At 52.6% G+C, this 115,343-nt stretch carries 102 protein-coding genes and 1 pseudogene (2 of these 103 cut by a window edge); 44 read left to right on the forward strand and 59 right to left on the reverse strand.

Annotation, left to right across the window (positions count from 1 at the left end; translation table 11 throughout):
• Nucleotides 1-917, forward strand: the 3' portion of a protein-coding gene (locus ACJHYR_RS07610; RefSeq protein WP_000765603.1) for a bile acid:sodium symporter family protein. 82 nt of this gene lie to the left of the window's left edge; the window shows 917 of its 999 coding nt (coding positions 83-999); its start codon lies beyond the left edge, outside the window; it ends in the stop codon at nucleotides 915-917.
• On the opposite strand, the gene ACJHYR_RS07615 is transcribed toward ACJHYR_RS07610, so the two are convergent.
• The 3 genes from ACJHYR_RS07615 to zipA all read right to left on the reverse strand — a co-directional run bounded on the left by ACJHYR_RS07615 (nucleotide 914) and on the right by zipA (nucleotide 4,218).
• On the reverse strand, nucleotides 914-1,132 hold the full coding sequence (locus ACJHYR_RS07615) for a DUF3820 family protein (RefSeq protein ID WP_000410201.1): 219 nt from the start codon (nucleotides 1,130-1,132) through the stop codon (nucleotides 914-916). The genes ACJHYR_RS07610 and ACJHYR_RS07615 overlap by 4 nt on opposite strands.
• Before the next feature lies 1 nt (nucleotide 1,133).
• Nucleotides 1,134-3,149 (reverse strand): NAD-dependent DNA ligase LigA, encoded by a 2,016-nt coding sequence (ligA, locus tag ACJHYR_RS07620; RefSeq protein WP_000443716.1) that lies wholly within the window; start codon nucleotides 3,147-3,149, stop codon nucleotides 1,134-1,136.
• A 70-nt stretch (nucleotides 3,150-3,219) separates the two neighbouring features.
• Nucleotides 3,220-4,218 carry a cell division protein ZipA gene (gene zipA, locus ACJHYR_RS07625; RefSeq protein WP_001306251.1) on the reverse strand — a complete coding sequence of 333 codons (999 nt, stop codon included), beginning with the start codon at nucleotides 4,216-4,218 and terminating at the stop codon, nucleotides 3,220-3,222.
• 229 nt (nucleotides 4,219-4,447) lie between these two features.
• Here zipA and cysZ point away from each other — a divergent pair, with 229 nt between their 5' ends.
• The 5 genes from cysZ to crr all read left to right on the forward strand — a co-directional run bounded on the left by cysZ (nucleotide 4,448) and on the right by crr (nucleotide 9,328).
• Complete coding sequence (gene cysZ / locus ACJHYR_RS07630) at nucleotides 4,448-5,209, forward strand: sulfate transporter CysZ (RefSeq protein WP_000254839.1); 762 nt, start codon at nucleotides 4,448-4,450, stop codon at nucleotides 5,207-5,209.
• Nucleotides 5,210-5,393: 184 nt separating this feature from the next.
• A complete protein-coding gene (cysK, locus tag ACJHYR_RS07635) occupies nucleotides 5,394-6,365 on the forward strand; it encodes a cysteine synthase A (protein WP_000034402.1) in 972 nt (323 codons plus the stop codon).
• Nucleotides 6,366-6,748: 383 nt separating this feature from the next.
• Nucleotides 6,749-7,006, forward strand: a complete 258-nt coding sequence (gene ptsH / locus ACJHYR_RS07640; RefSeq protein WP_000487600.1) for a phosphocarrier protein Hpr — start codon at nucleotides 6,749-6,751, stop codon at nucleotides 7,004-7,006.
• A 44-nt stretch (nucleotides 7,007-7,050) separates the two neighbouring features.
• Complete coding sequence (ptsI, locus tag ACJHYR_RS07645; RefSeq protein ID WP_000623136.1) at nucleotides 7,051-8,778, forward strand: phosphoenolpyruvate-protein phosphotransferase PtsI; 1,728 nt, start codon at nucleotides 7,051-7,053, stop codon at nucleotides 8,776-8,778.
• 40 nt (nucleotides 8,779-8,818) lie between these two features.
• Nucleotides 8,819-9,328: a PTS glucose transporter subunit IIA gene (crr, locus tag ACJHYR_RS07650; protein WP_000522247.1), complete on the forward strand. Its 510-nt coding sequence runs from the start codon at nucleotides 8,819-8,821 to the stop codon at nucleotides 9,326-9,328.
• Between the two features lie 41 nt (nucleotides 9,329-9,369).
• Here crr and pdxK read toward each other — a convergent pair whose 3' ends face one another.
• Nucleotides 9,370-10,221: a pyridoxine/pyridoxal/pyridoxamine kinase gene (gene pdxK / locus ACJHYR_RS07655; protein WP_000096669.1), complete on the reverse strand. Its 852-nt coding sequence runs from the start codon at nucleotides 10,219-10,221 to the stop codon at nucleotides 9,370-9,372.
• Nucleotides 10,222-10,325: 104 nt separating this feature from the next.
• Here pdxK and ACJHYR_RS07660 point away from each other — a divergent pair, with 104 nt between their 5' ends.
• Nucleotides 10,326-10,700, forward strand: coding sequence for a YfeK family protein (locus ACJHYR_RS07660; RefSeq protein WP_000719958.1), 375 nt, complete (start codon nucleotides 10,326-10,328; stop codon nucleotides 10,698-10,700).
• 32 nt (nucleotides 10,701-10,732) lie between these two features.
• On the forward strand, nucleotides 10,733-11,467 hold the full coding sequence (locus tag ACJHYR_RS07665) for a WGR domain-containing protein (RefSeq protein WP_000710498.1): 735 nt from the start codon (nucleotides 10,733-10,735) through the stop codon (nucleotides 11,465-11,467).
• A gap of 188 nt (nucleotides 11,468-11,655) precedes the next feature.
• Here ACJHYR_RS07665 and cysM read toward each other — a convergent pair whose 3' ends face one another.
• The 7 genes from cysM to murR all read right to left on the reverse strand — a co-directional run bounded on the left by cysM (nucleotide 11,656) and on the right by murR (nucleotide 18,460).
• Nucleotides 11,656-12,567, reverse strand: a complete 912-nt coding sequence (gene cysM, locus ACJHYR_RS07670; RefSeq protein WP_001306253.1) for a cysteine synthase B — start codon at nucleotides 12,565-12,567, stop codon at nucleotides 11,656-11,658.
• A gap of 133 nt (nucleotides 12,568-12,700) precedes the next feature.
• The gene (gene cysA / locus ACJHYR_RS07675; RefSeq protein ID WP_000021031.1) at nucleotides 12,701-13,798 is read right to left on the reverse strand and encodes a sulfate/thiosulfate ABC transporter ATP-binding protein CysA; all 1,098 of its coding nucleotides are present in this window, start codon (nucleotides 13,796-13,798) and stop codon (nucleotides 12,701-12,703) included.
• Nucleotides 13,788-14,663 carry a sulfate/thiosulfate ABC transporter permease CysW gene (gene cysW / locus ACJHYR_RS07680; protein ID WP_000852714.1) on the reverse strand — a complete coding sequence of 292 codons (876 nt, stop codon included), beginning with the start codon at nucleotides 14,661-14,663 and terminating at the stop codon, nucleotides 13,788-13,790. Before cysW ends, cysA begins: the two co-directional genes overlap by 11 nt.
• Nucleotides 14,663-15,496, reverse strand: a complete 834-nt coding sequence (gene cysT, locus ACJHYR_RS07685; RefSeq protein ID WP_000458420.1) for a sulfate/thiosulfate ABC transporter permease CysT — start codon at nucleotides 15,494-15,496, stop codon at nucleotides 14,663-14,665. The genes cysW and cysT overlap by 1 nt, the downstream gene beginning before the upstream one ends.
• Entirely contained in the window at nucleotides 15,496-16,512 is a 1,017-nt protein-coding gene (gene cysP / locus ACJHYR_RS07690) for a thiosulfate/sulfate ABC transporter substrate-binding protein CysP (protein ID WP_000290240.1), read from the reverse strand. The genes cysT and cysP overlap by 1 nt, the downstream gene beginning before the upstream one ends.
• Nucleotides 16,513-16,682: 170 nt before the next feature.
• Nucleotides 16,683-17,474, reverse strand: coding sequence for an SDR family oxidoreductase UcpA (gene ucpA / locus ACJHYR_RS07695; protein ID WP_000517442.1), 792 nt, complete (start codon nucleotides 17,472-17,474; stop codon nucleotides 16,683-16,685).
• 128 nt (nucleotides 17,475-17,602) lie between these two features.
• Nucleotides 17,603-18,460 (reverse strand): HTH-type transcriptional regulator MurR, encoded by an 858-nt coding sequence (murR, locus tag ACJHYR_RS07700; protein WP_000966440.1) that lies wholly within the window; start codon nucleotides 18,458-18,460, stop codon nucleotides 17,603-17,605.
• 163 nt (nucleotides 18,461-18,623) lie between these two features.
• Here murR and murQ point away from each other — a divergent pair, with 163 nt between their 5' ends.
• The 3 genes and pseudogenes from murQ to ACJHYR_RS07715 all read left to right on the forward strand — a co-directional run.
• The gene (murQ, locus tag ACJHYR_RS07705) at nucleotides 18,624-19,520 is read left to right on the forward strand and encodes an N-acetylmuramic acid 6-phosphate etherase (RefSeq protein ID WP_001175617.1); all 897 of its coding nucleotides are present in this window, start codon (nucleotides 18,624-18,626) and stop codon (nucleotides 19,518-19,520) included.
• A 3-nt stretch (nucleotides 19,521-19,523) separates the two neighbouring features.
• Nucleotides 19,524-20,948: a PTS N-acetylmuramic acid transporter subunit IIBC gene (murP, locus tag ACJHYR_RS07710; RefSeq protein WP_001040486.1), complete on the forward strand. Its 1,425-nt coding sequence runs from the start codon at nucleotides 19,524-19,526 to the stop codon at nucleotides 20,946-20,948.
• Between the two features lie 4 nt (nucleotides 20,949-20,952).
• Nucleotides 20,953-21,039: pseudogene (locus tag ACJHYR_RS07715) on the forward strand (hypothetical protein); the annotation flags it as partial.
• 88 nt (nucleotides 21,040-21,127) lie between these two features.
• On the opposite strand, the gene yfeX reads toward ACJHYR_RS07715, so the two are convergent.
• The 4 genes from yfeX to ACJHYR_RS07735 form a co-directional block, all read right to left on the reverse strand.
• On the reverse strand, nucleotides 21,128-22,027 hold the full coding sequence (gene yfeX, locus ACJHYR_RS07720) for a porphyrinogen peroxidase (protein WP_000084590.1): 900 nt from the start codon (nucleotides 22,025-22,027) through the stop codon (nucleotides 21,128-21,130).
• A gap of 95 nt (nucleotides 22,028-22,122) precedes the next feature.
• Entirely contained in the window at nucleotides 22,123-22,698 is a 576-nt protein-coding gene (locus ACJHYR_RS07725; RefSeq protein WP_000838945.1) for an RpoE-regulated lipoprotein, read from the reverse strand.
• A gap of 60 nt (nucleotides 22,699-22,758) precedes the next feature.
• Nucleotides 22,759-23,208 carry a DUF2919 domain-containing protein gene (locus ACJHYR_RS07730; protein WP_001296281.1) on the reverse strand — a complete coding sequence of 150 codons (450 nt, stop codon included), beginning with the start codon at nucleotides 23,206-23,208 and terminating at the stop codon, nucleotides 22,759-22,761.
• Nucleotides 23,195-23,620 carry a GNAT family acetyltransferase gene (locus tag ACJHYR_RS07735; protein WP_000406000.1) on the reverse strand — a complete coding sequence of 142 codons (426 nt, stop codon included), beginning with the start codon at nucleotides 23,618-23,620 and terminating at the stop codon, nucleotides 23,195-23,197. The genes ACJHYR_RS07730 and ACJHYR_RS07735 overlap by 14 nt, the downstream gene beginning before the upstream one ends.
• Nucleotides 23,621-23,833: 213 nt before the next feature.
• Between ACJHYR_RS07735 and amiA the strand changes: the two genes are divergently transcribed.
• Nucleotides 23,834-24,703 carry an N-acetylmuramoyl-L-alanine amidase AmiA gene (amiA, locus tag ACJHYR_RS07740; RefSeq protein WP_072837402.1) on the forward strand — a complete coding sequence of 290 codons (870 nt, stop codon included), beginning with the start codon at nucleotides 23,834-23,836 and terminating at the stop codon, nucleotides 24,701-24,703.
• 3 nt (nucleotides 24,704-24,706) lie between these two features.
• A complete protein-coding gene (gene hemF, locus ACJHYR_RS07745; RefSeq protein WP_059327774.1) occupies nucleotides 24,707-25,606 on the forward strand; it encodes an oxygen-dependent coproporphyrinogen oxidase in 900 nt (299 codons plus the stop codon).
• A gap of 5 nt (nucleotides 25,607-25,611) precedes the next feature.
• On the opposite strand, the gene eutR is transcribed toward hemF, so the two are convergent.
• The 18 genes from eutR to maeB form a co-directional block, all read right to left on the reverse strand.
• Nucleotides 25,612-26,664, reverse strand: a complete 1,053-nt coding sequence (eutR, locus tag ACJHYR_RS07750; protein WP_072837401.1) for an HTH-type transcriptional regulator EutR — start codon at nucleotides 26,662-26,664, stop codon at nucleotides 25,612-25,614.
• A gap of 45 nt (nucleotides 26,665-26,709) precedes the next feature.
• Nucleotides 26,710-27,210 carry an ethanolamine utilization microcompartment protein EutK gene (gene eutK, locus ACJHYR_RS07755; protein WP_001370491.1) on the reverse strand — a complete coding sequence of 167 codons (501 nt, stop codon included), beginning with the start codon at nucleotides 27,208-27,210 and terminating at the stop codon, nucleotides 26,710-26,712.
• A 12-nt stretch (nucleotides 27,211-27,222) separates the two neighbouring features.
• A complete protein-coding gene (gene eutL / locus ACJHYR_RS07760) occupies nucleotides 27,223-27,882 on the reverse strand; it encodes an ethanolamine utilization microcompartment protein EutL (RefSeq protein ID WP_001111038.1) in 660 nt (219 codons plus the stop codon).
• A gap of 9 nt (nucleotides 27,883-27,891) precedes the next feature.
• The gene (gene eutC / locus ACJHYR_RS07765) at nucleotides 27,892-28,779 is read right to left on the reverse strand and encodes an ethanolamine ammonia-lyase subunit beta (RefSeq protein WP_000372321.1); all 888 of its coding nucleotides are present in this window, start codon (nucleotides 28,777-28,779) and stop codon (nucleotides 27,892-27,894) included.
• 20 nt (nucleotides 28,780-28,799) lie between these two features.
• The gene (gene eutB, locus ACJHYR_RS07770) at nucleotides 28,800-30,161 is read right to left on the reverse strand and encodes an ethanolamine ammonia-lyase subunit alpha (RefSeq protein ID WP_000769961.1); all 1,362 of its coding nucleotides are present in this window, start codon (nucleotides 30,159-30,161) and stop codon (nucleotides 28,800-28,802) included.
• An 11-nt stretch (nucleotides 30,162-30,172) separates the two neighbouring features.
• Nucleotides 30,173-31,576, reverse strand: a complete 1,404-nt coding sequence (gene eutA / locus ACJHYR_RS07775; protein ID WP_059327762.1) for an ethanolamine ammonia-lyase reactivating factor EutA — start codon at nucleotides 31,574-31,576, stop codon at nucleotides 30,173-30,175.
• The gene (eutH, locus tag ACJHYR_RS07780) at nucleotides 31,573-32,799 is read right to left on the reverse strand and encodes an ethanolamine utilization protein EutH (protein ID WP_000512386.1); all 1,227 of its coding nucleotides are present in this window, start codon (nucleotides 32,797-32,799) and stop codon (nucleotides 31,573-31,575) included. Before eutH ends, eutA begins: the two co-directional genes overlap by 4 nt.
• A gap of 515 nt (nucleotides 32,800-33,314) precedes the next feature.
• Nucleotides 33,315-34,502, reverse strand: a complete 1,188-nt coding sequence (eutG, locus tag ACJHYR_RS07785; RefSeq protein ID WP_001178777.1) for an ethanolamine utilization ethanol dehydrogenase EutG — start codon at nucleotides 34,500-34,502, stop codon at nucleotides 33,315-33,317.
• Nucleotides 34,492-35,328 (reverse strand): ethanolamine utilization protein EutJ, encoded by an 837-nt coding sequence (eutJ, locus tag ACJHYR_RS07790; RefSeq protein ID WP_000929696.1) that lies wholly within the window; start codon nucleotides 35,326-35,328, stop codon nucleotides 34,492-34,494. The genes eutG and eutJ overlap by 11 nt, the downstream gene beginning before the upstream one ends.
• Nucleotides 35,329-35,338: 10 nt before the next feature.
• Entirely contained in the window at nucleotides 35,339-36,742 is a 1,404-nt protein-coding gene (locus ACJHYR_RS07795; RefSeq protein WP_001075657.1) for an aldehyde dehydrogenase family protein, read from the reverse strand.
• An 11-nt stretch (nucleotides 36,743-36,753) separates the two neighbouring features.
• Complete coding sequence (gene eutN, locus ACJHYR_RS07800; protein ID WP_000762196.1) at nucleotides 36,754-37,041, reverse strand: ethanolamine utilization microcompartment protein EutN; 288 nt, start codon at nucleotides 37,039-37,041, stop codon at nucleotides 36,754-36,756.
• Between the two features lie 106 nt (nucleotides 37,042-37,147).
• On the reverse strand, nucleotides 37,148-37,441 hold the full coding sequence (gene eutM, locus ACJHYR_RS07805; RefSeq protein ID WP_000387713.1) for an ethanolamine utilization microcompartment protein EutM: 294 nt from the start codon (nucleotides 37,439-37,441) through the stop codon (nucleotides 37,148-37,150).
• 38 nt (nucleotides 37,442-37,479) lie between these two features.
• A complete protein-coding gene (gene pta / locus ACJHYR_RS07810) occupies nucleotides 37,480-38,496 on the reverse strand; it encodes a phosphate acetyltransferase (RefSeq protein WP_000582992.1) in 1,017 nt (338 codons plus the stop codon).
• Nucleotides 38,493-39,296 carry an ethanolamine utilization cob(I)yrinic acid a,c-diamide adenosyltransferase EutT gene (eutT, locus tag ACJHYR_RS07815; protein WP_000651288.1) on the reverse strand — a complete coding sequence of 268 codons (804 nt, stop codon included), beginning with the start codon at nucleotides 39,294-39,296 and terminating at the stop codon, nucleotides 38,493-38,495. The genes pta and eutT overlap by 4 nt, the downstream gene beginning before the upstream one ends.
• Nucleotides 39,293-39,994 carry an ethanolamine utilization acetate kinase EutQ gene (gene eutQ, locus ACJHYR_RS07820; protein ID WP_000733919.1) on the reverse strand — a complete coding sequence of 234 codons (702 nt, stop codon included), beginning with the start codon at nucleotides 39,992-39,994 and terminating at the stop codon, nucleotides 39,293-39,295. The genes eutT and eutQ overlap by 4 nt, the downstream gene beginning before the upstream one ends.
• A complete protein-coding gene (gene eutP / locus ACJHYR_RS07825) occupies nucleotides 39,969-40,448 on the reverse strand; it encodes an ethanolamine utilization acetate kinase EutP (RefSeq protein WP_000820771.1) in 480 nt (159 codons plus the stop codon). The genes eutQ and eutP overlap by 26 nt, the downstream gene beginning before the upstream one ends.
• Nucleotides 40,449-40,460: 12 nt before the next feature.
• Nucleotides 40,461-40,796 (reverse strand): ethanolamine utilization microcompartment protein EutS, encoded by a 336-nt coding sequence (gene eutS, locus ACJHYR_RS07830; protein ID WP_000356956.1) that lies wholly within the window; start codon nucleotides 40,794-40,796, stop codon nucleotides 40,461-40,463.
• Between the two features lie 292 nt (nucleotides 40,797-41,088).
• Nucleotides 41,089-43,368 (reverse strand): NADP-dependent oxaloacetate-decarboxylating malate dehydrogenase, encoded by a 2,280-nt coding sequence (gene maeB, locus ACJHYR_RS07835; protein WP_000342645.1) that lies wholly within the window; start codon nucleotides 43,366-43,368, stop codon nucleotides 41,089-41,091.
• 288 nt (nucleotides 43,369-43,656) lie between these two features.
• Here maeB and tal point away from each other — a divergent pair, with 288 nt between their 5' ends.
• Both tal and tkt read left to right on the forward strand, forming a co-directional pair.
• The gene (tal, locus tag ACJHYR_RS07840; RefSeq protein ID WP_001003737.1) at nucleotides 43,657-44,607 is read left to right on the forward strand and encodes a transaldolase; all 951 of its coding nucleotides are present in this window, start codon (nucleotides 43,657-43,659) and stop codon (nucleotides 44,605-44,607) included.
• Between the two features lie 19 nt (nucleotides 44,608-44,626).
• On the forward strand, nucleotides 44,627-46,630 hold the full coding sequence (gene tkt / locus ACJHYR_RS07845; protein WP_072837400.1) for a transketolase: 2,004 nt from the start codon (nucleotides 44,627-44,629) through the stop codon (nucleotides 46,628-46,630).
• 102 nt (nucleotides 46,631-46,732) lie between these two features.
• Here tkt and ACJHYR_RS07850 read toward each other — a convergent pair whose 3' ends face one another.
• The 3 genes from ACJHYR_RS07850 to aegA form a co-directional block, all read right to left on the reverse strand.
• Complete coding sequence (locus ACJHYR_RS07850; protein WP_001270515.1) at nucleotides 46,733-47,776, reverse strand: DUF1176 domain-containing protein; 1,044 nt, start codon at nucleotides 47,774-47,776, stop codon at nucleotides 46,733-46,735.
• Nucleotides 47,777-47,901: 125 nt separating this feature from the next.
• The gene (gene nudK, locus ACJHYR_RS07855) at nucleotides 47,902-48,477 is read right to left on the reverse strand and encodes a GDP-mannose pyrophosphatase NudK (RefSeq protein ID WP_001314925.1); all 576 of its coding nucleotides are present in this window, start codon (nucleotides 48,475-48,477) and stop codon (nucleotides 47,902-47,904) included.
• A 67-nt stretch (nucleotides 48,478-48,544) separates the two neighbouring features.
• Nucleotides 48,545-50,524, reverse strand: a complete 1,980-nt coding sequence (gene aegA, locus ACJHYR_RS07860; RefSeq protein ID WP_001078839.1) for a formate-dependent uric acid utilization protein AegA — start codon at nucleotides 50,522-50,524, stop codon at nucleotides 48,545-48,547.
• 205 nt (nucleotides 50,525-50,729) lie between these two features.
• Between aegA and narQ the strand changes: the two genes are divergently transcribed.
• Nucleotides 50,730-52,430, forward strand: coding sequence for a nitrate/nitrite two-component system sensor histidine kinase NarQ (gene narQ / locus ACJHYR_RS07865; RefSeq protein WP_001296285.1), 1,701 nt, complete (start codon nucleotides 50,730-50,732; stop codon nucleotides 52,428-52,430).
• Nucleotides 52,431-52,593: 163 nt separating this feature from the next.
• Entirely contained in the window at nucleotides 52,594-55,707 is a 3,114-nt protein-coding gene (gene acrD / locus ACJHYR_RS07870) for a multidrug efflux RND transporter permease AcrD (RefSeq protein WP_054623671.1), read from the forward strand.
• A gap of 98 nt (nucleotides 55,708-55,805) precedes the next feature.
• Here the strand turns inward: acrD and ypfM are convergent, their stop codons facing one another.
• Nucleotides 55,806-55,865, reverse strand: a complete 60-nt coding sequence (gene ypfM / locus ACJHYR_RS07875) for a protein YpfM (RefSeq protein WP_001386977.1) — start codon at nucleotides 55,863-55,865, stop codon at nucleotides 55,806-55,808.
• A 380-nt stretch (nucleotides 55,866-56,245) separates the two neighbouring features.
• On the opposite strand from ypfM, the gene ACJHYR_RS07880 reads away from it, so the two are divergent.
• The 3 genes from ACJHYR_RS07880 to ACJHYR_RS07890 are packed head-to-tail and all read left to right on the forward strand — an operon-like array spanning nucleotide 56,246 to nucleotide 57,961.
• A complete protein-coding gene (locus ACJHYR_RS07880) occupies nucleotides 56,246-56,602 on the forward strand; it encodes an ArsC family reductase (RefSeq protein ID WP_000258242.1) in 357 nt (118 codons plus the stop codon).
• A 3-nt stretch (nucleotides 56,603-56,605) separates the two neighbouring features.
• Nucleotides 56,606-57,733: a succinyl-diaminopimelate desuccinylase gene (dapE, locus tag ACJHYR_RS07885; protein ID WP_001277801.1), complete on the forward strand. Its 1,128-nt coding sequence runs from the start codon at nucleotides 56,606-56,608 to the stop codon at nucleotides 57,731-57,733.
• A 27-nt stretch (nucleotides 57,734-57,760) separates the two neighbouring features.
• A complete protein-coding gene (locus ACJHYR_RS07890) occupies nucleotides 57,761-57,961 on the forward strand; it encodes a YpfN family protein (RefSeq protein ID WP_000383836.1) in 201 nt (66 codons plus the stop codon).
• An 80-nt stretch (nucleotides 57,962-58,041) separates the two neighbouring features.
• On the opposite strand, the gene ypfH is transcribed toward ACJHYR_RS07890, so the two are convergent.
• The 6 genes from ypfH to dapA all read right to left on the reverse strand — a co-directional run bounded on the left by ypfH (nucleotide 58,042) and on the right by dapA (nucleotide 64,730).
• Nucleotides 58,042-58,740 carry an esterase gene (gene ypfH / locus ACJHYR_RS07895; RefSeq protein ID WP_000679834.1) on the reverse strand — a complete coding sequence of 233 codons (699 nt, stop codon included), beginning with the start codon at nucleotides 58,738-58,740 and terminating at the stop codon, nucleotides 58,042-58,044.
• A gap of 73 nt (nucleotides 58,741-58,813) precedes the next feature.
• Nucleotides 58,814-60,829: a tRNA cytosine(34) acetyltransferase TmcA gene (tmcA, locus tag ACJHYR_RS07900; RefSeq protein ID WP_000829349.1), complete on the reverse strand. Its 2,016-nt coding sequence runs from the start codon at nucleotides 60,827-60,829 to the stop codon at nucleotides 58,814-58,816.
• 14 nt (nucleotides 60,830-60,843) lie between these two features.
• Nucleotides 60,844-61,707 carry a neutral zinc metallopeptidase gene (locus tag ACJHYR_RS07905; RefSeq protein ID WP_001267498.1) on the reverse strand — a complete coding sequence of 288 codons (864 nt, stop codon included), beginning with the start codon at nucleotides 61,705-61,707 and terminating at the stop codon, nucleotides 60,844-60,846.
• 167 nt (nucleotides 61,708-61,874) lie between these two features.
• Nucleotides 61,875-62,588: a phosphoribosylaminoimidazolesuccinocarboxamide synthase gene (gene purC, locus ACJHYR_RS07910; protein WP_001295467.1), complete on the reverse strand. Its 714-nt coding sequence runs from the start codon at nucleotides 62,586-62,588 to the stop codon at nucleotides 61,875-61,877.
• Nucleotides 62,589-62,800: 212 nt separating this feature from the next.
• Nucleotides 62,801-63,835 (reverse strand): outer membrane protein assembly factor BamC, encoded by a 1,035-nt coding sequence (bamC, locus tag ACJHYR_RS07915; protein WP_001297320.1) that lies wholly within the window; start codon nucleotides 63,833-63,835, stop codon nucleotides 62,801-62,803.
• Nucleotides 63,836-63,851: 16 nt separating this feature from the next.
• Nucleotides 63,852-64,730 (reverse strand): 4-hydroxy-tetrahydrodipicolinate synthase, encoded by an 879-nt coding sequence (gene dapA / locus ACJHYR_RS07920; RefSeq protein ID WP_001295469.1) that lies wholly within the window; start codon nucleotides 64,728-64,730, stop codon nucleotides 63,852-63,854.
• A gap of 145 nt (nucleotides 64,731-64,875) precedes the next feature.
• Between dapA and ACJHYR_RS07925 the strand changes: the two genes are divergently transcribed.
• From ACJHYR_RS07925 to focB, 14 genes are all read left to right on the forward strand, one after another.
• On the forward strand, nucleotides 64,876-65,448 hold the full coding sequence (locus ACJHYR_RS07925) for a glycine cleavage system transcriptional repressor (RefSeq protein WP_000176187.1): 573 nt from the start codon (nucleotides 64,876-64,878) through the stop codon (nucleotides 65,446-65,448).
• Nucleotides 65,448-65,918: a thioredoxin-dependent thiol peroxidase gene (gene bcp, locus ACJHYR_RS07930; RefSeq protein WP_001068682.1), complete on the forward strand. Its 471-nt coding sequence runs from the start codon at nucleotides 65,448-65,450 to the stop codon at nucleotides 65,916-65,918. Before ACJHYR_RS07925 ends, bcp begins: the two co-directional genes overlap by 1 nt.
• 252 nt (nucleotides 65,919-66,170) lie before the next feature.
• Nucleotides 66,171-66,788 (forward strand): hydrogenase 4 subunit HyfA, encoded by a 618-nt coding sequence (gene hyfA, locus ACJHYR_RS07935; RefSeq protein ID WP_001079237.1) that lies wholly within the window; start codon nucleotides 66,171-66,173, stop codon nucleotides 66,786-66,788.
• Complete coding sequence (gene hyfB, locus ACJHYR_RS07940; protein ID WP_000339472.1) at nucleotides 66,788-68,806, forward strand: hydrogenase 4 subunit B; 2,019 nt, start codon at nucleotides 66,788-66,790, stop codon at nucleotides 68,804-68,806. The genes hyfA and hyfB overlap by 1 nt, the downstream gene beginning before the upstream one ends.
• 10 nt (nucleotides 68,807-68,816) lie before the next feature.
• A complete protein-coding gene (hyfC, locus tag ACJHYR_RS07945) occupies nucleotides 68,817-69,764 on the forward strand; it encodes a hydrogenase 4 subunit HyfC (RefSeq protein ID WP_014639258.1) in 948 nt (315 codons plus the stop codon).
• Nucleotides 69,765-69,780: 16 nt separating this feature from the next.
• Complete coding sequence (gene hyfD, locus ACJHYR_RS07950; protein ID WP_001587301.1) at nucleotides 69,781-71,220, forward strand: hydrogenase 4 subunit HyfD; 1,440 nt, start codon at nucleotides 69,781-69,783, stop codon at nucleotides 71,218-71,220.
• Nucleotides 71,221-71,231: 11 nt separating this feature from the next.
• Complete coding sequence (gene hyfE / locus ACJHYR_RS07955) at nucleotides 71,232-71,882, forward strand: hydrogenase 4 membrane subunit (RefSeq protein ID WP_001587302.1); 651 nt, start codon at nucleotides 71,232-71,234, stop codon at nucleotides 71,880-71,882.
• 4 nt (nucleotides 71,883-71,886) lie between these two features.
• Nucleotides 71,887-73,467 carry a hydrogenase 4 subunit F gene (gene hyfF, locus ACJHYR_RS07960; RefSeq protein WP_000122535.1) on the forward strand — a complete coding sequence of 527 codons (1,581 nt, stop codon included), beginning with the start codon at nucleotides 71,887-71,889 and terminating at the stop codon, nucleotides 73,465-73,467.
• A complete protein-coding gene (gene hyfG / locus ACJHYR_RS07965) occupies nucleotides 73,457-75,172 on the forward strand; it encodes a hydrogenase 4 catalytic subunit HyfG (protein WP_001102312.1) in 1,716 nt (571 codons plus the stop codon). Before hyfF ends, hyfG begins: the two co-directional genes overlap by 11 nt.
• Nucleotides 75,173-75,181: 9 nt before the next feature.
• The gene (hyfH, locus tag ACJHYR_RS07970; protein ID WP_000916072.1) at nucleotides 75,182-75,727 is read left to right on the forward strand and encodes a hydrogenase 4 subunit H; all 546 of its coding nucleotides are present in this window, start codon (nucleotides 75,182-75,184) and stop codon (nucleotides 75,725-75,727) included.
• Nucleotides 75,724-76,482 (forward strand): hydrogenase 4 catalytic subunit HyfI, encoded by a 759-nt coding sequence (hyfI, locus tag ACJHYR_RS07975; RefSeq protein ID WP_000075547.1) that lies wholly within the window; start codon nucleotides 75,724-75,726, stop codon nucleotides 76,480-76,482. Before hyfH ends, hyfI begins: the two co-directional genes overlap by 4 nt.
• The gene (locus ACJHYR_RS07980) at nucleotides 76,475-76,888 is read left to right on the forward strand and encodes a formate hydrogenlyase maturation HycH family protein (RefSeq protein ID WP_042028720.1); all 414 of its coding nucleotides are present in this window, start codon (nucleotides 76,475-76,477) and stop codon (nucleotides 76,886-76,888) included. The genes hyfI and ACJHYR_RS07980 overlap by 8 nt, the downstream gene beginning before the upstream one ends.
• Nucleotides 76,889-76,917: 29 nt before the next feature.
• On the forward strand, nucleotides 76,918-78,930 hold the full coding sequence (gene hyfR / locus ACJHYR_RS07985) for a DNA-binding transcriptional regulator HyfR (RefSeq protein WP_042028722.1): 2,013 nt from the start codon (nucleotides 76,918-76,920) through the stop codon (nucleotides 78,928-78,930).
• A 21-nt stretch (nucleotides 78,931-78,951) separates the two neighbouring features.
• Nucleotides 78,952-79,800 (forward strand): formate transporter FocB, encoded by an 849-nt coding sequence (gene focB, locus ACJHYR_RS07990; RefSeq protein WP_059328290.1) that lies wholly within the window; start codon nucleotides 78,952-78,954, stop codon nucleotides 79,798-79,800.
• A 36-nt stretch (nucleotides 79,801-79,836) separates the two neighbouring features.
• Here the strand turns inward: focB and ACJHYR_RS07995 are convergent, their stop codons facing one another.
• A complete protein-coding gene (locus ACJHYR_RS07995) occupies nucleotides 79,837-80,898 on the reverse strand; it encodes an AI-2E family transporter (RefSeq protein ID WP_000892044.1) in 1,062 nt (353 codons plus the stop codon).
• A gap of 212 nt (nucleotides 80,899-81,110) precedes the next feature.
• Between ACJHYR_RS07995 and bepA the strand changes: the two genes are divergently transcribed.
• Both bepA and arsC read left to right on the forward strand, forming a co-directional pair.
• Nucleotides 81,111-82,574 carry a beta-barrel assembly-enhancing protease gene (gene bepA, locus ACJHYR_RS08000; RefSeq protein ID WP_000489667.1) on the forward strand — a complete coding sequence of 488 codons (1,464 nt, stop codon included), beginning with the start codon at nucleotides 81,111-81,113 and terminating at the stop codon, nucleotides 82,572-82,574.
• A gap of 20 nt (nucleotides 82,575-82,594) precedes the next feature.
• Entirely contained in the window at nucleotides 82,595-82,954 is a 360-nt protein-coding gene (arsC, locus tag ACJHYR_RS08005; protein WP_000166458.1) for an arsenate reductase (glutaredoxin), read from the forward strand.
• 105 nt (nucleotides 82,955-83,059) lie between these two features.
• Here the strand turns inward: arsC and ACJHYR_RS08010 are convergent, their stop codons facing one another.
• The 3 genes from ACJHYR_RS08010 to upp form a co-directional block, all read right to left on the reverse strand.
• Nucleotides 83,060-83,761, reverse strand: coding sequence for a DnaA inactivator Hda (locus tag ACJHYR_RS08010; RefSeq protein WP_001307333.1), 702 nt, complete (start codon nucleotides 83,759-83,761; stop codon nucleotides 83,060-83,062).
• Nucleotides 83,762-83,855: 94 nt separating this feature from the next.
• Nucleotides 83,856-85,145 carry a uracil permease gene (gene uraA / locus ACJHYR_RS08015; protein WP_059328289.1) on the reverse strand — a complete coding sequence of 430 codons (1,290 nt, stop codon included), beginning with the start codon at nucleotides 85,143-85,145 and terminating at the stop codon, nucleotides 83,856-83,858.
• Between the two features lie 85 nt (nucleotides 85,146-85,230).
• Nucleotides 85,231-85,857 carry a uracil phosphoribosyltransferase gene (gene upp / locus ACJHYR_RS08020; RefSeq protein WP_001295473.1) on the reverse strand — a complete coding sequence of 209 codons (627 nt, stop codon included), beginning with the start codon at nucleotides 85,855-85,857 and terminating at the stop codon, nucleotides 85,231-85,233.
• Between the two features lie 324 nt (nucleotides 85,858-86,181).
• Between upp and purM the strand changes: the two genes are divergently transcribed.
• The 4 genes from purM to ppx all read left to right on the forward strand — a co-directional run bounded on the left by purM (nucleotide 86,182) and on the right by ppx (nucleotide 91,640).
• Nucleotides 86,182-87,219 (forward strand): phosphoribosylformylglycinamidine cyclo-ligase, encoded by a 1,038-nt coding sequence (gene purM, locus ACJHYR_RS08025; RefSeq protein ID WP_001295474.1) that lies wholly within the window; start codon nucleotides 86,182-86,184, stop codon nucleotides 87,217-87,219.
• The gene (gene purN / locus ACJHYR_RS08030) at nucleotides 87,219-87,857 is read left to right on the forward strand and encodes a phosphoribosylglycinamide formyltransferase (RefSeq protein ID WP_001028614.1); all 639 of its coding nucleotides are present in this window, start codon (nucleotides 87,219-87,221) and stop codon (nucleotides 87,855-87,857) included. The genes purM and purN overlap by 1 nt, the downstream gene beginning before the upstream one ends.
• A gap of 170 nt (nucleotides 87,858-88,027) precedes the next feature.
• Nucleotides 88,028-90,094 (forward strand): polyphosphate kinase 1, encoded by a 2,067-nt coding sequence (ppk1, locus tag ACJHYR_RS08035; RefSeq protein WP_000529576.1) that lies wholly within the window; start codon nucleotides 88,028-88,030, stop codon nucleotides 90,092-90,094.
• A 4-nt stretch (nucleotides 90,095-90,098) separates the two neighbouring features.
• A complete protein-coding gene (gene ppx, locus ACJHYR_RS08040; RefSeq protein ID WP_001121363.1) occupies nucleotides 90,099-91,640 on the forward strand; it encodes an exopolyphosphatase in 1,542 nt (513 codons plus the stop codon).
• Nucleotides 91,641-91,678: 38 nt separating this feature from the next.
• Here ppx and pdeF read toward each other — a convergent pair whose 3' ends face one another.
• Both pdeF and ACJHYR_RS08050 read right to left on the reverse strand, forming a co-directional pair.
• Nucleotides 91,679-93,922, reverse strand: a complete 2,244-nt coding sequence (gene pdeF / locus ACJHYR_RS08045; RefSeq protein WP_000772741.1) for a cyclic-guanylate-specific phosphodiesterase PdeF — start codon at nucleotides 93,920-93,922, stop codon at nucleotides 91,679-91,681.
• A gap of 181 nt (nucleotides 93,923-94,103) precedes the next feature.
• Nucleotides 94,104-94,256 (reverse strand): hypothetical protein, encoded by a 153-nt coding sequence (locus ACJHYR_RS08050; protein ID WP_000017552.1) that lies wholly within the window; start codon nucleotides 94,254-94,256, stop codon nucleotides 94,104-94,106.
• A 17-nt stretch (nucleotides 94,257-94,273) separates the two neighbouring features.
• Between ACJHYR_RS08050 and ACJHYR_RS08055 the strand changes: the two genes are divergently transcribed.
• The 3 genes from ACJHYR_RS08055 to ACJHYR_RS08065 all read left to right on the forward strand — a co-directional run bounded on the left by ACJHYR_RS08055 (nucleotide 94,274) and on the right by ACJHYR_RS08065 (nucleotide 95,849).
• A complete protein-coding gene (locus tag ACJHYR_RS08055) occupies nucleotides 94,274-94,465 on the forward strand; it encodes a YfgG family protein (RefSeq protein ID WP_000076001.1) in 192 nt (63 codons plus the stop codon).
• A 310-nt stretch (nucleotides 94,466-94,775) separates the two neighbouring features.
• On the forward strand, nucleotides 94,776-95,294 hold the full coding sequence (locus ACJHYR_RS08060; RefSeq protein WP_014639259.1) for a glycine zipper 2TM domain-containing protein: 519 nt from the start codon (nucleotides 94,776-94,778) through the stop codon (nucleotides 95,292-95,294).
• Nucleotides 95,295-95,309: 15 nt separating this feature from the next.
• Entirely contained in the window at nucleotides 95,310-95,849 is a 540-nt protein-coding gene (locus tag ACJHYR_RS08065) for a DUF5384 family protein (RefSeq protein WP_000755176.1), read from the forward strand.
• A 94-nt stretch (nucleotides 95,850-95,943) separates the two neighbouring features.
• Here the strand turns inward: ACJHYR_RS08065 and guaA are convergent, their stop codons facing one another.
• A complete protein-coding gene (gene guaA / locus ACJHYR_RS08070) occupies nucleotides 95,944-97,521 on the reverse strand; it encodes a glutamine-hydrolyzing GMP synthase (protein ID WP_000138282.1) in 1,578 nt (525 codons plus the stop codon).
• A 68-nt stretch (nucleotides 97,522-97,589) separates the two neighbouring features.
• Entirely contained in the window at nucleotides 97,590-99,056 is a 1,467-nt protein-coding gene (gene guaB, locus ACJHYR_RS08075; RefSeq protein ID WP_001296289.1) for an IMP dehydrogenase, read from the reverse strand.
• Between the two features lie 161 nt (nucleotides 99,057-99,217).
• Here guaB and xseA point away from each other — a divergent pair, with 161 nt between their 5' ends.
• Nucleotides 99,218-100,594 (forward strand): exodeoxyribonuclease VII large subunit, encoded by a 1,377-nt coding sequence (xseA, locus tag ACJHYR_RS08080; RefSeq protein ID WP_059328287.1) that lies wholly within the window; start codon nucleotides 99,218-99,220, stop codon nucleotides 100,592-100,594.
• A gap of 67 nt (nucleotides 100,595-100,661) precedes the next feature.
• Here the strand turns inward: xseA and ACJHYR_RS08085 are convergent, their stop codons facing one another.
• The 8 genes from ACJHYR_RS08085 to hisS all read right to left on the reverse strand — a co-directional run.
• Nucleotides 100,662-107,852: an adhesion domain-containing protein gene (locus tag ACJHYR_RS08085; protein ID WP_072837399.1), complete on the reverse strand. Its 7,191-nt coding sequence runs from the start codon at nucleotides 107,850-107,852 to the stop codon at nucleotides 100,662-100,664.
• A gap of 120 nt (nucleotides 107,853-107,972) precedes the next feature.
• Entirely contained in the window at nucleotides 107,973-108,950 is a 978-nt protein-coding gene (locus tag ACJHYR_RS08090; RefSeq protein ID WP_000806623.1) for a SinI family autotransporter-associated protein, read from the reverse strand.
• 62 nt (nucleotides 108,951-109,012) lie between these two features.
• The gene (gene sinH, locus ACJHYR_RS08095; RefSeq protein ID WP_021564498.1) at nucleotides 109,013-111,190 is read right to left on the reverse strand and encodes an intimin-like inverse autotransporter SinH; all 2,178 of its coding nucleotides are present in this window, start codon (nucleotides 111,188-111,190) and stop codon (nucleotides 109,013-109,015) included.
• A gap of 209 nt (nucleotides 111,191-111,399) precedes the next feature.
• Complete coding sequence (locus ACJHYR_RS08100; RefSeq protein ID WP_059328285.1) at nucleotides 111,400-111,615, reverse strand: zinc ribbon domain-containing protein; 216 nt, start codon at nucleotides 111,613-111,615, stop codon at nucleotides 111,400-111,402.
• A gap of 62 nt (nucleotides 111,616-111,677) precedes the next feature.
• Entirely contained in the window at nucleotides 111,678-113,150 is a 1,473-nt protein-coding gene (der, locus tag ACJHYR_RS08105) for a ribosome biogenesis GTPase Der (RefSeq protein ID WP_001309661.1), read from the reverse strand.
• Between the two features lie 117 nt (nucleotides 113,151-113,267).
• Nucleotides 113,268-114,446, reverse strand: a complete 1,179-nt coding sequence (gene bamB / locus ACJHYR_RS08110; RefSeq protein ID WP_001177048.1) for an outer membrane protein assembly factor BamB — start codon at nucleotides 114,444-114,446, stop codon at nucleotides 113,268-113,270.
• A gap of 10 nt (nucleotides 114,447-114,456) precedes the next feature.
• Entirely contained in the window at nucleotides 114,457-115,077 is a 621-nt protein-coding gene (gene yfgM, locus ACJHYR_RS08115; RefSeq protein ID WP_000409205.1) for an ancillary SecYEG translocon subunit YfgM, read from the reverse strand.
• A 17-nt stretch (nucleotides 115,078-115,094) separates the two neighbouring features.
• Nucleotides 115,095-115,343: the 3' portion of a histidine--tRNA ligase gene (gene hisS / locus ACJHYR_RS08120; RefSeq protein ID WP_001107167.1), read on the reverse strand. The gene runs 1,026 nt beyond the window's last position; only the last 249 of its 1,275 coding nucleotides appear in the window; its start codon lies off the right edge, out of view — the gene reads right to left on this strand; it ends in the stop codon at nucleotides 115,095-115,097.

The raw sequence follows: 115,343 nt of genomic DNA on the forward strand, positions 1-115,343 counted from the left end.
GCGATTTCGTCCCCTTCTTTGAAAATCTGACCACTGCAGCTATTGCCCTGCTGTTCTTTATGCACGGCGCGAAGTTGTCGCGTGAGGCGATTATTGCTGGCGGTGGGCACTGGCGACTGCATTTGTGGGTAATGTGCAGCACCTTCGTATTGTTTCCGATTCTGGGCGTGCTGTTTGCCTGGTGGAAACCGGTAAATGTCGACCCGATGCTCTACTCCGGTTTTCTCTACTTGTGCATTCTCCCCGCTACCGTGCAGTCTGCAATCGCCTTTACTTCAATGGCGGGCGGTAACGTCGCGGCAGCGGTTTGTTCTGCGTCAGCATCCAGCCTGTTGGGGATTTTCCTTTCACCATTGCTGGTTGGTCTGGTGATGAATGTTCACGGTGCAGGGGGCAGCCTTGAGCAGGTCGGTAAAATTATGCTGCAACTGCTGCTGCCGTTTGTGTTGGGGCATCTTTCCCGGCCGTGGATTGGTGACTGGGTGTCGCGCAATAAAAAATGGATTGCGAAAACTGACCAGACGTCCATTCTGTTGGTGGTTTATACAGCGTTCAGCGAAGCCGTCGTTAATGGTATCTGGCATAAAGTTGGCTGGGGATCATTGCTGTTTATCGTGGTGGTCAGCTGCGTTCTTCTGGCTATCGTGATCGTAGTTAACGTCTTTATGGCACGCCGACTGGGCTTCAATAAGGCAGATGAAATTACTATCGTCTTTTGTGGTTCGAAAAAGAGTCTGGCAAATGGCATCCCGATGGCAAACATTCTTTTCCCCACATCGGTGATCGGTATGATGGTGCTGCCTCTGATGATTTTCCATCAGATCCAATTGATGGTCTGTGCGGTGCTGGCGCGTCGATACAAACACCAGACCGAACAGTTACAGGCGCAGCAGGAAAGCCGCGCCAATAAAGCTTAAAGAGGACGCTTCAGGGGCTGGACCAGTTGCGTCAGCCCCTCAGTTTTAATCAGCAGCGTGATTTGCATTAGCTCACCGAGCTTCCCTGCCGGGAACTCATCTTTGCGGGCAAACCACAGAAGATACTCCTCCGGCAGGTCGATTAAGCGACGCCCTTTGTATTTGCCAAACGGCATTATCGTATTGGCTATTTCAATCAGCTGCTCTTTTTCCATCTCAGCTACCCAGCAAACGCAGCATTTCCGCTTCGTCGATGACTTCAATGCCCAGTTCCTGCGCCTTCGCCAGTTTAGATCCTGCAGCTTCACCCGCTATCACCAGATCGGTTTTCTTCGACACGCTGCCCGCGACTTTCGCGCCCAGTTCGACCAGTCGAGCTTTAGCGTCATCACGCGACATCTGGCTTAAGCTGCCCGTAAGCACCACGGTTTTACCAGCAAACGGGCTGTCAATCTCTTCCGCGTTGATAACGATCGGCGCAGGCCAGTGAACACCTTCCGCCAACAGCTCGCTGATGACATTGCGGTTGCTTTCTTCGGCAAAGAAGTTGTGAACGTGGGATGCAACGACAATGCCAACATCAGGCACCTTTTGCAGCTCTTCAATCGAAGCGGCTTCCAGCGCTTCCAGCGTGCCGAAATATGCCGCCAGACCTGCTGCGGTGGCCTCGCCGACTTCACGGATGCCAAGTGCATAGAGGAAGCGGGCAAAGGTGGTTTCTTTCGCTTTTTCCAGCGCGTTAACCACGTTTTGTGCCGATTTCGGCCCCATGCGCTCCAGTCCGGTCAGTTTGCCTGCGGTGAGTTTGAACAGATCCGCCGGAGTATGGACATATTCTTTTTCAACCAGCTGATCGATGATTTTGTCGCCCATACCGTCAACGTCCATCGCACGGCGGGAAACAAAGTGTTTCAGCGACTCTTTACGCTGCGCACCGCAAATCAGGCCACCGGTACAGCGGGCAACCGCTTCACCTTCCACACGCTCAACGTCAGAACCACATACCGGACAATGCGTCGGGAATACAACCTCACGGGTATCTTCCGGGCGTTCAGAAAGCACGACGTTAACCACCTGCGGGATCACGTCGCCAGCGCGGCGAATCACCACTTTATCGCCAATGCGTAAACCAAGACGTTCGATTTCATCCGCATTGTGTAAGGTTGCGTTACTCACCAGCACGCCAGCAACATGGACAGGTTCCAGACGCGCAACAGGCGTAATCGCGCCAGTACGCCCAACCTGAAACTCGACGTCACGCACAAAGGTCATCTGTTCCTGCGCCGGGAATTTAAACGCTACCGCCCAGCGCGGGGCACGCGCGACAAAGCCAAGCCGCTCCTGCTGTGCCAGTGAGTTGACCTTAATCACCACGCCGTCGATATCAAAACCCAGCGTCGGGCGGTCTTCTTCTACTTTGTGGTAGAACGCCAGCACTTCTTCCGCCGATTCACAAAGCGTTACCCGGTCGCTGACCGGCAAACCCCACTGTTTAAATTGCAGTAAACGGCCAAGATGAGTATCCGGCAGCTCGCCACCTTCCAGAACACCGACGCCATAGCAGAAAAAAGTGAGCGGTCGCTTCGCTGTAATACGCGGATCAAGCTGACGCAGTGAACCAGCTGCCGCATTACGTGGGTTAGCAAACACTTTCCCGCCCGTACGTCGCGCATCTTCGTTAATCTTTTCGAACCCCGCCTGTGGCAGGAACACTTCACCACGTACTTCCAGACGCGCCGGGATATTCTCTCCGTGTAGCTTCAGCGGAATGGCGCGAATAGTACGCACATTAGACGTGATATCTTCCCCGGTGGTGCCATCGCCACGAGTCGCGGCACTGACTAAAACGCCATTTTCATACAGAATACTGACGGCAAGGCCATCCAGCTTCAGCTCACAGCACCAGGTGACTTTCTCGTTGCTTTTCAGACGGTCCTGCACACGTTTGTTGAAAGCAAGAAAGCTTTCTTCATCAAAAACGTTATCCAGCGACAGCATTGGCACTTCATGGCGGATCTGGCTGAAAGCCGCCAGCGGCGCAGCACCTACACGTTGGGTAGGCGAATCAGGCGTAATCAGTTCTGGATGTTTGGTTTCCAGCTCACGCAGTTCGCGCATCAGCCTGTCGTATTCAACGTCGGGAATTTCCGGCGCATCCATCACATGATAAAGATATTCATGATGGCGAAGCGTCGTTCGCAGTTCTGTCAGTTGTTGTTCGATTGATTCCATATCGCACCATCAATGCTAAAAACCCCCGACAAGCGGGGGTTCGAAGAGGAGTTAATTTGCCTTAAGTGTATCAGGCGTTGGCGTCTTTGACTTCGCGGATGATGTCCTGGTACTCGCGCAATTTCTGCGGAGTCATCATACGGCGCTGATCGTCAAGCACTACACCGCCCACTTCATCGGCAATATGCTGCGCAGATTGCAGCATCAGCTTGAAGTTCTGCAGCTCGTCACCGTAAGACGGTACCTGCATAAAGATAGTGACACCCGGAGTAGTGAAATCCTTCATTTCAGGATCAAAGGTTCCCGGTTTCACCATATTCGCCAGGCTGAATAACGCCGGGCCGCTGCCATCCGGGCTAAGATGACGATGGTAAATATTCATATCGCCAAAAATGAAGCCCGCTTGTTGAATGCTGTTAAGAAGCAGTTCACCGTTTAGCTCGCTACCGTGATGCGCCGCGACGTTCATGATAATCACCGCTTCTTTGCGCTTCGGTTTATCCATAACTGGAGCCGGTTCCGCTACAGGCTCAGGCTGTGGTGCCGCTACAGGCTCTGCAGGCTGGAAAGCCTGTTGTGCCGGTTGCGGTGCTGAATGCACTGGCTGCGGCGCTGATGCGACCTTTGGCGAAACTGGCTGCTGCAACGGCTGTTCAGGCTGCGGCTGATAGGCAGGCTGCTGCACGGGTTGCTGCACCGGCTGCGCTGGACGCGGAGCATGTTGCGGCGGTACCTGCGCTTCAGGCGGCGGCTGGACCGGTTGACGCGGCTGCGCAGACGCATAAGGCGGTTGGTACTGGTGTTGCGGCGACGGACGAGCAGCCTCATGCTCCTGGGCGTTAGCCGGGGCATGATTCACGCGGTGAACACGAACCTCACCAACGCCCTCATCATCTTCGACATCCTCGTCATAAGAATCGTCGTCACGTTTTGACTTCATTCGTTTTAGTGGCCGATCGCGGAACATAGAAGATCGTTCTTTACGGCTGGTCCAGAAACCATGTACCAGTAAAGCGATTATGGCGATCGCGCCAACAATGATTAATATCAGACGCAAATCCTGCATCATTATATTCTCTGTTGTTCTAACACCTTGCCACCACGGCAAACATTTACTCACTAAGAGTATTTGCCGATTACCTCAAGTGCAAGTGCACTATTAACTTTCACAGCACAAAGATAGATGAAATCGTGCTTTTTGCTGTTTTTTCGAACATATCCTAACTGTCCATTGCGCAATTACCCGGTAAAATACGCAGAATTTTCCTGGGATTGGTCAAAAGGAGCTCATCCTGATTATGGTTTCATCATTCACATCTGCCCCACGCAGCGGTTTTTACTATTTTGCGCAAGGCTGGAAGCTCGTCTCGCAACCTGGGATTCGGCGTTTCGTTATTTTACCGCTGCTGGTCAATATTTTGTTGATGGGGGGCGCATTCTGGTGGCTCTTTACGCAACTCGATGTCTGGATCCCGACTCTCATGAGTTATGTTCCGGACTGGTTACAATGGCTGAGCTATCTGTTGTGGCCTCTGGCAGTCATCTCCGTGCTGTTAGTGTTTGGCTATTTCTTCTCAACGATTGCTAACTGGATTGCCGCTCCGTTTAACGGTTTATTGGCTGAACAACTGGAAGCACGATTGACTGGCGCTACACCGCCAGATACCGGGATTTTCGGTATCATGAAAGATGTGCCGCGAATCATGAAACGCGAATGGCAAAAATTTGCCTGGTATCTGCCGCGCGCAATTGTATTACTAATTCTTTACTTCATCCCTGGTATTGGGCAAACCGTCGCGCCGGTACTGTGGTTCCTGTTTAGCGCCTGGATGTTAGCCATCCAGTATTGCGATTACCCCTTCGATAACCACAAAGTGCCGTTTAAAGAGATGCGCACCGCCCTGCGCACACGCAAAATCACCAATATGCAGTTTGGTGCTTTAACCAGCCTGTTTACGATGATCCCGCTGCTTAATCTGTTCATCATGCCCGTTGCCGTTTGTGGTGCGACGGCGATGTGGGTCGATTGCTATCGCGATAAACACGCGATGTGGCGGTAACAATCTACCGGTTATTTTGTAAACCGCTTGTGTGAAACAGGGGTGGCTTATGCCGCCCCTTATTCCATCTTGCATGTCATTATTTCCCTTCTGCATATAGATATGCTAAATCCTTACTTCCGCATATTCTCTGAGCGGGTATGCTAGCTGTTGTATCCCAATTTCATACAGTTAAGGACAGGCCATGAGTAAGATTTTTGAAGATAACTCGCTGACTATCGGTCACACGCCGCTGGTTCGCCTGAATCGCATCGGTAACGGACGCATTCTGGCGAAGGTGGAATCTCGTAACCCCAGCTTCAGCGTTAAGTGCCGTATCGGTGCCAACATGATTTGGGATGCCGAAAAGCGCGGCGTGCTGAAACCAGGCGTTGAACTGGTTGAACCAACCAGCGGTAATACCGGGATTGCACTGGCCTATGTCGCTGCCGCTCGCGGTTACAAACTCACCCTGACCATGCCAGAAACCATGAGTATTGAACGCCGCAAGCTGCTGAAAGCGTTAGGTGCAAACCTGGTGCTGACCGAAGGTGCTAAAGGCATGAAAGGCGCAATCCAAAAAGCAGAAGAAATTGTCGCCAGCAATCCAGAGAAATACCTGCTGCTGCAACAATTCAGCAATCCGGCAAACCCTGAAATTCACGAAAAAACCACCGGTCCGGAGATCTGGGAAGATACCGACGGTCAGGTTGATGTATTTATTGCTGGCGTTGGGACTGGCGGTACGCTGACCGGCGTCAGCCGCTACATTAAAGGCACCAAAGGCAAGACCGATCTTATCTCTGTCGCCGTTGAGCCAACCGATTCTCCAGTTATCGCCCAGGCGCTGGCAGGTGAAGAGATTAAACCTGGCCCGCATAAAATTCAGGGTATTGGCGCTGGTTTTATCCCGGCGAACCTCGATCTCAAGCTGGTCGATAAAGTCATTGGCATCACCAATGAAGAAGCCATTTCTACCGCGCGTCGTCTGATGGAAGAAGAAGGTATTCTTGCAGGTATCTCTTCTGGAGCAGCTGTTGCTGCGGCGTTGAAACTACAAGAAGATGAAAGCTTTACCAACAAGAATATTGTGGTTATTCTACCGTCATCGGGTGAGCGTTATTTAAGCACCGCATTGTTTGCCGATCTCTTCACTGAGAAAGAATTGCAACAGTAATGCCAGCTTGTTAAAAATGCGTAAAAAAGCACCTTTTCAGGTGCTTTTTTGTGGCCTGCTTCAAACTTTCGCCCCTCCTGGCATTGATTCAGCCTGTCGGAACTGGTATTTAACCAGACTAATTATTTTGATGCGCGAAATTAATCGTTACAGGAAAAGCCAAAGCTGAATCGATTTTATGATTTGGTTCAATTCTTCCTTTAGCGGCATAATGTTTAATGACGTACGAAACGTCAGCGGTCAACACCCGCCAGCAATGGACTGTATTGCGCTCTTCGTGCGTCGCGTCTGTTAAAAACTGGCGCTAACAATACAGGCTAAAGTCGAACCGCCAGGCTAGACTTTAGTTCCACAACACTAAACCTATAAGTTGGGGAAATACAATGTTCCAGCAAGAAGTTACCATTACCGCTCCGAACGGTCTGCACACCCGCCCTGCTGCCCAGTTTGTAAAAGAAGCTAAGGGCTTCACTTCTGAAATTACTGTGACTTCCAACGGCAAAAGCGCCAGCGCGAAAAGCCTGTTTAAACTGCAGACTCTGGGCCTGACTCAAGGTACCGTTGTGACTATCTCCGCAGAAGGCGAAGACGAGCAGAAAGCGGTTGAACATCTGGTTAAACTGATGGCGGAACTCGAGTAATTTCCCGGGTTCTTTTAAAAATCAGTCACAAGTAAGGTAGGGTTATGATTTCAGGCATTTTAGCATCCCCGGGTATCGCTTTCGGTAAAGCTCTGCTTCTGAAAGAAGACGAAATTGTCATTGACCGGAAAAAAATTTCTGCCGACCAGGTTGATCAGGAAGTTGAACGTTTTCTGAGCGGTCGTGCCAAGGCATCAGCCCAGCTGGAAACGATCAAAACGAAAGCTGGTGAAACGTTCGGTGAAGAAAAAGAAGCCATCTTTGAAGGGCATATTATGCTGCTCGAAGATGAGGAGCTGGAGCAGGAAATCATAGCCCTGATTAAAGATAAGCACATGACAGCTGACGCAGCTGCTCATGAAGTTATCGAAGGTCAGGCTTCTGCCCTGGAAGAGCTGGATGATGAATACCTGAAAGAACGTGCGGCTGACGTACGTGATATCGGTAAGCGCCTGCTGCGCAACATCCTGGGCCTGAAGATTATCGACCTGAGCGCCATTCAGGATGAAGTCATTCTGGTTGCCGCTGACCTGACGCCGTCCGAAACCGCACAGCTGAACCTGAAGAAGGTGCTGGGTTTCATCACCGACGCGGGTGGCCGTACTTCCCACACCTCTATCATGGCGCGTTCTCTGGAACTGCCTGCTATCGTGGGTACCGGTAGCGTCACCTCTCAGGTGAAAAATGACGACTATCTGATTCTGGATGCCGTAAATAATCAGGTTTACGTCAATCCAACCAACGAAGTTATTGATAAAATGCGCGCTGTTCAGGAGCAAGTGGCTTCTGAAAAAGCAGAGCTTGCTAAACTGAAAGATCTGCCAGCTATTACGCTGGACGGTCACCAGGTAGAAGTGTGCGCTAACATTGGTACGGTTCGTGACGTTGAAGGTGCAGAGCGTAACGGCGCTGAAGGCGTTGGTCTGTATCGTACTGAGTTCCTGTTCATGGACCGCGACGCGCTGCCCACTGAAGAAGAACAGTTTGCTGCTTACAAAGCAGTGGCTGAAGCGTGTGGCTCGCAGGCGGTTATCGTTCGTACCATGGACATCGGCGGCGACAAAGAGCTGCCATACATGAACTTCCCGAAAGAAGAAAACCCGTTCCTCGGCTGGCGCGCTATCCGTATCGCGATGGATCGTAAAGAGATCCTGCGCGATCAGCTCCGCGCTATCCTGCGTGCCTCGGCTTTCGGTAAATTGCGCATTATGTTCCCGATGATCATCTCTGTTGAAGAAGTGCGTGCACTGCGCAAAGAGATCGAAATCTACAAACAGGAACTGCGCGACGAAGGTAAAGCGTTTGACGAGTCAATTGAAATCGGCGTAATGGTGGAAACACCGGCTGCCGCAACAATTGCACGTCATTTAGCCAAAGAAGTTGATTTCTTTAGTATCGGCACCAATGATTTAACGCAGTACACTCTGGCAGTTGACCGTGGTAATGATATGATTTCACACCTTTACCAGCCAATGTCACCGTCCGTGCTGAACTTGATCAAGCAAGTTATTGATGCTTCTCATGCTGAAGGCAAATGGACTGGCATGTGTGGTGAGCTTGCTGGCGATGAACGTGCTACACTTCTGTTGCTGGGGATGGGTCTGGACGAATTCTCTATGAGCGCCATTTCTATCCCGCGCATTAAGAAGATTATCCGTAACACGAACTTCGAAGATGCGAAGGTGTTAGCAGAGCAGGCTCTTGCTCAACCGACAACGGACGAGTTAATGACGCTGGTTAACAAGTTCATTGAAGAAAAAACAATCTGCTAATCCACGAGATGCGGCCCAATTTACTGCTTAGGAGAAGATCATGGGTTTGTTCGATAAACTGAAATCTCTGGTTTCCGACGACAAGAAGGATACCGGAACTATTGAGATCATTGCTCCGCTCTCTGGCGAGATCGTCAATATCGAAGACGTGCCGGATGTCGTTTTTGCGGAAAAAATCGTTGGTGATGGCATTGCTATCAAACCAACTGGAAACAAAATGGTCGCGCCTGTAGACGGCACCATTGGTAAAATCTTTGAAACCAACCACGCGTTCTCTATCGAATCTGATAGCGGCGTTGAACTGTTCGTCCACTTCGGTATCGACACCGTTGAACTGAAAGGCGAAGGCTTCAAGCGTATTGCTGAAGAAGGTCAGCGCGTGAAAGTTGGCGATACTGTCATTGAATTCGATCTGCCGCTGCTGGAAGAGAAAGCCAAGTCTACCCTGACTCCGGTTGTTATCTCCAACATGGACGAAATCAAAGAACTGATCAAACTGTCCGGTAGCGTAACCGTGGGTGAAACCCCGGTTATCCGCATCAAGAAGTAATTCTTGCCGCAGTGAAAAATGGCGCCCATCGGCGCCATTTTTTATGCTTCCGCCAGCGGCGGCAAAATCAATTCATCGCTCTCATGCTGCTGGGTGTAGCGCATCACTTCCAGTACGCGCAACCCCGCACGGTGCACCGCATCGTTTAACGCCTTCCCTTTCAGCAAACCACTGATAAGCTGAGCACAAAACAGGTCGCCAGTCCCTTTCAGGTCGGTTTTTACCCGTGAATGGGAAATGACATTCACGCTGTCGGCAGTGACCACCACCACCTGCATCTCCTGATTTTCTTCATTACCGGAGGCGCTGGTAATCACCACCCATTTTAATGTGTCTGAAAGCAGACTTTTTGCGGCAGCAATGGCACTGTCGAGATCGCGGCAATTTTTACCGGTCAGGATTTCCAGCTCAAAAATATTGGGGGTAATTCCCTGCGCCAGCGGCAGTAAATATTGTCGATACGCCTCGGGAAGGTCAGGTTTGACATAAATTCCGCTATCAATATCGCCAATCACTGGATCGACCATGATCAATAGGTCAGGATGATCTTTGCGTAGCGCAGTCAGCCACTCGGCAAGGATTTTGATTTGCGATGCCGTTCCCATATAGCCCGTGGTTACAGCACGAAGTTGGCGCAACGCATCACGCTCCTGAAGCGCACGCAAATAGCCGCTAAACCATTCGTCCGGAATCGCACCACCGTAGAAAGTGTCATAATGCGGTGTATTGCTCAGCAATACAGTCGGCACGGCAAAGACATTCAAGCCGTTCTGTTTGATAGCAGGCACGGCAATGCTGTTGCCTACGCTGCCGTACACTACCTGCGACTGCACGGCGACGATATCCGCCTGCAATGCCCTGCTCTTATCGTTAAACAACAACAAACTACTCATTTAATTTTTTCTCCTTGCCGATGATCCTCATCGTATTCCAACCGAAACTTTACCTGATTCTGGCAGTCAAATCGGCTATCACAAAACAAGGATAAGGTAATTCAATGAAGAAAATCATTTGTCTGGTCATTACGCTGCTAATGACACTCCCCGTTTACGCGAAGTTAACTGCCCATGAAGAAGCCCGTATCAACGCCATGCTGGAGGGATTAGCACAGAAAAAGGATTTGATATTTGTGCGTAACGGCGATGAACACACCTGTGATGAAGCGGTTTCCCACCTGCGTCTGAAGCTCGGCAACACGCGCAACCGCATTGACACCGCCGAGCAGTTTATTGATAAGGTGGCCTCGTCGTCATCGATTACCGGGAAGCCGTATATCGTGAAGATGCCCGGTAAAAGCGATGAGAACGCACAACCTTTTTTACATGCGCTAATTGCGCAGACGGATAAAACGGTGCCTGCGGAAGGGAATTAATCCGCTCTGGCAAGGTAGTTACAGGAGGTAACATGAAAAAATGCTTTATTTATAACGATGAAAAATCGAATAAATTTTGGTGGATAGATTACAAAGAGGATAGTTTAGCGGTCAACTATGGCAAGGTAGGTAGTATTGGTAAATTCCAGACAAAAGAGTTCGATAATGAAGAACAGTGTCTGAAAGCAGCCAGTAAATTGATTGCCGCAAAAATGAAGAAAGGCTATCAAGAAGATCCAAACGTTAACTTCATGGATCGCTACTATTTTGATGATGAAGAAATTGGGTTACATGTTAAAACGTCACACCCAAACTTCCAGTGCCATTTTACTGATCCACTTTATATGTGTTGCTGGGATGAAGAATCTCCTTTTGGCAGCGATGAAGGTGCTGATGCTCTAAACGTTCTTGAAAATAGCCTCCGTAAAGAGCCGGATCTGGACTGTGCTGATTTCCCTCAAATGTTAATTGAAACTGTGTGGGGTATGAAATACATCGCTATGGACAGTATTCTTGAAGAGGATGTTCGTGCGCAATTACTAGTCGATGAAATGAGCACTATCCAGAGCAATATGATTACCTACGCGACTGCATTCGGTCAGATTAAAGTCATGGGTAAAATCTCCCATAAACTTAAAAAGATGGGACTCAATGCACTAGCGCGTCATCAGCTTACCGCAAAAATTCTTCAATGGGGTGACGGTCAGGACTCACCAATACTTCAAAAAATGATTGACGATCTAACCGCTTTTCCACACGAAAATTAAATACTGTATTTGCCGGCAGCAACAACTGTTGACAAAGTGCGCTCTGTTTATGCCGGATGCGGCGCAAACGCCTTATCCGGCCTACAAAATCATGCTAATTCAATATATTGCAGAAATATCGTAGGCCTGATAAGCGTAGCGCATCAGGCAGTTTTGCATTTGTCATCAATCTCAAGTGCTATTAATCCTTAAATCCCCGCCCCCTGGCTAAAATGCTCTTCCCCAAACACCCCGGTAGAAAGGTAGCGATCGCCGCGATCGCAGATGATCGCGACCACCACCGCGCCGGGGTTAGCTTTTGCCACGCGCAGTGCTCCGGCAACCGCGCCGCCGGAGCTGACGCCACAGAATATTCCTTCCCGCACTGCCAGTTCGCGCATGGTGTTTTCCGCTTCTCGCTGATGAATATCCAGCACCTCATCCACCAGAGAAGCGTTGAAAATCCCCGGCAGATATTCCGCAGGCCAGCGGCGAATGCCGGGAATGCTACTGCCCTCTTCCGGCTGCAGGCCAACAATGGTCACCGGTTTGGATTGTTCGCGCATAAAGCGTGAAACGCCGGTGATAGTGCCGGTTGTTCCCATGCTGGAGACAAAATGGGTAATGCGCCCGCCAGTTTGCTGCCAGATTTCCGGCCCGGTGGTGGTGTAATGGGCGTAGGGATTATCAGGATTATTGAACTGATCGAGCAGCTTTCCTTCACCACGATTCGCCATCTCCAGCGCCAGATCGCGCGCACCTTCCATGCCCTGCTCTTTGGTGACAAGAATCAGTTCCGCACCATAAGCACGCATCGCCGCACGGCGTTCCTGGCTCATGTTGTCGGGCATCAGCAATTTCATGCGATAGCCTTTAAGCGCGGCAATCATTGCCAGCGCAATGCCGGTGTTACCACTGGTGGCTTCGATCAGCACGTCCCCCGGTTTAATTTCCCCGCGCTTTTCCGCCTCGACGATCATCGAAAGTGCCGCACGATCTTTTACCGAACCTGCCGGGTTATTGCCTTCCAGTTTCAACCAGATTTCACTGCCGTTATTCGGCCCCATTCGCTGCAACTTCACCAGAGGCGTATTGCCAATTGTTTGTTCTAATGTACTCACGATCTCTATCCATACGTGGTGTTGCCTGATGCGACGCTTACGCGTCTTATCAGGCTTACAGGTTACAAACCTTGCCATTAAAAAGCCCGGATCGCGGGAAGCGCCTCCGGGCGTTTAACATTCACTCAACCTATCAGGCGCTTTGTGCGAGAGCAAGTTCCTCATCGCGGGTTTCAATACGCTCGTCGCCGTTATACAGCCGCGCATGTTGCAGACCAACGAATAAACGCTCGCCACGTTGCGGGGCGTCGTCGCCGTGCATCACGACCGTCAGCGCTTCGTTGTACCACCCCAGCGGCTGCACGACTAATTGGGTGTAGTGGCCTTTCGGGCTGGCTTCCAGTACCTGTACCGGCAGCGGCGAATCGAGGCTGGTACGGCGGCTGATATCCACTTCCCAAGGGCGCAGGAAGAGATCCACCGGCCCCTGATACGCAGGTGTGTAGCCCAGCGGCCAGCGATGCGCGCCAACATGGAACTGCCCGCCGCGAATGGTTCCCTGCAGGCGGTTCACTTCGCCCATAAATTCGAGCACAAAGCGGGTCGCTGGTTCGCGCCATACCTGATCCGGCGCATCAGCCTGCTCGATATTGCCCTGGCTCATCACCACTACACGATCGGCTACTTCGGTCGCTTCTTCCTGGTCATGGGTAACGAATACGCTGGTAAATTTCAGTTCTTCATGCAGTTGACGCAACCAGCGACGCAGCTCTTTACGCACCTGCGCATCCAGCGCGCCAAACGGTTCATCAAGCAGCAGAATTTGCGGTTCCACAGCCAGCGCACGCGCCAGCGCCACGCGCTGTTTCTGCCCGCCGGAAAGCTGTGCCGGATAACGATCCGCCAGATGCGCAAGCTGCACCATCTCCAGCAATTTTGTCACTTTCGCTTTGATGGCTGCGGCATTCGGGCGCTCGCGACGCGGCAGCACCGTCAGGCCAAAAGCGATATTGTCGAATACCGTCATATGACGGAACAGCGCGTAATGCTGGAACACGAAACCGACTTTGCGATCGCGCGCGTGCAGACGGCTGACGTCGGTGCCGTGGAAGCGAATATGCCCGCTGGTTTGATGCTCCAGCCCAGCAATAATGCGCAGCAGCGTGGTTTTCCCGGAACCAGACGGCCCCAGCAATGCGACCATCTGACCAGAAGGAATATCCAGTGAGATATCGTTCAGCACCTGGGTGCGACCAAAAGACTTCTTAATATTGGCAATCTCAATGCTCATGATGCTCCTCCTGCTGCGCGCGTTTTTCCTGATTCTCCAGACGCCACTGCAACATACTCTTTAAAAACAGGGTGATAATCGCCATCAGCGTCAACAACGCGGCAGCGGTAAAGGAGCCGACGGTGTTGTAGTCTTGCTCCAGCAATTCAATCTGTAACGGCAGCGAAAGTGTTTCGCCGCGAATCGAGCCGGAAACCACCGACACCGCACCAAACTCGCCAATCGCGCGGGCGTTGGTCAGCACCACGCCATAAAGCAGCGCCCAGCGAATGTTCGGCAATGTGACGCGGCGAAACATCTGCCAGCCAGACGCGCCAAGCAAAATCGCCGCTTCGTCTTCCTGGCTGCCCTGGCTTAACATCACCGGCACCAGCTCGCGCACCACAAACGGACACGTCACAAAGATGGTGACCAGCACCATTCCCGGCCAGGAGAACATAATTTGCAGATTATGTTCATCCAGCCAGCCACCGAGCGGGCCGTTAGAGCCGTAAAACAGCAGATACACCAGACCGGCTACCACAGGCGACACGGCAAACGGAATGTCCAGCAGCGTCAGCAGTAACTGGCGTCCAGGGAAGTTAAAGCGCGTCACCAGCCAGGCCAGCAGAATGCCGAACACCAGGTTTACCGGTACGGCAATCAGCGCGATCATCACCGTCAGCCAGATGGCGTGCAGCATGTCCGGATCGGCCAGATTCTGTAAAACCGGCATCAGCCCTTTGCTGAACGCCTGTACGAAGATATAAATCATCGGCACCAGCAGGATGAACGCCGAAACCAGCATCCCGATACCAATCAGAAACCACTTGCCCCAGTTAATCGGGCGCGCGCCATAACGCTTCAATTGGGTAACTTCCGCCATTAATGACCTACCACACGCCGACCAAAGCGACTTTGCAGAGTGTTAATTGAGAACAACAGCAGCAGGGATGCCGCGAGGATCACCGAAGCAATCGCGCTCGCCGCCGGGTAATCAAACTCCTGCAAGCGCACAAAAATCATCAGCGACGTCACTTCCGTCTTCCAGGCGATGTTCCCGGCGATAAAAATCACCGCGCCAAACTCACCAAGACTACGAGTAAACGACAGCGCCACGCCCGCCACCAGCGCCGGAGAAAGTTCCGGCAGCACCACTTTGCAGAAACTCTGCCAGCGCGTTGCACCAAGCGTTTCTGCAGCTTCTTCATATTCCGGGCCTAACTCTTCCAGCACCGGCTGCACGGTACGCACCACAAACGGAATACTGGTAAAAGCCATCGCCACCGCAATCCCCAGCCAGGTATAGGTAACTTTGATATCAAACTTCGCCAGCCATTCACCGTAAAAACCGTTCACGGAAAAGAGCGAGGCCAGCGTTAAACCGGCGACTGCCGTTGGCAGCGCAAAGGGTAAATCCATCAGCGCATCAAGCAGCGTGCGGCCCGGAAAGCGATAACGGGTTAAGATCCACGCCATCAGCAGGCCGAAAACGCCGTTAAAAATTGATGCCACAAACGCCGACAGCAGCGTCACTTTGTAGGCCGCGACCACCTGCGGGTTGGTGATCACCTCCCAGTACTGCGCCCAGCTCATCTCAGAGAGCTGCATCACCAGCGCGGAGAGCGGCAGCAGCAAAATCAGGCACACAAACAGCAGACTGGTGCCGAGGCTTAAGGTAAAGCCCGGCAGCACGCGTCTTGATGAAACTGCAAACATTAATTACGCCCCGCCGCTAACAGCTTGTCTAACTCGCCGCCGCTGGTGAAGTGGGTTTTCATCACTTCCGGCCAGGAGCCAAATTTGTCTTCCACGCGGAACAGTTCGGTCTGCGGGAATTTGTCTTTCAGTTTGTCCATGACTTCCGGGTTATTTACGCGGTAGTAATAGTCGGTGATGATGGTTTGCGCCTGCGGGCTGTAGAGCCAGTTCAGGTAAGCTTTTGCTGCTTTTTCCGTACCGTTGGCCTGCACATTTTTATCGACCCACGCCACCGGGAATTCCGCAAGAATGTTAGTTTTCGGAATAACTACTTCGAAGCCCTGCGCTTCATACTGTTTACGAATGTTGTTCACTTCCGATTCGAAGCTAATCAGCACATCGCCCAGCCCGCGCTCGGCAAAGGTGGTGGTCGCGCCACGGCCACCGGTATCGAACACTTCAACGTTTTTCAGGAACTGGGTCATAAACTGTTCGGTTTTGGCTTTGTCGCCACCGTCAGCTTTATCCGCTGCGCCCCATGCCGCCAGATAGGTGTAACGTGCGTTACCCGACGTTTTCGGGTTCGGGAAAATCAGCTTCACGTCGGAGCGCACCAGATCGTTCCAGTCGTGGATATTTTTCGGGTTGCCCTTACGCACCAGGAAACCCATGGTGGAGTAGAACGGCGAGCTGTTATTCGGCAGGCGCGTTTGCCAGTCGGCCGGGATCAGCTTGCCTTTGTCGTGCAGGATTTGTACGTCAGTCACCTGGTTATAAGTGACAACGTCGGCTTTTAAGCCCTGCAAAATCGCCAACGCCTGTTTTGATGACCCGGCATGAGATTGTTTTATCGTCAGTTTGTCGCCGCCGTTATCTTTGGCCCATTGTTGCTCAAACGGCGGGTTCAGGGCGGCAAACAGCTCGCGGGAGACGTCATAAGAACTGTTCAGCAGTTCCGTTGCCTGTACATGGCCCGCCAGCAGCAGAGAAGCGACCAGCGCGAGTGAGTTCTTTTTCAGTAAGTTAACGGCCATTGCGCACCCTTATAAATTTAATGACTTTCTAATAGCCATCATATTTATAACGGACGTGAAAGGAGTAACGGTTTTATATACCGTTTGGTGATTTGGAAGTTGAAAAGGGAATAAGAACCGGGTTCAAGACGAAATCCTCCCCACAAATGCAGGGAGGAAACAGAGGTGAATCAGATGCCGACGCTAACCGTCTCCGGCAGTGTGCTGCCGCCATCAATCACATTCTGTGTACCGGTTAAATAACTTGATTCATCCGATGCGAGGAAGGCCGCCAGTTCGCCAACTTCCAGCGGATCGGCGAGGCGACGCAGCGGGATTGCTTTCGCCATTTCAGTCAGCACCGATTCTGGATCTTCCGGGTTCGACTGGCGGGCAATGCTTTCCGCCATTGGCGTGCGGACGTATCCCGGGCAGATGGCGTTAACGCGAATCCCCGACTGCGCGTACTCCACCGCTAGCGATTTAGTCAGGCCAACAATCGCCGCTTTCGTTAAAGCGTACGCCGTTTCACCCGGATCGGCCACCATATCGCCAGTGACTGAAGACATCATCACAATGCGACCATCTTTGCGGGCAATCATCTCCGGCAGCACCGCCTTCGTGACGTTCCATACACCTTTAATATTGATATCAATATGGAAATCGCGATCTTCATCGCTCATATCGAGGAAACTGCCCAGACGACAAACGCCTGCGTTATTCACCAGGATATCAATGCGCCCTTCTTTTTCCTTCGCGCGCTTGATAGCTGCGGCGACCGACGCCGGGTCACGCACATCGGCGACAACCGCCGTACAGCGATGACCACGACCACACAGTTCGTCCGCCAGCTTTTCGATCTCAGGGGAGATATCCAGCAAGATTAGGTTTGCGCCATGACGCGCAAAAGTTCTGGCAATTCCTTCGCCAATTCCCTGCAATGCGCCCGTAATCAGTGCTGTCTTGCCCGTGAGTTTACCCATTTTAATGCTCTCCTTGTTAATACAGAGCGTTACACTCCATTCCCTCTGAAAATACAGGATAAACAAAATATTGCTGCGGATCAGCTCACTAATTCAGGAAAATCTCAATCCAGTCGCTGCTTTATGCATCATTTCAGGCGTTGCGTTAGCTCACTGCTGCGCTCAATCATTTTCAATGACTCCACATCATTGAGTTGCACAAGGCCAACAAACAGTAAATCGGTAACAGAATTTTGCGCCGTGCGGGTGGACATCGACGAGCTGCGCCATTCGGTTTCGCCAGAAACGGTATCGAGGGTGTAATGCGCCAGCCGCCGCAGCGGGGAATCGGTTAACGAGGTAATGGCAATCACCGTTGCCCCCTGCTTTCGTGCTGCCTCGGCGCACAAGACAATCTCTTTTTTACTGCCGCTGTAAGAGATAGCGATTTGTACATCGCCTTTTTTCAGCGCCTGGGAAACGGTGGCTTGTACATGCGTGTCAGCTTCACAGGCCACACGATAACCAATTTTCATCAGTTTGAATGAAAGATCGCGCCCCACCAGCGCCGACCCACCCAGGCCCGTTATCTGGATAAACGGTGCTTTACTGATGACCTCAATGATTTTTTGCAACCGCGCGTAGTCGAACAACGCACAGGTTTGCTCCAGCGCCAGCTCTTTTTCGCGATTCAATTTGCGGGCAATCACTTCCAGCGAATCATCACTGGTAATCGAACTGTGCAGGTGCAGCGCCGTGGCATTCGTTTTCTCCCGGCTAGCACTGTATTCGCCAATTAACGCCATACGCAATTCAGTAAATCCTTGCGCACCGAGCTTCTGGGCAAACTTCACAATACTCGACTGGCTGATGCCGAGCTGTTTCGCCATCTTGCGCGAAGAGACGGATTTCAGCTCACTCACGTTGGCCCGCAGAAAGTCAGCAATTTTTTGCTCGTTCTCGGTAAATTCACTTTCCGCATTGCGTATTTTCGTCAGGTACAACATCTTCCACTCTCCTGGGCTGGCAGCAAAAATTCCGCTTAAGTTCTTATGACGCTCTTCACACTCTGCGAGTGTAGACTCAATGATTCCTTTAAGTCTGTCAATTCGGGATATATGATTCCATACATCTGCAATTATTTGATCGTAAATAGTAAGGTCACCACCGATGCAACTTGAAAAGATGATTACCGAAGGCTCGAACGCCGCCTCGGCTGAAATTGACCGCGTATCAACGCTGGAAATGTGCCGGATTATCAACGATGAAGATAAAACCGTACCACTCGCCGTTGAGCGCGTACTGCCGGATATCGCCGCGGCGATCGATGTTATCCACGCCCAGGTCAGCGGCGGCGGTCGTCTGATTTATCTCGGTGCGGGAACATCCGGTCGTCTGGGGATTCTGGATGCCAGCGAATGTCCGCCCACCTACGGCGTTAAACCGGGCCTGGTAGTTGGTTTGATTGCTGGCGGCGAATATGCCATTCAGCACGCGGTGGAAGGCGCGGAAGATAGCCGGGAAGGCGGTGTTAATGATCTGAAAAATATCGGCTTAACCGCGCAGGATGTGGTGGTTGGTATTGCGGCCAGCGGACGCACGCCGTATGTGATTGCCGGACTGGAATACGCACGCCAGCTCGGCTGCCGCACAGTGGGAATTTCCTGTAATCCGGGGAGCGCCGTTTCAACCACCGCAGAGTTTGCCATTACGCCAGTTGTTGGGGCCGAAGTGGTCACTGGTTCTTCGCGAATGAAAGCAGGCACGGCGCAGAAACTGGTGCTCAATATGCTTTCCACCGGGCTGATGATTAAATCCGGCAAAGTGTTCGGCAACCTGATGGTCGATGTGGTCGCCACCAATGAAAAACTGCATGTACGCCAGGTCAATATCGTCAAAAACGCTACCGGATGTAGCGCAGAGCAAGCGGAAGCGGCATTGGTTGCCTGCGAGCGCAACTGTAAAACGGCCATTGTGATGGTGCTGAAAAATCTCGATGCCGCAGAAGCTAAAAAACGCCTTGATCAACACGGCGGCTTTATTCGTCAGGTTTTAGACAAGGAATAACCCATGGCCAAAGAGATCAGCAGTGAACTTCTGAACACCATTCTTACCCGTGTCGGTGGACCGGGAAATATCGCCAGTTGTGGTAACTGTATGACGCGCCTGCGTCTGGGTGTACATGACAGTTCACTGGTTGATCCCAATATCAAAACGCTGGAAGGCGTGAAGGGCGTCATTTTGACCAGCGACCAGGTGCAGGTCGTTTTTGGGCCAGGTAAAGCGCATCGCGCCGCAAAAGCGATGAGCGAGCTGCTGGGAGAAGCACCGGTACAGGATGCCGCAGAAATCGCCGCCCAGAACAAACGTCAGTTAAAAGCCAAACAAACCTCCGGCGTGCAACAATTTCTCGCCAAATTCGCCACCATCTTCACGCCGCTGATCCCCGGTTTTATTGCTGCGGGTCTGTTGCTGGGGATAGCGACGTTAATCGCCACGGTGATGCACGTTCCGGCAGATGCTCAGGGAACGCTGCCCGACGCGCTGAATTTTATGAAGGTGTTCAGCAAAGGCTTGTTCACCTTCCTGGTAATTCTGGTGGGCTATAACGCGGCCCAGGCGTTCGGCGGCACGGGCGTCAATGGCGCAATTATCGCCGCGCTCTTTTTGCTCGGTTATAACCCTGCTGCCACCACTGGTTACTACGCCGGATTTCACGATTTCTTTGGTCTGCCCATCGATCCGCGCGGCAATATTATCGGCGTGTTGATTGCCGCGTGGGCCTGCGCCCGCATCGAAGGCATGGTGCGCCGCTTTATGCCGGACGATCTCGACATGCTGTTGACCTCGTTAATCACCCTGCTGATCACCGCTACGCTGGCTTACCTGATCATTATGCCGCTGGGCGGCTGGCTGTTTGAAGGCATGTCGTGGCTGTTTATGCACCTGAACAGTAATCCGCTCGGTTGTGCGGTTTTAGCCGGGCTGTTCCTGATCGCCGTGGTGTTTGGCGTGCATCAGGGCTTTATTCCTGTTTACCTCGCGTTAATGGACAGTCAGGGATTCAACAGCTTATTTCCCATCCTTTCGATGGCAGGCGCGGGCCAGGTGGGCGCGGCGCTGGCACTCTACTGGCGGGCGCAACCGCACAGTGCATTACGCAGTCAGGTACGCGGGGCGATTATTCCCGGCCTGCTGGGCGTTGGCGAACCGTTGATTTATGGCGTCACCCTGCCCCGCATGAAACCGTTTATTACCGCCTGTTTAGGCGGCGCGGCGGGCGGTTTGTTTATCGGATTGATAGCCTGGTGGGGTCTGCCGATGGGCTTAAACAGCGCCTTTGGGCCGTCTGGTCTGGTGGCGCTGCCGCTGATGACTTCCGCACAAGGCATCCTTCCGGCAATGGCGGTTTATGCTGGCGGGATTCTGGTGGCATGGGTTTGCGGGTTTATTTTCACCACGCTCTTTGGCTGCCGTAACGTCAATCTGGACTGATATCATGAAACGGACAATGCTCTATCTTTCTCTGCTGGCTGTTAGTTGTAGCGTCAGCGCCGCAAAATTCCCTGTTCTGACAGAAAGTAGTTGATCAAGTGTATGCGGCGTTAAAGCAGTAATAAAAAGGCCAGTCAGTTGTGATACTGGCTGGCCTTTAATCATCGAATCAGAAACGCTTACAACGCCATCAACTTGTCCAGCGACGGCGCGAAGTAATAGCCGCCAGTGACCGGTTTGGTAAAACGCAACATCGCATCACGTTTGCCATCGGTATCGCCAAACATGCTCAGCAGTTGCTGCTCAATGTTATGCAGACGCGCGCAGTAGGCACAGAAGTACAGACCGTGCGTACCGCTGGCGGTGCCGTACGGAAGGCTCTGTCGAACAATCTTCAGCCCTTTGCCATCTTCTTTCAGATCAACGCGGGTCAGGTGAGAGGTTTCCGGACGTTCGTCGCCGTCAATCTCTTCGTTGGCCTCTTTGGTGCGCCCGATCATCATCTCCTGATCGTGAACGCTCATCCGGTTGAGCTGCTTGAGGTTGTGCTCCCAACGCTGCACAAACACATAGCTGCCGCCTGCATCCACGCCGTCTTTGATAACCGCCACTTCGCGGCGCGTCTCTTCACCCGCCGGGTTTTCAGTACCGTCAACGAAGCCGCTCAGGTCACGCTCTTCAACCCAACGGAAGCCGTGGATCTCTTCTTTCACTTCAATGCAATCACCAAACGCTTCCATCGCCGCCTGGGCGACAGAGAAGTTTACGTCGTGACGCAGAGAAAGAATGTGGATCAACACATCGAACTGGGTCGTCGGCGCAAGGCCTTTACCATAGCCCGGAAAATCTTTCAGCTCTTCGGCCCCAACGCCGCCGCTCAGAGCGCGCCAGGTGTTGTTACCAAAGGCAACCACCGCACCAAGATGCGCGTCCGGGAATTTCGCTTCAAAAGTTGCCAGTTTGTCGGCAAATGTTTTACTGGCCGCACGCAGGGCGTCAACTTCCCCTTTCACGTTGGCTTCGATCCAAATCGCCGCGCGGCAATGTTCTGGCAAAATGCCACTCTGAACCTGAGACATTGTTCCTCCTGAAAATAAGAATGCCACGCAATCCGTGGCATTGTTGGGCGCTATTTTACGTGTTTTTTCGCGGCGGCGGTTTGTTCAGACGCAAATTAACGCCGCCAGATAATTTTACTGACTTTCCAGTTTTTCAGGGTATCGTCCGAAGGCATTAACCCTTCAGGACCACTCCATTCCCCGCTGAACTGGTAGCTAATATGTTGACTGCCTTCGGCTTTACATTCGACGGCACGATTATCATCACCATCAGCTTTTTGGCAATTGCCAAATGCTTTGCTGTAAAGGTCGCTAAACGGTGTACCGATTTTAACACCGGTGTCAGCAGGAATATCGCTATCCAGCACATCAATGCGGCTGATCGTACCCTGATCGCCGTTAATCACCATCGCCACGTTGTCGCCTTTCATCACTTCAAAAAAGCGCACCACGTTGCCGTTCGCGGTTTTCATTCCGCTGCGCAGGCGATAATCGCCATCAAGCGCATCGGCAATGGCTTGTTCTTGCAGTGGTGTGGACGCCGTTAATTCACCAACGCCCTGCTCGCTCACTTTGGTGGACGACCCAAACCAGTTCCACGGGTTAGCGGCAGACCAGTTAACTGACGACATCGTGGAACAGCCGGTCAGCATCAACGGCATAGCGCATAACATTAAACGCAGCGATTTCATGTCACTTCCTTTGGTTATTCAATAACGTTGCTTGGAGTGCAAATTCACCAAAAAGTGCCGTTATTCTTTTTCTTCATTAAAACAAGCGCGTAAACGTCGATTGGTCAGCAGCCAGATTAACGCCACAATATCCGCCACTACCAGCGCCAGCCCGATACCGCTAACGGATTCACCGTTCAGCCACAGCCACGGTTGCCAGCAAAGTAAAACCACCTGCGCCAACAGCAACAGAAAATAGAGCACATGCCAGATACGGGGAAATGAAGCCCGCCGACCACTCAGCAAAAACGCCAGCACCGCCGGAATGCCGGGAATCAACCCCAGCCAGAAATTATCGTGATCGGGATAAAACAGATTTAGCAGCGCAGTACCCTGCTCGCGCGACGCACCAGCAATGACAAACAGCACCCAGGTTCGCGCCTGAAGCAATAGCACAAGCCAGAAGAGCAAGGGTAAACGCAGGCGACCGTGCGCATCATAATGGACAGGATGAAACTCAGTACTCTTCATCTTCAATCAAACGCTTACCCAGACTCAGCACGTCGGCGTGTTCATATCCCAGGCGTTCATACATTCCGAGCACCATGTCGTTATCTTCCGGCACGTTGATCTGAATTTTCGGACAGCCGCGAGCAATCAGCTTTTTCTCCAGCCGATTAAGCAACGCATTAGCAATCCCACGCCCACGAAACTCTGGATGCACGCCAAGATAATAAGCAGACCCGCGATGCCCGTCATAACCGCCCATCACCGTTCCGACCACTTCACCGTTCACCTCAGCGACCAGAAACAAACTGACGTCATGGTTCATCTTACGCTCGATGTCCATTTCCGGATCGTTCCACGGACGCAGCAAGTCGCAACGCTCCCAAAGGGTGATGACCTCTTCGAAATCTTCCTGGCGAAATACGCGTATCTCCATGGTATTCGTTACCTTTTTGCGGGTTAAAAGGCTGATTATGGCGTGAACGGTCGAATTAGCCAATATCTGACGAAAATCGGTTGAAAAAGTGGCATAATGGGGAGTTGTCAACTATTGAAATGAAAAGTAAAACAATTCTCATCAGCAAACGGTCGTAACGGATTACGCGATACGATATAACATCTGGAACTTTATTATTACAACTCAGGCCGTATGAGCACTTTTAAACCACTAAAAACACTCACTTCGCGCCGCCAGGTGCTGAAAGCCGGTTTGGCTGCCCTGACGTTGTCAGGAATGTCGCAAGCCATCGCCAAAGACGAACCTTTAAAAACCAGCAACGGACACAGCAAGCCGAAAGCCAAAAAATCTGGCGGCAAACGTGTCGTTGTTCTCGATCCAGGCCACGGTGGGATCGATACCGGAGCGATCGGACGCAACGGTTCGAAAGAAAAACATGTGGTGCTGGCGATTGCTAAAAACATCCGTTCCATTTTGCGTAATCATGGGATTGATGCGCGTTTAACGCGTTCTGGCGATACGTTTATCCCACTTTACGATCGCGTTGAAATCGCCCATAAACATGGCGCAGATCTGTTTATGTCAATTCATGCCGATGGCTTTACCAACCCGAAAGCTGCCGGTGCTTCGGTATTTGCCCTCTCTAACCGTGGGGCAAGTAGCGCAATGGCGAAATACCTGTCTGAACGCGAAAACCGCGCCGATGAAGTTGCCGGTAAAAAGGCGACTGACAAGGATCACCTATTGCAGCAAGTGCTGTTTGATCTGGTGCAAACCGATACTATTAAAAACAGCCTGACGCTCGGCTCGCATATTCTGAAAAAGATTAAGCCGGTGCATAAACTGCACAGCCGCAACACCGAACAAGCCGCGTTTGTGGTGTTGAAATCGCCGTCGGTTCCTTCGGTGCTGGTGGAAACCTCGTTTATCACCAACCCGGAAGAAGAGCGGCTGTTAGGCACGGCAGCATTTCGCCAGAAAATCGCCACAGCGATTGCCGAAGGCGTGATCAGTTATTTTCACTGGTTTGACAACCAGAAAGCACACTCGAGAAAGCGGTAAGTGATGAAACCCGACGCACACCAGGTTAAACAGTTCCTGCTCAACCTTCAGGATACAATTTGTCAGCAGCTGAGCGCCGTCGATGGCGCAGAGTTTGTCGAAGATAGCTGGCAGCGCGAAGCTGGCGGCGGCGGACGTAGCCGGGTGTTGCGTAATGGTGGTGTTTTCGAACAGGCGGGTGTCAACTTTTCACATGTCCACGGTGAGGCGATGCCTGCTTCCGCCACCGCTCATCGCCCGGAACTTGCCGGGCGCAGTTTCGAGGCGATGGGCGTTTCACTGGTAGTGCATCCGCATAATCCGTACGTTCCCACCAGCCACGCGAATGTGCGGTTTTTTATTGCCGAAAAACCGGGTGCCGAACCCGTCTGGTGGTTTGGCGGCGGCTTCGACTTAACCCCTTTCTATGGTTTTGAAGAAGACGCCATTCACTGGCACCGCACCGCCCGTGACCTGTGCCTGCCATTTGGCGAAGACGTTTATCCGCGTTACAAAAAGTGGTGCGACGACTACTTCTACCTCAAACATCGTAACGAACAACGCGGCATTGGCGGCCTGTTCTTTGATGACCTGAACACGCCAGACTTTGACCACTGTTTTGCCTTTATGCAGGCGGTAGGCAAAGGCTACACCGACGCTTATTTACCAATTGTAGAGCGACGTAAAACGATGGCCTACGGCGAGCGCGAGCGCAATTTCCAGTTATATCGTCGCGGTCGTTATGTCGAGTTCAATCTGGTCTGGGATCGCGGCACGCTGTTTGGCCTGCAAACCGGCGGGCGCACCGAGTCTATCCTGATGTCAATGCCGCCGCTGGTACGCTGGGAGTACGATTATCATCCAGAAGATGGCAGTCCGGAAGCGGCGTTAAGTGAGTTTATTAAGGTCAGGGATTGGGTGTAACTCCCTCACCCCCATTCCCGCATCCGCTGATGCAGCGTCAGTGACGGCTTCTCGGCAAACAGTTGCTGATAATCCGTGGCGAATTGCCCCAGATGCCAGAATCCCCACTGCATGGCGGCGTCTTTTACCGTTGTGCTTTGCGACCAAGGGCTTATCAGTTCGCGGCGTACGGCGTTCAGGCGAATGCGTTTCAGCCACGCATTTGGGCCAATGCCTAAAATAGCGTGAAACGCGTTTTGTAGCGTGCGGCGGCTGACATGCAGTTGATTACACAAGTCCAGCACCGTCACCGGCTCAGACATATTTTCCAGCACATATTCACGGGCGCGGGAAAGTAATCTACGGTAACTCTGATGACTGATGCTTTCCGTCGTCACCATTGGTTGCGCTTCTTCCAGCATCGCCCCCATCGCCATGAGCAAATTATCCCCCAGCACTTTTCGCACTGCAGGCTGATGAAGATTTTCCGGGTTCTCGCAAAATGTCGCCAGCGCCTGTTGGACAAAGCCCCACAGCGCGGCTTTATGCTGCTCTTTCACTTCCAACGCCGACTGGCTACGCAGCATATGTAATACCCGATCCGGATTATGCAAAAAGTTAGCCTGACGGGTGATGACATCTTCAGAAAGCACTACGCCCAGGATCGTGTAATCGTCCGGCGTACTTAATTCAAACTCGGTTCCACCAGGGCGCGTCGCTATTTCTGCGCTTCCCAGACATTGCGAACCGATAAATCCCTGCTCACCGCGCGTCGCCGGAATGCCAAACCAGAACGAATTCGGCCAGACCAGGCACGACTGACGCAGCGCCAGACCAGTGTATTCACGAAAAACCTGAATATCATCGAGTAGAATTTCCGTAAATTCACCATGAAACTTGCCCGGATGCAGCTGATCGTAAATCTGCTGCCAGGCGGTAATCGTCAAAGCATGTTCATAGACATCCGTTGTCTGTCGTTGATGAACATTATCCACTTCGACCTTCGGCGTGAGCTTCAGGTTTTCGGGTAAGGGTTCATGATAAAGATGGTGCAAATTGGCTGTACGGGTCTTTTTCATGATGTTAATGCCGGGTGTTGTAGGACACCCGGCACCTCCGACAGGTTAATGGGGCTTGAGACGATAACGACTACTGCGTTTACGTAACGTCCCGGCAGAAAAGAGCTGTTCGAGCGCATTTCTGGCTTTTTCCAGCGGCCAGCCAAAGTGGGCAGCCACTTCTCCTGCCGTCATTCCCTGACGTACTGATGTTAACAGCGCCAACAACTCGTCAGCAGATTCCGCGACGATAACTGGCGCGTCGGGTTCCTTTACGGGTTGCTTCGGCTGGCGGTTAAAGCCAGTAACCAGCCACTGGGTGTCATCGTCTGGCCGACCGATCTCCTTGCGGCTGATGACACGCCCGGTACGCATCGCGGCAGCACAACCTGCGTCCAGCGCCGCACGACACGCCGCCAGATCGCCTTCCACCACCAGCGTTAGGCGACCAGGGTCAAGCACTTCGTGACTGAGCAGACGAACGTTAGCTGCTTTGAGCATGGCATCCACAGCATCTATCGCGGCGACCATGCCATCCACTTCCAGCAATCCCAGTGCATTGATCATCGGCAACCTCCGTTACGCACGCTGGATTGGATTACGCGCGATTTCCAGCACTGCATCGGTAAAGGCGTTACAGGCTGCTTTACACGCGGCCTGGCTACCGGTTAAAAATGCTGCCGAGTAGTTGGTTTCAGACGGCGGCGGGACATAGGTCACCAGCTGTACGTCGGCAGATTTCAGGGCTGCATCAATGCCATAGGTCGCTTCCAGCGGCGGTGCCACCAGATACGCCATCGGATCGCCAAGCGTGATCCCGGCGGTTGATGAGAGATAAGAACCGGTACGCGAAACTACATGTGCCAGGAAGGCTGTATTTTCTGCGTCATTAGCCCACTGGAAAGCAGCGCCATTTTCAATATGCGCAACCATCGCATCCAGACCTGCACGCACTTCCGCCGGGTTTGGCCCACCAAGCATAATCAGCACTTCACCGGCAGTCGGTGACGGTCCGTGTGCAGCGCCCGCATACAGCGAGCGACCATACACCACTTCGACCATCGCCTGTTTGGTCGCTTCGTCAGCCGCAATGTAGGTGACGTCATCGGAATCAGCAGAAATCAGCCCGAGGCTACGAATATGCGGCGGCAATTTCAGTTCACGCGCAAATTCGGCGTTAACAGAGGCAATCACCCGCATGGCGGTGACCGACGGTCGAATCAAATCTAAAGCTGGCATGATGCCTCCTTATCGGGTCATGTTGATGCCGGATGCTTTCTGCTCCAGCATACGTTTCGCCAAATCCACAATGACGGCTGCGGCTTCAACCGGCGGCGTGCCGCCCTGGTGAATGTTAGAGATGCAGGTGCGATCGGCCTCAACGGTGGTCGCCATACGCGGCGAGTAAACGGCGTAGCAGGAGAGACTTTCTGACTGCCCTAATCCCGGGCGTTCCCCCACCAGCAGGATCACCACTTTCGCGCCGAGGATCTCACCGATCTGATCTTCAATCTTCACGCGACCATAACGAACAAAGAATGGCGTACCGACTTTCAGCCCGGCCTGTTTCAGGCCCGCCATCAGCGGTGGCAGGATCTCTTCGTAGTTCACGGTGATCGCATCAGTTGACAGGCCATCAGAAATAACGACCTGCACGTCCGGATTAGCAACACACTGTGCTTTCAGGGCTTCAACAGCTTCTGCACACAGGCGGCGGCCCATATCCGGACGAGTCAGGTAGAGATTTTTGTCGCTAATTTCAGAGCGGACTTCCAGCAAGCCCTGCGCTTTCACCCACTCTTCCGGCACTTCTTTCAGTACGGTATCTTTCGAACGAGAGTGATCGGCCAGGAAACGCAGCAACGCCTGGGTACGCGGACGCGGACCGGCACGACCGGTACAAACGCGGGCCACGGTGCTGCGACGCAGTTCTGTTAATACGTCTGCGCGATGCGGGTTTTCAACACCAATCCACGCTTTTGCTTCCGCAGAGCCTAAGTCCAGCGCGCAGCTTTCCGAGGTCACCGGTGCCGCACAGGTGGTGGTGGCGCACTTTGCTTCTGACGGCGCGGGGGCCGCTTGTCCCATTGACGCCATCACGCTGCGTACAATTTCTTCAATCTGTTTTTGATCCATGATGTGTTATCTCCGCGTCATCAGAAGAACAGTGACGGATCGCCCGCCCGTTTGGTCAGGCGACCGTTTGCCATAATGCCCATGCTTTCCAGCCAGCGTTCAAACTCCGGTGACGGGCGCAGGTTGAGTAACTGACGCACAGTGGCAGTGTCGTGGAATGCGGTGGTCTGATAGTTGAGCATGATGTCATCGCCCAGCGGCATCCCCATGATGTAGTTGCAGCCTGCGGTGGCGAGCAGGATCATCAGGTTTTCGTTGAGGTTCTGGTCAGCGTCAGCGTGGTTGGTGTAGCAGCAGTCACAGCCCATAGAGATGCCGCTCAGCTTACCCATAAAGTGATCTTCTAAGCCCGCACGGATAATCTGGCGGTCGTTGTAGAGATACTCCGGCCCAATAAAGCCGACCACGGTGTTGACGATAAACGGATCGTAATGACGCGCCAGCCCATAGTTACGTGCTTCCATCGTCACCTGGTCTGCGCCGAAGTTAGCGCCAGCGGACAGCGCAGAGCCTTGTCCGGTTTCGAAGTAGAGGCAGTTTTCCCCGGCGATACGGTTGAACTCCGCGCCCACTGCGCGTGCTTCATCGAGCATCGCCAGCTCCACGCCAAACTCTTTCAGCCCTTTTTCGCTGCCGCAGATACTCTGGAAAATCAGCCCGCCTGGTGCGCCACGACGGATCGCTTCAATCTGGGTGGTGACGTGCGCCAGCACGCAGCCCTGGGTCGGAATGTTGAATTTGTCGATCACGCCATAGATGGTGTCCAACACGCGGCTTAAGTTTTCCACGTCGTCCGTCACCGGGTTAACGCCGATCACCGCATCGCCCACCCCGAAAGAAAGCCCTTCGTAGATTTGCGCGGCGATACTTTGCACGTCGTCGCGGGTATCGTTTGGCTGCAAACGGGCGCTGAAGGTGCCCGGAATACCAATAGTTGTATTGGCCTTTTTGATTACCGGCATTTTCTTCGCGCCGTAGATCAGGTCCGCGTTGGAGCAAATCTTCGCTACCGCCGCGACCACTTCCGAGGTCAGCCCTTTGCGGGTAAAGGCAATGTCGTCCACGCTGGTTTCATCGCTCAGCACATACTCACGCAGTTCGCTGATGCTCCAGTTTTTAATCTGGTTGTAGGCCGTTTCGTTAACGTCGTCCTGAATCAGCCGCGTCACGCAGTCATCTTCATAGGCAATCACCGGATTATTACGGATGTCCGCTACCGTCATTTCCGACAACACCTGCTTTGCCGCCACGCGCTCCTGTGAGCTTGCCGCTGCAACGCCCGCCAGCACATCCCCCGAACGCAGTTCGTTGGCTTTAGCCAGCACCTCTTTTACATCCTTAAACTGATATACATTGCCGAACAATGTGGTCTTTAGTTTCATAAGTCGTTCCCTCAGGAAGGAAATGCGAGTGATTTCACCGTCACCGGCACAACCGATCCGCCAAAAAGAGGCGTACCAATGTCGATATAGTCCCCCGCGCGGACAATCACTTCGTCAATGACTGCCAACGGGAGTTGTTGTAGCTGTGGGCGCAACAACATGCCCAGAGCTTTACCAAAGTCCTGCCCGGCCACCACCAGCAGGGGATGCGGATTCGGAAAACGCGCGACGAAATCGACCAGCGCGTTGATGACCGTCAGTACCACGGCGTAACGCACAGGCAGCGAGGCGGGAAGCGCCAGCACGTACGCGTCAGAATTGGGATCAAGATCCAGCTGAATCAGCGCCTGTTGCCAGGCACTCACCAGATCCGTTTCATCAATTGGGATCGCCACCGGCAAATTGCGCAGCGGCAGTTGTACGCCCTCCAGCCAGATTGTGCTGCCAGAGAGCGAAAGGGTATGTGCACCCGCGCCAATCACCGTGGCGCGTACGGTTTGCGCCGGAAACTGCACGTTCATCTCACGCAGGCGCGGATGGTCATGCAGCGCCGTTGCCAGAAGCGGGCCAATATCGGCAAAACAGAACGGGTCAGCGGGCTGGTGGCGATAACATTCGCCCACGCCGCCAGAAAGCGTAATGATTTCGGGCGTAACACCTGCGGGCAGCAAACCGGTTTGCATCAATGCCTGCGCGAGCGGCGAGAGCGTTCCGTCAATCACTTCGACAATCAGCTCTGCCATCCGGCGGGTAACCTGCACCAGCTGCGCGCCGGTCAGCGAACGGGCGTCAGTGCCTGCACCGAAGCACTCATCCACAATCATCTGCCCCGGTTTATGAGCGTAAACCACGCGCCCCTGGCTGTCAGTTTCCAGCAGGCGACCACCGACGTTGAGGCAGGCAGTGCCGCTGATTTTTCCGGCATCGAACAGGGCGTAGTTCGCGGTGCCACCGCCGATGTCGATATTCAGTACCCGACACAGCCGTTGTTCAGAAAGGGTTTGCGCCCCGGCACCGTGACCGGCGATCACGGATTCGAGATGCGGCCCGGCGCTGGCGACGACAAAATCGCCCAGCGACTGGGAGAGCGTCATCACCGCCGGGCGAGCGTTGCGGGTTTTCGCGCTTTCACCGGTGATGATGATGGCACCAGAATCAACGCTTTCCGGCGCAATGCCCGCAGCCTGATATTGCTCTAAAATCAGCGATTTCAGTTCCGCTTCTTTTAAACCACCCTGTTTATCGACAGGGGTAAAGAACACCGGGCTTTGCCAGCTAATTTCGCGTTTGATGAATTCGTAGCGCGGCACCTGCGACACCGCCGCACGGTTAACCAGCTCCAGGTGGGAGAAGATCACCTGGGTGGTGGTGGTGCCGATATCGATACCGACGCTCAGTAGCTGGCGAGTGTTCACGATTGTGCCTCCGCTTCGGTTTTGGCCGCGGTCGCGTCTTCTTTTGGCACCAGCATCATCGCCACGCCAATCGCCGTTACGCCGCCGATCAACTTGCCGACAATCATCGGGAAAATCATGGCGTTCATGTTGGCAGCGGCGAAGCCTAAGTGGTCACCCAGGGCGAAAGCAGCGGAAACGGCGAAGGCGCAGTTGATGACTTTGCCGCGGGTATCCATCTGCTTCATCATGCCAAACATTGGGATGTTGTTGGCAAGCGTTGCCACCATGCCAGCTGCCGCGATATTGTTCATATTCAGCACTTTACCGACGCTCATCAGCGGTTTTTCAAACCAGCGGGTCAGCAGCAATACCATCGGGTACGCCCCTAACAGAACACAGGAGATAGAACCGATAACTTCAATGGCGCGCATCACTTCACCGGGTTTGTCGCCTGGAGCCATGAAGATCGGATCCAGACCGGGGATCAGTTCCCAACCGAGCAGGAATTTCACTACCGCAGCGGCAAGACCGAGGGTGATCAATGCAACGAGGAATTTGGCGAAGATCTGGAAGCCGTTGATCATTTTTTCCGGGATGAATTTCAGCCCCAGCGCCACCAGTACCGCGACGATAAGTACCGGGATCATGTTCATCAGGATCAGGGCAAAGGTGAATTCCACTGGCTGACCGTTGATCTGCACACCGGAATACATAGCCACCAGACCACCGGCAATACAGCCAATCGGAATGGTCACAATGCCCGCCAGCACGCCGAGCGCCAGATAACGACGGTCAGAAGGTTCGATAATGCCGAGCGCCACCGGAATGGAAAACACAATCGTTGGCCCCATCATCGACCCGAGAATTAACCCAGAGTATAGCCACGCTGCTACGTCGCCGCCCGCCAGCTCTTTGGCGAGGAAGAAGCCGCCCATATCGCACGCCAGCAGTGTTCCGGCGAACATTGACGGGTTTGCGCCGAGCATTTCGTAAACCGGGATAATCACCGGTCCGAGTACGTGGGCCAGTACCGGTGCCAGCGCGGTCATACCAACCATCGCCAGGCCCAGTGCGCCCATCGCCATAAAGCCTTCTTCAAACTGCCCGCCGGATCCTTCGATACTTTTACCGAACTTACCGAGGAAACGAGCAGAACCGCCGAACTGCGACAGGATCCTGTCTACGGCAGCTATCAGCATAAAGAACATCATGATGTACATGATGATTTCGTTAATTCCCATCGCCTTTACTCCCTGTTAGTTGTTATTTATTGGCGGATGCGGCGTAAACGCCTTATCCGCCCTACATGTGCAATCCTGTAGGCCGGATAAGACGCAGCAAGCGTCGCATCCAGCAATTGCACCGCGCCACTGGCGGATGCGGCGTAAACGCCTTATCCGCCCTACATGTGCAATCCTGTAGGCCGGATAAGAGCAGCAAGCGTTGCATCCGGCAATTGCACCGCGCCACTGGCGGATGCGGCGTGAACGCCTTATCCGCCCTACATGTGCAATCCTGTAGGCCGGATCAGACGCGGCAAGCGTCGCATCCGGCAATTGCACCGCGCCACTGGCGGATGCGGCGTGAACGCCTTATCCGCCCTACATGTGCAATCCTGTAGGCCGGATAAGACGCGGCAAGCGTCGCATCCGGCAATTGCACCGCGCCACTGGCGGATGCGGCGTGAACGCCTTATCCGCCCTACATGTGCAATCCTGTAGGCCGGATAAGACGCAGCAAGCGTCGCATCCGGCATTTATTGTGCCGCTGCGTACAGGCCGACAATCTGCTCCAGGCTGGCGGTACGCGGGTTGCTGCGCAGACAAATATCTTCCAGCGCGGCCTGCGCCCATGCGCCGTAATGTCCGGTGGTTGCGCCCACGTCTGCCAGCCGCTTGTTGATCCCGACTTCCGCAATCAGCTCACTTACCGCGTTAATAGCGTCACGATCGTCGGATTTTTTAGTTCGCAGCGCCCGACCAATCTGACTAAAGCGTTCACGACAAACCATCCGGTTAAATTCCATCACCGTTGGCAGCAACATGGCGTTCGCCAGACCGTGCGGAATATGCAGCGCCGCCCCCGTTTGATGCGCCATCGCGTGGCATATCCCAAGCCCCGCACTGGAAAACGCCATTCCCGCCATGCATGAAGCCAGCAACATACTCTCGCGCGCGGCAAGGTCGTGACCGTAGCCCACCGCTTTCGGCAGTGATTTACCAATCATCGCGATTGCGCCAATCGCCAGGCTGTCGGTAAACGGTGTAGCGTTCAGCGCGCTGTACGCTTCAATGGCATGGGTTAACGCATCAATGCCAGTCATCGCCGTGACATGCGACGGCACGCCTTCGGTCAGCGCGGCGTCGAGGATCGCCACATCCGGCATCAACGAGGCATGTGCTAACACCTGCTTGCGCCCGCTCACCGCGTCGATAATCACCGTTACGTTGGTGGTTTCAGAACCGGTTCCGGCAGTAGTTGGAATGGCAATCAGCGGCAGGCGCGGTTGCAGAACGCTGGTTTCTGACATTTCTGCCAGCGTGCTATCCGGGTTCGTCACCAGTAGTGCCACCGCTTTCGCCGCATCCAGCACCGAGCCGCCGCCAAACGCAATCACCCCATCGCACCCCGATTCACGCAACTGCGCCACGGCTGCACACACGTCGGTGATGCACGGTTCGCCCACCGGACATGACCAGAGCGTCATGGCGATACCTTTAACGGCCAGGCTACGCGTCAGCCCGGCGGTCATCCCTGCCTGATGCAAAAAGCTGTCTGCCATCACGAACAGATGTTTCAGCCCACGCGTTTGCGCTTGCTGTCCGCAACTGCTCACCGCGCCTGGACCGCAAAGCGTCACCGGTGGAACGCTAAATGTTTTTACCCGTTGCAGATTCAGGGTATCGAACGCCTGAAAGAGCGCGGTCTGCAATTCATTTTGCATAGATCCCCTCCGCTTTCTCTCGCCCGCTACTGGCGATCGCCAGCGGGGTCATAAACAAACTGTGCTGCGGTAGATGCACCTGTAACGCCGGGAATTGTTTGCAAAACAGTTCCGCTACGCCCGGTTGCATACAGGAGCCGCCCGCCAGCCATAAATCAGTAATGCCCTGCCCTTCAATATGCCGGGCGACAATGTCCGCCATTTTTTCGTACACCGGTTTCACCGCAGGCCAAATCTCTTCACCGTGACCGCGCTTGTACTGCTCCGCCTCTTCCAGCGAAATACGGCGATTTCCGGCGAGAGTCAGAGAGATGTGATGTCCGCCAGTGGCTTCATCCGCCGAGTACGTCACCTTGCCCTTTTTCACGATGGCAATGCCGGTGGTGCCGCCGCCGATATCCACTACGCCTGCGTTGTCCAGTTGCAGCAGATCCGCGACTGCGGTTGGCTCATCCAGCACATGGCTCACTTCCAGTCCAGCAGACTCCAGCACGTTGATGGAAATACGCGGGTCCGTACCTGGAGGAAATGAGGTCGCCGCATGGCTAAAACGGCGACCGAATTGCTGCTCAAGAGTGTCGAGATGGCGACGAACAATGGTGACCGCACCGAAGAAATCCCAGACGATGCCGTCGCGGACCACATCGGCCCAGTCGAGACATACCGCCACCGGCTGACCGTCGCAGTCGACAACCATCGACACCACATCGCAGGTGCCCAGATCCACCCCCAGCCACAGCGGAGATTCCGTTGCGGCAGGTGTCTGGTTACACAGCGTTGCCGCCGTTTGCAGACGCGGGGTGAGCCATTGTTCGTCGTGCGCCATCGGTTACTCCTTAAACAATGCGAAACGCATCAACTAATACACAGCGACGCAGACGGACAAACGTACGCGCGCTGGTTACCCCTTCACCGGTTGGCGTGGTGATGGTCATGGTGGTCCAGCCTTCCCCGCCCAGCCCCAGCCCGGCAATGCACGGTCCGTTCTTAACGAAAATGCTGGTATCAATGGCGTTCGCCATCTGGTTCATGTTCTCGATGTTGCGCGAGTGCATTGCCGCCGTGTGATGGCAACCGCCTTCCAGTTTCACCGCCAGCGCAATGGCATCCGCCACGTTGGCGACGCGCACGACGGGCAGCACCGGCATCATCAGTTCGGTCACGGCAAACGGATGTTCTGCAGTGGTTTCCACAAACAGCAAACGCGTTTCTTGCGGCACGTTCAGGCCGATTGCCGCCGCGATTTTCGCCGCATCGCGACCTACCCAGTCACGGCTGACGGTGCCTTTTCCGCGCTCGTCGATATTTTTCAGCAACACCGGTTGCAGCTGCTGCGCCTGTTCTGCGGTCAGTTTCACCGCGTGCTGGCCTTCCATCAGACGCATCAGTTCATCGGCTACGCTATCAACAACAATCAGTACCTTTTCGTCGGCACAAATGATGTTGTTATCGAAAGAAGCGCCTTTGACGATGGACTGAGCGGCACGGGCGAGGTCGGCGGTTTCATCCACCACTACCGGCGGGTTGCCAGCGCCTGCGGCAATCAGACGTTTATTGGTGTGTTTACGCGCCGCTTCTACTACCGCTTCGCCGCCCGTCACCACCAAAAGGCCGATGCCCGGAAACTTGAATAAGCGTTGCGCGGTTTCGATATCCGGATTTGCCACAGTAACCAGTAAGTTTTCCGGCCCGCCTGCGGCAACAATCGCCTGGTTGAGCAGCGTGATCGCCCGCTGGGAGACTTTTTTCGCCGCCGGATGCGGGGCAAAAATGACGCTGTTGCCCGCGGCAATCAGGCTGATGGCGTTGTTAATTACGGTTGCCGCCGGGTTAGTGGAAGGCGTCACCGAAGCCACCACGCCCCAGGGCGCGTTTTCAATTAAAGTCAGGCCGTTGTCGCCGGTCAGCACCTGTGGTGAGAGGCACTCAACGCCTGGTGTGCCGCACGCCTGAGCGACGTTTTTGGCAAATTTATCTTCGACGCGGCCCATGCCGGTTTCACTGACGGCAAGTTCCGCTAAATCTCTGGCGTGTTTTTCGCCTGCCTCACGAATGGCAGCAATGGCTAACTGGCGCATTGCCACGCTTTTTAACCCTTGCTGGGCAATTTTGGCTGCCGCAACGGCGTCATCCAGGGACGCGAAAACGCCCATCTCATGAACGGCGGCGGGCGGCGTATCACTGCTTTGCATTTTCAGCAGTACCGCTTTCACCACCTGTTCAATATCCTGTTGATTCATGATGTTCTGCCTTATTTGTGGAAAATTACCTGACCGCCAGACACCACCTCATCGACGATGCCAATCACGCACAGATCGACCGGTGACGTTTCGCTTTTATGCGCCTGGCGGGCGGAACTGCCACTCACCAGCAACACCCACTCCCCGGTTCCCGCGCCAATATTGTCGATTGCGACGGCGCATTGCCCGTCAGGATTACCTTGTGGATCAATCATTTCCACCATCAGCAATTTGTCATGCGCCAGTCCGTGATGGCGTACGGTACAAACAATTTGTCCAGTGACGACTGCCAGTTTCATACCCGCCTCCGTGGCGTATTTCAGGTAAAAGCTCCCCCTACCCTCCGCGGAAGGTAAACTGAAAAATGAGAGAGCGTGACGCCCGAATCGACGTCACACAGGGTGATTACAGGTTGCTGCTATCGCCTTTCAGGCCGATCGGGAAGACTTCTTCCAGGTCGCCGTGCGGACGCGGGATAACGTGTACAGATACCAGCTCGCCGATACGCTGTGCCGCTGCAGCACCTGCGTCGGTCGCGGCTTTACAGGCTGCAACATCACCACGAACCATGGCAGTACACAGGCCGCCGCCAATCTGCTTAACACCAACCAGCTTGACGCGCGCAGCTTTCACCATCGCGTCAGAAGCCTCAATCAGTGCAACCAGGCCCCGGGTTTCGATCATTCCTAATGCTTCCATTGTGCTTTCCTCTTTATCAGGGTCCAGAACGGGACCGTTCATTCAACCAGTGTTTGTAAACTACTTTCGCGGTTCACTTCTGTCTGACGCGGCACAGCTGCCACCAGCGCCAGTTCGATAATTTCCTGCACGCTACAACCACGAGAGAGATCGTGCATCGGCGCGGCAAGTCCTTGTATCAATGGCCCGACGGCACGATATCCGCCGAGTCGTTGTGCGATTTTGTAGCCAATATTTCCGGCTTCCAGCGACGGAAAAACCATCACATTGGCCTTGCCTTGTAGCGGGCTGGCAGGCGCTTTTTGCGCCGCCACTTCCGGCACGAAGGCGGCGTCAAACTGCAACTCGCCATCGACTACCAACTGCGGCGCGCGCTCACGGACGATTTCTGTCGCCTGCTGGACATTGGCAACGCAGGGGTGACGGGCGCTGCCGTTACTGGAAAACGACAACATCGCCACGCGCGGCTCTTCTCCGGTGATGGCGCGCCAGGTTTCGGCGCTGGCAAGCGCGATATCCGCCAACTGCGCCGCCGTCGGCTGTGGCACTACGCTGCAATCGGCAAAGCCCAATGCGGGGCCACTGTACTGTGGCAGCATCAGGAAAATGGAGGAGAGCGTTTTACAGCCTGGCTGTAAGCCAATAATGCGTAATCCGGCACGCAGCACATTCGCCGTGGAAGAGAGATTGCCCGCGATACAGACATCCGCTGTCCCGGCGCTGACCATTGCGGCAGCGAACATCAGCGGATCGGTGAGTTTTTCCAGCGCATCCGGCGGCGTTTTTTCGCCCGCACGGGCCAGCCAGCGATGAGCAAATTCTTCCCGCATTGCGAGGTTGCCATGCGGATCTATCACCTGTAGCCCGTCCATCGCTACGCCATGACTGAGCGCAAACTGACGAAGTTCAAACGGATTGGCGACCAGAATGGGCGTTGCCAGACCTTGTTGATGTAAATATTGCGCAGCTTTCAGCACACGTTGGTCTAACGCATCCGGAAATACCACTCTGGCGGGCGCTCGCAACGCCAGTTCACGACAACGTTCAATAATCATTGCGTTTCTCCCAGTCGTTGTTGGATCTGCTTCACCGTTAGCGGTTGTTTCGCTACGCTCAGGATCATCATCACGTAAACCGTGCTGGAAAGGCGATTTAGCGCCTGCAAGATGTCCGGGCGTAATACTTCAAAACTGCGGGTGATAAAGACCTGCGCCGCTACGGTTTCGGTTTCACGCACTTTGGTGCGTAGCAGATTGAGCAACGCCGCATCGCGTCCGTGGCTGGCTTCCGGCACCAGATGATCGTGACCAAGATAGCGCAGCGGCTGGTGAGAAAGCCGATGCAGATCTTCGTCAGAAAGCCCGACAATCGCCTGGCAGGCCAGCGGTTCCCCCAGCGCATCAGCGCGCATAATGTTGCCAAGACGCGAGCGGATGTCCGCAAGCCATGGCTGCCACGGTTCTGCCAGTTCAATTTGCAGCCACACTGCCAGCGCAATGGTGCTGTCGAGAACAGCGCGAAAACCCAGGCGCGGATCGCTTTTGGCGACCATTTTTTCCGCCGACAGGTGAGTCAGCGTATCCGGCTTTTTTGCTACCGGCTGGCGGCACAGTTCGCAGCACGCCTGCGGATGTTCATCGCTACTGGTCAGCCCATGAACGGGCTGCGGCTGCTGCTGTTCATCGTCAACAAACAGGCGGCCCTGCTCGTCAATAAACTTGATGCGCAGATGGCGGCTTTCCAGCAACTCCCGGGCAGAGGGCGTCAGGCGACTGTCCGCAGGGAGATGGATCTCTGCGCCTTCGCTGAGCGTATGGTTCGCTCTTAGCCATGCTTCGGTGATGAAATCTTTCATAGGGATTGCCAGTTAGCCGGCCAGGCGACATACAGGAATTTCACGCTGGATGTCGTACCAAATTCGATGCTGGAGCCTTTCGGGATAAACATCACGTCGCCTGCTTTGGCGATCATGGTTTCGCCTTCGTGGCGAACATGCAGCTCCCCTTCCAGCACCATGTCGATTTCGTCGTAGTTCAGGGTCCACGGGAAGAATGCGTTCTCCCACTGCATAAAACCGGCGGCCATGCTGCTGCCGTCGTCTCCGGTCACAAGATCAGTCAAGCCCACGCAATGCGGCTCTGCGCCGTCGAAACGACCAAACTTGACGCTGCTGCCATCAATAACTTTGATGCCGCCTTTGCCGGTCACCGATTTGAAACTCGGCTGCATTGCACCCTGCTCCAGCGACAGTTTTTCCTTCATCACTTTTTCCATCAGCTGCGCGACCAGGCTTTCGGTAAACTGGCCTTCCGGTAGCTGGGCGATGATGGTTTCGCGGATGCGCTGACTTTCGGTTTTATCGGCTGGCACGCTGGCGGGAACGGACGTCGTTACCGCAGTCGATTCATCACATTCGGTGATGGTAAAACCCAGTAGATCTGCCACTTCACGGGCTTCCGGGGTAATAATGCTGGCGCGCAGAACCACGGACATTGCCTGTTCGCCGCGCGCGTGTGCTTCACGAATATCATTCGCTGTGATGAGTTTTTTCACCTGCTTCCTCCTGTTTGGTGAGAGATGCCAGATAATCCACCAGTTGCTGCACGCTTTGCGGGTCGTGGCTGTTTAGCTCGAAAATCGGCTCTTCGAAGCCCGTCTCAAGCAATAACTTTCGCGTTGCGGCGACGTCAGCATCTGGCATGTCCGTTTTACTGATGACGGCGATTTGCCGTTTGCTGACGCCAATATCCAGCAACCCGGCAGGCAATCGGCTTTCCGGGTCATTCGCGCCGTGGACATAGATCAGCATGTCCACATCCTGTAGCGTGGTAATTAAGGCGTGATACCAGCGGGGGTGGCTAAAATATTCACCCGGCGTATCAATATCACCCTTATCATTAAATTCTACGGCCTGCGTTTTTCTGGCGAGGGTATAATCTCCCTGCAACGCATTAAATAACGTTGTTTTTCCTGCCCCGACGGTACCCACAAACGCAATTCGTTTCATGAATGCCTCGTATTAACTTTTGGTCATTTCACAAAGCGTATAATTTAATAAACGCCCTAAACCGCTGACGGTTTGTGATAACGCTTCTTCTACTGCGCCCACCGAGCCATAAATCACCAGCGCGCCGCTAAAACGGTCGAGAAAACCGATATGCACATCGGCGGCTTTTAGTGCTAAATCACCGGCGATCATCGCCGTTTCGCCGGGAGTTAGCGTCATAATGCCGATTGCGCCCGCATCAGGAACGCCGATTTTCTTCGCCAGTTCCTCGCCGGGATGCGCGATGAGATGCGCCAGTGTGACCTGTTTACCGGGCACAAATTCCTGAATGATGCGTTCTTTATCCATGAGTCGCCGCCTGTGAAAAACTTTCGTGTATCGTGACAATTTTTCGTCAGAGTAAATAACAAAATTCGGCAAGCGCGTTTAAAAGGTGAGGTAGATCACTAAGAATGGAGAGATATTTACTGTTATGAATAAACTTTCATATGCGAGGCATGAATATAAATAAAATAATATCGAGATATTTTATATACTGCTTTTTTTATTATTCGCAAACTCAGTAATAAGCTTTGCTAATATATTTCAGGAAAACCGCTTACCCTGAATATTCAGGGTAAGCGTGAGAGTTAAGAATGAATTACAGCGGTTGGGTTTGTGCTTCAACCACAGCCAGCGCCACCATGTTGACGATACGACGTACCGATGCGATCGGCGTTAACACGTGAACCGGTTTCGCCACGCCCATCAGCACCGGACCGACAGTCACACCTTCCGAGCTGGAAACGCGCAGTAAGTTGTAACTAATGCGGGCAGCTTCCATGTTCGGCATCACCAGAATATTAGCGGAACCTTTCAAAGGGCTGTCCGGCATACGGTCGCTGCGAATCGCTTCCACCAGCGCTGCATCGCCGTGCATTTCACCATCAATCATCAGTTCTGGTGCACGTTCCCTGACCAGTTCCAGCGCCTGACGCATTTTGCTCGACGACGGGCAGTCAGAAGAACCAAAGTTGGAGTGCGACAACAGAGCCACGCGCGGTTCAATACCGAAACGACGAACAGTTTCTGCCGCCATCAAGGTGATCTCCGCCAGCTCTTCTGCGTCTGGTTCGTCATTGACGTAGGTATCGGCAATAAAGGTGTTACCACTCGGCAGCAGCAGCGCGTTCATGGCACCTGCGGTGTGAACGCCATCGCGATAACCAAAGACATTTTTCACCACGCTAAAATGTTCATGATAATCGCCCACCGTACCGCAGATCATTGCATCGGCTTCGCCACGCTGAACCATGATCGCGCCAATCACTGTCGGGTTACTGATCAATGCACGCTGCGCCTGTTCCTGAGTGACACCACGACGCTTCATGATCTGGAAGTATTCGGTCCAGTACTCTTTAAAGCGCGGATCGGATTCGTTATTGACGATCTCAAAATCAACACCCGCTTTGATCTGCAAGCCCAGTTTCTGAATGCGCATTTCGATCACATTCGGACGACCGATAAGGATCGGTTTCGCCAGCCCTAGTGTTACCAGTTCCTGAGTGGCATGCAGAACGCGCGCCTCTTCCCCTTCCGGCAGAACGACGCGCTTCGGCGCTTTGCGAGCCTGGGAGAAAATCGGCTTCATAAACAGGTTGGTTTTGTAAACGAACTCCGTCAGCTTGTCGATGTAGACGTCGAAATCAGCAATCGGACGCGTCGCCACGCCCGACTCCATCGCGGCTTTAGCGACCGCAGGAGCGATCTTAACGATCAAGCGCGGATCAAACGGTTTTGGAATGATGTATTCCGGACCAAAGCTCAGATCCTGATCGCCATAAGCTGAAGCCACCACTTCACTCTGTTCCGCATGGGCCAATTCTGCAATCGCGCGTACCGCCGCCAGTTTCATCTCTTCGTTGATAGCGGTTGCGCCAACGTCCAGCGCGCCACGGAAGATGAACGGGAAGCAAAGGACGTTGTTCACCTGGTTCGGGTAGTCGGAACGGCCGGTACAGATGATGGCATCCGGACGCACTTCTTTCGCCAGCGGCGGCAGAATTTCCGGTTCCGGGTTCGCCAGCGCCAGGATCATTGGCGCTCGAGCCATTTTCTTCACCATTTCCTGGGTCAGCACTTTCGGGCCGGAACATCCCAGGAAAATATCCGCGCCTTCAATCACATCATCGAGGGTACGTTTGCCGTCATCCACCACCGCATATGCGGCTTTGGTTTCCGCCATGTTTGGTTCACGGCCCTGATAGATAACGCCTTTTGAATCGCAAACCACGATGTTATGTTTTTGCAGACCCAGCGCTACCAGCAGGTTCATACAGGCGATTGCTGCGGCACCCGCGCCGGAAACCACCATCCGCACGTCAGAGATGTTTTTCTCCACCACGCGCAAACCGTTGAGGATGGCGGCAGTGCTGATGATTGCCGTGCCGTGCTGATCGTCGTGGAATACCGGAATATTCATCCGCTCGCGCAGTTTCTGTTCAATATAGAAACATTCTGGCGCTTTAATGTCTTCGAGGTTGATGCCGCCGAAGGTCGGTTCAAGCGCAGCGACGACTTCAATAAATTTGTCCGGGTCGAGTTCATCAACTTCAATGTCAAATACATCAATCCCGGCGAATTTCTTAAACAGAACGCCCTTGCCTTCCATCACCGGTTTGCCCGCCAGCGCGCCAATGTTGCCTAACCCCAGCACCGCCGTACCGTTAGAGATCACCGCCACCAGGTTACCGCGCGCGGTATATTTGTAGGCTTTTAACGGGTCTTTTTCGATTTCAAGACAAGGTGCGGCAACGCCTGGTGAGTAGGCCAGCGCCAGATCGCGCTGCGTTGCCAGAGGCTTGGTTGGAGAAACCTGGATTTTCCCTGGAACTGGAAATTCATGGAAATCAAGTGCACTTTGTTTTAACTGGTCATCCATTTGGTTGTTCCTTTCACGTAACGTTCACAAATAAAGTGTGTGGGCAACAGCCCCTGCCCACAACGTGGCGCACATTATTACCTTGCCGGAGTCTACAGACTTTGAGCAAGTCCAAACTCTCACCATTAATATAATGTTTTGGTAATAATCCTATAACACTGATGTTACCTGCTTAATCCAGCAATACCATGCCTGTCTGCTATGCTTTTTTGATGCGTTTAGCGAAATTTCTCAGAAGTGTGAATTAACGCACTCATCTAACACTTTACTTTTCAAGGAGTATTTCCTATGAACGAGTTAGACGGCATCAAACAGTTCACCACTGTCGTGGCAGACAGCGGCGATATTGAGTCCATTCGCCATTATCATCCCCGGGATGCCACCACCAATCCTTCGCTGTTACTCAAGGCTGCCGGATTATCACAATATGAGCATTTAATAGACGATGCTATCGCCTGGGGTAGAAAAAATGGCAAAACCCAGGAACAACAGGTGGTCGCAGCGTGTGACAAACTGGCGGTCAATTTCGGTGCTGAAATTCTCAAAATCGTACCCGGTCGCGTGTCAACAGAAGTTGATGCACGCCTCTCTTTTGATAAAGAAAAGAGTATTGAGAAAGCGCGCCATCTGGTGGACTTGTATCAGCAACAAGGCGTTGAGAAATCACGCATTCTGATCAAGCTGGCTTCAACCTGGGAAGGAATTCGCGCGGCAGAAGAGCTGGAAAAAGAAGGTATTAACTGCAACCTGACGCTGCTGTTTTCTTTTGCACAGGCGCGGGCCTGTGCAGAAGCAGGCGTTTTTCTGATTTCGCCGTTTGTCGGGCGTATTTATGACTGGTATCAGGCACGCAAGCCGATGGACCCGTATGTGGTGGAAGAAGATCCGGGCGTTAAATCGGTGCGCAATATCTACGACTACTATAAGCAACACCACTATGAAACCATTGTGATGGGCGCGAGCTTCCGTCGCACCGAACAAATCCTCGCCTTAACCGGCTGCGATCGACTGACTATCGCACCGAATTTGCTGAAGGAGCTGCAGGAAAAAGTTTCGCCAGTGGTACGTAAATTAATCCCACCTTCTCAGACGTTCCCACGCCCAGCTCCCATGAGCGAAGCGGAGTTCCGTTGGGAGCACAATCAGGATGCGATGGCGGTAGAAAAACTGTCTGAAGGCATTCGTCTGTTCGCCGTTGATCAACGCAAACTGGAAGATCTTCTTGCCGCCAAACTTTAAACCAGCCACGGAGTGTTATATGTCCCGAAAAGACCTTGCCAATGCGATTCGCGCACTCAGTATGGATGCGGTACAAAAAGCCAATTCTGGTCATCCCGGCGCGCCGATGGGCATGGCTGATATTGCCGAAGTGCTGTGGAACGATTTTCTTAAACATAACCCTACCGACCCAACCTGGTATGATCGCGACCGCTTTATTCTTTCCAACGGTCACGCGTCGATGCTGCTCTACAGTTTGCTGCATCTGACCGGTTACGACCTGCCGCTGGAAGAGCTGAAGAACTTCCGTCAGTTGCATTCAAAAACCCCAGGTCACCCGGAGATTGGCTATACGCCAGGTGTTGAAACCACCACCGGTCCACTTGGACAAGGTTTGGCGAACGCCGTCGGGCTGGCGATAGCAGAGCGTACACTGGCGGCGCAGTTTAACCAGCCGGATCATGAAATTGTCGATCACTTCACCTATGTGTTTATGGGCGACGGCTGCCTGATGGAAGGTATTTCCCACGAAGTCTGTTCGCTGGCGGGCACGCTGGGACTGGGCAAGCTGATTGGTTTTTACGATCACAACGGTATTTCCATCGACGGTGAAACCGAAGGCTGGTTTACCGACGATACGGCAAAACGTTTTGAAGCCTATCACTGGCATGTGATCCACGAGATCGACGGCCACGATCCGCAGGCGGTGAAGGAAGCGATCCTTGAAGCGCAAAGCGTGAAAGATAAGCCGTCGCTGATTATCTGTCGTACGGTGATTGGCTTTGGATCGCCGAATAAAGCAGGTAAGGAAGAGGCGCACGGCGCACCACTGGGGGAAGAAGAAGTGGCGCTGGCACGGCAAAAACTGGGCTGGCACCATCCGCCATTTGAGATCCCTAAAGAGATTTATCACGCCTGGGATGCCCGCAAAAAAGGCGAAAAAGCGCAGCAGAGCTGGAATGAGAAGTTTGCCGCCTATAAAAAGGCTCATCCGCAACTGGCAGAAGAGTTTACCCGTCGGATGAGCGGTGGTTTACCGAAGGACTGGGAGAAAACGACTCAGAAATATATCAATGAATTACAGGCGAATCCGGCGAAAATCGCCACCCGTAAGGCTTCGCAAAATACGCTTAACGCTTATGGCCCCTTGCTACCGGAGCTGCTCGGCGGTTCGGCGGATCTGGCTCCCAGCAACCTCACCATCTGGAAAGGTTCTGTGTCGCTGAAGGAAGATCCTGCGGGCAACTATATTCACTACGGGGTGCGTGAATTTGGTATGACCGCTATCGCCAATGGCATCGCGCACCACGGTGGATTTGTACCGTATACCGCGACGTTCCTGATGTTTGTTGAATACGCCCGTAACGCCGCGCGGATGGCGGCACTGATGAAAGCGCGGCAGATTATGGTTTATACCCACGACTCAATTGGCTTAGGGGAAGATGGTCCGACCCACCAGGCTGTTGAGCAACTGGCCAGTTTGCGCTTAACGCCAAATTTCAGCACCTGGCGACCGTGCGATCAGGTGGAAGCAGCGGTGGGCTGGAAGCTGGCCGTTGAGCGCCACAACGGACCGACGGCACTGATCCTCTCCAGGCAGAATCTGGCCCAGGTGGAACGTACGCCGGATCAGGTTAAAGAGATTGCTCGTGGCGGTTATGTACTGAAAGACAGCGGCGGTAAGCCAGATATTATTTTGATTGCCACCGGTTCAGAGATGGAAATCACCCTGCAAGCGGCAGAGAAATTAGCGGGAGAAGGTCGCAATGTACGCGTAGTTTCCCTGCCCTCGACCGATATTTTCGACGCCCAGGATGAGGAATATCAGGAGTCGGTGTTGCCTTCTAACGTTGCGGCTCGCGTGGCGGTGGAAGCAGGTATTGCCGATTACTGGTACAAGTATGTTGGTCTGAAAGGGGCAATTGTCGGGATGACGGGTTACGGGGAATCTGCTCCGGCGGATAAGCTGTTCCCGTTCTTTGGCTTTACCGCCGAGAATATTGTGGCAAAAGCGCATAAGGTGCTGGGAGTGAAAGGTGCCTGATGGTGATCGCCGGATGCTGTATGTTCCCCTCACCCTAACCCTCTCCCCAGAGGGGCGAGGGGACGGTCCGTGCGCTTTTTAGGGGCGCATCTGGGATTTTGTTTAACGGGTGATCCACAACGTGGGCCAGGCGTCTGGCCCATGCCAGTTATCACAGGTGGGTTCTGCGGCGTAACGCACCAGGCGAAAACGCTGACCGTCAAAACGCCAGCGCGCCTGAATGCCACAATCGCTTAATCCGCGCCCTTTTGCTAAGGTCACCAGTTCACGCGATTTTTCATCGAATGTTGCGTTCATCAGTTCCAGTTCATTCGTCTCCTGACCGCTGTTGAACGGCAAACGTAACCGAACCGGGCGCGAGGCCAGTGGCTTTTTACGCGACACAATCCAGGCCAAATCAATGGTGTTATAGGCCCCTGCCTCACAGCTAATCATCATCAGCGCTTTATCATCGGTCAGCGCAGTGACATTTACCTCTCGACGCAATGGATCAAGCGAGCAGCGCAGACCATTCATCCGCCAGTTTCCATAATCCAGCAAATCGTTGCGTTCTTCGAGTGAGAGTGGCGTCGGCGTTGGGTTAACCACCGCGACCTCTTTCAGCGCAGGCGCGGGCGGTACGCTGAGCGGCGGTTCGTCCCCTTTCTTGATCCACGCGGTTTCACTGCCAACGCGCTTTTGCTGAGCATCAATAAACAACAACGCCGCTTTTAAGCCGCTCAGAGAGATGGTCTGATTGCCGTCGCGTAAGGTGATTGCCTTCCCTTCCTGAATCAGCTGCAAAAACGCGGTGATGGTTGCCGTATCATCGGTTACTAATAACCATGGTGAAATCCGCCACTTGTCACCACTTAACGCCAACGGCTCACCATCTAACAGCAGCCGTGGCGCTATCTCCCCTTCAGACGCATCCGGCGACTTCAACCCGCCGCGCTCAATACGTAAAACGGCATCGGTATGCGCCCCGGCGCTGCGGCTCAGGGTCATCACCAGTCCGTTATGATCGCCCGTATTGCGCGCCACACAAAAATTTTGATTATTACAGGTGACCTGCCAGTCGGAAAACGCCCGTTGCGCTGGTGCCGCCCACACCAAAGACGTCGGCAACAAAGCGAAAAAAAAGAGAAGGAAAATGCGATAGCGCATGGACGGTACGACCCCAGAAGTTCAAACAAACAGCACAAGTCGTATCTTCGTTGCGCAGGTAGCGCGGCTCAATCGGATTTGTCGGATTGAGCCAATAATAAACAACGAAATATTATTGTTATTTTTCAGTCCATTAAATGTGACATTTGCAAATAGTTAAGCAATAACACCGTCTTACCGTCACGTATCTCGCCGGTTTTGATCATCTCCAGCGCCTGGCTGAACGGCAGCTCGAGCACTTCAATATCTTCATCTTCGACACCACCACCGGCGTTAGCGCGCTGGCTGTCACTGTATTCGGCGATAAAGAAGTGGATTAGCTCAGTCACACCGCCTGGCGACATATACAGTTCAAATAATTTGCGCACTTCGCCAACTTCATAACCCGTCTCTTCAATTGCTTCTTTACGTATACACACTTCCGGTTCGTCGTTATCCAGCAGCCCGGCGCAGGTTTCAATCAGCTGCCCGCTTTCATTGCCATTAACCCAGGTAGCGACGCGGAACTGACGAATCAGAACCACGGTCTTTTTCTTCGCGTTGTACAGGAGGATCGTTGCACCATTACCGCGATCGTAAACTTCACGTTTATGGCGGATAACTTCGCCATCTTTGCGCGTGAGATCGTAAGTAATGTTGTGCAGGGTGAAATAGTTATCGGAGAGAATTTTGTCTTTAATGAGGGTGATTTGTTGCGTCATACCGACTCCACAGCGCGAAATGAACAATTATCTTACGCTGTGAAGCCGGGTTTGTCTGCGCAGGCTATCAGTGAGATTTGACTGATTTTACCCCCAGCCAGTCAATAATCCCCTGTGCCGCATGACGTCCTTCTGCCATTGCGGTAACCACCAGATCCGCACCTCGCACGGCGTCACCACCGGCGAAGATTTTCGGATTCGTGGTCTGGTAACGGTACTGGCTTTCCACATCCGCGATGATGCGGCCCCATTTGTCTACCGTTACACCGTGCGACTCCAGCCACGGCATCCCGTGCGGATTGAAGCCAAACGCCATAATCACCGCGTCGGCTGGCATGACAAATTCACTGCCTTCCACCGGTACTGGACGCCGACGCCCCTGGGCATCCGGCTCGCCAAGACGCGTACGCAGGAAACGAATCCCGCAAACGTGACCTTGTTCATTCAGCTCAAGCGCCACCGGCTGGACGTTAAATTCGAAGTTGGCCCCCTCTTCGCGGGCGTTCTTCACCTCTTTCTTCGAGCCTGGCATGTTAGCTTCATCACGACGATAAGCGCAGGTGACGTTACTCGCGCCGTGGCGCAGCGCGGTACGCACACAGTCCATCGCGGTGTCGCCGCCGCCCAGTACCACGACGTTGAGTCCGGCGGTATTGATAAACGGCTCTTCCGGTAGCTCTTCGAGTCCCATCACCTGTTTAGTGTTGGCGATGAGGAACGGCAGGGCGTCATAAACGCCCGGCGCATCTTCATTGGGTAAACCCGCTTTCATGGAACGGTAAGTGCCTACGCCAACGAAGACCGCGTCGTATTGTTCCAAAAGCGAATCCAAAGAGACATCTTTACCCACTTCACAATTGAGTTCGAAGTGAATCCCCATCGCGCTGAAGATTTCCCGACGGCGTGCCAGCAGGGATTTATCCAGTTTGAAAGAAGGAATGCCGAAAGTGAGCAAGCCACCAATTTCTGGATGGCGATCGTACACCGTCACCGCCATGCCATTGCGGGTCAGAACATCCGCACAGGCCAGCCCTGCCGGACCTGCACCGATAATCGCCACCCGCTTGTCCACTTTGGTGACATGGCTTAAGTCAGGACGCCAACCTTTCGCCAACGCCTGATCTGAAATGTAGCGTTCAATGTTGCCGATAGTTACTGCACCGTGCTCATCGCGAATAGTACAGGCTCCTTCACACAAACGGTCTTGCGGACAAACGCGTCCGGTAATTTCCGGCAGGGTGTTGGTCTGGTGAGAAAGCTCGACGGCGGCGTCGATGTTTCCGGCTTTCACCAGTTCAATCCACTGCGGAATATGGTTATGCAGCGGGCAGGTCCATTCACAAACGCTGTGCTCGCCGCATTTAAGGCAGCGCGAGGCTTCCCGTTGTGCCTGATCGGCACGGAATGGCAGATAAATTTCATCAAAACCGGTTTTGCGCGCTTCAATCGCCAGTTTGTCCGGCTCGCCACGCGCGGGCGTTGCCTGCATTTGCTCGACTTTACTCATTACCGGCATTTCTTGTGCCGCGGTACTGGCATGCCACGGTTGATGTTCCTGACGTGCGGTGCGCAGGCGGCGGGATTTCGCCATGCCGGAGAGTGCGGCATCAGTGACCAGTTGCAGCGCGTCCGCCGGGCAATTCTCGACACAGGCAGGACCGTTTTCGCGCCCTGCACAAAGGTCGCATTTATGCGCCGTGGCTTTTACTTTGCCCGCCGCGACGGGTGTCAGGACGATTTGCATCGTACCAAATGGACAGGCCACCACGCAGGATTTACAGCCAATACACTTTTGCTGATTGACCTGAATGCTGTCATCAACGTGGCTGATTGCGCCATTAGGGCAGCTACGGGCGCAGGGCGCATCTTCGCAATGGTGACAGGTCACTGCACTACGTTGCTGCTGATGTTTGATAACCGTAATTCGGGGATGAAAATGGTGTTGGCTCAGGACATGTTGCTCATCATTGTGAGCCATGACACAGGCGATTTCACAAGCATGACAACCCAGACATTGCTGACTGTTGGCCATAATAAAACGATTCATAACGACCTTCTTTTTTGGTTGTAAAAACCTTATTCTTTATATGAGTGTTGTTATTACCCGACTTACAGGGGAATCGGCAATGTTCATGTGCCCAGAATAAGTAACTATTTCGCTATAAACTGTGGCAGATCAAATAATCCCATCACTGACTAAATTGCGTTTCAGCGAACTGGAACATTAATGATTTTTTGTGGAGAAGACGCGTGTGATTGTTAAACGACCCGTCTCGGCCAGTCTGGCCCGGGCCTTTTTTTACATTGTGCTGCTGTCGATTCTTTCCACGGGTATCGCTCTGCTAACGCTGGCGAGCAGTTTACGCGACGCTGAGGCTATCAATATTGCCGGATCGCTGCGTATGCAGAGTTACCGCCTGGGCTACGACTTGCAAAGTGGCAGTCCACAACTCAATGCACATCGCCAGTTATTTCAGCAGGCACTGCATTCACCGGTATTAACCAATCTCAACGTCTGGTATGTGCCAGAGGCAGTAAAAACCCGCTATGCGCATCTGAATGCCAACTGGCTGGAGATGAATAATCGGCTCAGCAAGGGCGACTTGCCGTGGTATCAGGCCAATATTAATAATTATGTTAATCAGATAGACCTGTTCGTGCTGGCTTTACAGCACTACGCTGAACGCAAAATGCTGCTGGTGGTGGCGATTTCCCTGGCTGGCGGCATCGGTATTTTCACGCTGGTCTTTTTTACTTTGCGCCGCATACGCCATCAGGTGGTTGCCCCGCTGAATCAGCTGGTTACCGCCAGTCAGCGTATTGAACACGGGCAGTTCGACTCGCCGCCGCTGGATACCAGCCTGCCGAATGAGCTTGGCCTGCTTGCCAAAACCTTTAACCAGATGTCGAGCGAGCTGCATAAATTGTACCGTTCGCTGGAGGCGTCAGTAGAAGAAAAGACCCGCGATCTCCACGAGGCCAAGCGTCGTCTGGAGGTGTTGTATCAGTGTTCGCAGGCGCTAAACACCAGCCAGATTGATGTGCATTGTTTCCGCCATATTTTGCAGATTGTTCGCGACAATGAAGCGGCTGAATATCTGGAGTTAAATGTCGGTGACAACTGGCGGATTAGCGAAGGGCAGCCAAACCCGGAATTGCCGATGCAGATTTTACCGGTGACAATGCAAGAGACGGTTTACGGCGAACTGCACTGGCAAAATAGTCACGTTTCATCATCAGAACCGCTGCTTAACAGCGTTTCGTCGATGCTGGGACGCGGTTTGTACTTTAATCAGGCGCAGAAGCATTTTCAGCAGTTATTGTTGATGGAAGAACGTGCGACCATCGCCCGCGAATTGCACGACTCGCTGGCTCAGGTACTTTCTTACTTACGTATCCAGTTGACGTTACTGAAGCGTTCGATACCGGAAGATAATGCCACCGCACAAAGTATCATGGCCGATTTTTCCCAGGCGTTGAATGATGCTTATCGGCAGTTACGCGAGCTGTTAACTACTTTCCGCCTGACGCTGCAGCAGGCGGATCTCCCCTCCGCGTTGAGGGAAATGCTGGATACGTTACAAAATCAAACCAGCGCCAAACTGACCCTCGACTGCCGTCTGCCAACCCTGGCGCTGGATGCGCAAATGCAGGTGCATTTGTTGCAAATTATTCGCGAAGCGGTGCTGAATGCGATGAAGCACGCCAACGCCAGCGAAATCGCCGTTAGCTGCGTCACCGCGCCGGATGGCAATCACACAGTCTATATTCGAGACAACGGGATTGGCATCGGTGAACCGAAAGAACCCGAAGGCCATTATGGTCTGAATATCATGCGCGAACGCGCGGAACGGCTGGGTGGGACGCTGACTTTTTCACAACCTTCCGGCGGCGGCACGTTAGTGAGTATTAGCTTTCGCTCCGCGGAGGGTGAGGAAAGCCAGCTGATGTAATGCCTCCGACTGACCAAAGAATACTGGCACTTTAGGTTCACTATAAAAGGGCATGATAATTTACATTAACTCCTTTTTTTCTCCACGATTGGCTCGTACCTTGCCGCTACAGTGAAGCAAGTCAAGCCTACAACGATACGCAGAAACACGAGGTCCTCTTTTAATGGCGAATTTCTTTATTGATCGCCCCATTTTTGCCTGGGTGCTGGCAATCCTGTTGTGTCTGACAGGGACCCTGGCGATTTTTTCATTGCCCGTTGAACAATACCCCGATCTCGCGCCACCGAATGTGCGAGTGACCGCTAACTATCCCGGCGCATCGGCCCAGACGCTGGAAAACACCGTGACCCAGGTTATCGAGCAAAATATGACCGGCCTCGATAATCTGATGTATATGTCATCTCAGAGCAGCGGCACCGGTCAGGCATCTGTCACTTTAAGTTTTAAAGCAGGCACCGATCCGGACGAAGCCGTGCAGCAAGTACAAAACCAGCTGCAATCAGCCATGCGAAAGTTACCGCAGGCGGTGCAAAATCAGGGCGTGACGGTGCGTAAAACCGGCGATACCAACATTCTGACCATTGCCTTCGTCTCTACCGATGGTTCGATGGATAAACAGGATATTGCCGATTACGTTGCCAGTAATATTCAGGATCCGTTAAGCCGCGTGAATGGCGTCGGGGATATCGATGCCTATGGTTCGCAATATTCCATGCGTATCTGGCTGGACCCGGCGAAACTCAACAGTTTCCAGATGACGGCTAAAGATGTCACTGATGCCATTGAGTCACAGAACGCGCAGATTGCGGTTGGGCAACTTGGTGGTACGCCTTCCGTCGATAAGCAGGCGCTCAACGCCACCATTAACGCCCAGTCACTGCTGCAAACACCAGAACAGTTCCGCGATATCACCTTGCGGGTGAATCAGGACGGCTCAGAGGTAAGGCTGGGCGATGTCGCCACCGTCGAAATGGGGGCGGAGAAATACGATTATCTTAGCCGCTTCAATGGTAAGCCAGCCTCCGGGTTGGGGGTAAAACTGGCCTCCGGCGCGAACGAAATGGCGACAGCGGAGCTGGTGCTCAATCGTCTTGACGAGCTGGCGCAGTATTTCCCGCACGGACTGGAATACAAGGTGGCGTATGAAACCACCTCGTTTGTTAAAGCCTCCATTGAAGACGTGGTGAAAACGCTGCTGGAAGCTATCGCTCTGGTTTTCCTCGTTATGTATCTGTTCCTGCAAAACTTCCGTGCCACGCTGATACCCACTATCGCCGTGCCGGTGGTGTTGATGGGAACCTTCTCCATACTTTATGCCTTCGGTTACAGCGTCAACACCTTAACCATGTTCGCGATGGTGCTGGCGATCGGTCTGCTGGTGGATGATGCCATCGTGGTGGTGGAAAACGTCGAACGTATTATGAGTGAGGAAGGACTCACTCCTCGCGAAGCCACACGTAAATCGATGGGGCAGATCCAGGGGGCACTGGTCGGGATTGCGATGGTGCTTTCGGCGGTATTTGTACCAATGGCCTTCTTCGGCGGCACCACCGGTGCCATCTATCGCCAGTTCTCTATTACCATTGTTGCGGCGATGGTGCTGTCAGTATTGGTAGCGATGATCCTCACTCCGGCTCTGTGTGCCACGCTACTTAAGCCACTGAAAAAGGGTGAGCATCACGGGCAAAAAGGCTTTTTTGCCTGGTTTAACCAGATGTTTAACCGCAACGCCGAACGCTACGAAAAAGGGGTGGCGAAAATTCTCCACCGTAGCCTGCGCTGGATTGTGATTTATGTCCTGCTGCTTGGCGGCATGGTGTTCCTGTTCCTGCGTTTGCCGACGTCGTTCTTGCCACTGGAAGACCGGGGCATGTTTACTACCTCGGTACAATTGCCCAGCGGTTCAACCCAACAACAGACCCTGAAAGTCGTTGAGCAAATCGAGAAATATTACTTCACCCATGAAAAAGACAACATCATGTCGGTGTTTGCCACTGTTGGTTCTGGCCCTGGGGGTAACGGGCAAAACGTGGCGCGAATGTTTATCCGCCTGAAAGACTGGAGCGAACGCGACAGTAAGACCGGCACCTCGTTTGCCATTATCGAGCGTGCAACGAAGGCGTTTAACAAGATTAAAGAAGCTCGCGTTATCGCCAGCAGCCCGCCAGCAATTAGCGGTCTTGGCAGTTCTGCGGGTTTTGATATGGAGTTGCAGGACCACGCTGGAGCAGGTCACGATGCGCTGATGGCAGCACGTAACCAGTTGCTGGCGCTGGCGGCGGAAAACCCGGAGCTAACCCGTGTGCGCCATAACGGCCTCGACGACAGTCCGCAGTTGCAGATTGATATCGACCAGCGTAAAGCTCAGGCGCTGGGCGTTGCTATCGACGATATTAACGACACACTGCAAACCGCCTGGGGTTCGAGCTATGTGAATGACTTTATGGATCGCGGTCGCGTGAAGAAAGTCTATGTGCAGGCAGCTGCGCCATATCGCATGCTGCCAGATGACATCAATCTCTGGTATGTCCGAAATAAAGATGGCGGCATGGTGCCCTTCTCTGCTTTCGCGACCTCACGCTGGGAGACAGGCTCGCCGCGTCTGGAACGCTATAACGGTTATTCTGCGGTAGAGATTGTCGGGGAAGCCGCACCGGGGGTCAGTACCGGTACGGCGATGGATATTATGGAATCGTTAGTGAAGCAGCTGCCAAACGGCTTTGGTCTGGAGTGGACGGCGATGTCGTATCAGGAGCGGCTTTCCGGCGCGCAGGCTCCGGCGCTGTACGCCATTTCCTTGCTGGTGGTATTCCTGTGTCTGGCGGCGCTGTATGAAAGCTGGTCGGTGCCGTTCTCGGTAATGCTGGTCGTGCCGCTGGGGGTTATCGGCGCGCTGCTGGCAACCTGGATGCGCGGGCTGGAAAACGACGTTTACTTCCAGGTGGGCCTGTTAACGGTCATTGGTTTATCGGCGAAAAACGCCATCCTGATCGTCGAGTTTGCTAACGAGATGAACCAAAAAGGCCACGACCTGTTTGAAGCGACGCTCCACGCCTGCCGTCAGCGTTTACGCCCGATTCTGATGACCTCGCTGGCATTTATCTTCGGCGTATTGCCAATGGCAACCAGCACGGGTGCCGGTTCCGGTGGTCAGCATGCGGTGGGTACTGGCGTAATGGGCGGGATGATTTCGGCCACTATTCTGGCTATTTACTTCGTGCCGCTGTTCTTTGTGCTGGTGCGCCGCCGCTTCCCGCTGAAGCCGCGCCCGGAATAAGCAATAAAAAAGGCGACATGCCAATGTGTCGCCCTTTTCAACTTTCCGATTAAGAACCTGCTCAGCAGGTTCTTGCTGTTTGTACTTTGTCTCAGGAATTACTTACGAAGCATAACTTCGATAAAGTCTTTCCAGTTCCCCAGTTCACGTTCAATCATAACAACCTCTCTTATAATTATGGGTATTCTACGGAAACAATATACCGTGGTGAAGCTAATTTACTCGATTGCTGCGATGACTACCTCCGGGGGACAAACCTTATGTAAATACTATGGTCCTGCGGTGATGATTTGTATGTGATACACAGCAACATTTCGAGATATTCATACGGCATCTAATACTGATTTAATTCTGGTTAAAATACAGACAGATAACAAGATGAATATTCTTAATGTTTACGTTAAAAATGTTTAATATTATTTAATAGTTGTTAATTTGAATACTTCGATAATGTTATATTTCCTGATAATCATTTGCAGGCAAAATGTTTTCACCCTTAAATGAGTATTTATTCTCATAAATCGAAAAAGGATTCATTATGGTTACACTTTACGGCATCAAAAATTGTGACACCATTAAAAAGGCTCGCCGTTGGCTGGAAGCCAATAACATCGACTATCGTTTTCATGATTACCGCGTCGATGGGCTGGACAGCGAATTATTGAACGGTTTTATTAACGAATTAGGCTGGGAAGCGTTACTCAACACCCGTGGTACAACCTGGCGTAAACTGGACGAAACCACCCGCAATAAAATCATCGATGCGGCCTCTGCGGCGGCATTAATGACTGAAATGCCTGCAATTATCAAACGTCCATTGCTCTGCACGCTTGGTAAGCCTATGCTGCTGGGTTTCAGTGATTCCAGTTATCAGCAATTTTTCCATGAGGTGTAGTCTATGTCGTGCCCGGTTATTGAGCTGACACAACAGCTTATTCGCCGCCCTTCCCTGAGCCCTGATGACGCAGGATGCCAGGCTTTGTTGATTGAACGTTTGCAGGCTATCGGTTTTACCGTTGAACGCATGGATTTTGCCGATACGCAGAATTTTTGGGCATGGCGTGGGCAAGGTGAAACGTTGGCCTTTGCCGGGCATACCGACGTGGTGCCGCCTGGCGACGCCGATCGTTGGATCAATCCGCCGTTTGAACCGACCATTCGTGACGGTATGTTATTCGGGCGCGGTGCGGCAGATATGAAAGGCTCGCTGGCGGCGATGGTGGTAGCTGCAGAACGCTTTGTCGCACAACATCCCAACCATACGGGACGACTGGCATTTCTGATCACCTCTGATGAAGAAGCCAGTGCCCACAACGGTACGGTAAAAGTCGTCGAAGCGTTAATGGCGCGTAATGAGCGTCTCGATTACTGCCTGGTCGGCGAACCGTCGAGTATCGAAGTGGTAGGTGATGTGGTGAAAAATGGTCGTCGCGGATCGTTGACCTGCAACCTCACCATTCATGGCGTGCAGGGGCATGTTGCCTACCCACATCTGGCTGACAATCCGGTACATCGCGCAGCACCTTTCCTTAATGAATTAGTGGCTATTGAGTGGGATCAGGGCAATGAATTCTTCCCGGCGACCAGTATGCAGATTGCCAATATTCAGGCGGGAACGGGCAGTAACAACGTTATTCCGGGTGAACTGTTTGTGCAGTTTAACTTCCGCTTCAGCACCGAACTGACTGATGAGATGATCAAAGCGCAGGTACTTGCCCTGCTTGAAAAACATCAACTGCGCTATACGGTGGATTGGTGGCTTTCCGGGCAGCCATTTTTGACCGCGCGCGGTAAACTGGTGGATGCGGTCGTTAACGCGGTTGAGCACTATAATGAAATTAAACCGCAGCTACTGACCACAGGCGGAACGTCCGACGGGCGCTTTATTGCCCGCATGGGGGCGCAGGTGGTGGAACTCGGGCCGGTCAATGCCACTATTCATAAAATTAATGAATGTGTGAACGCTGCCGACCTGCAGCTACTTGCCCGTATGTATCAACGTATCATGGAACAGCTCGTCGCCTGATGAGTGGTTCTGCAAGAGGAAATAAGCATGGACTGGCTGGCTAAATATTGGTGGATTCTGGTGATTGTCTTTTTGGTAGGCGTCCTGCTGAACGTGATTAAAGATCTCAAGCGCGTCGACCATAAGAAATTTCTCGCCAACAAGCCGGAGCTTCCCCCGCATCGTGATTTCAACGATAAGTGGGACGATGACGACGACTGGCCGAAAAAGGATCAACCGAAGAAGTAAGCTGAGCGGCCGGATAAGGCGTTCACGCCACATCCGGCCATGATGCCTGATACAGTCTTATCAGGCCTACCCGGCTATTATTACATCATTTCAATCACATCATCATCGCCAGGCTTACCGCCGCTTAGCGCTTCGTCGAAATAATGTTTCGGAATGGTATAACGCAAGTGATCCAGGGCAAATTGCATACTGCGATTGTCGATCGCATGGCCTAAATCCTCCACGATATCCAGCGTCACGTCACCACCGGCACTGATTAACGCTTCCTGCGCCGCAACCGCATGCGCCAGATCGATAACCGGATCTTCACCGCCATGAATCAAGTGAATTGTCGTGGCTGTAGACGCGGTTTCCGGCAGGCTCGCGTAGCGTCCGTTGAAGGCAATGACGCGCGAAGCAAGGCCCGGTTCGGCTTTAATGCTCTCCAGCGCCATAATCGCGCCTTGAGAGAAACCGATTAGCGCCGTGGCGTTAGCCCCTACTCCGCTCTGTTTCTGCCAGTAGCGCACCGTCTCAATAAACGTCGGCATGATGGCATCCACACGCGTCTGGCGATTATCTTCCGTAATACCCTGCACCGAAAACCACTGACGCCCCGCCGGATTACCGCTCGGCTCCGCGCCACCGACACTCACCACCAGCGCATCAGGAAACAGCGGTGCAAACCAGCTACCTATTTCCCCCATTGCCACCGGGTTATCCCCGACACCGTGGAAAAGCAGTAACAACTGTTGTGCAGGTTTATCCGGGCTTTGAACAACAAAATGGTCATGTTTCATGGCGAACTCCTTAACTGATGTCATTAATTTTACGCCGCTGACTCACAATGACCATGGGAGAAAATTGAAGGAGTCAGTGAAAAAATTGCCATTGCGTTATGCGATCGCGCAAACGCTCAGTGCGAATATCATTAAGTGCGAACAGCGCCTGCGCGGCCTCTTCCCGCTGACGGACCAGTAACAGCTTGCGGCCTGAAAGTTTAAGTGTGGTACATAACTGCGCGTCACTGACGTTTTTCTGTAAACGCCCACGCAGCGCCGGTAATGCCAGTTCGCTGGTTTGTAACAGACGCATTAAGCAACCTAACGATGTTAATAGCGGACGATGAGCGAAAGCAAAACCGGCCAGTTCAAGCCAGTCGTCGTCAGAAAGGACGGCATCGTTTAGTGGATCAACAGGAAGCGTTTCGCCATTCCACTGCGCGAGAGCTTGCACATCGCGACGTAAACGGTAATGCTCACGTTCAGCCAGCTGTTTACCCGCATCACTCATCGGTAACAGCGCCATCGCCGTATAGCAACCGCTGCTGGCTTCACGATGATTACCCATCCGCACCAGCACAAAACCGCAGCGTTGCCAGAAACGCCATAACTCCCCGGTGTAACCAAAACTCACCGAAAGATAGTCGAGGTCACGCGTATATTGCAAAGCACCAGCAATAAGTTGCTGCCCTGTGCCTTCCCGCTGACGCGCCGGATGAACTGCTATCCGGCTTACCCGCCGTCCACGCAATGTCGCTGCCAGTGGATTGCTGCCGTGCGCCGCCAGCGACTGGGCCACCAGATTACCCCGAGGGCGACGAAAACCTGCCCATACCGCCTGACTGAGTTGTTGAGATAATCCCCCCTCATCCACCAGCCACAGCGCCCCGGCAATCTCGTTGTCGCCAGCCGCCTGTAAAAAATGTTGCCCTGGTGCATCCATCATGCGGCGTAAATCCAGCGGCGAGGTCCGGTAGTGCGCACCAGACAATAGCTGATAAACCTTTAACGGCGTTTCTGGCTCGCTTCGCCATAACGTTTGTTCAAATGCGGAAATGACAATATTGCCTTGTGGTGTATGGGTGAAGTTTTCATCGTCAAAAACCAGTGCCTCACTAACCATTTTTTCCAGCGGGCATCCCTGCGCCCAGCGGATCGGTTGTTGCAGTTCAAAACGGTGTAAATGTGGAAAGCGAGCGCAAAATTTCAGCAAAAAACCACGTCCGGTGCCTTCATAGCCCTGCACCGTAGTGGTTAACAACGTTCGAGGAAAACGCGATACCAGTTGATGCAACAACGGCGCAGGTATGGCTGCGGCTTCATCGACCACCAGCCAGTCGGCTTGCTCATCGCTGGCTAACAAGGCATCCGGTGCAATAAAGCGAAACTTCTCGCCCGCAAATTGTGCCAGTACATCCGTTGCCGCTTTTGCGGGCGCGGTGACAATCGCACTGCCCGCAATACGAGAAATGAGTTGCCCTGCCAACGCCGATTTACCGCGCCCACGCGCAGCCGTTACCGCTGCCACGCCCGGCGGCATGGTCAGTAACTGCTGTAAGAGTTGCTGTTGTTCTGGTTGTGGTGTGCCGGTCGCGGGGTGCCAGTCAGTACGGGGAGCAAAATGCACCAACGTGAACGGCTGGTTTTGCCGCCAGAGGATGGCGTCGTTATTCGCCGTAAGTACACGTTTGAGATGCTGGACAAAATGCGGCGTCGCAATAGGGTCAGGGCAATCACTCCAGCGCAGCGAGTCGGCATCAGGTTGGTTTTCCCACTCTTCCCATACAGGGAGTAACAACACCAGCCAGCTTCCCGCTTTCAACGTTCCGCTAAGTGCTGCAAAGGCAGCGGCATCAAAGCCGTGGCGGGCGTCGAATACCGCATGCCGGAATTCGCGCCCAAGTAAAGTTTGTAGCGCCGAGGGAAAACAGTGGTTTTCAGCGACTGGCTGCGGCGAAATCCACAGCCAGTCGCCAGGTAAGGCATCACGCAACTTAAGCGCATGATCAAAACACCAACCCTCTTCCCCGCTCAACACCAGCAAGCGGCGGATCCCTTCACGTTTCATTTGCGCTGTTAATGTGTGAAGCGCAGTCAGTTCAGCCATCCCTGCCCCGGAAGTTAAATGCTTTTACCAAAAGTATTGCATTGTGCCGGATCACCGCTGTCGAAACCACGTTTAAACCAGCTGTAGCGTTGCTGAGAAGTGCCATGAGTGAAACTGTCTGGTACTACTCGCCCCTGACTTTGCTGTTGTAAACGGTCATCGCCGATGGCCTGCGCCGCGTTCAGCGCCTCTTCCAGATCGCCGGTTTCCAGAACACCTTGCTGCTGCATACTATGCCCCCAGACACCGGCAAAACAGTCGGCCTGGAGTTCCATACGCACAGATAAGCGGTTCACTTCCGCCTGCGTCGCGTTTTGTTGCAGTTGACGAACTTTCGGCTCGATGCCTAACAGTTTCTGCACATGATGACCGACTTCATGGGCGATAACGTACCCCTGGGCAAAATCGCCATCCGCGCCAAGTTTGTCTTTCATGTCATCATAGAAGGAGAGATCGATATAAACCGTGCCATCCGCCGGGCAATAGAACGGTCCCATAATGGACTGGCCCGCCCCGCATCCGGTGCGCGTCATTCCACGGTACATGACCAGCTTCGGTTGCTGATAGGTCTTACCCATCTTCTCGAACTGCTGTCCCCAGGTGTCTTCCGTGGTTGCCAGAATCACCGAGGTGAATTTTGCGGCTTCGTCTTCATTTGGGCTAATTGACCGCGTTGATTGCTGTTGAGAAACCGGCTGTCCGGTCATCAACCCGGTTAAATCAACGCCATAGTAGCCTGCAACCAGCACGACAATCAGTAAAATCAGCCCGCCTTTACCGCTTGGCAGGCGAAAACCGGGACCGCCCATAGACGGACCACCAGAGCTGTTGCGCCTGTCTTCAACATTGTCACTTTCACGTCGCCCTTGCCAACGCATAGATACCTCAACAATATATTCATTATAGAAATGATCGTAGGTGGTTCAGAGGAAGATTACCACAGGAAAGCGGGATGAAATGGCGGAGGAATGAGCGTTCAATGCACATCTTATGAGAGCGGTTGTCTTGCCGTGCCAGCTGCACGGCAAGATGATGAGCAGAAAAATCAGTCCAGCTGTACACCCAGGCGGCGGGCGACGGCTTCATAGGCCTCGATCAGGCCACCGAGGCTCTGGCGGAAACGGTCTTTGTCCATTTTCTCCAGCGTTTCTTTGTCCCACAGGCGGCTGCCGTCCGGGGAGAACTCATCGCCCAGTACCACTTCACCTTTGTACAGGCCAAACTCCAGTTTAAAGTCGACCAAAATCAGACCAGCATCATCGAACAGTTTTTTCAGCACGTCGTTCGCTTTGTAGGTCAGCTCTTTCATACGCGCCAGGTTCTCTTTGCTCACCCAGCCAAAGGTTTCGCAGTAAGATTCGTTGACCATCGGATCGTGCATGGCGTCGTTTTTCAGGAACAAATCGAACAGCGGCGGGTTCAGCTCAATACCTTCTTCGATTCCAAGACGTTTCACCAGAGAGCCAGCAGCACGGTTACGCACGACACACTCAACCGGCACCATATCCAGCTTTTTCACCAGACATTCGGTATCGGAGAGCAGACGCTCCATTTGAGTCGGGATACCCGCTTCAGCCAGTTTGCTCATAATGAAGTAGTTGAACTTGTTGTTCACCATACCTTTGCGATCAAACTGCTCAATGCGCGCGCCATCCCCTGCTGACGTATCATTGCGGAATTCGAGCACCAACAGGTCCGGGTTTTCCGTGCTGTATACGGTTTTCGCTTTACCACGATACAACTCAGCTTGCTTTTGCATCTTTATCACTCCTGGGTGTGAATTAACGTTTTAAAATCTTTTGCTGTCTGGTGTGCCGGATGTTTTGTCGGATGCGGCGTGAACGCCTTATCCGACCTACGTCCGACAAACAAATTTTGTGCGAATTACCGCTAAAATCGCATTTTTCTGCCGACGCACACGTTTGCGTATCATATCAGAAAAAAGGGCCGGATGATTCCAGCCCTGTATTTTTACTTGCTAAACGCAGCCTGGAAGACAGCTACCAGCGCGTCGTTCTGACTCTGAGTCAGAGTATGACCTTTCGGATCGATGAACTGTAGGCTGCTGCGGTTATCTAAATCGCCAACCTGCAGTTTATAGTCACCGGATGCCAGGCCTGGATCGCTCGCGCCCAGTTCCTGCCAGTCGCTGTCAGACAGCGGCTTGTAAGTTACGGCCATGTTACCCTGCGAACGGGTGCTGTCGGTCACTTTCATGCCCACTTTTTCCAGCGCCGCTGGCAGACGTTGCCAAACCACATTGAACGGCCCGCGTACGACCAGCATCGGTAAACCGGTGTCATCAGCTGCACTTTGTACGTCCATAGTGGTGGAGGCACGATTTTGCGCAGCGTTCGCGGCGTCAGTGGCAGATTTATCCAGACCGGCGGAAATAACGTTCATCATCTCCGTGCTGTAACGCTGCATGGAAGCCGCGTCTGCAACCGGTTTGCCCGCCTGTTCCAGGTTCAGCAGTTTAACCGTAACCGCCTGCTGATAACCCTGCGGCTTAACAGAGATTTGATAACGACCACGATACTGCTCGTCTTCATCCAGACGGTTCCATTGTACCCAATCGGTGGTCAGTGTCTGACCAGCATCATCACGTTGGGTGATGGTGTAGTTTTTCGCCTGCAGCACGCTAACCACCTGCGGCCACAGAGTATTGCCACGACCATTTTCCACCAGCAATGAAGCGGTATCGCCCGTGAACTGGGTACGCGCGCCAGAAACCAGTGCCAGCGGCTGGGCTGGTGGACGAATGTCCAGCGCCTTACCGACAGCACCACTACCGTTGGTCACCGGGATTGCATAATCACCGGAGGTCACCGGCAAAATCATTCCAGCCGGGGCATGAAGCTCCGCAAGCGGTGCCGCTTCCAGGTAGGCTTCATCACCACTGACCTGACGCTTATAGCGTGAGTCAGAACTACAGGCAGCGAGTAATAAAACAAGCGAAACACCCGCAACCTTTGCCAGGCGCGACTTTTGAACAGAGTAAGCCATCAAATCTCCCTAAACTTTACAGCAAACCGGCATGCTTAAGCGCCGCTCTGACCGTCTCACGACCACTGTCGGTGATTGGTGTCATTGGCAGGCGCAGCGTATCGGTCGCCACAAGACCCAGTTCCTTACATGCCCATTTCACCGGGATTGGATTGGGTTCGACAAATAGTTTGTTGTGTAATGGCATCAGACGCTGATTAATAACGCGTGCCTCGGCAAAATGCCCTTCTGCTGCCAGTTTGCACATCTGGGCCATATCACGCGCTGCGACGTTAGCCGTAACGGAAATAACCCCATGACCGCCTAATTGCATGAAGTCCAGCGCGCTCGCATCATCGCCGCTCAGCAGAACAAAATCATCTGAAACCAGCTCTTTGATCTGGTTTACACGCGTTAAGTTCCCTGTTGCCTCTTTGATTCCGATAATATTTTTTACTTTCGCCAGACGGCCCACCGTTTCCGGGAGCAGATCGCAGCCAGTACGGGACGGCACATTATACAGAATTTGCGGCAGGTCAGTATGTTCAGCGATGGCTTTGAAATGCTGATACAAACCTTCTTGCGACGGACGATTGTAGTAAGGGGTTACCGTCAGGCAGCCGACGATACCACTGTCATTGAAGCGCTGCGTCAGGCTAATGGCTTCCGCAGTAGCATTAGCGCCGGTCCCGGCAATCACCGGAATGCGCCCGTCAGCCAGCTCCAGCGTCATCATCACCACATCAGCATGTTCGTCATGATTTAAGGTAGCGGACTCGCCAGTGGTGCCAACAGAAACGATCGCCGAAGTACCGCTGGCGACATGATAATCAATCAGTTTTTTCAAGCTAGCCCGACAGACATTACCTTTTTCATCCATCGGAGTAACAATCGCGACAATACTTCCCGTGAACATGGGCCATCCTCTGTGCAAACAAGTGTCTCAATGGTACGTTTGGTATGGCATTAAAAGCAAGCAGACAGAACCGTTCTGATTGTTGTATGCATGTTTTTTTTATGCTTTCCTTAAGAACAACTCACCCCTTAAAGGAATAACCAGTTTGACACTGTCATCGCAACATTATCTGGTGATCACTGCGTTGGGTGCCGATCGCCCTGGAATTGTGAACACCATCACCCGTCATGTCAGTAGTTGCGGCTGTAATATTGAAGACAGTCGCCTGGCGATGCTGGGAGAAGAGTTCACGTTTATTATGCTGCTTTCCGGTTCATGGAATGCCATTACTCTGATTGAATCAACGTTACCGTTGAAAGGTGCCGAACTGGATCTTTTAATCGTGATGAAGCGCACGACGGCGCGTCCGCGTCCGCCAATGCCAGCATCTGTCTGGGTTCAGGTCGATGTGGCAGACTCCCCGCATTTAATTGAACGCTTCACAGCACTTTTCGACGCGCATCATATGAACATTGCGGAGCTGGTGTCGCGCACGCAACCTGCTGAAAATGAACGGGCTGCGCAGTTGCATATTCAGATAACCGCCCACAGCCCCGCATCTGCGGACGCAGCAAATATTGAGCAAGCATTCAAAGCCCTATGTACAGAACTCAATGCACAAGGCAGTATTAACGTCGTCAATTATTCCCAACATGATGAACAGGATGGAGTTAAGTAATGAATCCACTGAAAGCCGGTGATATCGCACCGAAATTTAGCTTGCCGGATCAAGACGGAGAACAAGTTAATTTGACCGACTTCCAGGGACAGCGTGTTCTGGTTTATTTCTACCCGAAAGCCATGACCCCCGGCTGTACCGTACAGGCCTGCGGCTTACGCGATAACATGGATGAGTTGAAAAAAGCGGGCGTTGATGTGCTGGGTATCAGCACCGATAAACCCGAAAAACTCTCCCGTTTTGCGGAAAAAGAGCTGCTTAACTTTACGCTCCTGTCTGATGAGGACCACCAGGTGTGCGAACAATTCGGCGTCTGGGGTGAAAAGTCCTTCATGGGCAAAACCTACGATGGTATTCATCGCATCAGCTTCCTGATTGACGCTGATGGCAAAATCGAACATGTCTTTGACGATTTCAAAACCAGCAATCACCACGACGTTGTGCTGAACTGGCTGAAAGAACACGCCTGATTACTTTGCTCCATTCCGTGCTGGCTGCGCTTGCGGTCAGCACACCTCACTTCTCGTGATCAAGATCACATTCTCGCTTTCCCCTGCGACACAGGTGTCGAATTCATTTTTTGCTGAACGTTAATGACCATCATTTTTGTACCGTTCAGAATCCAGTTAACACATAACTTATTGAATATATTAAATTAATCAGACTGGCATCCTTTATGCAATATGAAATGCAATGTTTCATATCATTTTCAAGGAGCCGACATGAACCGCTTTGTGGTGGCCGAACCACTGTGGTGTACAGGATGTAATACCTGTCTCGCTGCCTGTTCGGACGTGCATAAAACGCAAGGTTTACAGCAACACCCGCGCCTGGCCCTGGCGAAGACGTCAACACTCACTGCCCCTGTCGTGTGTCATCACTGTGAGGAAGCCCCTTGCCTGCAGGTCTGCCCGGTCAATGCCATCTCCCAGAGGGATGATGCGATCCAACTCAACGAAAGCCTCTGTATTGGCTGCAAGCTTTGTGCCGTGGTCTGCCCATTTGGCGCAATCAGCGCTTCAGGAAGCCGTCCGGTGAATGCCCCTGCGCAATATGTTTTTCAGGCTGAGGGCTCACTCAAAGACGGCGAAGAAAACGTGTCGACCCAACATGCTTTGCTGCGCTGGGAACCGGGTGTCCAGACCGTCGCGGTGAAATGCGACCTGTGTGATTTCTTGCCAGAAGGTCCGGCCTGCGTTCGCGCTTGTCCGAATCAGGCGTTACGGCTGATCACCGACGATAGCCTGCAACGTCAGATGAAAGAAAAACAGCGCCTTGCCGCAAGCTGGTTTGCCAATGGCGGGGAGGATCCCCTTTCCCTCACTCAGGAGCAACGCTAATGGATGCCCTGCAATTATTAACCTGGTCGCTGATCCTCTATCTGTTTGCCAGTCTGGCTTCGCTGTTTTTACTCGGTCTGGACAGACTGGCTATTAAGCTTTCCGGCATCACATCGCTGGTGGGTGGCGTGATTGGCATCATCAGCGGAATTACGCAATTACATGCAGGCGTAACTTTAGTCGCCCGTTTTGCCACGCCTTTTGACTTTGCCGATTTAACCCTGCGAATGGATAGCCTCTCGGCATTTATGGTGCTGGTTATCTCCTTGCTGGTGGTGGTTTGTTCGCTCTATTCATTGACTTATATGCGCGAATACGAGGGCAAAGGCGCGGCGGCGATGGGCTTCTTTATGAATCTTTTCATCGCATCGATGGTTGCCCTGCTGGTGATGGACAACGCTTTTTGGTTCATCGTGCTGTTTGAAATGATGTCGCTGTCTTCCTGGTTTCTGGTCATTGCCAGGCAGGATAAAACGTCAATCAACGCTGGCATGCTCTACTTTTTTATCGCCCACGCCGGATCGGTGCTGATTATGATCGCCTTCTTGCTGATGTGGCGCGAAAGCGGCAGCCTCGATTTTGCCAGTTTCCGCACGCTTTCACTTTCTCCGGGGCTGGCGTCGGCGGTGTTCCTGCTGGCCTTCTTCGGTTTTGGCGCGAAAGCCGGGATGATGCCGTTGCACAGCTGGTTGCCACGCGCTCACCCTGCCGCACCATCGCACGCTTCGGCGTTGATGTCTGGCGTAATGGTCAAAATCGGTATTTTCGGCATCCTGAAAGTAGCGATGGACCTGCTGGCGCAAACGGGTTTGCCGCTGTGGTGGGGCATTCTGGTGATGGCGATCGGCGCAATCTCCGCGCTCCTGGGCGTGCTGTATGCGCTGGCGGAACAGGATATCAAACGGCTGCTGGCCTGGAGTACCGTCGAAAACGTCGGCATTATTTTGCTGGCGGTCGGTGTGGCGATGGTCGGTCTGTCACTGCACGACCCGCTGCTCACCGTTGTTGGACTGCTCGGCGCGCTGTTTCATCTGCTCAACCATGCGCTGTTCAAAGGGCTGCTGTTTCTCGGCGCGGGTGCGATTATTTCGCGTTTGCATACCCACGACATGGAAAAAATGGGGGCACTGGCGAAACGGATGCCGTGGACAGCCGCAGCATGCCTGATTGGTTGCCTCGCGATATCAGCCATTCCTCCGCTGAATGGTTTTATCAGCGAATGGTACACCTGGCAGTCGCTGTTCTCACTAAGTCGTGTGGAAGCCGTAGCGCTACAACTTGCGGGTCCTATTGCTATGGTAATGCTGGCAGTCACTGGTGGGCTGGCAGTAATGTGCTTCGTAAAAATGTACGGTATTACTTTCTGTGGTGCGCCGCGCAGTACACACGCTGAAGAGGCACAGGAAGTGCCAAATACGATGATCGTCGCCATGCTACTGCTCGCGGCACTCTGCGTATTCATTGCGCTTAGTGCCAGTTGGCTGGCACCGAAGATAATGCATATTGCCCATGCGTTTACCAATACCCCTCCCGTCACTGTCGCCAGCGGAATAGCACTTGTACCCGGCACGTTTCATACACGGGTCACTCCCTCATTACTGTTGCTGTTACTACTGGCGATGCCTTTGCTGCCTGGCCTTTACTGGCTGTGGTGTCGTTCGCGCCGCGCAGCGTTTCGTCGCACAGGAGATGCCTGGGCATGCGGCTACGGCTGGGAAAATGCGATGGCCCCGTCAGGCAATGGCGTGATGCAGCCGCTGCGTGTGGTCTTTTGTGCGCTATTTCGTCTACGACAACAGCTCGACCCTACGCTGAGGCTAAATAAAGGTCTTGCGCACGTCACAGCCAGGGCTCAGAGCACAGAACCCTTCTGGGATGAGCGGGTGATCCGCCCCATCGTGAGCGTCACCCAACGGCTGGCCAAAGAAATACAGCATCTGCAAAGCGGCGACTTTCGTCTCTATTGCCTGTATGTGGTTGCCGCACTGGTTGTGCTGCTAATCGCTATTGCCGTCTAAGGAAATCACCATGAGACAAACTCTTTGCGACGGATATCTGGTCATTTTTGCGTTAGCACAGGCCGTGATTCTGCTGATGCTAACCCCGCTTTTTACGGGTATTTCCCGGCAGATACGCGCGCGAATGCACTCCCGCCGCGGACCGGGGATCTGGCAGGATTATCGCGATATCCACAAACTGTTTAAACGCCAGGAAGTTGCGCCGACATCTTCAGGTCTGATGTTCCGCCTGATGCCGTGGATATTAATCAGCAGCATGCTGGTGCTGGCGATGGCCCTACCACTATTTATTACTGTTTCCCCTTTTGCGGGCGGCGGCGATCTGATCACCCTTATCTATCTTCTTGCCCTGTTTCGTTTTTTCTTTGCTCTTTCAGGGTTGGATACCGGAAGCCCGTTTGCGGGAGTCGGTGCCAGTCGCGAGTTGACGCTCGGCATTCTGGTCGAACCCATGCTCATTCTCTCACTGCTGGTATTGGCGCTGATAGCGGATTCCACGCATATCGAGATGATCAGCAAGACGCTGGCGACGGGCTGGAACTCGCCGCTAACTACCGTACTGGCGTTACTGGCCTGTGGTTTTGCCTGCTTCATTGAGATGGGAAAAATTCCCTTTGATGTTGCTGAAGCAGAACAGGAATTACAGGAAGGCCCGCTGACCGAATATTCCGGTGCCGGGCTGGCGCTGGCGAAATGGGGGCTGGGGCTGAAACAGGTCGTGATGGCAGCACTGTTTGTGGCCCTATTTCTGCCCTTTGGGCGCGCGCAAGAACTTTCTCTCGCCTGCCTGCTGACTTCACTTGTCGTTACGCTGCTCAAGGTTTTGCTGATTTTTGTACTGGCCTCAATCGCAGAAAACACGCTGGCACGCGGGCGATTTTTACTCATTCACCATGTGACCTGGCTTGGCTTCAGCCTTGCTGCGCTTGCCTGGGTCTTCTGGTTAACCGGTCTGTAAGGAGCACTGACGGAATATGGAAAATCTTGCTCTGACGACGTTAATGCTGCCTTTTATCGGCGCACTGGTCGTTTCGTTTTCGCCACAACGTCGGGCCGCCGAATGGGGGATTTTGTTCGCCGCGCTGACCACGCTGTGCATGTTGTCGCTGATCTCCGCGTTTTATCAGGCCGATAAAGTTGCCGTCACGTTGACGTTGGTCAACGTGGGGGATGTGGCGTTGTTTGGCCTGGTCATTGATCGCGTGAGTACGCTGATTCTGTTTGTGGTGGTGTTTCTCGGTTTGCTGGTCACGATCTACTCCACGGGTTATCTGACGGATAAAAATCGCGAACACCCGCATAACGGCACGAATCGTTATTACGCATTTTTGCTGGTGTTTATCGGCGCGATGGCGGGACTGGTACTCTCCTCGACGCTGCTCGGTCAGTTGTTGTTTTTTGAAATTACGGGCGGCTGCTCCTGGGCGTTGATCAGTTATTACCAGAGCGATAAAGCGCAGCGTTCAGCACTAAAAGCGTTACTTATCACCCATATCGGTTCGCTGGGGTTGTATCTTGCCGCCGCCACGCTGTTTTTGCAGACCGGAACGTTTGCGCTTAGCGCGATGAGCGAGTTACACGGCGACGCACGTTATCTGGTTTATGGCGGCATCCTGTTTGCCGCGTGGGGGAAATCGGCCCAGCTACCGATGCAAGCGTGGCTACCGGACGCAATGGAAGCGCCAACACCGATCAGCGCCTATCTCCACGCCGCATCGATGGTGAAAGTGGGCGTTTACATTTTTGCCCGCGCCATTATCGACGGCGGCAATATCCCGCATGTGATTGGCGGCGTTGGCATGGTCATGGCGCTGGTCACCATTCTTTATGGCTTCCTGATGTATTTGCCACAGCAGGATATGAAGCGGTTGCTGGCCTGGTCGACCATCACTCAACTTGGCTGGATGTTCTTCGGCTTGTCGCTCTCCATCTTCGGCTCGCGGCTGGCGCTGGAGGGTAGCATCGCCTACATCGTCAACCACGCGTTCGCTAAAAGCCTGTTTTTCCTTGTAGCAGGTGCGCTGAGTTACAGCTGCGGCACGCGCTTGTTGCCGCGTCTGCGTGGCGTATTGCACACCCTGCCGTTGCCAGGCGTGGGTTTCTGCGTGGCAGCGCTGGCGATTACCGGCGTACCGCCGTTCAACGGCTTCTTCAGTAAATTCCCGCTGTTTGCCGCCGGTTTTGCGTTGTCAGTGGAGTACTGGATCCTGCTGCCCGCCATGATTCTGCTGATGATTGAATCGGTCGCCAGTTTCGCCTGGTTTATTCGCTGGTTTGGTCGCGTCGTGCCTGGCAAACCGAGCGAGGCCGTCGCCGATGCCGCACCGCTGCCAGGATCAATGCGCCTGGTGTTGATTGTACTGATTGTGATGTCGCTGATTTCCAGCGTAATCGCCGCGACCTGGTTGCAGTAAGGAGATGATGAATGACCGGTTCTATGATCGTAAATAATCTGGCGGGACTGATGATGCTGACATCGCTGTTTGTGATTAGTGTCAAAAGCTATCGCCTGTCATGCGGATTTTACGCCTGCCAGTCGCTGGTGCTGGTGTCTATTTTCGCCACCCTCTCGTGCCTGTTCGCCGCAGAGCAACTGCTGATCTGGTCCGCCAGCGCCTTTATCACCAAAGTGCTGCTGGTACCGTTAATCATGATTTACGCTGCACGAAATATTCCCCAGAACCTCCCGGAAAAAGCGTTATTCGGTCCGGCAATGATGACACTGCTCGCGGCGTTAATTGTCCTGCTTTGCGCATTTGTCGTTCAGCCCGTGAAGCTACCGATGGCTACCGGGCTGAAACCGGCGCTGGCGGTGGCGTTAGGTCATTTTCTGCTTGGCCTGCTGTGCATTGTCAGCCAGCGCAATATCCTGCGGCAAATTTTTGGTTACTGCCTGATGGAAAACGGCTCCCATCTGGTGCTGGCGCTTCTAGCCTGGCGTGCACCGGAACTGGTGGAAATTGGTATCGCTACCGACGCCATCTTCGCCGTCATTGTAATGGTGTTACTGGCAAGAAAAATATGGCGTACCCACGGCACGCTGGACGTGAACAACTTGACCGCGCTGAAGGGATAATGAGATGAGTTATTCTGTGATGTTCGCTTTACTCCTGCTCACGCCGCTGCTTTTTTCGCTGCTCTGTTTTGCCTGCCGGAAACGGGGGCTCTCTGCGACTTGTACGGTGACTGTATTACATAGCTTAGGGATCACACTGCTGCTGATTCTGGCACTCTGGGTGGTCCAAACTGCCGCTGATGCAGGAGAAATATTCGCTGCGGGACTGTGGCTTCATATTGATGGTCTGGGCGGTTTGTTCCTCGCCATTCTTGGTGTGATTGGCTTTCTCACCGGTGTTTACTCGATTGGCTACATGCGTCATGAAGTGGCACACGGCGAGCTTTCACCCGTTACGCTGTGCGATTACTACGGTTTCTTCCATCTGTTTTTGTTCACCATGCTGCTGGTTGTTACCAGCAATAACCTGATTGTGATGTGGGCGGCAATCGAAGCCACCACCTTAAGCTCGGCGTTTCTGGTAGGCATTTACGGTCAGCGTTCATCGCTGGAAGCTGCATGGAAGTACATCATTATTTGTACTGTTGGTGTCGCTTTTGGTCTGTTCGGTACCGTGCTGGTATACGCCAACGCCGCCAGCGTTATGCCGCAGGCAGAAATGGCGATATTCTGGAGCGAGGTTCTTAAGCAATCGTCCTTGCTTGACCCAACATTAATGCTGTTGGCCTTTGTGTTTGTGCTAATTGGCTTTGGCACTAAAACCGGGCTATTCCCCATGCACGCCTGGCTGCCAGATGCTCACAGTGAAGCGCCGAGTCCGGTCAGCGCCCTGCTCTCCGCCGTATTGCTGAACTGCGCGCTGTTGGTGCTGATTCGCTATTACATCATTATTTGCCAGGCCATCGGCAGCGATTTCCCCAACCGGTTGTTGCTCATCTTCGGCATGTTGTCGGTTGCCGTGGCGGCATTTTTCATTCTGGTACAGCGGGACATTAAGCGTCTGCTGGCGTACTCCAGCGTGGAGAACATGGGACTGGTCGCGGTAGCGCTAGGCATTGGCGGGCCGCTGGGAATTTTTGCTGCTCTGCTGCACACCTTAAACCACAGTCTGGCAAAAACGCTGCTGTTTTGCGGTTCCGGCAATGTACTGCTCAAGTACGGCACGCGCGATCTCAACGTCGTCTGCGGAATGCTTAAAATCATGCCATTTACCGCCGTGTTGTTTGGCGGCGGTGCGCTGGCGCTGGCCGGGATGCCGCCCTTCAACATTTTTCTTAGCGAATTTATGACCGTTACCGCCGGACTGGCGCGTAATCATCTGCTGCTTATCGTCCTGCTGTTATTGCTGTTAACGCTGGTGCTGGCGGGCCTGGTACGGATGGCTGCGCGGGTGTTAATGGCGAAACCGCCGCAGGCCGTTAACCGGGGTGAACTTGGCTGGTTGACCACCTCGCCAATGGTGATTCTGCTGGTCATGATGCTGGCGATGGGAACGCATATTCCACAACCTGTCATCAGGATCCTGGCAGGCGCTTCCACTATAGTCCTCTCAGGGACGCACGACCTGCCTGCACAACGTAGCACCTGGCATGATTTTTTGCCTTCAGGCACCGCATCTGTTTCGGAGAAACACAGTGAACGTTAATTCATCGTCAAATCGTGGCGAAGCGATTCTCGCCGCCCTGAAAACGCAGTTCCCCGGCGCGGTGCTGGATGAAGAGCGACAAACGCCTGAACAGGTCACCATTACGGTGAAAATCAATCTGCTGCCTGACGTTGTGCATTATCTTTATTATCAACATGATGGCTGGCTTCCAGTCCTGTTTGGCAACGACGAGCGGACACTTAACGGTCATTACGCGGTTTATTATGCCCTTTCTATGGAAGGGGCCGAAAAATGCTGGATCGTGGTGAAGGCACTGGTCGATGCCGACAGTCGGGAGTTTCCGTCAGTCACACCGCGCGTCCCTGCCGCGGTCTGGGGCGAGCGAGAAATTCGCGATATGTACGGGCTGATTCCGGTTGGCCTGCCGGATCAGCGTCGGCTGGTGTTGCCCGATGACTGGCCGGAAGATATGCATCCGCTGCGCAAAGACGCGATGGATTATCGACTGCGCCCAGAACCGACGACTGATACCGAAACGTATCCGTTTATCAACGAGGGCAACAGCGATGCGCGGGTGATCCCTGTCGGCCCGCTGCATATCACCTCCGATGAACCAGGTCACTTCCGCTTGTTTGTGGATGGCGAGCAAATTGTCGATGCTGATTACCGCCTGTTTTATGTCCATCGCGGCATGGAGAAACTGGCAGAAACGCGGATGGGCTACAACGAAGTGACCTTCTTATCCGACCGCGTGTGTGGGATTTGCGGTTTTGCCCACAGTGTGGCCTATACCAACTCGGTTGAAAATGCACTTGGGATTGAGGTGCCGCAACGAGCGCATACTATTCGCTCGATTCTGCTGGAAGTCGAACGGCTACACAGTCATTTGCTCAACCTTGGTCTCTCCTGCCATTTTGTTGGTTTTGATACCGGCTTTATGCAATTTTTCCGCGTGCGGGAAAAGTCGATGACAATGGCGGAATTGCTGACCGGGTCGCGTAAAACCTACGGTCTGAATCTGATTGGTGGTGTTCGCCGCGATATTCTCAAAGAGCAACGTCTGCAAACGCTGAAACTGGTGCGCGAGATGCGCGCCGACGTGTCGGAGCTGGTAGAGATGCTGCTTGCTACGCCGAATATGGAACAACGCACTCAGGGCATTGGCATTCTCGACCGACAAATCGCCCGTGATTATAGCCCTGTCGGGCCGCTGATCCGCGGCAGTGGTTTTGCCCGTGATTTGCGCTTTGATCACCCCTACGCCGACTACGGCAATATTCCAAAAACGCTGTTTACCTTTACCGGCGGCGATGTCTTCTCCCGCGTGATGGTCCGTGTCAAAGAGACGTTTGATTCGCTGGCAATGCTGGAATTTGCCCTCGACAACATGCCAGATACCCCACTGCTGACCGAAGGCTTTAGCTATAAACCTCACGCATTCGCGCTGGGCTTTGTTGAAGCGCCACGTGGTGAAGACGTGCACTGGAGCATGCTCGGTGATAACCAAAAATTGTTCCGCTGGCGCTGTCGTGCCGCCACCTACGCCAACTGGCCAGTGCTGCGTTACATGCTGCGCGGCAATACCGTTTCTGACGCACCGCTGATTATCGGTAGCCTTGATCCCTGCTACTCCTGTACCGACCGTGTGACGCTGGTTGATGTGCGCAAGCGCCAGTCAAAAACCGTGCCGTATAAAGAGATCGAACGCTACGGCATTGATCGTAACCGTTCGCCGCTGAAGTAAGGACAGAAGATGCTGAAGTTACTGAAAACTATTATGCGCGCCGGAACCGCGACGGTGAAATATCCCTTCGCGCCACTGGAGGTCAGCCCAGGCTTTCGCGGGAAACCGGACCTGATGCCCAGCCAATGTATTGCCTGCGGTGCCTGCGCCTGTGCTTGTCCGGCAAATGCGCTGACTATCCAGACCGACGACCAGCAAAATACGCGCACCTGGCAGCTCTATCTGGGGCGTTGTATTTACTGCGGACGTTGTGAAGAAGTGTGCCCGACCAGAGCCATTCAGCTTACCAATAACTTTGAACTGACCGTCACCAATAAAGCCGATCTCTATACCCGCGCGACGTTCCATCTACAACGTTGCAGCCGTTGCGAACGCCCGTTTGCCCCGCAAAAAACCGTCGCACTGGCTGCAGAACTGTTGGCACAGCAACAAAATGCACCACAAAACCGCGAAATGTTACGGGCGCAAGCGAGCGTCTGCCCGGAATGCAAACAGCGCGCGACGCTGATCAACGACGACACAGATGAACCGCTGGTGGCTAAGGAGCAGCTATGAGTCCAGTGCTTACGCAACATGTCAGCCAGCCCATAACGCTGGACGAGCAAACGCAAAAGATGAAGCAGCATTTGCTACAGGATATACGTCGCTCGGCTTACGTTTATCGCGTCGATTGCGGCGGCTGCAACGCCTGTGAAATAGAAATTTTTGCTGCCATCACACCAGTATTCGACGCAGAACGTTTTGGCATTAAGGTTGTTTCATCACCGCGTCACGCCGATATTTTGTTATTTACTGGCGCAGTCACCCGTGCGATGCGTATGCCTGCACTTCGGGCATATGAGTCTGCCCCCGATCATAAAATCTGTGTTTCCTACGGCGCGTGCGGTGTCGGCGGCGGTATTTTTCACGATCTCTACAGCGTCTGGGGCGGCAGCGACACCATTGTCCCCATTGATGTTTGGATCCCCGGCTGCCCGCCAACACCGGCCGCCACCATTCACGGTTTCGCCGTGGCGCTCGGTTTGCTGCAACAGAAGATTCACGCGGTGGATTATCGCGATCCCACCGGAGTGACCATGCAACCGCTGTGGCCGCAGATCCCGCCATCACAGCGTATCGCCATTGAGCGAGAAGCGAGGCGGCTGGCGGGCTATCGTCAAGGGCGAGAAATTTGCGATCGGCTCCTGCGCCATTTAAGCGACGATCCTACAGGAAATCGGGTTAACACCTGGTTGCGCGAAGCCGACGATCCGCGTCTCAATAGTATCGTTCAGCAACTCTTTCGCGTTCTCCGGGGGTTACATGGCTGAGGAGTGCAGGGAAATTGTTTTCTGGACGCTGCGAAAAAAATTTATCGCCAGTAGCGACGAGATGCCGGAACACAGCTCCCAGGTAATGTATTACTCGTTGGCTATCGGTCATCACGTTGGCGTGATTGATTGTTTGAATGTCGCCTTCCGCTGCCCACAGACGGAATACGAAGATTGGCTTGCACAGGTCGAAGAGGAGCAAGCCCGACGTAAGATGCTGGGGGTGATGACCTTTGGTGAGATTGTTATTGACGCCAGCCACACCGCCCTGTTGACCCAGGCATTCGCGCCACTGGCAGATGACGCGAAGTCGGCGTGGCAGGCGCGTAGCATTCAATTCATTCATCTATTGGATGAAATTGTGCAGGAACCGGCCATCTATCTGATGGCCAGAAAAATTGCGTGAGAAGGATTTCTCATTAATAAGGACTGTTGATGGCTATGTCAGACGAGGCGATGTTTGCCCCGCCGCAAGGAATAACAATTGAAGCGGTAAACGGAATGCTCGCGGAGCGGTTAGCGCAGAAACACGGCAAGGCGTCTTTATTACGCGCCTTCATCCCGCTGCCGCCGCCGTTCAGCCCGGTACAACTTATTGAACTGCATGTTCTCAAAAGCAACTTCTATTACCGATACCATGATGATGGCAGCGATGTGACGGCAACAACAGAGTATCAGGGCGAGATGGTCGATTATTCGCGTCACGCCGTCCTTCTCGGCAGTAGTGGAATGGCGGAGCTACGCTTTATTCGTACCCACGGCAGACGTTTTACTCCCCAGGATTGCACACTGTTTAACTGGCTGGCACGCATTATCACCCCGGTTCTGCAATCATGGCTCAATGATGAAGAACAACAGGTGGCGCTGCGTTTGCTGGAGAAAGATCGCGATCATCATCGGGTACTGGTGGATATCACTAATGCAGTGTTGTCACATCTTGATCTCGACGATCTGATCGCTGACGTCGCTCGTGAGATCCATCATTTTTTCGGTCTGGCTTCAGTCAGTATGGTACTGGGTGATCATCGAAAGAATGAGAAGTTCAGCCTGTGGTGCAGCGATCTTTCTGCCTCACATTGTGCGTGTCTGCCACGCTGTATGCCTGGCGAAAGTGTATTGCTGACACAAACGCTACAAACCCGACAACCGACCTTGACGCACCGTGCAGACGATCTGTTTCTCTGGCAACGCGACCCGTTATTACACTTACTTGCATCTAACGGCTGCGAATCTGCGCTCCTTATACCGCTCACCTTTGGCAACCATACACCGGGTGCATTGTTGCTGGCGCATACCTCTTCCACTCTCTTTAGTGAGGAAAACTGCCAGCTACTACAACATATTGCCGATCGCATCGCTATTGCCGTTGGCAATGCCGATGCCTGGCGCAGCATGACCGATTTGCAGGAAAGCTTGCAGCAAGAAAACCACCAGCTTAGCGAGCAGCTCCTTTCGAATCTGGGCGTCGGTGACATTATCTATCAAAGCCAGGCAATGGAAGACCTGCTCCAGCAGGTAGATATTGTGGCGAAGAGCGACAGTACGGTGTTGATTTGTGGTGAAACCGGAACCGGCAAAGAGGTGATCGCCAGAGCGATCCATCAACTTAGCCCGCGACGCGACAAGCCGCTGGTCAAAATCAACTGCGCTGCCATCCCCGCCAGTCTTCTGGAAAGTGAGTTATTCGGTCATGACAAAGGGGCATTTACTGGTGCGATTAATACCCATCGTGGTCGTTTTGAAATTGCCGATGGCGGCACGTTGTTTCTCGATGAAATTGGCGATCTGCCGTTAGAACTTCAGCCTAAACTGCTGCGCGTATTGCAGGAACGGGAGATTGAGCGTCTCGGCGGGAGTAGAACGATCCCGGTAAATGTCAGAGTCATTGCCGCCACCAACCGTGATTTGTGGCAAATGGTTGAAGATCGCCAGTTTCGCAGCGATCTCTTTTATCGCCTGAATGTCTTCCCACTGGAACTGCCGCCACTGCGCGACCGTCCGGAAGATATCCCTCTTTTAGCAAAGCATTTCACGCAAAAAATGGCGCGCCATATGAATCGCGCAATTGACGCCATCCCGACCGAGGCGCTACGCCAGTTGATGTCGTGGGATTGGCCGGGCAACGTGCGCGAGCTGGAAAACGTGATTGAGCGAGCGGTACTACTGACTCGCGGTAACAGTCTGAATTTACATCTTAATGTCCGACAAAGCCGTTTACTGCCGACGCTAAATGAAGATTCAGCGCTTCGCAGTTCAATGGCGCAGTTGCTGCACCCGACGACGCCAGAGAATGACGAAGAAGAACGTCAGCGCATTGTTCAGGTATTGCGAGAAACCAATGGCATTGTTGCCGGGCCCCGTGGCGCGGCGACACGATTAGGGATGAAGCGCACCACGCTGCTGTCACGAATGCAGCGGCTGGGGATCTCGGTTCGCGAGGTGTTGTAATCTGCTTTTGCAGGAGTATGCATGAGAAACAAACTCTCTTTCGACTTGCAGTTGAGCGCCAGAAAAGCGGCAATCGCTGAACGGATTGCTGCCCATAAAATTGCCCGCAGCAAAGTATCGGTCTTTTTAATGGCGATGTCCGCTGGCGTGTTTATGGCGATTGGATTTACTTTTTACCTTTCCGTTATCGCCGATGCCCCGTCTTCACAGGCATTAACCCATCTGGTGGGCGGCCTTTGCTTTACACTCGGCTTTATTTTGCTGGCGGTTTGCGGCACCAGCCTGTTCACCTCGTCGGTAATGACGGTGATGGCAAAAAGTCGGAGCGTTATTAGCTGGCGAACATGGCTGATTAATGCACTTCTGGTGGCCTGCGGTAATCTGGCAGGTATTGCCTGTTTCAGTTTGTTAATCTGGTTTTCCGGGCTGGTGATGAGTGAAAACGCGATGTGGGGAGTCGCGGTTTTACACTGCGCCGAGGGCAAAATGCATCATACATTTACTGAATCAGTCAGCCTCGGCATTATGTGCAATGTGATGGTTTGCCTGGCGCTGTGGATGAGTTATTGCGGACGTTCGTTATGCGACAAAATCGTCGCCATGATTTTGCCCATCACCCTGTTTGTCGCCAGTGGCTTTGAGCACTGTATCGCCAATTTGTTTGTGATTCCGTTCGCCATTGCCATTCGCCATTTCGCCCCTACCTCCTTCTGGCAACTGGCGCACAGTAGCGCAGACAATTTTCCGGCACTGACGGTCAGCCATTTTATTACCGCCAATCTGCTCCCGGTGATGCTGGGTAATATTATCGGCGGTGCAGTGCTGGTGAGTATTTGTTATCGGGCTATTTATTTACGTCAGGAACCCTAAAAATCAGCCCGGCGAAACAGTTCGTCGGGCTGAAGATTATTCTTGCGCGATTTGCCCATCGGGCCAGGCGTGAATCACGGCTTTGATCAGCGTCGCCAATGGAATGGCGAAGAATACGCCCCAGAATCCCCACAAACCACCGAAGATCACCACCGATAAAATAATCACCAGCGGATGCAGGTTAACCGCTTCGGAGAACAACACCGGTACTAACAGGTTGCCGTCCAGCGCCTGAATAATCAGATACACCGCGAAGCAGCTCCAGAATTCCGTGCCAGCACCAAACTGGAATAGCGCCACGCCAACCACCGGAATGGTCACCACAAATGCACCAATGTACGGAATAAGTACCGAGAAGCCGACCAGCACCGCCAGCAGCAGCGAATAGTTCAGCCCGAAGAGTAAGAATCCCAGCCAGGTGGCGATCCCCACCACGATCATCTCCAGCACTTTGCCGCGGATATAGTTGGTGATTTGTTGATTCATCTCCTTCCACACCTGTCCTGCCAGTCCGCGGTTACGCGGTAGCACCCGACGAACGGCGTTCAGCATCTGCTCTTTGTCTTTCAGCAGGAAGAAGACCATCAATGGCACCAGCACCAGATAGACAGCTATGGTGAGCAAACCGACCAGCGAGGCGAGGGAAATTTTCACCACCGAATCGCCCATGGTCAGCATCCGACTGCGCATATTTTCGGCCATTGCATCAATAATGCCCGCGTCCATTAACGCCGGATAGCGGCGCGGCAACGTGGCGGCAAAGTCAGAAAGCTTATTGAGCATCCCCGGCATATCGCGGATTAAGTAGATGCCCTGCTGCCAGGCGATAGGCAGTACCACGAACGCCATCAGTAGCAATATACCGACGAAAACCACCAATACAATCGACGTCGCCCAGCGGCGGGAGCAGCCAATAGATTGCAGGCGCACGGTTGGCCATTCCAGCAAATAGGCCAGCACAATAGCCACCAGCAACGGAGCAAGCAGGCCACTAAAGAAAAAGATAATGCCAAATCCGGCAACTAAAATAACCAGCAAGGCAATCGCTTCCGGGTCGCTAAAACGGCGGCGATACCATTGCATCAACATTTCGAGCATAAAGACCTTCCCTGAACCTCAAGAGCGGGATTGCGATCCGCAATTGTATCGAAATGTCACAAAAAAGACTTCGCTTTTTATGACGGATTCAGGAAACTGAAAAGTCATTTGAGTGGGCTAATCTTCGCCGTTACACTCAAAGGCGGCGCGGTGGGAACGATATTTCACAGTATCGGTCAAATGACTATCTTCAGAAATACAGGATAGAGGTTATGTTCAGGCAGTTGAAAAAAAACCTGGTTGCAACCCTCATTGCTGCTATGACCATTGGTCAGGTAGCCCCGGCGTTTGCCGACAGCGCAGACACCTTGCCGGATATGGGAACCTCCGCAGGAAGCACGCTTTCCATTGGTCAGGAAATGCAGATGGGCGACTATTATGTCCGCCAGCTACGCGGCAGCGCGCCGTTAATTAATGACCCGCTGTTAACGCAATATATTAATTCGCTGGGTATGCGTCTGGTTTCGCATGCCAATTCGGTTAAGACACCGTTTCATTTTTTTCTGATCAACAACGACGAAATTAACGCCTTTGCTTTCTTTGGCGGCAACGTGGTGCTGCACTCTGCCCTGTTCCGTTATTCCGATAACGAAAGTCAACTGGCTTCAGTTATGGCGCATGAAATCTCCCACGTCACCCAACGTCACCTGGCGCGAGCGATGGAAGATCAACAACGCAGCGCGCCGCTGACCTGGGTCGGCGCGTTAGGTTCTATTTTACTGGCGATGGCCAGTCCGCAGGCGGGGATGGCGGCGCTGACCGGTACACTGGCGGGAACGCGCCAGGGGATGATCAGTTTCACCCAGCAAAATGAACAGGAAGCGGACCGCATTGGTATTCAGGTGCTGCAACGCTCAGGATTCGATCCGCAGGCGATGCCGACCTTCCTCGAAAAATTGCTCGATCAGGCGCGTTACTCCTCGCGTCCGCCGGAAATTTTATTGACTCACCCATTGCCGGAAAGTCGTCTGGCAGATGCCCGCAACCGTGCTAATCAGATGCGCCCGATGGTGGTGCAGTCGTCGGAAGATTTCTATCTGGCGAAAGCGCGCACACTGGGGATGTATAATTCCGGACGTAACCAGCTCACCAGTGATTTGCTGGATGAATGGGCGAAAGGAAACGTTCGTCAGCAACGAGCGGCGCAATATGGTCGTGCTTTACAGGCGATGGAAGCCAATAAATACGACGAGGCGCGTAAAACGCTGCAACCGTTACTGGCGGCAGAACCTGGCAACGCATGGTATCTCGATCTGGCTACCGATATCGACCTTGGGCAAAACAAAGCCAATGAAGCGATCAATCGTCTGAAAAATGCCCGTGATTTGCGCACCAATCCAGTGTTGCAGCTCAACCTGGCGAACGCTTATCTGCAAGGCGGTCAACCACAAGAAGCGGCCAATATTCTGAATCGCTACACCTTTAATAATAAAGATGACAGCAACGGCTGGGATTTGCTGGCACAGGCGGAAGCCGCGCTAAATAACCGCGATCAGGAGCTGGCTGCGCGAGCAGAAGGTTATGCGCTCGCCGGACGACTCGATCAGGCCATTTCGCTGTTGAGTAGCGCCAGTTCGCAGGTGAAATTAGGCAGCCTGCAACAAGCGCGTTACGATGCGCGCATCGACCAGTTGCGCCAGCTGCAGGAACGCTTTAAGCCTTATACCAAGATGTAATTCGCATTAAAGGAAGAACAATGACCAAACAGGTAAAAATCTACCATAACCCACGCTGTTCAAAGAGCCGGGAAACGCTGAATCTGCTGAAAGAAAACGGCGTGGAGCCAGAAGTGGTGCTCTACCTTGAGACACCCGCCGATGCGGCAACGCTGCGTGATTTGCTGAAAATGCTGGGGATGAATAGCGCCCGTGAATTGATGCGCCAGAAAGAGGATCTTTATAAAGAACTGAACCTGGCTAACAGTTCGCTTAGCGAAGAGGCGCTGATTCAGGCAATGGTGGATAATCCGAAGCTAATGGAGCGCCCGATTGTGGTCGCGGATGGCAAAGCGCGGATTGGTCGTCCACCGGAGCAGGTACTGGAAATCGTGGGTTAAGAAGTGCTCCATCGCTAGTTGAAGCACATTGCCGGATGCGACGCTTGCCGCGTCTTATCCGGCCGACGAATACTATGGGTGCATTTCCGACAATAAACGTCTTGTCTACAGTTTCAGAATTTCTTTCACAAACGGAATGGTCAGCTTACGTTGCGCGGTAATCGACGCACGATCCAACTGATCCAACGTCATAAATAACGTGCGCATCTCTCTGTCGAGCCGCTTCAGCAAGAAACGCCCCACATCTTCCGGCAGTTCAAAACCACGCAAACGCGCGCGTAACTGTAGCGCCTGCAACTTATCTTCATCAGAAAGTGGCTGCAATTTGTAGATCTGCCCCCAGTCGAGACGCGACGCGAGATCCGGTAGTCCAAGATTCAACTGCCGCGGTGGACGATCGCCGGTGATTAACAACCGTGTTTTGCCCGATTCCAGAATTCGATTGTAGAGATCGAAAATCGCCATCTCCCACAACTCATCGCCTGCAATACACTCAATGTTGTCGATACAGACCAGCGACAAATGCTCCATACCGTCGAGCACTTCCGGAACAAACCAGGTGCGTTTATCCAGCGGGACATAGCCCACCGCATCGCCACGCTGCGACAATTCCGCGCAAGCCGCGTGCAACAGATGGCTGCGCCCCGCGCCTTCGCGTGCCCAGAGATAGATGTAACCGCTATGTTCCTGACGCAGCACGTTTTGCAGCGCGGCCAGTAAAGAGGAGTTATCCCCCGGCCAGAAACTTGCAAAGGTTTCGTCGTCAGGAAGATAAAGTGGCAAAGAGAGCTGTGCCGGTGTGTTCAGAGATACCTCAACCAGGATTTCACAAAATCGCGAGAAGTTTACCACAGAATCCCATGATGTTTGAACCGGGCAGCAACACTGCCCGGTCGGTACATTATTTGTCTGTTATATCCGCGTCTTCTGCGTCCAGCACTACTTCTTCAGGGCGCAGCACACCAATCAGTTTGAAGATCAAACTTAAGCCGATACCGACGATGGTCGCCAGCGCCATACCTTTCAGCTCCGCCGCGCCGATGTTTACCTTCGCGCCACTGACACCGATGATCAAAATCACGGAAGTCAGGATCAGGTTCTGTGCTTTGTTGTAATCCACTTTCGATTCGATCAAAACACGAATACCGGAAGCACCGATGACACCATAAAGCAGCAGCGAAACGCCGCCCATCACCGGCAATGGGATCATCTGGATAGCAGCAGCCAGTTTACCGACGCAGGAAAGCAGGATAGCGAAAATCGCTGCCCCGCCGATAACCCAGGTACTGTAAACACGGGTGATCGCCATCACGCCAATGTTTTCCCCGTAGGTGGTGTTTGGCGTGGAGCCAAAGAAGCCGGAGATCACGGTCGACAAGCCGTTAGCAAACATCGAACGGTGCAGACCTGGATCGCGCAGCAGATCTTTTTTGACGATATTAGCCGTTACCACCAGGTGCCCTACGTGTTCGGCAATAACCACTAACGCCGCTGGCAGAATAGTCAGAATGGCAAACCACTCGAAGCGCGGCGTATAGAGAGTTGGCAGCGCAAACCAGTGAGCATTAATAATCGGCGTGGTATCGACAATTCCCATTGCGAAAGAGAGCGCGTAGCCCACCAGCACGCCAATTAAAATCGGGATAATTGCCAGAAAACCACGAAACAGTACGGAACCTAAAACCGTGACCGCCAGGGTGGTAATGGAGATGATGATGGTTTTGGAGTCTGGCGTTTGCCCTTCAGCCGGGAGTAAACCTGCCATACCGGCAGCTACGCCCGCCAGCTCCAGACCGATGACGGCAACGATTGCGCCCATTGCCGCAGGTGGAAACAGCACGTCCAGCCAGCCGGTCCCCGCTTTCTTCACGATAAAAGAAACCAGGCAGAACAGCACGCCGCACATAATAAAGCCGCCCAGCGCGACTTCATATCCTAACGGCAACAGTAACAATACCGGTGAAATAAAGGCAAAGCTGGAACCAAGATAAGCCGGGATTTTCCCTTTACAGATGAAGAGATACAGCAGCGTTCCTATACCGTTAAATAACAGTACAGTCGCCGGGTTAATATGAAATAAGACGGGCACCAGGACGGTTGCACCAAACATGGCGAACAAATGTTGCAAACTAAGCGGGATTGTCTGTAAAAGTGGCGGTCTTTCACTCACCCCGATAGCACGGCGCGTCATAGTATTATCCTCTGTATTATGTGTTATAGGCGCTTTACTCAAAAAAAAGCCGACTCTTAAAGTCGGCTTTAATTATTTTTATTCTTTATTTCGTACCAAAGATTTTGTCACCGGCATCGCCGAGGCCCGGAATAATGTATCCGTGCTCGTTCAGTCCCTGGTCAATCGATGCGGTATACAGTTCGACGTCCGGGTGCGCTTTTTCCAGCGCAGCGATACCTTCTGGCGCAGCGACCAGCACCAGAACTTTGATGCTGCTGCAGCCCGCTTTTTTCAGCAGGTCGATGGTCGCGATAACGGAACCACCGGTTGCCAGCATTGGGTCAACGATCAGCGCCATACGCTCATCGATGTTAGAAACCAGTTTCTGGAAGTACGGTACCGGCTCCAGCGTTTCTTCATTACGGTACATACCGACGACGCTGATGCGCGCGCTCGGAACGTTTTCCAGCACACCGTCCATCATCCCCAGACCCGCACGCAGAATTGGCACAACGGTAATTTTCTTACCTTTGATCTGGTCGATTTCTACCGGGCCGTTCCAGCCTTCGATAGTTACTTTTTCCGTTTCGAGGTCGGCGGTCGCTTCGTAAGTCAGCAGGCTACCCACTTCGGAAGCGAGTTCGCGAAAGCGCTTGGTGCTGATATCTTGCTCACGCATCAGTCCCAGCTTGTGTTTGACGAGTGGGTGTTTGACTTCCACGATCTTCATACTCTTTCTCCTTTGAGGGGCAGCCACAAAAAAAATCGACGGATTATACCTCCTTTCTTCAAGCCGGCAATATTATTTTCGTTGACTTTAGTCAAAATGATAACGGTTTGAGATAAAGTTATTTTGTATTCAAATGGTTATGGAAGAAGATTATTCCATCCGAAAACGATCCTTTGCCCTGGTACAAGTATTGTTTTGCCGCGCGCCTGGGGAAAAGACGTGCAAAAAGGTTGTGTAAAGCAGTCTCGCAAACGTTTGCTTTCCCTGTTAGAATTGCGCCGAATTTTATTTTTCTACCGCAAGTAACGCGTGGGGACCCAAGCAGTGACCGATAAAACCTCTCTTAGCTACAAAGATGCCGGTGTTGATATTGACGCGGGTAATGCTCTGGTTGGAAGAATCAAAGGCGTAGTGAAGAAAACGCGTCGTCCGGAAGTGATGGGCGGTCTGGGCGGCTTCGGTGCGCTGTGTGCATTGCCGCAAAAATATCGTGAACCCGTGCTGGTTTCCGGCACTGACGGCGTAGGTACCAAGCTGCGTCTGGCAATGGACTTAAAACGTCACGACACCATTGGTATTGATCTGGTCGCCATGTGCGTTAATGACCTGGTGGTGCAAGGTGCGGAACCGCTGTTTTTCCTCGACTATTACGCAACCGGAAAACTGGATGTGGATACCGCTTCAGCGGTGATCAGTGGCATTGCGGAAGGTTGTCTGCAATCGGGCTGTTCACTGGTGGGTGGCGAAACGGCAGAAATGCCGGGGATGTATCACGGTGAAGATTACGATGTCGCTGGTTTCTGCGTTGGCGTGGTAGAAAAATCAGAAATCATCGACGGCTCTAAAGTCAGCGATGGCGATGTGCTGATTGCACTCGGCTCCAGCGGTCCGCACTCGAACGGCTATTCGCTTGTGCGCAAAATTCTTGAAGTCAGCGGTTGTGATCCGCAAACCACCGAACTTGATGGTAAGCCATTAGCCGATCATCTGCTGGCACCGACCCGCATTTACGTGAAGTCAGTGCTGGAGTTGATTGAAAAGGTCGATGTGCATGCCATTGCGCACCTGACCGGCGGCGGCTTCTGGGAAAACATTCCGCGCGTATTGCCAGATAATACCCAGGCAGTGATTGATGAATCTTCCTGGCAGTGGCCGGAAGTGTTCAACTGGCTGCAAACGGCAGGTAATGTTGAGCGCCATGAAATGTATCGCACCTTCAACTGCGGCGTCGGGATGATTATTGCCCTGCCTGCTCCGGAAGTGGACAAAGCCCTCGCCCTGCTCAATGCCAACGGTGAAAACGCGTGGAAAATCGGTATCATCAAAGCCTCTGATTCCGAACAACGCGTGGTTATCGAATAATGAATATTGTGGTGCTTATTTCCGGCAACGGAAGTAATTTGCAGGCAATTATTGACGCCTGCAAAACCAATAAAATTAAAGGCACCGTACGGGCAGTTTTCAGCAATAAGGCCGACGCGTTCGGCCTTGAACGCGCCCGCCAGGCGGGTATTGCAACGCATACGCTCATCGCCAGCGCGTTTGACAGTCGTGAAGCCTATGACCGGGAGTTGATTCATGAAATCGACATGTACGCACCCGATGTGGTCGTGCTGGCTGGTTTTATGCGCATTCTCAGCCCGGCGTTTGTCTCCCACTATGCCGGGCGTTTGCTGAACATTCACCCTTCTCTGCTGCCGAAATATCCCGGATTACACACCCATCGTCAGGCGCTGGAAAATGGCGATGAAGAGCACGGTACATCGGTGCATTTCGTCACCGATGAACTGGACGGTGGCCCGGTTATTTTACAGGCGAAAGTCCCGGTATTTGCTGGTGATACGGAGGATGACATCACCGCCCGCGTGCAAACCCAGGAACACGCTATTTATCCACTGGTGATTAGCTGGTTTGCCGATGGTCGTCTGAAAATGCACGAAAACGCCGCGTGGCTGGATGGTCAACGTCTGCCGCCGCAGGGCTACGCTGCCGACGAGTAATGCCCCGTAGTTAAAGCGCCAGCTCTGCCGCTGGCGTTTTTCAATTCACCTGTAAATCGCAAGCTCCAGCAGTTTTTTTCCCCCTTTTCTGGCATAGTTGGACATCTGCCAATATTGCTCGCCATAATATCCAGGCAGTGTCCCGTGAATAAAACGGAGTAAAAGTGGTAATGGGTCAGGAAAAGCTATACATCGAAAAAGAGCTCAGTTGGTTATCGTTCAATGAACGCGTGCTTCAGGAAGCGGCGGACAAATCTAACCCGCTGATTGAAAGGATGCGTTTCCTGGGGATCTATTCCAATAACCTTGATGAGTTCTATAAAGTCCGCTTCGCTGAACTGAAGCGACGCATCATTATTAGCGAAGAACAAGGTTCCAACTCTCATTCCCGCCATTTACTGGGCAAAATTCAGTCCCGGGTGCTGAAAGCCGATCAGGAATTCGACGGCCTCTACAACGAGCTGTTGCTGGAGATGGCGCGCAACCAGATCTTCCTGATTAATGAACGCCAGCTCTCCGTCAATCAACAAAACTGGCTGCGTCATTATTTTAAGCAGTATCTGCGTCAGCACATTACGCCGATTTTAATCAATCCTGACACTGATTTAGTGCAGTTCCTGAAAGATGATTACACCTATCTGGCGGTGGAAATTATCCGTGGCGATACCATCCGTTACGCGCTGCTGGAGATCCCATCAGATAAAGTGCCGCGCTTTGTGAATTTACCGCCAGAAGCGCCGCGTCGACGCAAGCCGATGATTCTTCTGGATAACATTCTGCGTTACTGCCTTGATGATATTTTCAAAGGCTTCTTTGATTATGACGCACTGAATGCCTATTCAATGAAGATGACCCGCGATGCCGAATACGATTTAGTGCATGAGATGGAAGCCAGTCTGATGGAGTTGATGTCTTCCAGTCTCAAGCAGCGTTTAACTGCTGAGCCGGTGCGTTTTGTTTATCAGCGCGATATGCCCAATGCGCTGGTTGAAGTGTTACGCGAAAAACTGACTATTTCCCGCTACGACTCCATCGTCCCCGGCGGTCGTTATCATAATTTTAAAGACTTTATTAATTTCCCCAATGTCGGCAAAGCCAATCTGGTGAACAAACCACTGCCGCGTTTACGCCATATTTGGTTTGATAAAGCCCAGTTCCGCAATGGTTTTGATGCCATTCGCGAACGCGATGTGTTGCTCTATTATCCTTATCACACCTTTGAGCATGTGCTGGAACTGCTGCGTCAGGCTTCGTTCGACCCGAGCGTACTGGCGATTAAAATTAACATTTACCGCGTGGCGAAAGATTCACGCATCATCGACTCGATGATCCACGCCGCACACAACGGTAAGAAAGTCACCGTGGTGGTTGAGTTACAGGCGCGTTTCGACGAAGAAGCCAACATTCACTGGGCGAAGCGCCTGACCGAAGCAGGCGTGCACGTTATCTTCTCTGCGCCGGGGCTGAAAATTCACGCCAAACTGTTCCTGATTTCACGTAAAGAAAACGGTGAAGTGGTGCGTTACGCACACATCGGGACCGGAAATTTTAACGAAAAAACCGCGCGTCTTTATACTGACTATTCGTTGCTGACCGCCGATGCGCGCATCACCAACGAAGTACGGCGGGTGTTCAACTTTATTGAAAACCCATACCGTCCGGTGACATTTGATTATTTAATGGTGTCGCCGCAAAACTCCCGCCGCCTGTTGTATGAAATGGTTGACCGCGAGATCGCCAACGCGCAGCAAGGGCTGCCCAGCGGTATCACCCTGAAGCTAAATAACCTTGTCGATAAAGGCCTGGTTGATCGTCTGTATGCGGCCTCCAGCTCCGGCGTACCGGTTAATCTGCTGGTTCGCGGCATGTGTTCGCTGATCCCCAATCTGGAAGGCATTAGCGACAACATTCGTGCCATCAGTATTGTTGACCGTTACCTTGAACATGACCGGGTTTATATTTTTGAAAATGGCGGCGATAAAAAGGTCTACCTTTCTTCCGCCGACTGGATGACGCGCAATATTGATTATCGTATTGAAGTGGCGACACCGCTGCTCGATCCGCGCCTGAAGCAGCGGGTGCTGGACATCATCGACATATTGTTCAGCGATACGGTCAAAGCACGTTATATCGATAAAGAACTCAGTAATCGCTACGTTCCCCGCGGCAATCGCCGCAAAGTACGGGCGCAGTTGGCGATTTACGACTACATCAAATCACTCGAACAACCTGAATAACCCTATGCCAATACACGATAAATCCCCTCGTCCGCAGGAGTTTGCTGCGGTCGATCTTGGTTCAAACAGTTTTCACATGGTCATAGCCCGTGTGGTAGATGGTGCCATGCAGATTATTGGCCGCCTGAAACAGCGGGTGCATCTGGCGGACGGCCTGGGGCCAGATAATATGTTGAGTGAAGAGGCAATGACGCGCGGTTTGAACTGTCTGTCGCTGTTTGCCGAACGGCTACAAGGTTTTTCTCCTGCCAGCGTCTGTATAGTCGGCACCCATACGCTGCGTCAGGCGCTGAACGCCACTGACTTTCTGAAACGCGCGGAAAAGGTCATTCCCTACCCGATTGAAATTATTTCAGGTAATGAAGAAGCCCGTCTGATTTTTATGGGCGTGGAGCATACCCAACCGGAGAAAGGTCGCAAACTGGTTATTGATATTGGCGGCGGATCTACGGAACTGGTGATTGGTGAAAATTTCGAACCGATTCTCGTTGAAAGCCGCCGGATGGGTTGTGTCAGCTTTGCCCAGCTTTATTTCCCTGGCGGGGTCATCAATAAAGAGAATTTTCAGCGCGCTCGCATGGCGGCAGCACAAAAACTGGAAACTTTAACCTGGCAATTTCGAATTCAGGGCTGGAATGTTGCAATGGGCGCTTCCGGTACCATAAAAGCCGCCCATGAAGTGTTAATGGAAATGGGCGAGAAAGACGGGATAATTACCCCGGAACGTCTGGAAAAACTGGTAAAAGAAGTTTTACGTCACCGTAATTTCGCATCGCTGAGTTTACCGGGTCTTTCCGAAGAACGGAAAACAGTCTTCGTTCCTGGACTGGCGATTTTATGCGGTGTGTTTGATGCTTTAGCCATCCGTGAACTGCGCCTTTCTGACGGGGCGTTACGCGAAGGCGTACTGTATGAAATGGAAGGACGTTTCCGTCATCAGGATGTGCGTAGTCGCACCGCCAGCAGCCTCGCCAACCAGTATCACATCGACAGTGAACAGGCCCGACGGGTGCTGGATACCACTATGCAAATGTACGAACAGTGGCGGGAACAGCAACCGAAGCTGGCGCATCCGCAACTGGAGGCGCTACTGCGATGGGCCGCCATGCTGCATGAGGTCGGGTTGAATATCAACCACAGCGGTTTGCATCGCCACTCCGCTTATATTCTGCAAAACAGCGACTTGCCGGGTTTTAATCAGGAACAGCAGTTGATGATGGCGACGCTGGTGCGCTATCACCGTAAAGCGATTAAGCTCGACGATCTGCCGCGCTTTACCTTGTTTAAGAAGAAACAGTTCCTGCCACTGATTCAGCTATTGCGCCTTGGCGTATTACTCAATAATCAACGTCAGGCAACCACCACACCGCCAACATTGACGCTGATTACCGATGACAGTCACTGGACACTGCGTTTTCCGCATGACTGGTTTAGTCAGAATGCGCTGGTACTGCTTGATCTGGAAAAGGAGCAAGAATACTGGGAAGGCGTGGCTGGCTGGCGGTTGAAAATTGAAGAAGAAAGTACACCAGAAATCGCCGCTTAATGATTTGCGGGCCGACAAGAAATGTCGGCCCGCATTATTCAGGCACTTTCGCGAATGGGTTCGATTTCATTCAGCGTATCAATTAACGGTTGCGGCTTACCAATAAGATAACCCTGCATATAATCGATCCCCAAAGAGAGCACCGCCTCGCGGATCTCTTCGTTTTCAACGTACTCTGCCACTACCCGCATTTTCTTCATTCGCGCCAGGTGGCAAATCGACGCCACTATCTGATAATCCAGACTATTTGACACAATATTGCGGATAAAACTGCCGTCAATTTTAAGCAAATCGGCATTCACATTTTTAAGCCGCGCATAGCTGGCGTAGCCGGTGCCGAAATCATCAATCGCAATCTGGCAGCCTAATTCCTGAAGATGCTGCAAGGTGATTTGCGCCTGCTTAACATTGGTCAGAGCATTACTTTCGGTGACTTCAAAAATAAGTTGCCACGCTTCAATTTGATATTTAGCCAGCAGCTGACTGACTTCAACGGGAAAACGAGCCTGACATACCGAGGTTGGCGACAGATTAATGGCAAAACGGTGAGCGGGCATCTTCGCTCTGTTTTCAGCCATAAATTGCAGCGTATGCTCAATGACCCACATGTCGATACTCGATGATAAACCAAATTCGTGCGCGACCGGCAAGAAGCTGTCGGGGCTGATCAGTTCATCATTCTCACCTTTCATACGCAGAAGAATTTCATGGTAGACATCGCCACGCATACCGGTAATCGGCTGGGCCATCAGGAAAAAATGGTTGTGTTCCAGCGCCTGCTGTAGCCGATTCATCATCGCGACTTTATCTTTCAATTCGCGTTGCAAATACATTGCCCCGCGACGCTGCATATTTTCCGGGGCGTTGGTCACGATGGAAAGCTCGGCGACCGTATTTAGCTCTCCCAGCAGCAGGTAGATATGATTCACTGGCGAGCGCACATAGCAGTAACTGACGCCAATCTGCGGTTGCATCGGCATTCCATCCCAAAAGAAACGAAATTGCTTGAGATGGCTATCCAGTTCGGTAATGCGCTCCTGGTGCGATTCTGTATTCAGTCGCAGCGCGAGATCGTTGCCCGAAAGCTGATAAACATCCTCACCCGGTTCCAGCAAGGGTGACAGCCAGTGAGAAAGTTTTTGCTTGTATTGAATCCGCAGCATGATGCCATAGTTCTTAACCAGCATTTCCATGCCAGGGATGCGTAAATAACAAAGCGCAGACCAGGGGGCATCACGCAACGCGCGATTCAGGGCGCGAACATTTGGCAGATGAACCACCGGGTCCACATACGCAAGCCGCTGAATGCGTCTGACTACCGCTCTCTGACGGGTTGCCAGTACAGCCATATAATTGACAATAAAAGAGAATACCAGATAACTGGAGGAGGTTATGGTCAGCTGCGTGGTATAGCCAGGATAAATGGGAATGTAATTTTGATAGCTGTGGATGCTGATCATCAACACGACCGCCCAGAGCAGCGAAATCAGCTTATAACCATAGCGCATCGCTCCCCACATCATCAGGGGCAGCAATAATGACAAGGTATAATTGGTGCTAAAAATTGTGCTTTTTTCATTTAACGGCATGCATAACAGCAACAACAACGCACCTAATGCCAGTAGCCAGAGTGCGAACTCTTTTTTGGTGACTTTGACATCAACCTGCTGTTTTAATTGCGAATAATAACTACGTAAATAAAACGGATTTCGCACTACACGAATGATGAAGTAGCACAGCGGGACACCAATCAGATTGCCCACCAGTAAGGCCTGATAATTGATTAAGGTCCCGAGGTTAAAAGGCATGACGCCGACCAGATTTTCTCTGCTCGCCAGTAATCCTACAAACGCAGCAAACTGGAAAAGTATCAGAAACAGCGTTGCAGGAAACACAATCTGCCAGAATATACGCTGGGAAATTAAACGGGTATCACCATGTGAAACGTTGTTACGCCGGGGAGTAAAGACCCTGTAACCGCCCCAACAGAGAATGATAATGATAATAAAATTAGCCGTTAATGAGAGCGTTTCGTAAAAACCCAGCTCTGCATATTTGCGGACAAAAATCCCTAAGGCGATCCCTGGCAATGCCGCCCAGCTGAAAAACATCATCATGCTGATCATCAGTGCCAGAGGCAGATAAAAGAGAAAAACCTCACCGGAAGAAATATGCGCGAAAGTATTAATGTGGGCGAAAATGGGCAAGATTAAAGAAGGCAGGAACAGCGGAAGCCCCCACCATTTATCACGTATTTTTATATAAGTTGCATTCAGTTTCATAGATGCTCAGCAGAATCCCCCACATCCTGAAGGAGGTGTATTCAGACAGGCATCCCACCTGACTTCGAATGATGATTATTCATCACTATAGAGAGCATTGATTCTAAGTGTCATATGAAAGTTCCAATTGATATATATCAAACAAAATAACCCTGATTAATGAATTATTACGTTTATCATGTTAATTCATCATTATTACATCATCATTGTAAATAATTAAATTAACTTCCATAACATTAAAATATGTATCCACTGACGCTTTTTTACATAACGAAGAATTGACCATTTTGTCCTGTTGTGCCTTAATGTAAGTACCGTCCACAGCGTGGGACATACTTCAAGGAACCTTTTGTGAGTCAGGCAACCAGTATGCGAAAACGACACCGATTTAACAGTCGCATGACCCGTATCGTACTGCTCATCAGCTTTATCTTCTTCTTTGGCCGTTTTATCTACTCGTCCGTCGGTGCATGGCAGCACCATCAGAGCAAAAAAGAAGCTCAGCAATCCACACTCTCCGTCGAATCACCGGTACAACGTTAGCGGTTACCTTCTCCACTTTCACAGAACATAACGGCACCTCGCTGTCGGATGCTTTTGCTCTTTGGGATTATCAAAGCGGCAGATATTCTTTCATCTTAAATTTTACGTCTTTGTCCTGACTGATGTTTATCCTGTTTGGCTGCGAAATAAATATAAAATTAATACATATGTTTTAATGATGTATTTTTATAAATTATTTTCCACATGAATTTTAATAAATTTAATCTATTCCTTAATACGCAATACATTTACTTTCCTCTTTTGATGATCTTAAATGTCTTATTTTTCGTAATGTGTATAACAAGGAATAGTGATGAAATTTAAAAAATGTCTTCTGCCTGTGGTAATGTTAGCGTCATTCACTCTGGCAGGATGCCAGTCAAATGCTGATGATCATGCCGCCGATGTTTATCAAACCGATCAACTGAATACCAAACAAGAAACTAAAACCGTTAATATTATTTCCATTCTTCCCGCAAAAGTTGCCGTAGACAACTCCCAAAATAAACGAAACGCACAAGCCTTCGGCGCGCTTATTGGTGCAGTCGCTGGCGGTGTTATTGGCCACAACGTCGGGTCTGGCAGCAATTCCGGAACGACGGCAGGTGCAGTTGGCGGCGGAGCTGTTGGCGCGGCAGCGGGTTCTATGGTGAATGATAAAACCTTAGTGGAAGGTGTTTCTCTAACGTATAAGGAAGGCACCAAAGTGTATACCTCCACCCAGGTGGGTAAAGAGTGCCAGTTTACGACAGGTTTAGCCGTTGTTATTACCACGACGTATAACGAAACGCGTATTCAGCCAAATACCAAATGTCCTGAAAAGAGCTAATAATCAGGAGGAGTCATGAAGAAAGTTTTTCTTTGCGCCATCTTAGCTTCCTTAAGCTATCCGGCTATCGCCTCATCATTGCAGGATCAACTCTCTGCTGTCGCAGAAGCGGAACAGCAAGGTAAAAATGAAGAGCAAAGGCAGCATGACGAATGGGTCGCGGAGCGCAACAGGGAAATCCAGCAAGAGAAGCAACGTCGCGCAAACGCCCAGGCCGCCGCTAACAAAAGAGCGGCAACGGCAGCGGCAAATAAGAAAGCTCGTCAGGATAAACTGGACGCCGAAGCCTCTGCGGACAAAAAACGCGATCAAAGTTATCAAGATGAGCTACGCAGCTTAGAGATTCAGAAACAAAAACTGGCGCTGGCGAAAGAAGAAGCCCGCGTTAAGCGAGAAAACGAATTTATCGATCAGGAACTGAAGCACAAAGCTGCGCAAACCGATGTGGTGCAATCTGAAGCTGACGCAAACAGGAATATGACTGAGGGCGGTCGAGATCTGATGAAAAGCGTGGGCAAAGCAGAAGAGAACAAATCGGACAGCTGGTTTAATTAATCGATGTAAGTAACTTCAAGCCTATAATTCTTGAAGATAAAAAACCCTCTGTAGTAACAGAGGGTTTTGTTCATTCATAGTGCAGGGATCAAAATCATTCCCACTCAATGGTAGCTGGCGGCTTGCCGCTGATGTCATACACCACGCGGGAAATACCGTTCACTTCATTGATAATGCGGTTGGAAACGCGACCGAGGAAATCGTACGGCAGATGCGCCCAGTGTGCGGTCATAAAGTCGATGGTTTCGACAGCACGCAGAGAGACAACCCAGTCATACTTACGACCATCGCCCATTACGCCAACGGAACGTACTGGCAGGAAGACGGTGAACGCCTGGCTGACTTTGTCGTACAGGTCCGCTTTACGCAGTTCTTCAATGAAGATGGCGTCAGCGCGGCGCAGCAGGTCACAGTACTCTTTCTTCACTTCACCCAGAACACGAACGCCAAGGCCTGGTCCCGGGAACGGATGACGGTACAGCATGTCGTACGGCAGGCCCAGCTCCAGACCAATCTTACGCACTTCGTCTTTGAACAGCTCTTTCAGCGGTTCAACCAGGCCCATCTTCATCTCTTTCGGCAGGCCGCCCACGTTGTGGTGAGATTTGATGACGTGTGCTTTACCGGTTGCAGACGCCGCAGATTCGATAACGTCAGGGTAGATAGTACCCTGCGCCAGCCACTTCACGTCTTCCAGTTTCAGCGCTTCTTCATCGAATACTTCAACGAAAACGCGCCCGATGATTTTACGTTTTGCTTCCGGATCGTTTTCGCCGGCCAACGCTGACAGGAAGCGATCTTCTGCCGGAACGTGAACAATGTTCAGACCAAAGTGATCGCCAAACATATCCAGAACCTGCTCTGCTTCGTTGAGACGCAGCAGGCCGTTGTCGACGAATACGCAAGTCAGGTTTTTACCGATAGCGCGGTGCAGCAGCATTGCGGTTACGGAGGAATCCACACCACCAGAGAGGCCGAGGATGACTTTATCGTCGCCTACCTGCTCGCGGATGCGAGCTACAGCATCGTCGATAATTTTCGCTGGCGTCCACAGGGCTTCACACTGGCAGATATCACGCACAAAACGCTCCAGCATGCGCATACCCTGGCGGGTGTGAGTCACTTCCGGGTGGAACTGTACGCCATAGAAGCGTTTTTCTTCGTTAGCCATAATGGCAAACGGGCAGCTTTCGGTGCTGGCTACGGTGACGAAGTCGGACGGGATAGCGGTAACTTTATCGCCGTGGCTCATCCAGACATCGAGCAGCGGTTTACCGTCTGCGGTCAGCGCATCTTCGATACCGCGAACCAGTGCGCTGTCGTTTACGACTTCAACCTGCGCGTAGCCAAATTCACGTTCGTTAGAGGCTTCAACGTGACCGCCCAACTGCATTGCCATGGTCTGCATGCCATAGCAAACGCCGAATACCGGTACGCCTGCTTCAAAAACATACTGCGGCGCACGCGGGCTGTTTTCTTCGGTGGTGCTTTCCGGGCCGCCGGAAAGAATAATGCCGCTTGGGTTGAAGTCACGAATTTGTGCTTCTGTCACATCCCACGCCCACAGTTCGCAGTAAACACCCAGTTCACGCACGCGGCGCGCAACCAGTTGAGTGTACTGAGAACCGAAGTCCAGAATGAGGATGCGATGCTTATGAATGTTTTCCGTCATTGACGCTTATTCCGAGGCAAGTGAAACAGATAATATAAATCGCCCGACATGAAGTCGGGCGAAGAGAATCAGGAGCCCAGACGGTAGTTCGGGGACTCTTTAGTAATGGTCACGTCGTGAACGTGGCTTTCCTGAATGCCCGCACCGCTGATACGTACAAACTCCGCTTTAGTACGCAGTTCGTCGATAGTACCACAGCCGGTCAGGCCCATACAGGAGCGCAGGCCGCCCATCTGCTGGTGAATGATCTCTTTCAGGCGACCTTTATAGGCCACGCGACCTTCGATACCTTCCGGCACCAGTTTGTCGGCAGCGTTGTCGCTCTGGAAGTAACGGTCAGAAGAACCTTTGGACATCGCACCCAGAGAGCCCATCCCACGGTAAGATTTGTAAGAACGGCCCTGGTAGAGTTCGATTTCACCCGGAGATTCTTCAGTACCCGCCAGCATGGAACCCACCATTACCGCGCTTGCACCTGCGGCGATAGCTTTGGCGATGTCGCCGGAGAAGCGAATACCACCATCTGCGATAACCGGAATACCGGTGCCTTCCAGGGCTTCAACTGCGTCAGCAACGGCAGTGATCTGCGGAACACCTACGCCAGTAACGATACGAGTCGTACAGATAGAACCAGGGCCGATACCGACTTTAACCGCGCTGCAACCAGCTTCTGCCAGAGCGCGTGCACCTGCAGCTGTTGCCACGTTGCCGCCGATGATTTGCAGATCCGGATATTTAGCACGAGTTTCACGGATACGCTGCAAAACGCCTTCTGAGTGACCGTGGGAGGAGTCGATCAGCAGAACGTCAACGCCAGCGGCAACCAGCGCGTCAACACGCTCTTCGTTACCCGCACCTGCGCCAACTGCAGCACCAACACGCAGACGGCCTTGCTCGTCTTTACAGGCGTTCGGTTTACGTTCCGCTTTCTGGAAGTCTTTCACGGTGATCATGCCGATCAGGTGGAATTCGTCATCAACCACCAGCGCTTTTTCAACGCGTTTTTCGTGCATTTTTGCCAGCACAACTTCACGGGCTTCACCTTCACGCACGGTGACCAGACGTTCTTTCGGCGTCATGTAAACGCTAACCGGCTGGCTCAGGTCGGTAACAAAACGTACGTCACGACCGGTGATAATACCCACCAGTTCGTTTTCTTCGGTAACGACCGGGTAGCCCGCAAAGCCGTTACGCTCGGTCAGTTCTTTCACTTCGCGCAGCGTCGTGGTTGGCAGAACAGTCTGCGGGTCAGTCACCACGCCAGATTCGTGTTTTTTCACACGGCGAACTTCTTCCGCCTGGCGTTCAATGGACATATTTTTGTGGATAAAGCCGATACCGCCTTCCTGAGCCAGAGCAATAGCCAGGCGCGCTTCCGTTACGGTATCCATTGCTGCGGAAAGCATAGGGATATTCAGACGAATAGTTTTCGTCAGCTGGGTGCTGAGGTCAGCAGTATTCGGCAGAACGGTAGAATGAGCAGGAACGAGGAGAACGTCGTCAAACGTCAGAGCTTCTTTAGCGATACGTAGCATGGGCAATATCTCGACCAGAGTGGTTAATAAATATTGCCGCGGCATTATACAGAGCGTAACCGATTGCATCTACCCCTTTTTGCAAAAAATGCTTGCTATCCCCGGAGGGCGGGTTACTATCGACTGAATAACCTGCTGATTTAGAATTTGATCTCGCTCACATGTTACCTTCTCAATCCCCTGCAATTTTTACCGTTAGTCGCCTGAATCAAACGGTTCGTCTGCTGCTTGAGCATGAGATGGGACAGGTTTGGATCAGCGGCGAAATCTCTAATTTCACACAACCGGCTTCCGGTCACTGGTACTTTACACTCAAAGACGATACCGCCCAGGTGCGCTGCGCGATGTTCCGCAACAGCAATCGACGGGTCACCTTCCGCCCACAGCATGGGCAACAGGTTTTAGTCCGCGCCAATATTACGCTCTACGAGCCGCGCGGTGACTACCAGATTATCGTCGAAAGTATGCAGCCTGCCGGTGAAGGGTTGCTGCAACAAAAATACGAACAGCTTAAAGCGAAATTGCAGGCAGAAGGTCTGTTCGATCAGCAATACAAAAAACCACTTCCCTCCCCTGCGCATTGCGTCGGTGTGATCACCTCAAAAACCGGTGCTGCGCTACATGATATTTTGCATGTGTTAAAACGTCGCGATCCTTCTCTGCCGGTGATCATCTACCCCACCGCCGTTCAGGGCGATGACGCGCCAGGGCAAATTGTTCGCGCCATTGAGCTGGCGAATCAGCGAAACGAGTGCGACGTGTTAATCGTCGGGCGCGGCGGCGGTTCGCTGGAAGATTTGTGGAGTTTTAACGACGAACGCGTAGCGCGGGCGATTTTTGCCAGCCGCATTCCGGTAGTGAGTGCCGTCGGGCATGAAACCGATGTGACGATTGCCGATTTTGTCGCTGATTTGCGTGCGCCAACGCCCTCGGCTGCCGCTGAAGTAGTGAGCCGAAATCAGCAAGAGTTACTGCGCCAGGTGCAATCGGCCCGTCAACGGCTGGAGATGGCGATGGATTATTATCTCGCCAACCGCACGCGTCGTTTTACGCAGATCCATCATCGCTTACAGCAGCAGCATCCACAGCTCCGGCTGGCACGCCAGCAAACCATGCTTGAGCGCCTGCAAAAGCGGATGAGCTTTGCGCTGGAAAATCAGCTTAAGCGTGCCGGGCAACAGCAGCAGCGATTAACACAGAGGCTAAACCAGCAAAATCCGCAGCCGCGTATTCACCGCGCACAGACGCGAATTCAACAACTGGAATATCGTCTGGCGGAAACGTTGCGCGCGCAACTGAGTGCAACGCGAGAACGGTTTGGTAACGCGGTAACACACCTCGAAGCGGTTAGCCCGCTGTCAACGCTGGCACGCGGTTATAGCGTCACCAGCGCCGCCGATGGCGCAGTGTTGAAGCATGTGAAGCAGGTGAAAGCGGGTGATACGTTGACCACACGACTTGGTGATGGTGTGGTGATTAGTGAAGTTAGCGCCGTAACAAAAACCCGCAAACCACGTAAAAAAACGGCTAATCCGTAGGCCGATGTGATGCGCCAGCATCGCATCCGGCATCGGCTCCCAGGCCACGCCAGATGCGCCATGCTGGTTACTGGAAGCAGGTCACCAGACCCGGTTTATTCATTAGCGTGATACTACAATCCTGTGCTCCAGTGCCTTCGTCCATTCCACACTGTTGAGAGGACAAATAAGGAAAACTTGGTGAAGACGGCCATCCCAGTGAATTAAAAACAGTGTGCAACAACTCTAATTCATTGTATGTCGGTGCATTTTCTATGCTGCCACACTGCCTTGCAATATCCCATTTACTGGCATCAATGATATGTGCAGAAGCCCAGTTTTCGTAGTTAATAATCGGTGAGGATACGGGATTAGCCCCGGACGGCAATTCTGTCGTTAACAACGGTCGATGTAGCGATTTACCATTCACCACTACAGTGTCTGCCATATGTCCCCAAAAGTGCGCCGAGGAAACATTCGGGCTGGTTGGTACCGTAAAAATAGCGTCCAGCGTGTCTGTCGCGGAAGCGTAATTAGCCAGAGTAACCGTCAGTGGCGTTTTATAACCAGGGGTATTATCCTGGCGGAGCGTAAAACTTGCCGTCCCATCCGCGCCTGTCATGCCACTAATGGTATTACCGCTTTCACTCAGCGTAACAGCCGAACCAGATAACGGCTGAACGATGAGATCGTCCATCGCCACCACATCACCATACAACGTCGCCCCAGTGTTACGCGGCGATGCATCGCCACGTTTCAAAGTAAATTCCACATTCGGTACCGTATTCCCGGCGCTGTCTTTCACCGTCACGGTAACGGGCATGGCTTCGCCTTTTTTCACTTTCGCCGCCTGAATAGCTGCGTCAAACGCTGTTGAGGTCAGTGTGACGCTGGAAACCGTTGCGCGCGCAGACACCAGACACGCCTGATAAGCGGCATTACCATTCAATGTCGTTGTGCCATCTTTCATATTGAGCGACTGATTTTTACCATCTGTCGACTGATCCTGCGCCCACCAGTAATAATAAACTGACCAGCCAGTTTCCGTCGTAAGGGTGTTATTGGGATAACGTTGATACAGTGACTTCATATCGCTGAGCAACGGTTGCCGGGCTTCCTCACAAGGGCTGAGGCTGGAATTTGCTTTAGTGGTTGACGAAAAATAGGGCCAGTCCTCATTATTGTTATTGGTTTTATTTACCCCGGAGGTCGATGGCAGCTCCTTCCACAATTTCGGTCGTTCAAAGACGGTTCCATTTGCCACTGTCACCGTTTCTGGCATATGACCCCAGTAGTCGGCATCCTGGGCGTCAGGGCTGGTGACCACGGTAAATATCAGGTCCAGGTTTGACGTGATCTGCGGATCTTGTGCAAGCGAGACCGTAAACGGCGTTGCCAGGCCGGTGGTGGCGTTTTGCGTAACATTGAACGTCACTGTGCCATCACTGCCGGTAAAACCAAGCCATTTTGCCGTATCCTGAGCAAAGGAAATACGGGCTGCTGTCGGTGTGACGACATCTACAATAAGATCATCTGCCGACGATGAGGGCCTAATTCCTGAACGACTTTTCGCCTGCGCCCGCTGAAGCGTCACGCCCTCACCACTCACCAGGTTGCCATTTTGGTCTTTTACTGTCACGACTAACGGGATTGTCTCGCCCTTTTTCGCCGATGCCGAAGGTGTGCCGCCGTTACTGGCGGTTTTCGTCTCATCAAATGCTACTGAAGTCAGGGTAACGCTTGACGGCTTAGAGTGAGGCTGTGCCAGGCAGAGCATTAGAGCAACCGGAGAGAGTGCGGATGATGCTCGTCCCGTGCTTAGGTTAAAGACCTGGTAATACCAGGAGCTACCATTGGAGTTAAGTAATTCATAAATCCACCAGTTTCCTGACGCTATCGGCAACCCCAGATCTTTCGTTAACGCTCCGTTTGGGTGATCGTCATATAACCCCTGCAATTCGCTGAGGCGCGGTTGATATTCCAGCGAACAATCTGCCGTCGCTTTTTGAGTACTATATATATATGACCATGTCTCATTATTACCGTTTACCGAGCTCCCCGTAGTCGCTTCCGCTGCCAGTAATGGGCGCTTGAAGGTCACGCCTGCCGAACTGGTAAACGTTTCCGGCATATGGCCCCAGTATTTCGCTTTTGGCGAATCCGGGCTGGTTATCACCGTGAAAATGACATCCAGCGTGACGCTTTTCGAGGTATCGCGCATGAGTTCTGCGCTGAGCGGCGTTGACAGCCCATAACTGCTATTCTGGCTGACCTCAAACGTAGCTTTACCATCGCTCCCTGTCTTCAGGAGAGCCTGCGTCCCATCCCCATACAAGATTGACGTTACCCCAGTAGGTTCCACAGGTATGATGGTAAGATCATCTGCAGAGGCATCGTACGCAGCTTTAGCGCGGTTCAGCGCAGTCCCTCGTTTAAGGTTAAAGCTGGCACCTGGCAGTGGATTGCCTGCGCTATCTCGCACCGTAACCGTCATCGGGATAACCTCTCCCTTCTTCGCTGTTGCGCTGGGCCTGCCATCATTGCTGGCCGTTTTCGTTGCATCCTCCGCCGTTGAGGTCATTTCAATAGAAGCCGCCTCTGGATGAGGGTTTACCAGGCACAGCATTAATGCCGAGGTGGTTGAAGACGCTCTTCCACTTGATCCATTTAACAGATAAATATATTGATCGTACCAGTTACCCGCATATGCCACCATGTCGTAAGCCCACCAGTAGCTATTTACCGGAATACCCAGATCGGTCTTTATCGCACGACTTGGGTGTTCGTCGTACAATGCCTGTAGTTCGCTTAACAGTGGTTGATAATGTACATCGCACCCGCTTTTATCGATATCCCCCTTTGTTGCCGATCTCAACACGGCCCACTCTTCATTGTCTTCTATAAACGACTGGCCCGACGATCTTTCAGCAGAGAGTAAGGGGCGTTTGAAGGCAGTACCAGAACGCGTAGTGAACGTTTCCGCCATATGCCCCCAGTAACTTGCCAGGGGGGTATCCGGGCTGGTTATCACCGTAAAGACCACCGGAAGCATTGATTTTACGTTATTATCTGTATCCAGCATGGCGGTCAGTTCGGTTTTTAAACCCGTGGTATTGTCCTGTTTCAGTGCAAGTGTTGTCGTACCATCTGCGCCGGTAACACCATAAATCAGTGCTGTTATTGAGGAAAAATTACTCTGCGTGTTACCCCAGGCATCCGTCACGATGAGCGCGCCTGCTGTCACCGTTGTAGACGCATTTGCCCGATTGACGCTGAGGTTACGTTTAAGCGTAAACGCGGTATTTCCCACCGGGTTACCCTGCGAATCTTTAGTGGTCACGCGAACCACGACTTCTTCCCCTTTTTTCGCTTTGACAACATTATTCGTACTGTCAAATTTCGCGGGGTCCGCAGCCTCAAGAACGATTTGGCTTGCCTTAACGATCGGCGTCATCTGGCAGGTAAGCAGTTCTTTTGTGGCAGATGGAATTATCGAACTGGTGCCTGAACTGAGATTGACGGCCTTGAAGTCACGCTGTTCCAGGCTACTGCTGCCTGTCGTGCTGGAAAGGTAACTTGAGGCGACGGGCCAGCCCTGAACCGTTTTCATCGCATTGCCGCGGTTGGCTTCATACAATGACTCCAGCCCGGCCTGGGAGGGAACATATTCACTACCACAACCATTAGAGGATGTGCTTGTCGCCTGAGTTTGGGTAAATTGCGCCCAGTCCTCATTATCTTCTGCAATCGCTGTTCGACCCGACGTACTGGATAACTCTTTCAACAATAATGGGCGTTTAAAGACCGTTCCATCCACAGCCGTCACCGTTTCAGGCATATGCCCCCACATTTTCGCCTTATCGCTGTCCGGGCTGGTGACAACGGTAAAAATGGTATCGAGGGTCGCTTTTTTCGTTGTGTCTGAATAGAGCGCGGCGGTCAGCGACGTTTTTGTGCCATGGGTATCCGGGCGGGTAATAGTGAGAATTTTAGTGCCATCGCTGCCGGTCATCGCGCTGTATGCTGCGGCGGTATCATTGAGCGAAGTTTCATCCGCCAGGCCACTATTGATCACAACCGGCGCAACCAGCGCATCACCGCTACCGGCAATGTGTTTTTCGTTTGATCGGGTATAACCATCGCCACGCTTCAGCGTAAAAGGCATATCACCCAATGGATTGCCCTGAGCATCTTTTACCGTCACCTTCACCTGTAGCGTTTCGCCTTTTTTCAGCTTCGCCGCATTTGCTGCCGCGTTCCACTGCGCCGGGTCCACCACTTCCAGCGTAATGCTGCTGGCAGGATTGTTAGCCGTCGTCAGGCAACTGACATAAACCGCCGTGCTACCGCCAATGGTCCGCGCGCCATCGTTGAGGGCTATGGTGTAGTAATGCGGCACCTGATCCGCGGGCGAACTGCTCCAGTAGGGCTGACGCTGCGTTGGCCAACCGTGTACCGTTTGAACGGCGTTACCGCTGTTAGCATCATAGAGCGCGTTAAGCTGGGAACGGCGTGGGAGCATATTGGCACCACAGCCACCTTTACTGGTGCTGGAAGTGTTGGCCTGGCTAACGCGCGACCACACTTCGTTATTTTCCGTTAATGTGCCGTCCGGGCTGGACACTTCCGCAGCCAGCCGGGGTCGGGCAAAGGTTAATGCATCGACGGTAATCGTCTCATCCATATGACCCCACATCTGCGCGCCAACCGCATCCGGACTGGTGAGCGTAGTGAAAATCACATTGTAATTAACAGTATTGGGAATATAGGAGTTTACAGGCGCAATATTCAGCGGCGTCGCTAAGCCCACACCTTGCGGTTGCTTAATTTCCACAGTAGCAAAACCCTGCGCATCCGTAGTACCTGCATAGACTAAAGACGGTTGCGATGTTCCGTAGAGCGTGCCATTCATCTCGATTGCGCCGCGGGTTGGATCATCGAAACCCGTGGACTGCCCCTGACGATTTTTCCCCATATCTTTAGTGATGGTGAACGCGGTATACGGCACGGGCGCATTACTCAAGGCATTAAAGGTGCGTACCGTCATGGTAATCGTTTCACCCACTTTAGCCTGCGCTCTGCTGCTTGTGGAAACATCATGATCGGTGGTCGCAGCAATCTGGGCGACCATCTCATTGCCCGAACAAGAAAGGTAGTTTTGCTTAAAGCCGGAATAGGTGTCGATGTTGCCCGTGGCCAGGTTCACCGACGCGTGCGACGTCTCTTCCACCGCACTAAGATACGCTTTTTGCAACGTTGGCCAGCCATATTCGGTGCCGATGACATTGGCTGGATGTGCGGCAAACAAACTGTGCAATGAGCTTTGGCTCGGAATATGACCTAAACCACACTCAGCCTGCATACTGCTATTCTGATCAAACAGCGCCCAGTCTTCGTTATTTTCCCGCACTGCTCCCAGTTCGTTGTCGGTTTCATCCGCCAGCCGTGGGCGTTTAAAGATATTATTCGCTTCAATAATGCCTAACATATGTCCCCACATCCGCGCTTTGTCGGAATCAGGGCTGGTGATCACCGTAAAAATAACGTCTTTCTCATCCGAGGCGGTAAAATCACTGCGCATTTTCGCGGTGATGTGTGTTTTCACCCCCACGCCGCCTGGCTGGGTCAGCGTCAGAGAGGCCTCTCCGTTAGCATCAGTGATCCCTTCATAGGTATGGGCGTCAACTTTGCGAACGTTACTGCCACCATCAATTTGTACCGGGTGCGTCTCCCACGCAGCGTCAGTTTGATTCTTACGGTTAACACCGTCATCCAGATGCAGCGAAAAGTAGTAGTAAGCCAGCGGCTGATCGTTGTTCTTGCTATCGGTAATCGTCAGGCGTAAAGAAGCCTCTTCCCCCACCTTTACTTTCATCGCTTTTATCGTCGAATCATAACTGCCCGGCGTCAGTACCAGCTTCGGTTCAACATCGGGCGCTTCTTTATCGACACAGCTCACAATAAACGTCGTATCGTCCGGTTTTTGCGCTTCGCTGCGGTTCGAAACATCCGCCGCATGGTGCTGGCCGCTCATCCCCGCCAGTGATGACCAGTAGAAATTACCCTGCATCGGCCAACCAGCCACATCCTGCACTGACGTTGGCACCACCGTCGCCAGCGCACCGAAATGACGCATTCCGGGCAAAATGTCGCAATGTTTATCCGCGCCGCTCCAGGTAAAGGTGGACCAGGTTTCATTGTGATCGTTAACCGTACCGTCTTCATTATCGACTTCCGCCGCCAGTTTTGGTCGACTAAAAGTGTAATCACGGGCCTTCAGCGTATCGGGCATATGACCCCACATTGTAGCCTGCGGGACATCCGGGCTGGTGAGGACGGTAAAGATCACTGCCGTTTCACTGGCCTGAGCAATACCCGCGAGGCTCGCGACCAACGGCGTTTTTACACCAGGGCCGTTGGCCTGGGTGACCGTAACCGTGGCAACACCATTCGCATCAGTAGTACCACGATATTCCGTCGCGGTGGTGGTTAATTCGGTCGTGCCCAGTTTTACCGGCGCAGTATTGTTCACCACACCCTGGCGGTTTTCAGCATCTTTGCGTTTGATAACAAAAGGAATATTCCCCACAACATTACCGACGCAATCTTTGGTGGTGACCGTTAACGTGATACTGCCGCCAACCGTCGTTTTCGCCGCACCGGAGGATTCGTCATAGCCCGCGGCGCTGACGGAAATAAGGTCACCCTGCGCGGGCGCAATCTTCAGCGTCACTTTCTGATCGGCGAGGGTCAGAACACTTTCATAGGGATAGCCCGTCGAGGTAAGTAGATATAACAGCGGCATGGTCTGCTGGGGGTCTGGCTGCGCCCAGGCGATCAGCGAACGCCCGGCAAGGCCCTGTGCGCAAAATGAGCGATCTGCGACTGGCTGTGGGTCCAGTAAGGTGTCCGGCGTCGCGGCATCCGCCCAAACTAAAGATACTGTCGGTGGCGTTTGGTTTTCCCAACGTGGTGTGGCAATGATATCGCCTTCTCTGTCTTGCGGGTTGGTGACGAGCAATTTAGAGACGCTAACATCCGCGCTGAATTCACTCGGTTTAGCGGTAAACGCTACCTCATTCGTCTTTGCAGGATCCAGAAAGACACTGCCCTGGTAGACGGGTATGCTGGCACTGTCGGCGGTGGGCACGGTACCGTTAAATTCGCCGACCGTATCTGAAGAGTCTTGCCATGCAGATTCTGCCCATGACCACCCAGGCAGCATTGCGCTTATCAGCAATGCGCATAACACAAGGATTTTATTCAGGGTCAGGGACATGACAGAAACTCCACCGGTTGTTAAACGGACGCTTGTCGCATCAACATATTTTGCTTAATCCGGGATTAAGCAAAATATGCGGAAACAGCATTCCCTTGCGGGAATGCTGCTGAGTACGCGTTATTTGTGTTTGTAAATAATGTGAAGTTTGTAACCCTGTACCCCGTCGCCGTTTGTCGGAATGGTAAGAGCCTCTTTACCATCGCGCGCAGGACCGTTAAGGTTGGTTCTGGCCTCGTCGTTGGTCGCAGGGATGGCCAGATTGTTATTATCGAAGCTTGAGTTAACGATACCACCCGAAGTGCCGAGCTGCTGGCTGCTGCCAGAAAGTACCCAACGGAAGTCATAATTGGCGGTAACGTCAGCATCGGTACCCGCATCAAACTTGCCGTTTTTGTTCTCATCCGAGTACAGTTTGGCCACGTAGGTTTTGCCAAGTTCGATTGGCGTGCTGCCGTTGATAAGGTTGATACTGGTACCATCAACAAAGATGGCGACTTTCAGGTTCTGGTTAACCACCGGCCCTGGCGCAACGTTATCGCTGTCGCTTCCGCCGCCGTCGGCAGTAGAAACGTCATAAAGATGCAGCGCAGTCCCGACGTTTGGCGTACCGGTCTGCGTGGTTGGCGTAATTTCAATACCGATATAACGACCACGGTCGTCATCGGTAAGAGTGTAACTGGTCACCTTCGTTGCCAGCTCTTTTGGATCGTTACCCTGAGCGTCCTTGTAGCTCATCCAGCGGATAGTATCGATAGTTTTCGCGTTATCGCCCAATACCCCAAGATCCACGTCGCCTTCGGTATCACCAATTTCCCAACTTACGGTTAATTTATCACCCGAGTAAAGACGCTTGTCCGTTTCACTGCCTGTCGGGCGAGCGCCTTTTAGATCAGAAGTCAACGTTACATGGTCGGCATCTGTCGTAGCGCTTCCCCCTTCCGAATAGAGCCACGGAATGGTTCCCTGGAAAATATTGGTTTCGCCGCTGTCGACCCAGGCGCTTTCTTCCGCCAGCGCCACAGGTGCCACACAATAACCTGCCAGTGCCAGCGCCAATGCGATCCGGGTCAGACCGCGTCTTTTATCCTGCTTCATTGATGCTCTCCTTAATGAACCTTCAGCGACTGGCCGACTGGCCGACTGGCCTTACGCCAATCTTATTTTTTGGTATACAGCACGCGTAAACCGTATCCCTGCAAGCCATCTCCCGCTTGTGCGCCATAGGTTTGCGCTGCTTCGCGGTTAGTGGCCGGAATCACAATGTCCTCATTGGAAGTGTTCGCCTGTGCACCCACTTCACCATTGATGCTCTTGCCGGTAAATTCCCACTTGTAGTCGTACTGCGCCATCTCTTCGTCAGTCAGTTTTTCGACCTGCTGGAAGACACCGTCTTTATTGCTGTCACGCCACAAAACAAATCGATAAGTGTTGTTGAGCGGCAGCGGTTCTTTATCTTTACCTATCAGGTTGCTGGGTTTAGCTGCCCCCACACGATAGATAAATGCATTTAGCCCACCAATTTCTGCCCCGAGGAAAGTGACATCCACATAGTTACTGTCGTCGTAGGGCGCAGCTTTTGCTTTCCAGCGATAGGTGCCGGGTAAGGTACTGGAGAGGGTGACAGTGCCCTTTTCTTTATCTTGTTTAGCGATAAAAACGCAGGGGTTGTCGGTCGAGCAAGGCTTGTTGGTTAACGTCACTCGTTTGTCCTGCGCGTCGTAAAGCTGCGGCGTGAGGTTATCTTCCGGCAGCGCATCGCCATTGCGGTCGGTGTTATCGCCAAAGCTGTCGGTTACATCGAGATCCATCACCACACCATCAACGCCATCTGCCTGAGCGCTGGCTTCGTGGCTGTGGTTGTTCTCTTCCGGCACGTTCGCGATGTTATTAACAATCAACTCTATTTTACGGTCCTGCTGAACGGTGATTTCCACCACGCCAGAGTTCTGTCGGTTGCCCTTTTCATCTTCCAGTGCCAGACGTACTCGCCAGGTATTGAGTTTTTCTTGTTCGGCTTTGTCAGAGCTGTACTGCCAGGCGGGCAGCACCAGGTTCCAGTGGTTATTGTTACCCTCTGTCAGGGTATTCTCTTTGATAACCGGCATAACCAACGTGCGGGCAGCATTGTTTTTCGCCTGCCATGACGCAGCGACAATTTTGTAGTGGTGGTTGATAAGCGCGTTAATGGTCCACTTACATTTTTCCAGCCCGACGGCCGCTTCGGGAGTGTCCTTAATGACGCACTCAGGGTGCTCGTTGGTGGCATCCGCTTTTAACCACAGGGTGACATCAAGCGGATCTTTTTCTTTGTATTCCAGAACAATAAAGTTATTACGCTCAACAAAATCATGACGACTGCCCATCAACGAGTGAGCCGCTTTCACTTTATCGCTATCCAATTGATCTTTTAGCGGAACGCCGAACTGATAATTAAGAGTGGCATTAATGCTGACATCGCTGTTATCTCCGGTCCCCGCTTTATAGTCCGCCCCAACGGTTAGTAATGGCACCGGTTGATAATTCAGTCCAAGTGTTACCGCGTAGGGATCTTTCTCCAAATTATCCGTACCAAAAAGGGCGACTTCATCGCCGTAATATTGCTCGAAGACAACTTTGCCCCCCAGTTGCGGATAAGAAGGTAACCAGGCTTCGGCACGAATATCCCAGCCGCGCGCAGGGCGTTCTTCATAAAAGTCGAAATCTTCAGAGTCTTTCCAGTCAGAAAGCGGATGATAATAGTTGCCAGAGAATTTTAAATAATCAGTCCACGCTTCGCCGCCTAAACCTAAACGGCGATGTCCTCGGGTAAAATCATAATCATAAAATATATTTCCGCCCAATAACCATTCATCAAAATTATGTCTTACCCCAAGACCAATATTCCCGATTGTACGATCTTCTTTTCGTTGCGCAGAAAATTGACTGAAATAAACAGTGGTTTGATTATCGTACCAGGGAACAAAATAATCGATGGAACTGCCATCCAGATCGCCGCCCTGGCCAATGGAGAGGTTCGAACGGACCTTACCGTAGGGAGAGAGAGTGTCTTCAATATAAGATTGTGCGGTTGAGATGATTTGACTTTGCAGATAGCTTCTGGCCTGAGATTCCAGCGCCTCAGGGGTCAAGTTTTCAAACCCTTGCGTGGCGGAGTTGATGACGTAATCGGCTCCGCGCTCTTTCAGCGATTTACCCTTGTTGGTTTGTTCATCCCGCTGTGCTGCCTGGCTACCTAAATCAGGTAACGATTCGTTTTGCTTAACATTTATCTCTGGTGCCGCGAAAGCAGCACCAGAGATAAATGTTAGAATAATACAGCGTTTCCATCGCAGCATGCACTTTCCCTGTGACAATGATACAGTCAAAAATAAGCTTTAATATTGTATCCCTGATTATTCAGAAAGGCATGTCATAAAGAATAAATATATTCTTAATTATTTAAATTAGTGATTTCACTCAATTACATTAGTTATTCCACTAATAACAGATTGTTTTACCATTCACATATTAAATATAAATGATAAAACAATATATTCACATGATATTAAGCAATAACAAATTCAACGCGTTTTTTAGATATTAAACCGTGCCCATGTTGGCAAAAATAGTCCACAGCACCACAAGCTTTTAACACTTGTAACGGCTGATGACACTCAGGGCAAAGTGCCTGGATGGTAAAGTCTTTGTCGCAAGTTGCACAGTGGGCAGTCTCGCCATTGCGTTCGAGAGGGGTTTTGCAGGTTGGACAGTTGAGTGCCATAAATACTCCTCGCGTGTTATTCGGTTTCCCTTTCCGTGTGGAAAGGGAAACCAGATAAGTGATTACTTACTTTTCTTGATATGCTTCATCAGGCGCTTACGCTTGCGCATCTGGGTTGGCGTCAGGGTATTACGCTTGTTCGCATACGGGTTTTCCCCTTCTTTGAACTGAATACGAATCGGCGATCCCATTACGTCCAGCGATTTGCGGAAGTAGTTCATCAAGTAACGCTTGTAGGAATCAGGCAGGTCTTTCACCTGGTTACCGTGAATCACCACAATCGGCGGGTTATAACCACCAGCGTGGGCATATTTCAGCTTCACACGACGACCGCGTACCAACGGCGGTTGGTGATCTTCAACAGCCATCGTCATGATGCGCGTCAGCATAGAGGTCCCCACACGACGGGTGGAGCTGTCATACGCTTCACGTACTGATTCAAACAGATTACCAACACCACTGCCGTGCAAGGCTGAGATAAAATGCACACGAGCAAAATCGATAAAGCCCAGACGAAAGTCCAGCGTTTCTTTCACCTGCTCTTTCACTTCCTGGCTCAGGCCATCCCACTTATTCACCACAATGACAAGTGAGCGCCCACTATTGAGAATAAAGCCCAGCAGGGAGAGATCCTGATCGGAAATACCTTCGCGCGCATCAATCACTAACATCACCACGTTGGCATCTTCAATGGCCTGCAACGTTTTGATTACCGAGAATTTCTCTACAGCATCGGTGATTTTGCCGCGTTTACGTACGCCAGCGGTGTCAATGAGCACATACTCACGTCCATCGCGTTCCATTGGAATGTAGATGCTGTCACGCGTCGTGCCAGGCATGTCGTAAACAACAACGCGCTCTTCACCAAGAATACGGTTCGTGAGTGTAGACTTACCTACGTTCGGACGACCCACAATCGCCAGTTTGATTGGCAGACTTTGCGGGTCGAAGTCATCTTCCTCTTCTTCTTCGCCGTTTTCTTCTGCTTCAAATTGCGCCCAGTATTCAGCGTCTTCGTCGACTTCTTCTTGCGGTGCGAGATCTTCCATCCACGGCAGCAGCACGTGCTCCAGCAGACTTAATACACCACGACCGTGAGACGCGGCGATCGGGTAGATTTCCCCTAAACCAAGCGAGTAGAAATCAACCACCGCCTGATCGGGATCCAGACCGTCAGTTTTGTTTGCCACCAGGAAGGTCGGTTTTTCACGGGAGCGCAGATGTTTGGCAATAGCTTCATCCGCAGGCATCAGGCCCGCGCGCGCATCCACCATAAACAGTACGACGTCCGCTTCTTCAATCGCCAGCAGCGATTGTTCCGCCATACGTGTCTCTACACCGTCTTCGGTGCCATCAATCCCGCCAGTATCAATACAAATAAACTCGCGGCCTTCAATTTCTGCACGACCGTACTTACGGTCACGAGTCAGACCCGGGAAATCCGCAACCAGCGCATCTCGGGTGCGAGTTAGACGGTTAAATAACGTGGATTTTCCTACGTTAGGGCGCCCGACAAGCGCGACCACAGGTACCATGTTTAAAGCCTCATTTTTATAAATCATCAGACAACGCACGCTATATTCGTGTCGTTGTTAAAAACAGGAAAACGGCCCCTGTCCAGGAGCCGTTTTCAAAGTGAACGACAGAGACGATTAACGTGTAATAGAGTACACGGTTCCGTCTTTTGCCTGGATCAGCAGTTTGCCGTCAGCGGCAACCGGTTCAGTCTGGAAACCGGAACTATCAACTTTTTGCTGGGCAACGAAACGACCATCTTCGACGTTAATCCAGTGCAGATAACCTTCGCTGTCACCTACCACCAGGTTGCCATTATACAGCACCGGAGAAGTCAGCAGGCGATGCAGCAGATCGCTTTGTGTCCACAGCGTAACGCCGCCATCAATGGTCAACGCCATCACCCGGTCATTTTGATCGACCAGATAGATGCGGTTGCCGTCGACGATGAAATCATTCACCGAACCCAGTTCGCGTTTCCACATAATCTGACCGCTGCGCAGATCAAGCGCCGTCAGGTTACCATTATAGGCCAGCGCGAAAACAACGCCGTTAACAACGACGGGAGTCGTGTCAACATCGCTCAGACGGTCAATTTCGGTTGAACCGGTCGCCTGGGAAATACGCTGCTGCCAAATCATCTGGCCCTGTTCCATCAGCACTGCGCTGACGCGACCATTATCGCCACCCACGACAGCCGCACCAAAAGCCGTTGCCGGCGCAGACTCGCCACGCAAAGAGAGCGAAGGCATATCGAGGTTAACTGTCCATTTGACAGCGCCGTCAGCTTCGTTCAGCGCTTGTAACTGACCGTTACTGGTGTGGATTAACACCAGACCGTCGCTGACCACCGGACGCGAAAGTGCTTCACCCGCGACTTTAGTTTGCCATGCCACAGTACCATCGCTGGTATTCAGCGCGTAAACCTGCGCCTTTTCGCTGCCAATGTAGACATGCCCCCCAGACACGGTCACACCGCCAGAAAGTAATGCAGGCTCTTTAGAGAACCAGCCATCTTTCTCGGCCAGGCTGACAGACCAGATTTCTTTGCCATCATCCGCATTCAGCGCTTTTACTAAACCAGCGCGGTCCGCTGCATAGACAACGTTGTCCGCCAGTGCCGGATGAAGATTGGAATAGAAGTTGCCAATGCCGCTACCAACGGAAGTGCTCCACGCCGTGGTCGGCGTAAACTGGTTTTCAACGGTTGGCAATGGGGACATCTTTACCACATCTTCTTCGCTGTTAAACAGCGAACAGCCGCTTAAAAGGGTAACGGAAAGCAGTCCTGGCAGCAGTAATTTACGCAATTGCATCGGGTCCCTCTCAGATGGACAAATTATTAATTTTCATCTGCATCATTTCGCTCAGTGCCGGGGTAACATCGCTTTTCACGCCTGCTTCCCATGCACTACGCGCACCTTGCTTATCACCTTTGCTCAGCAATGCTTCACCACGCAGGTCGGCAACAATGGCAGCCCACCCTTCACCTTTGATGGTATCAAGGGTTTTCAACGCGGCATCAGCCTGCTTGAGCTGTACCTGAACGCGAGCAAGACGCAGATTTATCACGGCCTTGAGATTTTCATCGCTCGTGTCTGCCAGCCCCTGTTGTAACTGGGCGGCAGCTTTCTCTAGTTCATTTTTGTCAACAAATTGCTGCGCAAGTTCCAAAGAAGCCAGCGCACCATAAGTATTTTTATTTTCAGCAGCAAATTTTTCCGCCGCCGGGATGCTATCCGGTTTGCCTTCGCTCACTGCGGTAACCGCATTTTGATAGGCAAGAGAAGCGGAGCGTGCAGAATCAACCTGATGGCTGTTCCAGTAGCGCCAGCCAATTAGTGCGCCAACGCCCAAAATCACCCCAACAGCCAGTGCTTTGCCATTTTCAGCAAAAAAGCGTTTAACCGCTTCTACCTGGTCGTTTTCGTTCTCGTAAATTTCCACGCTGTCCTTCTCCTTCCTTAACCCAGTAACGTGCGCAAATGCGCGGCTACGCTATCCTGCGCAACTGCCGTTTGCTCACCAGAGCGCAAATCCTTCACTACTGCTGTGCCGTTAGCCACTTCAGACTCACCCAGCACCACAGCAACGCGGGCACCCCATTTATCAGCACGGGCAAACTGTTTCTTAAAGTTGCCGCCGCCGTGGTTGGTCATCAATTTCACGCCCGGTAATTCATCACGCAGACGCTCAGCTAATGCCATAGCCGC

It is taken from the genome of Escherichia sp. WS1450 (assembly GCF_046487395.1).
GTDB lineage: Bacteria > Pseudomonadota > Gammaproteobacteria > Enterobacterales > Enterobacteriaceae > Escherichia > Escherichia coli.

Coding starts and splice junctions, on each gene's coding strand:
- ACJHYR_RS07615 (WP_000410201.1), bottom strand. CDS start 1,132: ATGGAAAAAGAGCAGCTGATTGAAATAGCCAATACGATAATGCCGTTT.
- ligA (WP_000443716.1), bottom strand. CDS start 3,149: ATGGAATCAATCGAACAACAACTGACAGAACTGCGAACGACGCTTCGC.
- zipA (WP_001306251.1), bottom strand. CDS start 4,218: ATGATGCAGGATTTGCGTCTGATATTAATCATTGTTGGCGCGATCGCC.
- cysZ (WP_000254839.1), top strand. CDS start 4,448: ATGGTTTCATCATTCACATCTGCCCCACGCAGCGGTTTTTACTATTTT.
- cysK (WP_000034402.1), top strand. CDS start 5,394: ATGAGTAAGATTTTTGAAGATAACTCGCTGACTATCGGTCACACGCCG.
- ptsH (WP_000487600.1), top strand. CDS start 6,749: ATGTTCCAGCAAGAAGTTACCATTACCGCTCCGAACGGTCTGCACACC.
- ptsI (WP_000623136.1), top strand. CDS start 7,051: ATGATTTCAGGCATTTTAGCATCCCCGGGTATCGCTTTCGGTAAAGCT.
- crr (WP_000522247.1), top strand. CDS start 8,819: ATGGGTTTGTTCGATAAACTGAAATCTCTGGTTTCCGACGACAAGAAG.
- pdxK (WP_000096669.1), bottom strand. CDS start 10,221: ATGAGTAGTTTGTTGTTGTTTAACGATAAGAGCAGGGCATTGCAGGCG.
- ACJHYR_RS07660 (WP_000719958.1), top strand. CDS start 10,326: ATGAAGAAAATCATTTGTCTGGTCATTACGCTGCTAATGACACTCCCC.
- ACJHYR_RS07665 (WP_000710498.1), top strand. CDS start 10,733: ATGAAAAAATGCTTTATTTATAACGATGAAAAATCGAATAAATTTTGG.
- cysA (WP_000021031.1), bottom strand. CDS start 13,798: ATGAGCATTGAGATTGCCAATATTAAGAAGTCTTTTGGTCGCACCCAG.
- cysW (WP_000852714.1), bottom strand. CDS start 14,663: ATGGCGGAAGTTACCCAATTGAAGCGTTATGGCGCGCGCCCGATTAAC.
- cysT (WP_000458420.1), bottom strand. CDS start 15,496: ATGTTTGCAGTTTCATCAAGACGCGTGCTGCCGGGCTTTACCTTAAGC.
- cysP (WP_000290240.1), bottom strand. CDS start 16,512: ATGGCCGTTAACTTACTGAAAAAGAACTCACTCGCGCTGGTCGCTTCT.
- ucpA (WP_000517442.1), bottom strand. CDS start 17,474: ATGGGTAAACTCACGGGCAAGACAGCACTGATTACGGGCGCATTGCAG.
- murR (WP_000966440.1), bottom strand. CDS start 18,460: ATGTTGTACCTGACGAAAATACGCAATGCGGAAAGTGAATTTACCGAG.
- murQ (WP_001175617.1), top strand. CDS start 18,624: ATGCAACTTGAAAAGATGATTACCGAAGGCTCGAACGCCGCCTCGGCT.
- murP (WP_001040486.1), top strand. CDS start 19,524: ATGGCCAAAGAGATCAGCAGTGAACTTCTGAACACCATTCTTACCCGT.
- yfeX (WP_000084590.1), bottom strand. CDS start 22,027: ATGTCTCAGGTTCAGAGTGGCATTTTGCCAGAACATTGCCGCGCGGCG.
- ACJHYR_RS07725 (WP_000838945.1), bottom strand. CDS start 22,698: ATGAAATCGCTGCGTTTAATGTTATGCGCTATGCCGTTGATGCTGACC.
- ACJHYR_RS07730 (WP_001296281.1), bottom strand. CDS start 23,208: ATGAAGAGTACTGAGTTTCATCCTGTCCATTATGATGCGCACGGTCGC.
- ACJHYR_RS07735 (WP_000406000.1), bottom strand. CDS start 23,620: ATGGAGATACGCGTATTTCGCCAGGAAGATTTCGAAGAGGTCATCACC.
- amiA (WP_072837402.1), top strand. CDS start 23,834: ATGAGCACTTTTAAACCACTAAAAACACTCACTTCGCGCCGCCAGGTG.
- hemF (WP_059327774.1), top strand. CDS start 24,707: ATGAAACCCGACGCACACCAGGTTAAACAGTTCCTGCTCAACCTTCAG.
- eutR (WP_072837401.1), bottom strand. CDS start 26,664: ATGAAAAAGACCCGTACAGCCAATTTGCACCATCTTTATCATGAACCC.
- eutK (WP_001370491.1), bottom strand. CDS start 27,210: ATGATCAATGCACTGGGATTGCTGGAAGTGGATGGCATGGTCGCCGCG.
- eutL (WP_001111038.1), bottom strand. CDS start 27,882: ATGCCAGCTTTAGATTTGATTCGACCGTCGGTCACCGCCATGCGGGTG.
- eutC (WP_000372321.1), bottom strand. CDS start 28,779: ATGGATCAAAAACAGATTGAAGAAATTGTACGCAGCGTGATGGCGTCA.
- eutB (WP_000769961.1), bottom strand. CDS start 30,161: ATGAAACTAAAGACCACATTGTTCGGCAATGTATATCAGTTTAAGGAT.
- eutH (WP_000512386.1), bottom strand. CDS start 32,799: ATGGGAATTAACGAAATCATCATGTACATCATGATGTTCTTTATGCTG.
- eutG (WP_001178777.1), bottom strand. CDS start 34,502: ATGCAAAATGAATTGCAGACCGCGCTCTTTCAGGCGTTCGATACCCTG.
- eutJ (WP_000929696.1), bottom strand. CDS start 35,328: ATGGCGCACGACGAACAATGGCTCACCCCGCGTCTGCAAACGGCGGCA.
- ACJHYR_RS07795 (WP_001075657.1), bottom strand. CDS start 36,742: ATGAATCAACAGGATATTGAACAGGTGGTGAAAGCGGTACTGCTGAAA.
- eutN (WP_000762196.1), bottom strand. CDS start 37,041: ATGAAACTGGCAGTCGTCACTGGACAAATTGTTTGTACCGTACGCCAT.
- eutM (WP_000387713.1), bottom strand. CDS start 37,441: ATGGAAGCATTAGGAATGATCGAAACCCGGGGCCTGGTTGCACTGATT.
- pta (WP_000582992.1), bottom strand. CDS start 38,496: ATGATTATTGAACGTTGTCGTGAACTGGCGTTGCGAGCGCCCGCCAGA.
- eutT (WP_000651288.1), bottom strand. CDS start 39,296: ATGAAAGATTTCATCACCGAAGCATGGCTAAGAGCGAACCATACGCTC.
- eutP (WP_000820771.1), bottom strand. CDS start 40,448: ATGAAACGAATTGCGTTTGTGGGTACCGTCGGGGCAGGAAAAACAACG.
- eutS (WP_000356956.1), bottom strand. CDS start 40,796: ATGGATAAAGAACGCATCATTCAGGAATTTGTGCCCGGTAAACAGGTC.
- maeB (WP_000342645.1), bottom strand. CDS start 43,368: ATGGATGACCAGTTAAAACAAAGTGCACTTGATTTCCATGAATTTCCA.
- tal (WP_001003737.1), top strand. CDS start 43,657: ATGAACGAGTTAGACGGCATCAAACAGTTCACCACTGTCGTGGCAGAC.
- tkt (WP_072837400.1), top strand. CDS start 44,627: ATGTCCCGAAAAGACCTTGCCAATGCGATTCGCGCACTCAGTATGGAT.
- ACJHYR_RS07850 (WP_001270515.1), bottom strand. CDS start 47,776: ATGCGCTATCGCATTTTCCTTCTCTTTTTTTTCGCTTTGTTGCCGACG.
- nudK (WP_001314925.1), bottom strand. CDS start 48,477: ATGACGCAACAAATCACCCTCATTAAAGACAAAATTCTCTCCGATAAC.
- aegA (WP_001078839.1), bottom strand. CDS start 50,524: ATGAATCGTTTTATTATGGCCAACAGTCAGCAATGTCTGGGTTGTCAT.
- acrD (WP_054623671.1), top strand. CDS start 52,594: ATGGCGAATTTCTTTATTGATCGCCCCATTTTTGCCTGGGTGCTGGCA.
- ACJHYR_RS07880 (WP_000258242.1), top strand. CDS start 56,246: ATGGTTACACTTTACGGCATCAAAAATTGTGACACCATTAAAAAGGCT.
- dapE (WP_001277801.1), top strand. CDS start 56,606: ATGTCGTGCCCGGTTATTGAGCTGACACAACAGCTTATTCGCCGCCCT.
- ACJHYR_RS07890 (WP_000383836.1), top strand. CDS start 57,761: ATGGACTGGCTGGCTAAATATTGGTGGATTCTGGTGATTGTCTTTTTG.
- ypfH (WP_000679834.1), bottom strand. CDS start 58,740: ATGAAACATGACCATTTTGTTGTTCAAAGCCCGGATAAACCTGCACAA.
- tmcA (WP_000829349.1), bottom strand. CDS start 60,829: ATGGCTGAACTGACTGCGCTTCACACATTAACAGCGCAAATGAAACGT.
- ACJHYR_RS07905 (WP_001267498.1), bottom strand. CDS start 61,707: ATGCGTTGGCAAGGGCGACGTGAAAGTGACAATGTTGAAGACAGGCGC.
- purC (WP_001295467.1), bottom strand. CDS start 62,588: ATGCAAAAGCAAGCTGAGTTGTATCGTGGTAAAGCGAAAACCGTATAC.
- bamC (WP_001297320.1), bottom strand. CDS start 63,835: ATGGCTTACTCTGTTCAAAAGTCGCGCCTGGCAAAGGTTGCGGGTGTT.
- dapA (WP_001295469.1), bottom strand. CDS start 64,730: ATGTTCACGGGAAGTATTGTCGCGATTGTTACTCCGATGGATGAAAAA.
- bcp (WP_001068682.1), top strand. CDS start 65,448: ATGAATCCACTGAAAGCCGGTGATATCGCACCGAAATTTAGCTTGCCG.
- hyfA (WP_001079237.1), top strand. CDS start 66,171: ATGAACCGCTTTGTGGTGGCCGAACCACTGTGGTGTACAGGATGTAAT.
- hyfB (WP_000339472.1), top strand. CDS start 66,788: ATGGATGCCCTGCAATTATTAACCTGGTCGCTGATCCTCTATCTGTTT.
- hyfC (WP_014639258.1), top strand. CDS start 68,817: ATGAGACAAACTCTTTGCGACGGATATCTGGTCATTTTTGCGTTAGCA.
- hyfD (WP_001587301.1), top strand. CDS start 69,781: ATGGAAAATCTTGCTCTGACGACGTTAATGCTGCCTTTTATCGGCGCA.
- hyfE (WP_001587302.1), top strand. CDS start 71,232: ATGACCGGTTCTATGATCGTAAATAATCTGGCGGGACTGATGATGCTG.
- hyfF (WP_000122535.1), top strand. CDS start 71,887: ATGAGTTATTCTGTGATGTTCGCTTTACTCCTGCTCACGCCGCTGCTT.
- hyfH (WP_000916072.1), top strand. CDS start 75,182: ATGCTGAAGTTACTGAAAACTATTATGCGCGCCGGAACCGCGACGGTG.
- hyfI (WP_000075547.1), top strand. CDS start 75,724: ATGAGTCCAGTGCTTACGCAACATGTCAGCCAGCCCATAACGCTGGAC.
- ACJHYR_RS07980 (WP_042028720.1), top strand. CDS start 76,475: ATGGCTGAGGAGTGCAGGGAAATTGTTTTCTGGACGCTGCGAAAAAAA.
- hyfR (WP_042028722.1), top strand. CDS start 76,918: ATGGCTATGTCAGACGAGGCGATGTTTGCCCCGCCGCAAGGAATAACA.
- focB (WP_059328290.1), top strand. CDS start 78,952: ATGAGAAACAAACTCTCTTTCGACTTGCAGTTGAGCGCCAGAAAAGCG.
- ACJHYR_RS07995 (WP_000892044.1), bottom strand. CDS start 80,898: ATGCTCGAAATGTTGATGCAATGGTATCGCCGCCGTTTTAGCGACCCG.
- bepA (WP_000489667.1), top strand. CDS start 81,111: ATGTTCAGGCAGTTGAAAAAAAACCTGGTTGCAACCCTCATTGCTGCT.
- arsC (WP_000166458.1), top strand. CDS start 82,595: ATGACCAAACAGGTAAAAATCTACCATAACCCACGCTGTTCAAAGAGC.
- uraA (WP_059328289.1), bottom strand. CDS start 85,145: ATGACGCGCCGTGCTATCGGGGTGAGTGAAAGACCGCCACTTTTACAG.
- upp (WP_001295473.1), bottom strand. CDS start 85,857: ATGAAGATCGTGGAAGTCAAACACCCACTCGTCAAACACAAGCTGGGA.
- purN (WP_001028614.1), top strand. CDS start 87,219: ATGAATATTGTGGTGCTTATTTCCGGCAACGGAAGTAATTTGCAGGCA.
- ppk1 (WP_000529576.1), top strand. CDS start 88,028: ATGGGTCAGGAAAAGCTATACATCGAAAAAGAGCTCAGTTGGTTATCG.
- ppx (WP_001121363.1), top strand. CDS start 90,099: ATGCCAATACACGATAAATCCCCTCGTCCGCAGGAGTTTGCTGCGGTC.
- pdeF (WP_000772741.1), bottom strand. CDS start 93,922: ATGAAACTGAATGCAACTTATATAAAAATACGTGATAAATGGTGGGGG.
- ACJHYR_RS08050 (WP_000017552.1), bottom strand. CDS start 94,256: ATGTCCCACGCTGTGGACGGTACTTACATTAAGGCACAACAGGACAAA.
- ACJHYR_RS08065 (WP_000755176.1), top strand. CDS start 95,310: ATGAAGAAAGTTTTTCTTTGCGCCATCTTAGCTTCCTTAAGCTATCCG.
- guaA (WP_000138282.1), bottom strand. CDS start 97,521: ATGACGGAAAACATTCATAAGCATCGCATCCTCATTCTGGACTTCGGT.
- guaB (WP_001296289.1), bottom strand. CDS start 99,056: ATGCTACGTATCGCTAAAGAAGCTCTGACGTTTGACGACGTTCTCCTC.
- xseA (WP_059328287.1), top strand. CDS start 99,218: ATGTTACCTTCTCAATCCCCTGCAATTTTTACCGTTAGTCGCCTGAAT.
- ACJHYR_RS08085 (WP_072837399.1), bottom strand. CDS start 107,852: ATGTCCCTGACCCTGAATAAAATCCTTGTGTTATGCGCATTGCTGATA.
- ACJHYR_RS08090 (WP_000806623.1), bottom strand. CDS start 108,950: ATGAAGCAGGATAAAAGACGCGGTCTGACCCGGATCGCATTGGCGCTG.
- sinH (WP_021564498.1), bottom strand. CDS start 111,190: ATGCTGCGATGGAAACGCTGTATTATTCTAACATTTATCTCTGGTGCT.
- ACJHYR_RS08100 (WP_059328285.1), bottom strand. CDS start 111,615: ATGGCACTCAACTGTCCAACCTGCAAAACCCCTCTCGAACGCAATGGC.
- der (WP_001309661.1), bottom strand. CDS start 113,150: ATGGTACCTGTGGTCGCGCTTGTCGGGCGCCCTAACGTAGGAAAATCC.
- bamB (WP_001177048.1), bottom strand. CDS start 114,446: ATGCAATTGCGTAAATTACTGCTGCCAGGACTGCTTTCCGTTACCCTT.